At 61.1% G+C, this 99,685-nt stretch carries 82 protein-coding genes and 2 pseudogenes; 36 read left to right on the top strand and 48 right to left on the bottom strand.

Annotation, left to right across the window (positions count from 1 at the left end):
- Positions 1–433: 433 nt before the first annotated feature.
- The 5 genes from NPS56_RS24455 (at position 434) to NPS56_RS24435 (ending at position 5,659) form a co-directional block, all read left to right on the top strand.
- Positions 434–889, top strand: a complete 456-nt coding sequence (locus NPS56_RS24455; RefSeq protein WP_274077022.1) for a (2Fe-2S)-binding protein — start codon at positions 434–436, stop codon at positions 887–889.
- Between the two features lie 5 nt (positions 890–894).
- Entirely contained in the window at positions 895–3,063 is a 2,169-nt protein-coding gene (locus tag NPS56_RS24450) for a xanthine dehydrogenase family protein molybdopterin-binding subunit (protein ID WP_274077021.1), read from the top strand.
- Between the two features lie 13 nt (positions 3,064–3,076).
- On the top strand, positions 3,077–3,658 hold the full coding sequence (locus NPS56_RS24445) for a hypothetical protein (protein WP_274077020.1): 582 nt from the start codon (positions 3,077–3,079) through the stop codon (positions 3,656–3,658).
- A gap of 74 nt (positions 3,659–3,732) precedes the next feature.
- Entirely contained in the window at positions 3,733–4,305 is a 573-nt protein-coding gene (locus NPS56_RS24440) for a GGDEF domain-containing protein (RefSeq protein WP_274077019.1), read from the top strand.
- 250 nt (positions 4,306–4,555) lie between these two features.
- A complete protein-coding gene (locus NPS56_RS24435; protein ID WP_274077018.1) occupies positions 4,556–5,659 on the top strand; it encodes an RHS repeat-associated core domain-containing protein in 1,104 nt (367 codons plus the stop codon).
- Positions 5,660–5,791: 132 nt separating this feature from the next.
- Here NPS56_RS24435 and fabI read toward each other — a convergent pair whose 3' ends face one another.
- From fabI to gloB, 8 genes are all read right to left on the bottom strand, one after another.
- Complete coding sequence (gene fabI / locus NPS56_RS24430; protein WP_025213267.1) at positions 5,792–6,586, bottom strand: enoyl-ACP reductase FabI; 795 nt, start codon at positions 6,584–6,586, stop codon at positions 5,792–5,794.
- Between the two features lie 20 nt (positions 6,587–6,606).
- Positions 6,607–8,217: an ABC transporter ATP-binding protein gene (locus NPS56_RS24425; protein ID WP_274077017.1), complete on the bottom strand. Its 1,611-nt coding sequence runs from the start codon at positions 8,215–8,217 to the stop codon at positions 6,607–6,609.
- A gap of 1 nt (position 8,218) precedes the next feature.
- The gene (locus NPS56_RS24420; protein WP_274077016.1) at positions 8,219–9,238 is read right to left on the bottom strand and encodes an ABC transporter permease; all 1,020 of its coding nucleotides are present in this window, start codon (positions 9,236–9,238) and stop codon (positions 8,219–8,221) included.
- 1 nt (position 9,239) lies between these two features.
- Positions 9,240–10,313: a microcin C ABC transporter permease YejB gene (locus NPS56_RS24415; RefSeq protein ID WP_034146535.1), complete on the bottom strand. Its 1,074-nt coding sequence runs from the start codon at positions 10,311–10,313 to the stop codon at positions 9,240–9,242.
- Between the two features lie 4 nt (positions 10,314–10,317).
- Positions 10,318–12,159 (bottom strand): extracellular solute-binding protein, encoded by a 1,842-nt coding sequence (locus NPS56_RS24410; protein WP_274077015.1) that lies wholly within the window; start codon positions 12,157–12,159, stop codon positions 10,318–10,320.
- Positions 12,156–13,964: an extracellular solute-binding protein gene (locus NPS56_RS24405; protein WP_425313648.1), complete on the bottom strand. Its 1,809-nt coding sequence runs from the start codon at positions 13,962–13,964 to the stop codon at positions 12,156–12,158. The genes NPS56_RS24410 and NPS56_RS24405 overlap by 4 nt, the downstream gene beginning before the upstream one ends.
- Positions 13,965–14,261: 297 nt before the next feature.
- On the bottom strand, positions 14,262–15,704 hold the full coding sequence (locus NPS56_RS24400; protein ID WP_274077013.1) for a LysM peptidoglycan-binding domain-containing protein: 1,443 nt from the start codon (positions 15,702–15,704) through the stop codon (positions 14,262–14,264).
- Positions 15,705–15,803: 99 nt separating this feature from the next.
- Positions 15,804–16,571: a hydroxyacylglutathione hydrolase gene (gene gloB / locus NPS56_RS24395; protein ID WP_274077012.1), complete on the bottom strand. Its 768-nt coding sequence runs from the start codon at positions 16,569–16,571 to the stop codon at positions 15,804–15,806.
- Positions 16,572–16,636: 65 nt separating this feature from the next.
- Here gloB and NPS56_RS24390 point away from each other — a divergent pair, with 65 nt between their 5' ends.
- The 5 genes from NPS56_RS24390 (at position 16,637) to NPS56_RS24370 (ending at position 21,988) form a co-directional block, all read left to right on the top strand.
- A complete protein-coding gene (locus NPS56_RS24390) occupies positions 16,637–17,395 on the top strand; it encodes a class I SAM-dependent methyltransferase (protein WP_274077011.1) in 759 nt (252 codons plus the stop codon).
- Positions 17,396–17,485: 90 nt separating this feature from the next.
- Positions 17,486–17,938: a ribonuclease HI gene (rnhA, locus tag NPS56_RS24385; RefSeq protein WP_008062270.1), complete on the top strand. Its 453-nt coding sequence runs from the start codon at positions 17,486–17,488 to the stop codon at positions 17,936–17,938.
- A 213-nt stretch (positions 17,939–18,151) separates the two neighbouring features.
- Entirely contained in the window at positions 18,152–18,916 is a 765-nt protein-coding gene (gene dnaQ, locus NPS56_RS24380; protein ID WP_274077010.1) for a DNA polymerase III subunit epsilon, read from the top strand.
- A gap of 187 nt (positions 18,917–19,103) precedes the next feature.
- Positions 19,104–21,359 (top strand): Orn/Lys/Arg decarboxylase N-terminal domain-containing protein, encoded by a 2,256-nt coding sequence (locus NPS56_RS24375; RefSeq protein WP_274077009.1) that lies wholly within the window; start codon positions 19,104–19,106, stop codon positions 21,357–21,359.
- A 14-nt stretch (positions 21,360–21,373) separates the two neighbouring features.
- Entirely contained in the window at positions 21,374–21,988 is a 615-nt protein-coding gene (locus NPS56_RS24370) for a GNAT family N-acetyltransferase (RefSeq protein ID WP_274077008.1), read from the top strand.
- On the opposite strand, the gene NPS56_RS24365 is transcribed toward NPS56_RS24370, so the two are convergent.
- Both NPS56_RS24365 and NPS56_RS24360 read right to left on the bottom strand, forming a co-directional pair.
- Positions 21,954–22,847, bottom strand: a complete 894-nt coding sequence (locus tag NPS56_RS24365; protein ID WP_274077007.1) for a LysR family transcriptional regulator — start codon at positions 22,845–22,847, stop codon at positions 21,954–21,956. The two genes, NPS56_RS24370 and NPS56_RS24365, sit on opposite strands and share 35 nt — an antisense overlap.
- Positions 22,848–22,934: 87 nt before the next feature.
- Positions 22,935–23,168 carry a hypothetical protein gene (locus NPS56_RS24360; RefSeq protein WP_274077006.1) on the bottom strand — a complete coding sequence of 78 codons (234 nt, stop codon included), beginning with the start codon at positions 23,166–23,168 and terminating at the stop codon, positions 22,935–22,937.
- Positions 23,169–23,351: 183 nt separating this feature from the next.
- On the opposite strand from NPS56_RS24360, the gene NPS56_RS24355 reads away from it, so the two are divergent.
- A complete protein-coding gene (locus NPS56_RS24355; protein WP_274077005.1) occupies positions 23,352–23,912 on the top strand; it encodes an NADPH-dependent FMN reductase in 561 nt (186 codons plus the stop codon).
- Between the two features lie 9 nt (positions 23,913–23,921).
- Here the strand turns inward: NPS56_RS24355 and NPS56_RS24350 are convergent, their stop codons facing one another.
- Positions 23,922–24,581: a TetR/AcrR family transcriptional regulator gene (locus NPS56_RS24350; protein WP_274077004.1), complete on the bottom strand. Its 660-nt coding sequence runs from the start codon at positions 24,579–24,581 to the stop codon at positions 23,922–23,924.
- Between the two features lie 55 nt (positions 24,582–24,636).
- On the opposite strand from NPS56_RS24350, the gene NPS56_RS24345 reads away from it, so the two are divergent.
- Positions 24,637–25,740, top strand: a complete 1,104-nt coding sequence (locus tag NPS56_RS24345; RefSeq protein ID WP_274077003.1) for a DUF2855 family protein — start codon at positions 24,637–24,639, stop codon at positions 25,738–25,740.
- Positions 25,741–25,843: 103 nt separating this feature from the next.
- On the opposite strand, the gene NPS56_RS24340 is transcribed toward NPS56_RS24345, so the two are convergent.
- Complete coding sequence (locus NPS56_RS24340) at positions 25,844–26,794, bottom strand: DUF1853 family protein (protein ID WP_274077002.1); 951 nt, start codon at positions 26,792–26,794, stop codon at positions 25,844–25,846.
- A 111-nt stretch (positions 26,795–26,905) separates the two neighbouring features.
- Here NPS56_RS24340 and NPS56_RS24335 point away from each other — a divergent pair, with 111 nt between their 5' ends.
- Genes NPS56_RS24335 through pepN form a run of 6 tightly spaced genes read left to right on the top strand, consistent with a single transcriptional unit; the run spans position 26,906 to position 33,423 of the window.
- The gene (locus NPS56_RS24335; RefSeq protein ID WP_274077001.1) at positions 26,906–27,796 is read left to right on the top strand and encodes an NAD(+) kinase; all 891 of its coding nucleotides are present in this window, start codon (positions 26,906–26,908) and stop codon (positions 27,794–27,796) included.
- Positions 27,796–28,767, top strand: coding sequence for a metallophosphoesterase (locus tag NPS56_RS24330; RefSeq protein WP_274077000.1), 972 nt, complete (start codon positions 27,796–27,798; stop codon positions 28,765–28,767). The genes NPS56_RS24335 and NPS56_RS24330 overlap by 1 nt, the downstream gene beginning before the upstream one ends.
- Positions 28,764–29,633, top strand: a complete 870-nt coding sequence (locus tag NPS56_RS24325) for a rhomboid family intramembrane serine protease (protein WP_274076999.1) — start codon at positions 28,764–28,766, stop codon at positions 29,631–29,633. Before NPS56_RS24330 ends, NPS56_RS24325 begins: the two co-directional genes overlap by 4 nt.
- A gap of 34 nt (positions 29,634–29,667) precedes the next feature.
- Positions 29,668–29,928 carry a YeaC family protein gene (locus NPS56_RS24320; RefSeq protein ID WP_274076998.1) on the top strand — a complete coding sequence of 87 codons (261 nt, stop codon included), beginning with the start codon at positions 29,668–29,670 and terminating at the stop codon, positions 29,926–29,928.
- Positions 29,925–30,755: a DUF2797 domain-containing protein gene (locus NPS56_RS24315; RefSeq protein WP_274076997.1), complete on the top strand. Its 831-nt coding sequence runs from the start codon at positions 29,925–29,927 to the stop codon at positions 30,753–30,755. Before NPS56_RS24320 ends, NPS56_RS24315 begins: the two co-directional genes overlap by 4 nt.
- A gap of 10 nt (positions 30,756–30,765) precedes the next feature.
- Positions 30,766–33,423 (top strand): aminopeptidase N, encoded by a 2,658-nt coding sequence (gene pepN / locus NPS56_RS24310; protein WP_274076996.1) that lies wholly within the window; start codon positions 30,766–30,768, stop codon positions 33,421–33,423.
- Positions 33,424–33,565: 142 nt separating this feature from the next.
- Here pepN and NPS56_RS24305 read toward each other — a convergent pair.
- Positions 33,566–33,685 (bottom strand): annotated as a pseudogene (locus tag NPS56_RS24305) (outer membrane lipoprotein carrier protein LolA); the annotation flags it as partial.
- 289 nt (positions 33,686–33,974) lie between these two features.
- Between NPS56_RS24305 and NPS56_RS24300 the strand changes: the two are divergent.
- Positions 33,975–35,027 carry a WD40/YVTN/BNR-like repeat-containing protein gene (locus NPS56_RS24300; RefSeq protein WP_274076995.1) on the top strand — a complete coding sequence of 351 codons (1,053 nt, stop codon included), beginning with the start codon at positions 33,975–33,977 and terminating at the stop codon, positions 35,025–35,027.
- Between the two features lie 28 nt (positions 35,028–35,055).
- Complete coding sequence (locus NPS56_RS24295; protein WP_274076994.1) at positions 35,056–37,440, top strand: efflux RND transporter permease subunit; 2,385 nt, start codon at positions 35,056–35,058, stop codon at positions 37,438–37,440.
- Between the two features lie 114 nt (positions 37,441–37,554).
- Here NPS56_RS24295 and NPS56_RS24290 read toward each other — a convergent pair whose 3' ends face one another.
- Both NPS56_RS24290 and NPS56_RS24285 read right to left on the bottom strand, forming a co-directional pair.
- Positions 37,555–38,274, bottom strand: a complete 720-nt coding sequence (locus NPS56_RS24290; protein WP_274077023.1) for a FadR/GntR family transcriptional regulator — start codon at positions 38,272–38,274, stop codon at positions 37,555–37,557.
- A 201-nt stretch (positions 38,275–38,475) separates the two neighbouring features.
- On the bottom strand, positions 38,476–40,212 hold the full coding sequence (locus tag NPS56_RS24285; protein WP_274076993.1) for an IlvD/Edd family dehydratase: 1,737 nt from the start codon (positions 40,210–40,212) through the stop codon (positions 38,476–38,478).
- Between the two features lie 193 nt (positions 40,213–40,405).
- On the opposite strand from NPS56_RS24285, the gene NPS56_RS24280 reads away from it, so the two are divergent.
- From NPS56_RS24280 to NPS56_RS24240, 9 genes are all read left to right on the top strand, one after another.
- Positions 40,406–41,728 carry an MFS transporter gene (locus NPS56_RS24280; protein ID WP_274076992.1) on the top strand — a complete coding sequence of 441 codons (1,323 nt, stop codon included), beginning with the start codon at positions 40,406–40,408 and terminating at the stop codon, positions 41,726–41,728.
- A 156-nt stretch (positions 41,729–41,884) separates the two neighbouring features.
- On the top strand, positions 41,885–42,877 hold the full coding sequence (gene araD1 / locus NPS56_RS24275) for an AraD1 family protein (RefSeq protein WP_274076991.1): 993 nt from the start codon (positions 41,885–41,887) through the stop codon (positions 42,875–42,877).
- 10 nt (positions 42,878–42,887) lie between these two features.
- A complete protein-coding gene (locus NPS56_RS24270) occupies positions 42,888–44,462 on the top strand; it encodes an aldehyde dehydrogenase (NADP(+)) (protein ID WP_425313647.1) in 1,575 nt (524 codons plus the stop codon).
- Positions 44,463–44,584: 122 nt separating this feature from the next.
- Complete coding sequence (locus tag NPS56_RS24265; protein ID WP_274076989.1) at positions 44,585–44,923, top strand: DUF5629 family protein; 339 nt, start codon at positions 44,585–44,587, stop codon at positions 44,921–44,923.
- Positions 44,916–46,085 (top strand): lactonase family protein, encoded by a 1,170-nt coding sequence (locus NPS56_RS24260; RefSeq protein ID WP_274076988.1) that lies wholly within the window; start codon positions 44,916–44,918, stop codon positions 46,083–46,085. Before NPS56_RS24265 ends, NPS56_RS24260 begins: the two co-directional genes overlap by 8 nt.
- Before the next feature lie 156 nt (positions 46,086–46,241).
- Positions 46,242–46,421, top strand: coding sequence for a hypothetical protein (locus NPS56_RS24255; RefSeq protein ID WP_018926171.1), 180 nt, complete (start codon positions 46,242–46,244; stop codon positions 46,419–46,421).
- A 200-nt stretch (positions 46,422–46,621) separates the two neighbouring features.
- Positions 46,622–46,747, top strand: coding sequence for a hypothetical protein (locus tag NPS56_RS24250; protein ID WP_274076987.1), 126 nt, complete (start codon positions 46,622–46,624; stop codon positions 46,745–46,747).
- A gap of 115 nt (positions 46,748–46,862) precedes the next feature.
- Entirely contained in the window at positions 46,863–47,075 is a 213-nt protein-coding gene (locus tag NPS56_RS24245) for a hypothetical protein (RefSeq protein WP_274076986.1), read from the top strand.
- A complete protein-coding gene (locus NPS56_RS24240; RefSeq protein ID WP_274076985.1) occupies positions 47,072–47,329 on the top strand; it encodes a hypothetical protein in 258 nt (85 codons plus the stop codon). Before NPS56_RS24245 ends, NPS56_RS24240 begins: the two co-directional genes overlap by 4 nt.
- 11 nt (positions 47,330–47,340) lie before the next feature.
- Here NPS56_RS24240 and NPS56_RS24235 read toward each other — a convergent pair whose 3' ends face one another.
- The 3 genes from NPS56_RS24235 to NPS56_RS24225 are packed head-to-tail and all read right to left on the bottom strand — an operon-like array spanning position 47,341 to position 52,816.
- A complete protein-coding gene (locus NPS56_RS24235) occupies positions 47,341–47,937 on the bottom strand; it encodes a glutathione S-transferase (protein WP_274076984.1) in 597 nt (198 codons plus the stop codon).
- Positions 47,934–51,575 (bottom strand): AAA family ATPase, encoded by a 3,642-nt coding sequence (locus NPS56_RS24230; protein ID WP_274076983.1) that lies wholly within the window; start codon positions 51,573–51,575, stop codon positions 47,934–47,936. Before NPS56_RS24230 ends, NPS56_RS24235 begins: the two co-directional genes overlap by 4 nt.
- Positions 51,572–52,816, bottom strand: coding sequence for an exonuclease SbcCD subunit D C-terminal domain-containing protein (locus NPS56_RS24225; protein ID WP_274076982.1), 1,245 nt, complete (start codon positions 52,814–52,816; stop codon positions 51,572–51,574). Before NPS56_RS24225 ends, NPS56_RS24230 begins: the two co-directional genes overlap by 4 nt.
- A gap of 353 nt (positions 52,817–53,169) precedes the next feature.
- Here NPS56_RS24225 and NPS56_RS24220 point away from each other — a divergent pair, with 353 nt between their 5' ends.
- Entirely contained in the window at positions 53,170–54,525 is a 1,356-nt protein-coding gene (locus tag NPS56_RS24220) for a lytic polysaccharide monooxygenase (RefSeq protein ID WP_274076981.1), read from the top strand.
- A gap of 95 nt (positions 54,526–54,620) precedes the next feature.
- Here the strand turns inward: NPS56_RS24220 and NPS56_RS24215 are convergent, their stop codons facing one another.
- From NPS56_RS24215 to NPS56_RS24185, 7 genes are all read right to left on the bottom strand, one after another.
- Positions 54,621–56,273: a BatD family protein gene (locus NPS56_RS24215; protein ID WP_274076980.1), complete on the bottom strand. Its 1,653-nt coding sequence runs from the start codon at positions 56,271–56,273 to the stop codon at positions 54,621–54,623.
- Positions 56,270–58,003: a tetratricopeptide repeat protein gene (locus NPS56_RS24210; RefSeq protein ID WP_274076979.1), complete on the bottom strand. Its 1,734-nt coding sequence runs from the start codon at positions 58,001–58,003 to the stop codon at positions 56,270–56,272. The genes NPS56_RS24215 and NPS56_RS24210 overlap by 4 nt, the downstream gene beginning before the upstream one ends.
- The gene (locus NPS56_RS24205; RefSeq protein WP_274076978.1) at positions 58,000–59,079 is read right to left on the bottom strand and encodes a vWA domain-containing protein; all 1,080 of its coding nucleotides are present in this window, start codon (positions 59,077–59,079) and stop codon (positions 58,000–58,002) included. The genes NPS56_RS24210 and NPS56_RS24205 overlap by 4 nt, the downstream gene beginning before the upstream one ends.
- Positions 59,072–59,566, bottom strand: coding sequence for a DUF4381 domain-containing protein (locus NPS56_RS24200; protein ID WP_274076977.1), 495 nt, complete (start codon positions 59,564–59,566; stop codon positions 59,072–59,074). The genes NPS56_RS24205 and NPS56_RS24200 overlap by 8 nt, the downstream gene beginning before the upstream one ends.
- Complete coding sequence (locus NPS56_RS24195) at positions 59,563–60,507, bottom strand: DUF58 domain-containing protein (protein ID WP_274076976.1); 945 nt, start codon at positions 60,505–60,507, stop codon at positions 59,563–59,565. Before NPS56_RS24195 ends, NPS56_RS24200 begins: the two co-directional genes overlap by 4 nt.
- Positions 60,508–60,512: 5 nt before the next feature.
- On the bottom strand, positions 60,513–61,472 hold the full coding sequence (locus tag NPS56_RS24190) for an AAA family ATPase (RefSeq protein WP_274076975.1): 960 nt from the start codon (positions 61,470–61,472) through the stop codon (positions 60,513–60,515).
- Positions 61,473–61,773: 301 nt separating this feature from the next.
- Entirely contained in the window at positions 61,774–62,127 is a 354-nt protein-coding gene (locus tag NPS56_RS24185; protein ID WP_274076974.1) for a hypothetical protein, read from the bottom strand.
- Positions 62,128–62,483: 356 nt separating this feature from the next.
- On the opposite strand from NPS56_RS24185, the gene NPS56_RS24180 reads away from it, so the two are divergent.
- Both NPS56_RS24180 and NPS56_RS24175 read left to right on the top strand, forming a co-directional pair.
- On the top strand, positions 62,484–63,878 hold the full coding sequence (locus tag NPS56_RS24180) for a hypothetical protein (protein WP_274076973.1): 1,395 nt from the start codon (positions 62,484–62,486) through the stop codon (positions 63,876–63,878).
- Positions 63,879–64,380: 502 nt separating this feature from the next.
- The gene (locus tag NPS56_RS24175; protein WP_274076972.1) at positions 64,381–69,270 is read left to right on the top strand and encodes an NAD-glutamate dehydrogenase; all 4,890 of its coding nucleotides are present in this window, start codon (positions 64,381–64,383) and stop codon (positions 69,268–69,270) included.
- Between the two features lie 161 nt (positions 69,271–69,431).
- On the opposite strand, the gene NPS56_RS24170 is transcribed toward NPS56_RS24175, so the two are convergent.
- The 4 genes from NPS56_RS24170 to NPS56_RS24155 form a co-directional block, all read right to left on the bottom strand.
- Positions 69,432–70,142, bottom strand: coding sequence for an ATPase (locus NPS56_RS24170; RefSeq protein WP_274076971.1), 711 nt, complete (start codon positions 70,140–70,142; stop codon positions 69,432–69,434).
- Positions 70,143–70,370: 228 nt separating this feature from the next.
- On the bottom strand, positions 70,371–70,781 hold the full coding sequence (locus NPS56_RS24165; RefSeq protein ID WP_274076970.1) for a cupin domain-containing protein: 411 nt from the start codon (positions 70,779–70,781) through the stop codon (positions 70,371–70,373).
- A gap of 194 nt (positions 70,782–70,975) precedes the next feature.
- Positions 70,976–71,269 (bottom strand): putative quinol monooxygenase, encoded by a 294-nt coding sequence (locus NPS56_RS24160; protein WP_046818089.1) that lies wholly within the window; start codon positions 71,267–71,269, stop codon positions 70,976–70,978.
- Between the two features lie 124 nt (positions 71,270–71,393).
- On the bottom strand, positions 71,394–72,827 hold the full coding sequence (locus NPS56_RS24155; protein WP_274076969.1) for a PLP-dependent aminotransferase family protein: 1,434 nt from the start codon (positions 72,825–72,827) through the stop codon (positions 71,394–71,396).
- Positions 72,828–73,032: 205 nt separating this feature from the next.
- Between NPS56_RS24155 and NPS56_RS24150 the strand changes: the two genes are divergently transcribed.
- Together NPS56_RS24150 and NPS56_RS24145 are read left to right on the top strand one after the other, a co-directional pair.
- Complete coding sequence (locus tag NPS56_RS24150) at positions 73,033–73,473, top strand: carboxymuconolactone decarboxylase family protein (RefSeq protein WP_274076968.1); 441 nt, start codon at positions 73,033–73,035, stop codon at positions 73,471–73,473.
- Positions 73,474–73,546: 73 nt separating this feature from the next.
- On the top strand, positions 73,547–74,527 hold the full coding sequence (locus NPS56_RS24145; RefSeq protein ID WP_274076967.1) for a LysR family transcriptional regulator: 981 nt from the start codon (positions 73,547–73,549) through the stop codon (positions 74,525–74,527).
- A 60-nt stretch (positions 74,528–74,587) separates the two neighbouring features.
- Here NPS56_RS24145 and NPS56_RS24140 read toward each other — a convergent pair whose 3' ends face one another.
- Positions 74,588–74,845 (bottom strand): bacteriocin immunity protein, encoded by a 258-nt coding sequence (locus tag NPS56_RS24140; RefSeq protein ID WP_274076966.1) that lies wholly within the window; start codon positions 74,843–74,845, stop codon positions 74,588–74,590.
- Positions 74,842–76,815 carry an S-type pyocin domain-containing protein gene (locus tag NPS56_RS24135; protein ID WP_274076965.1) on the bottom strand — a complete coding sequence of 658 codons (1,974 nt, stop codon included), beginning with the start codon at positions 76,813–76,815 and terminating at the stop codon, positions 74,842–74,844. The genes NPS56_RS24140 and NPS56_RS24135 overlap by 4 nt, the downstream gene beginning before the upstream one ends.
- A gap of 301 nt (positions 76,816–77,116) precedes the next feature.
- Here NPS56_RS24135 and NPS56_RS24130 point away from each other — a divergent pair, with 301 nt between their 5' ends.
- On the top strand, positions 77,117–77,638 hold the full coding sequence (locus NPS56_RS24130; RefSeq protein WP_274076964.1) for a GNAT family N-acetyltransferase: 522 nt from the start codon (positions 77,117–77,119) through the stop codon (positions 77,636–77,638).
- A gap of 109 nt (positions 77,639–77,747) precedes the next feature.
- Complete coding sequence (locus NPS56_RS24125) at positions 77,748–78,242, top strand: hypothetical protein (RefSeq protein WP_274076963.1); 495 nt, start codon at positions 77,748–77,750, stop codon at positions 78,240–78,242.
- A gap of 94 nt (positions 78,243–78,336) precedes the next feature.
- On the opposite strand, the gene NPS56_RS24120 is transcribed toward NPS56_RS24125, so the two are convergent.
- The 17 genes and pseudogenes from NPS56_RS24120 to NPS56_RS24040 all read right to left on the bottom strand — a co-directional run bounded on the left by NPS56_RS24120 (position 78,337) and on the right by NPS56_RS24040 (position 99,539).
- Positions 78,337–78,558 (bottom strand): cbb3-type cytochrome c oxidase subunit 3, encoded by a 222-nt coding sequence (locus tag NPS56_RS24120; RefSeq protein ID WP_274076962.1) that lies wholly within the window; start codon positions 78,556–78,558, stop codon positions 78,337–78,339.
- Positions 78,558–79,985 (bottom strand): cytochrome-c oxidase, cbb3-type subunit I, encoded by a 1,428-nt coding sequence (ccoN, locus tag NPS56_RS24115; protein WP_274076961.1) that lies wholly within the window; start codon positions 79,983–79,985, stop codon positions 78,558–78,560. The genes NPS56_RS24120 and ccoN overlap by 1 nt, the downstream gene beginning before the upstream one ends.
- A gap of 414 nt (positions 79,986–80,399) precedes the next feature.
- On the bottom strand, positions 80,400–82,766 hold the full coding sequence (locus tag NPS56_RS24110; RefSeq protein WP_274076960.1) for a tetratricopeptide repeat protein: 2,367 nt from the start codon (positions 82,764–82,766) through the stop codon (positions 80,400–80,402).
- Between the two features lie 187 nt (positions 82,767–82,953).
- Entirely contained in the window at positions 82,954–85,467 is a 2,514-nt protein-coding gene (locus tag NPS56_RS24105) for a fused MFS/spermidine synthase (RefSeq protein WP_274076959.1), read from the bottom strand.
- A 184-nt stretch (positions 85,468–85,651) separates the two neighbouring features.
- Entirely contained in the window at positions 85,652–87,232 is a 1,581-nt protein-coding gene (locus NPS56_RS24100; protein WP_274076958.1) for an arylsulfatase, read from the bottom strand.
- Between the two features lie 75 nt (positions 87,233–87,307).
- The gene (locus NPS56_RS24095) at positions 87,308–88,336 is read right to left on the bottom strand and encodes an HAD family hydrolase (RefSeq protein WP_274076957.1); all 1,029 of its coding nucleotides are present in this window, start codon (positions 88,334–88,336) and stop codon (positions 87,308–87,310) included.
- The gene (locus NPS56_RS24090; RefSeq protein ID WP_274076956.1) at positions 88,333–89,715 is read right to left on the bottom strand and encodes a hypothetical protein; all 1,383 of its coding nucleotides are present in this window, start codon (positions 89,713–89,715) and stop codon (positions 88,333–88,335) included. Before NPS56_RS24090 ends, NPS56_RS24095 begins: the two co-directional genes overlap by 4 nt.
- Positions 89,712–91,292 (bottom strand): VWA domain-containing protein, encoded by a 1,581-nt coding sequence (locus tag NPS56_RS24085; RefSeq protein WP_274076955.1) that lies wholly within the window; start codon positions 91,290–91,292, stop codon positions 89,712–89,714. Before NPS56_RS24085 ends, NPS56_RS24090 begins: the two co-directional genes overlap by 4 nt.
- Position 91,293: 1 nt before the next feature.
- A complete protein-coding gene (locus NPS56_RS24080; protein WP_274076954.1) occupies positions 91,294–92,286 on the bottom strand; it encodes a vWA domain-containing protein in 993 nt (330 codons plus the stop codon).
- Positions 92,273–92,848, bottom strand: a complete 576-nt coding sequence (locus NPS56_RS24075; RefSeq protein WP_274076953.1) for a DUF4381 domain-containing protein — start codon at positions 92,846–92,848, stop codon at positions 92,273–92,275. The genes NPS56_RS24080 and NPS56_RS24075 overlap by 14 nt, the downstream gene beginning before the upstream one ends.
- Complete coding sequence (locus NPS56_RS24070) at positions 92,845–93,780, bottom strand: DUF58 domain-containing protein (protein WP_274076952.1); 936 nt, start codon at positions 93,778–93,780, stop codon at positions 92,845–92,847. Before NPS56_RS24070 ends, NPS56_RS24075 begins: the two co-directional genes overlap by 4 nt.
- Positions 93,777–94,757: an AAA family ATPase gene (locus tag NPS56_RS24065; protein WP_274076951.1), complete on the bottom strand. Its 981-nt coding sequence runs from the start codon at positions 94,755–94,757 to the stop codon at positions 93,777–93,779. Before NPS56_RS24065 ends, NPS56_RS24070 begins: the two co-directional genes overlap by 4 nt.
- 8 nt (positions 94,758–94,765) lie before the next feature.
- Positions 94,766–95,713, bottom strand: a complete 948-nt coding sequence (locus NPS56_RS24060) for a SphA family protein (protein ID WP_274076950.1) — start codon at positions 95,711–95,713, stop codon at positions 94,766–94,768.
- A gap of 23 nt (positions 95,714–95,736) precedes the next feature.
- Positions 95,737–96,510 (bottom strand): annotated as a pseudogene (locus NPS56_RS24055) (DUF1254 domain-containing protein); the annotation flags it as partial.
- 26 nt (positions 96,511–96,536) lie between these two features.
- Positions 96,537–97,988: a DUF1254 domain-containing protein gene (locus tag NPS56_RS24050; protein WP_274076949.1), complete on the bottom strand. Its 1,452-nt coding sequence runs from the start codon at positions 97,986–97,988 to the stop codon at positions 96,537–96,539.
- Between the two features lie 14 nt (positions 97,989–98,002).
- Positions 98,003–98,794: a hypothetical protein gene (locus NPS56_RS24045; protein ID WP_274076948.1), complete on the bottom strand. Its 792-nt coding sequence runs from the start codon at positions 98,792–98,794 to the stop codon at positions 98,003–98,005.
- A 319-nt stretch (positions 98,795–99,113) separates the two neighbouring features.
- The gene (locus NPS56_RS24040) at positions 99,114–99,539 is read right to left on the bottom strand and encodes a YciI family protein (RefSeq protein ID WP_274076947.1); all 426 of its coding nucleotides are present in this window, start codon (positions 99,537–99,539) and stop codon (positions 99,114–99,116) included.
- Positions 99,540–99,685: the final 146 nt, after the last annotated feature.

Below are 99,685 nucleotides of genomic sequence, written 5' to 3'. Positions count from 1 at the left end.
GACGCCATCGCCAGCAGGCTGGCTCCCACAGTAGATCGGGTACGGCCGTGAGATACGGGGCGGTTGTGAGGACGCCATCGCCAGCAGGCTGGCTCCCACAGTAGATCGGGTACGGCCGTGAGATACGGGGCGGTTGTGAGGACGCCATCGCCAGCAGGCTGGCTCCCGCAGTAGATCGGGTACGGCCGTGAGATACGGGGCGGTTGTGAGGACGTCTTCGCTGGCAAGCCAGCTCCTACAGGGGGCGGGGTCGGCCGCGAGAGATGAACGGCTTCATCGGCAATTCGGGCGGGTTTTGTGACCGGTGGTCGATACACCCCGGCCTGCCCGGCAATTTGCGCTTAGCTGAAGGGATAACCCAAAGGCGCGCGTAGGTTGTTGATCGCCAAAGCGACGCCACCTTCAGAACACCGTGAGTCTGAGGACCTGCGCAATGCTGACCCTGAATATCAATGGCAAGGATCAGGAGCTGGATGTCCCCGCGGACATGCCGCTGCTCTGGGTTCTGCGCGACGTCGCGCACCTGACCGGCACCAAGTTCGGCTGCGGCATGGCCCAGTGCGGCGCCTGCACCGTGCACATCGACGGCACGCCTTTGCGCTCTTGCATCACACCCGCCACGGCCGTGGCCCATGGACAGAAAATCCTCACCATCGAAGGCCTGTCCACCGACGGTTCGCACCCGGTGCAACTGGCCTGGGCCGAACTCGATGTGGTGCAGTGCGGTTACTGCCAGTCCGGGCAGATCATGTCGGCCGCGGCCTTGCTGGCAAAGATCCCGCAACCGACCGACAGCGATATCGACCAGGCGCTGTCGGGCAACATCTGTCGTTGCGGCACCTATCCAAGAATCCGCGCCGCGGTCAAGCGCGCGGCGCAACTGGCTTGATGGCCATGAACAGTATCGATCCGCTGTCGCGTCGTGGCTTTCTCAAGGGCAGTGCCGTGCTGGGCGGCGGGCTGGTGGTGGCGTTTGTCATCCCCGGGGCCCATCGCTTTGCCCTGGGCGCGGAAAACCAGGGCAATGTGTTCGCCCCCAACGCCTTCCTGCGCATCGGCAATGACAATAGCGTCACCGTGTTGCTCGGCCATTCGGAAATGGGCCAGGGCATCTGGACCGGGTTGACCATGCTGATTGCCGAAGAACTGGACGCCGATTGGTCGAAAATCCGCGTCGAACACTCACCGGCTTCAGCCGCCGACTATGGACTTGCCGGGTTCGGCGGCATGCAAATCACCGGCGGCTCGACCTCGACCTGGATGGAGTTCGACCGTTATCGCCAGGCCGGTGCGGCGGCGCGGTTGCTGCTGGTCGAGGCCGCGGCCAAGCGTTTCAACGTCGCACCCTCGGCGATTCGCACCGAGTCGGGCGTGGTATTTGCCGGCGACCAGCAGGCCACCTATGGCGAACTGGCCGATGACGCCGGCAAGTTGCCGGTGCCGGACCCGGCGTCGATCAAGCTCAAGGAGGCCAAGGACTGGAAGATCATTGGCAAACCTACCAAGCGCCTGGATACCCCGGAGAAAATCACCGGCCGCGCCAAGTTCGGCATGGACGTGCAGTTCGACGGCCTGATGACCGCGATGGTCGCTCGTTCGCCGGTGTTCGGTGGCAGCGTCAAATCCTTTGAAGGCGCCGAGGCGCTGGCGATACCCGGTGTGCACAAAGTGGTGCAGGTGCCGACCGGCGTGGCGGTGATCGCCGATCACTATTGGGCGGCGAAACTGGGGCGCGATGCGCTGCACGTCGAGTGGGACCTGGGGCCGAACAGCGGGCTCGACAGTGAGCAATTGCTCGAGGAGTTTCGCAAGCTCGCCGCCACCCCCGGGCTGCCCGCCAGTCAGGCGGGCGATGCCCAGGCCGCACTGGCCAAGGCGACCAAGACAATCGATGCCGAGTACAGCGTGCCCTACCTGGCCCATGCGCCGATGGAGCCGCTCAACTGCACGGTGAGCATCACCCAGGACAAATGCGAGATCTGGACCGGTACGCAGTTCCAGACCCTGGACCAGATGATCGCCGGCAAGATCACCGGGCTCAAACCCGAGCAGGTGCAAATCCACACCGAGTTCCTCGGCGGCGGTTTCGGCCGGCGAGCCAACCCGACTTCGGACTTTGTCGCCGAAGCGGTGCAGGTCGCCAAGGCCGCGGGCGGGCCGGTGAAAACCGTGTGGGCGCGAGAGGATGACATCCGTGGCGGCTATTACCGCTCGGCGTTCCTGCACCAGGCGCGGGTCGGCCTCGGTGCCGATGGCCTGCCGGTGGCGTGGCAGCATGTGCTGGTCGGGCAATCGATCATGGCCGGCACCTCGCTCGAAGCCGCCATGGTCAAGAACGGTATCGACAAGACGTCCGTGGAGGGCGTGGCGGACAGTCCCTATCTGCAAGGGTTGGCCAATCATCAGGTGGAGCTGCATTCGCCCAAGACCGGCATCAGCGTGTTGTGGCTGCGTTCGGTGGGGCATACCCACACCGCCTTCGTCATGGAATCGCTGATTGACGAGCTGGCCGCAGCGGCCGGCAAGGACCCGGTGGAATATCGACGCACGTTGCTCAAGGCGCATCCGCGGCATCTGGGCGTATTGAACCTGGCGGTGGAGAAGGCCAACTGGAAGGCGCCGCTGCCCGATGGCCATGCCCTGGGCGTGGCGGTGCATGAGTCATTTGGCAGTTACGTGGCGCAGGTCGCCGAAGTGTCGCAGGACAACCTGGCGATCCGTGTGCACCGGGTGGTGTGCGCGGTGGATTGCGGGATCGCGGTCAATCCGCAAAGCATCGCGGCGCAAATGGAGTCGTGCATCGCCTTCGGCCTGGGCTTCACCTTACACAGCAAACTGACGATCAAGGACGGCAGGGTGGTGCAGTCCAACTACCACGATTACCAGGTGCTGCGGCTCAACGAGATGCCGGTGGTCGAAGTGCATATCCTGCCCAGCAGCGAGAAACCCGGTGGCATCGGCGAGACGGGTGTACCACCCACGGCGCCGGCGGTGGCCAACGCGGTGTACGCCCTGACCGGGCAACGCCTGCGTGAACTGCCGCTGCAGTTGTCGGGGGTGTGAAATGAAAAGTGAGATGAAGCGACATCATTGGTTGCTCGGTTCGGTGCTTCTGGTTTGCCTGTTTATCTATGCGACAGAGTTGTTCGCCGAAGACCGGGAAGCCTTGAAGGCGTTCGATACCGTGCAGCAAGTCTTCCAGAGCCCGCGTTGCCAGAATTGCCACATCCCCGGCGAATCGCCGTTGCAGTTCGACGCCGGCCTACCCCACGCGATGAACGTCGTGCGTGGCATGGACGGCAAAGGCGCGGCGGGTCTGCCTTGCGCCAGTTGCCATGCGCAAGACAACCCGCCGGCCAGTTATGGCGCCCATGCACCGCCGGGTGCGCCGCATTGGAGCCTGCCACCGGCGGCGCACAAAATGGCCTGGATCGGCCTGCCCCCGGACATGTTGTGCAGCATGATCAAGGACCGTGCGAGCAATGGCGACCGTGATTTCGCCGCGCTGATCAAGCATGTCAGCGAGGACAAGCTGGTGCTGTGGGGCTGGAATCCGGGTGGTAATCGCGCACCGGTGCCGGTTCCCCACGACATTTTTGTCACTCAATTCAAGCGCTGGGCGGACGCCGGTGGGCCGTGCCCGGTAACGGGAAGCTGACCAACGGCCCGCAGACAGGGAGTCAAACCCGGAATCGAGGACTCTAAACAACATACCCACCCATGGAGTATGTGATGCTGATCTCAGGCAAACCGCACAAACCCGGTGTACGTGCAGGGACGCCACAACAGGAGCGCGAACTGCTGCGCGATCTGGCCCGCAAAGCCGAACAGGAGTTGATCGGCGTGCAGATGGCGAGCATGGATGAGCTGACACTGCTGCCCAACCGGCACGGTTTCATTGCCCTGGCTCAGTTGGGTCTGGAGGCCTGCCAGCAACTGGGGCGGCCGGCGACGCTGCTGTTCTTCAACCTTGATGAGTTCAAACGCATCAACTATCTGTTCGGGCGCACTGAGGGCGATAACGCGCTGAAGACCTTTGCCGACGTGCTGCGTATCGGCTTTCGGGAGAGCGATGTGGTCGGGCGGCTGGAGGGTTCCTCCTTCGTCGTCTTGCTCCTGGGATCCTCCTCGGTAGACGTCAGCGCAATCAGGGCGCGGCTGGAAGAAATGCTCGATGAGCGTAATGCCATGACGCATCGCGGGTATGACATTCGTTTCAGTATTGGGCAGATCGAGTTTGACCCGGCACTGCATGGTTCGGTCGAGGAGCTGTTGGAAGAGGCTGAAGAGGCGCTGGCTCGCTAGAGTTATGGTGTGTTTGCGGGCCTCTTCGCGAGCAAGCCCGCTCCCACAATTAATCGCATTTCAACTGGTGGAGCTCGGTCAAATGTGGGAGCGGGCTTGCTCGCGAAGGCGGTCGTGCAGACAACACGACTTTGCAAAAAGCGGTGGGCGCATCCGACATTCCCAGTACCCTATCAGATCTGCTAGTTCCCAACCTCGCCCGTGCCGAAGATACTCAAGCCTCAGGACCTTGATAGCTCGGAGCCAGCCAATGTCTTCACTTCAGCCAGTTTTGCTGTGCCGGTTTCACTACGATCCACTGGATCGCCTCACCAGTCACATCCAACCGAATAGCCCGCCCAACCAGCGCTTTTATTGTAAAAGTCGCCTGGCAACCGAGATTCAAGGCACATTGAGCCACTCCATTGTTCAGCAGGGAGATCTGCTGCTGGCGGAGCAGTGTCACGAAGGTGGTGTAGTCGACAACACCACACTGCTGGGCACCGATCAACAGCGTTCGGTGCTGCATATGCTCAAGAACAATCTCCCGCAACGGGACATCGCTTATTCACCTTATGGCCATCATCAGAATGCAAGCGGTTTGACCAACTTGCTGGGCTTCAATGGAGAGCGTGCGGATCCGGTGACTGGGCATTATCCGCTGGGCAATGGTTATCGGGATTTTAATCCGGTATTGATGCGGTTTAACTCTCCTGATAGTTGGAGTCCCTTTGGCGGGGGAGGATTAAATGCGTATGCGTATTGCAAGGGGAATCCGGTGCTGCGGACTGATCCGACAGGACATGCTCCAGTAATGTCCCTTGCAAAGTTGTTCAAGCTTTATAAGGATAAGTCAATTACGCTCGTGGGTAAGCACGCCGCGGATATGAGTTCAGTCCAGAGTCTCGGAGGGAACAAAGGCGCAATGCGAGGTATTAATGTAACGAACAATGAAAGAATACTGAATTCTTCTGTTGCGAAACGACCTGATTTAGAAGTTTTTGATACCTTCATCGTAGGTGATGGTGAACCAGCATTAGTAAAATATACAGCTGACTCTAATGATTTTTTGGAAAACATTACACAATCGAACACTAGTACCTGGATTCCAGAAAAACATTTCTCTAAGCTCGTTTTTGTTCCAGTGGGATCTCCACCTCTCTCGGGAGGTGGAGGTGGAGGTGGAGGTGGAGTTGGAGCTGTTCCTAGGCCAGCTCGGCCTGTCCAGCGAGGTGCACCCGTCCCTCGAAATATTTCGCCTGGAGCGCAACAACGAGTGCTAGATAATACAATCGAAAATGCGCAATCCCGCAGAGTTAGGTCTTCAGAAGATGATCTTAGTAGTCTGCTGATGCTATTACGAACCACGCAATAAGGAGGTGATAATGTCACGCCGTAGTCGCAGCACTATGGTTTTTCCCCTCGAATGTTAAGTTAAAGCTAACGAATCGCACGCAAAAAAAAACCCGCCAAGAATAGGCGGGTTTTTTAGTTGGCTAACCGAAGATCACTCTTCGAGGTTGCCCATGGCCGTGGTGTTGAAGCCACCGTCCACGTACATGATTTCGCCGCTGATACCGGACGCCAGGTCCGAGCACAGGAAGGCGCCGGCGTTGCCGACTTCTTCGATGGTGACGTTGCGACGCAGCGGGGTTTGCGCTTCGTTGGCGGCCAGCATCTTGCGGAAGTTCTTGATGCCGGAAGCGGCGAGGGTGCGGATCGGGCCGGCCGATACGCAGTTCACGCGGGTGCCGTCCGGGCCCAGGGAGCCGGCCAGGTAACGTACGCCAGCCTCCAGGGAAGCCTTGGCCATGCCCATCACGTTGTAGTTCGGCATGGTGCGCTCGGCGCCCAGGTACGACAGGGTCAGCAGGCTGCCGTTGCGGCCTTTCATCATTTCGCGGCCGGCCTTGGCCAGGGCCACGAAGCTGTAGGCGCTGATGTCGTGAGCGATGCGGAAACCTTCACGGGTGGTGGCTTCGGTGAAGTCGCCGTCCAGTTGGTCGCCCGGGGCGAAGCCAACGGAGTGCACGATGCAGTCCAGGCCGTCCCACTTCTTGCTCAGTGCTTCGAAGACCTTGGCGATTTCTTCATCGCTGGCCACGTCGCACGGGAAGCACAGCTCAGGGCTCGAGCCCCAGCCTTGTGCGAATTCTTCGACACGACCCTTGAGTTTGTCGTTCTGATAAGTGAAGGCAAGCTCAGCGCCCTCGCGATGCATGGCGGCAGCGATGCCGGATGCGATGGACAGCTTGCTGGCGACACCGACGATCAGTACGCGCTTACCGGCGAGAAAACCCATGTGTTGCTCCTCTTTTCAGGTTATTGCGCAGTGGCTGGTGCCAAAAAGGCGGCTTCCAGCAACTGCTGTGTATACGGATGACGGGGGGCGGCAAAAATGCTTTGCGCGTCTCCCTGTTCGACCACTTGGCCATGCTTGACCACCATCAGTTGGTGGCTCAGCGCCTTGACGACAGCCAGGTCATGGCTGATAAACAGATACGTCAGGTTGTACTTGCTTTGCAGTGATCGTAAAAGCTCGACCACTTGGCGTTGCACGGTGCGGTCGAGGGCCGAAGTCGGCTCGTCCAGCAGTATCAACGCCGGTTTTAGCACCAGTGCCCGGGCAATGGCGATTCTCTGCCGTTGCCCGCCGGAAAATTCGTGGGGGTAGCGGTTCCGGGTTTCCGGGTCCAGGCCTACCTCCTTCAATGCTGCAATAATCGCCGCTTCCTGTTCCTCAGCGGTGCCCATCTTGTGAATCCGCAGGCCTTCGCCGACGATCTGGCTCACGCACATCCGTGGGCTCAAGCTGCCGAAGGGGTCCTGGAACACCACCTGCATCTCCCGCCGCAGCGGCCTGACCTGTTGCTGCGTCAGGCAGTCTAGCTGCTTGCCTTCAAAACGGATGCCGCCGCTACTGCCAATCAAGCGCAATATCGCCAGGCCCAGCGTCGACTTGCCGGAACCGCTTTCTCCCACAATCCCCAGGGTCTGGCCCTGGGGCAGGCTGAAATTGATGCCGTCGACCGCCTTGACGTAGTCCACGGTCTTTTTCAGCAGGCCTTTCTTGATCGGGAACCAGACTTTCAGGTCCTCGACCGCAAGCAACGGCGGGCCGACGACATTGGTTGCAGGCTGGCCGCTGGGCTCCGCTGCCAGCAGTTCCCGAGTGTACGGGTGCTGCGGCGCGCGGAACAATTCTTCGCACGATGCCTGTTCGACGATGCAACCGCGCTGCATGACACATACGCGATGCGCAATTCTTTTGACCAGGTTCAAATCGTGGCTGATCAGCAGCAGAGCCATGCCCAGGCGGGCCTGCAATTCCTTGAGCAATTCGAGGATTTTCAGCTGGACGGTCACGTCCAGCGCAGTGGTTGGCTCGTCGGCAATCAGCAGTTCCGGCTCGTTGGCCAGGGCCATGGCGATCATCACCCGCTGGCGCTGGCCGCCGGACAATTCGTGGGGCAGGGCCTTGAGACGCTTTTCCGGCTCGGGAATGCCGACCATTTCCAGCAGCTCCAGGGTGCGCTTGGTCGCGACTTTGCCGACCAGGCCCTTGTGGATGCCCAGCACCTCGTTGATCTGCTTCTCGATCGAGTGCAGCGGATTGAGCGAGGTCATCGGCTCCTGGAAGATCATCGCGATCCGGTTGCCGCGGATATGGCGGATGGTTTTCTCTTTCAGCTCCAGCAGGTTCTGCCCGGCATATTCGATGGTCCCCGACGGGTGCCTGGCGAGCGGGTAGGGCAGCAGGCGCAGGATCGAATGCGCCGTCACCGATTTGCCGGAGCCGCTTTCACCCACCAGCGCCAGGGTTTCGCCACGCTTGATGTCGAAGCTGACCCCTTCGACCACCCGCTGGCAGCGCTCGCCAACGACAAATTCGACGGCCAGGTCGCGCACTTCGATCAGATTGTCCTGATTCATTTCACTTCCTCGGGTCGAAGGCATCGCGAGCGGACTCGCCGATGAACACCAGCAAACTCAACATCAACGCCAGCACGGCAAAGGCGCTCATGCCCAGCCAGGGCGCCTGCAGGTTGGACTTGCCCTGGGCGACCAGTTCACCCAATGAAGGGCTGCCGGCCGGCAAGCCGAAGCCGAGGAAATCCAGGGCGGTCAGGGTACCAATGGCGCCAGTCAGGATGAACGGCATGAAGGTCATGGTCGAGACCATGGCGTTGGGCAGGATGTGGCGGAACATGATCGCACCATTCTGCATGCCCAGCGCCCGCGCCGCACGCACGTATTCGAGGTTGCGCCCGCGCAGGAACTCGGCACGCACCACGTCCACCAGGCTCATCCAGGAAAACAGCAGCATGATCCCCAGCAGCCACCAGAAGTTCGGCTGGACGAAGCTGGCGAGGATGATCAGCAGGTACAGCACCGGCAAACCCGACCAGATCTCGAGGAAACGCTGCCCGGCCAGGTCCACCCAGCCGCCGTAGAAACCCTGCAGCGCCCCGGCGATCACGCCGATCAGCGAGCTGAGCAGGGTCAGCGTCAGGGCGAACAACACGGAAATCCGGAAGCCGTAGATCACCCGCGCAAGCACATCGCGGCCCTGGTCATCGGTGCCCAGCAGGTTGTCGGTCGAGGGGGGCGCGGGGGCCGGCACTTTCAGGTCGTAGTTGATGCTCTGGTAGCTGTAGGGAATCGGCGCCCACAGCACCCAGGCGTCCTTGGCCTTGAGCAGTTCACGGATGTACGGGCTCTTGTAGTTGGCCTCCAGCGGGAACTCGCCGCCGAAGGTGGTTTCCGGGTAGCGCTTGAGCGCCGGGAAGTACCAGCCGTTGTCGTAGTGCACCACCAGCGGCTTGTCGTTGGCGATCAACTCGGCGCCGAGGCTGGCGCCGAACAGGATCAGGAACAGCCACAACGACCACCAGCCGCGTTTGTTGGCCTTGAACAGTTCGAAGCGCCGGCGATTGAGAGGGGACAGGTTCATCTCAATGCTCCCGGCTTTCGAAGTCGATGCGCGGATCGACAAAGGTGTAGGTGAGGTCGCCGATCAGCTTCACCACCAGCCCCAGCAGGGTGAAGATGAACAGCGTGCCGAAGACCACCGGGTAGTCGCGGTTGATCGCCGCTTCGAAACTCATCAGGCCGAGGCCGTCGAGGGAGAAGATCACTTCCACCAGCAAGGAGCCTGTGAAGAAGATGCCGATGAACGCCGAGGGGAAACCGGCGATCACCAGCAGCATGGCGTTGCGAAACACATGGCCATAGAGCACGCGGTGATTGGTCAGGCCCTTGGCCTTGGCGGTGACCACGTACTGCTTGTTGATTTCATCGAGGAAGCTGTTCTTGGTCAGCAGGGTCATGGTCGCGAAGTTGCCGATCACCAGGGCGGTCACGGGCAGCGCCAGGTGCCAGAAGTAATCGAGGATCTTGCCGCCCATGCTCAGTTCGTCGAAGTTGTTCGAGGTCAGCCCGCGCAACGGGAACCAGTCCAGATAGCTGCCACCGGCAAACACCACGATCAGCAGGATGGCGAACAGGAACGCCGGGATCGCGTAGCCGACGATGATCGCCGAACTGGTCCAGACGTCGAAGTGACTGCCGTGCCGCGTGGCCTTGGCGATCCCCAGCGGGATCGACACCAGGTACATGATCAGGGTGCTCCACAGCCCGAGTGAAATCGACACCGGCATCTTTTCCTTGATCAGGTCGATGACCTTGGCGTCGCGGAAGAAGCTGTCGCCGAAATCCAGCGACGCGTAGTTCTTGACCATGATCCACAAGCGTTCCGGCGCCGATTTGTCGAAGCCGTACATGTGCTCGATTTCCTTGATCAGCGCCGGGTCCAGGCCTTGCGCGCCACGATAGGCGGAGCCGGCCACCGACACCTCGGCACCACCGCCGGCAATGCGGCTGGTGGCGCCTTCGAAGCCTTCGAGCTTGGCGATCATCTGTTCCACCGGCCCACCGGGGGCGGCCTGGATGATCACGAAGTTGATCAGCAAAATGCCGAACAGGGTCGGGATGATCAGCAGCAGTCGCCGAAAAATATACGCCAGCATCTGATTACTCCGTGCCCGCAGGGTCGGCTTGCAATTTGGTTTCGATCTCTATGGCCGGTTTCGCATCGGGCTTGATCCACCAGGTGTTGATGCCGATGTCATATTTAGGCGAGACCTTGGGGTGGCCGATGTGGTTCCAGTAGGCCACGCGCCAGGTCTTGATGTGCCAGTTGGGTATCACGTAATAGCCCCATTGCAGCACCCGGTCCAGTGCGCGGGCATGGGCGACCAGGCTGCGGCGTGAGTCGGCGTTGATCAATTGCTCGACCAGCTGGTCCACCACCGGGTCCTTGAGGCCCATGGAGTTGCGGCTGCCGGGCTTGTCGGCGGCCGCGGTCATCCAGAACTCGCGCTGTTCGTTGCCCGGTGAGTTGGACTGCGGGAAGCTGCCGACGATCATGTCGAAGTCCCGCGAGCGCACGCGGTTGACGTACTGCGAAACGTCGACCCGGCGGATCACCAGCTCGATGCCCAGGTCGCTGAGGTTACGCTTGAACGGTAGCAGCACCCGTTCGAATTCGGTCTGGGCCAGGAGGAATTCGATGCTCACCGGTTTGCCGTTGGCATCGACCATCTTGTCGTCGACGATGCGCCAGCCGGCCTCCTGCAGCAACTGGTAGGCCTGGCGTTGCTGGGTGCGGATCATGCCGCTGGCGTCGGTCACCGGGTTGGCGAACGCCTCGCTGAACACCTGCTCGGGAATCTTGCCGCGAAAGGGGTCCAAAATCGCCAGCTGATCGGCGTCCGGCAGCCCGGTGGCAGCCATTTCCGAGTTCTCGAAATAGCTGCGGGTGCGTGCGTAGGCACTGTTGAACAACTGCTTGTTGGTCCATTCGAAGTCCAGCAGCAGGGTCAGGGCCTGGCGCACCCGCACGTCCTGGAACACAGGGCGGCGCAGGTTGAAGACGAAACCCTGCATGCCGGTGGGATTGCCGTTGGGGATCTGTTCCTTGATCAGCCGGCCTTCGGTCACCGCCGGGATGTTGTAGGCGTTGGCCCAGTTCTTCGCGGTCATCTCCAGCCAGTAATCGAACTGCCCGGCCTTCAGGGCTTCCAGGGCCACGGTGTTGTCGCGGTAGTAGTCGGTGGTCATCACGTCGAAGTTGTAGAAACCGCGGTTGATCGGCAGGTCCTTGCCCCAGTAATCCTTGACCCGCTCATAACGCACCGAGCGCCCGGCCTTCACTTCGGTGACCTTGTACGGGCCGCTGCCCAGCGGCACTTCCAGGTTGCCCTTGTTGAAGTCGCGGCTGGCCCACCAATGCTTGGGCAGCACCGGCAACTGGCCGAGGATCAGCGGCAATTCGCGGTTGTTGCTGTGCTTGAACTTGAACAGCACGGTCAGCGGATCTTCGGCGACCACGTCGGCGACGTCGCTGTAGTAGCCGCGGTACATCGGCGCGCCGTCCTTGACCAGGGTCTGGAAACTGAACACCACGTCTTCGGCGCGCACCGGATGGCCATCATGGAAGCGTGCTTCGGGCCGCAGGTAGAAACGCACCCAGTCGTTGTCCGGAGCTTTTTCGATCTTGCCGGCGATCAGACCATATTCAGTGAAGGGTTCATCCAGGCTCTGCCTGGCCAGGGTGTCGTAGATCAGGTCGATGTCGTTGGCTGACACGCCCTTGCTGATGAAGGGGTTGAGGCTGTCGAAACCGCCGAACCCGGCCTGGCGGAATTTCCCGCCCTTGGGCGCGTCCGGGTCGACGTAATCGAAGTGTTTGAAGTCGGCCGGGTATTTCGGCGGCTCGTTGTACAGGGTCAGGGCATGTTGCGGGGCGGCGCAGGCCCACCCTGCGAACAACAGGGCGCTGGCCTGCACGAGCAGGGCGCTTGCGAATTTCATCGATCTTTCTCCGAAGATTTCAGCCACCACGCGCTCAGGCCCAGGGTGTAGGGCGGCGTCGTGACGAAGGCCAACCGGTTGCGGTAGGCCAGGCGGTGATAATTGAGGTACCAGTTGGGAATGATGCAGTGCTGCCACAGCAATACCCGGTCGAGGGCTTTGCCGGCGGCGACCTGTTCGTCACGGTTCTTGGCCGCGAGCAGTTGATCGAGCAGATGATCGACCACCGGATTGGCGATGCCCGCGTAGTTCTTGCTGCCCTTGACCCCGACCTGGCTGGAGTGAAAATACTGCCATTGCTCAAGGCCCGGGCTGAGGGTCTGGTTGAGGGTCATCAGAATCATGTCGAAATCGAACTGGTCGAGGCGCTGTTTGTACTGGGCGCGATCGACCGTGCGCAACCTGGCGTCGATGCCGATGCTGGTGAGATTCTCGACGTAGGGCTGGAGGATGCGTTCCAGGTTCGGGTTGACCAGCAGGATCTCCAGGCGCAAGGGTTGCCCGGCCGCGTTCTGCAAGCGCTGGCCATTGAGCTTCCAGCCGGCCTCGGCCAGCAGGCTCAGGGCCTTGCGCATGGTTTCCCGGGGGATGCCCCGGCCCTGGGTCTGCGGCAGGCTGAAAGGCTCGGTGAACAGCCTGGCCGGCAATTGCTCGCGATATGGTTTGAGCAACAGCCATTCATGGCCGACCGGCAGCCCGCTGGCGGAGAACTCGCTGTTGGGGTAGTAGCTCATGGCGCGTTTGTAGGCGCCGCTGAACAGGGTGCGGTTGGTCCACTCGAAGTCGAACATCAGGCCCAGTGCTTCGCGAACCCGGGGCTCGGCGAATGTCGGGCGGCGGCTGTTGATGAACAGGCCCTGGGTCTGGGTCGGGATCTGGTGCGGGATCTGCGCCTTGATCACCTCGCCACGACGGATCGCCGGAAAACCGTAGCCGGTGGCCCAGTTTTTCGCCTGGTGCTCGATGTAGATGTCGAACTCGCCGGCCTTGAACGCTTCGAACGCGACGTCGCTGTCACGGTAGAACTCGACTTCCATGCGATCGACGTTGTACTTGCCGCGGTTGACCGGCAGGTCCTTGCCCCAGTAGTCCTTGACCCGCTCGAACACGATCTGGCGCCCCGGGTTGACTGAGGTGATGCGATACGGTCCGCTGCCCAGCGGCGGTTCGAAGGTAGTCGCCTTGAAGTCGCGACCTTTCCAGTAATGCTGCGGCAACACCGGCAACTCCCCCAGGCGCAGGATCAGCAAGGGATTGCCGGCACGCTTGAAAACGAAACGAATGCGCTGCGGATTGAGGATGTCGACCCGCAACACCTCCTGCAGGTTGGTGCGGTATTGCGGATGACCTTCCTTGAGCAGCAGGCGGTAGGAGAATGCCACGTCATAGGCGGTGATCGGCGTGCCGTCGTGGAAGCGTGCCTCGGGGCGCAGGTTGAAGACCACCCAGCTGCGATCCTCGCTGTATTCCACCGACTGGGCGATCAGGCCGTAACTGGAGGTCGGCTCGTCCCCGGATGGCGCGTATTGGCCGGTGCCGACCATCAGCGGCTCGTTCAGTTCGTTGATGCCGTATTGCAGGAAATTCGGCGTGGTCACCGGGCTGGTGCCCTTGAAGGTGTAGGGGTTGAGCGTATCGAAGGTGCCAAATGCCATGACCCGCAACGTACCGCCCTTGGGCGCTTGCGGGTTGACCCAGTCGAAGTGGGTAAATCTGGCCGGGTACTTGAGCGTGCCGAACTGCGCATAACCATGGCTTTCGCTGATCGTCGCGCTTGCGGTGGAGCTCAAGGCCAGGCTGATCAGGAGCGGGAGGAGGGGACGCTTCAAATAAGGAATCCGATCCGGGCGGCTTGGGCATTGTGGATCGTACAGTAACAGCTTGTATGGACAGGAAAAAGACGGCGGCCTCACAGCCGCCCCATCTCTCGCGGCTGTACCCGATCTACTGTAGGAGCCGGCTTGCCGGCGATGGTCGTTAACGATTACGCGTATTTACAGGTTAACCGCGTCGATCCTTGGTTTTTCGCTGGCAAGCCAGCTCCTACAGAGGTCTGCTGAAACATGCGGACAAAAAAAGCCCCTGAATTCAGGGGCTCATTTTTAGTGCGGGTTGGAAACCGTCAGCATCTGTCCAGGCTTCAACGCCTGGCCGACACGAGGATTCCAGCGCTTGAGGTGCTGCATTTCAACGTTGAAGCGCTTGGCCACCATGTACAGCGAGTCGCCTTGCTGAACCTTGTACTGGGATTGCGGCTTCTCGGTCCTGGATTTTGACTTGGCCGCGACCACGGTGTTGATGCGTCCGGAGTTACGCTTGCCGGTGTCTTGCATGACCAGCGTCTGGCCCGGCTTGAGATTCTTGCCGCTCAGCTTGTTCCAGCGTTGCAGGTCCTTGACGTTGACATTGTTGGCCTTGGCAATGGAACCCAGGTTGTCGCCGCGCTTGACCCGATAGCTACGTTTGGCGCTCGCCAGTTGGGTATTGTCCGAGCCTTCGAAAACCGGTTTGAGCTGCTTCTTGCTGATCAACTCGTCAGGGCGCATGGTCTGCAGGCTGGTGGTCAGCAGCTGTGCCTTGGAAGTCGGTACCAGCAAGTGCTGCGGGCCGTCGATGGTGGTGCGCTGTTTGAAGGCGGGGTTGAGCTGGAACAGCTCGTCTTCGTCGATATTGGCCACCGCGGCGACCTTGGACAGGTCCATGCGCTGGTTGATTTCGACGACCTGGAAATACGGTTCATTGGCGATCGGGTTGAGGTTCACGCCGTAGGCATCCGGCGCCATGACCACCTGCGAGAGTGCCAGCAACTTCGGCACGTAGGCCTGGGTTTCGGCGGGCAGCGGCAGGTTCCAGTAGTCGGTTGGCAGGCCTAGTCGCTCGTTGCGTTCGATGGCACGGCTGACCGTGCCTTCGCCGGCGTTGTAGGCGGCCAGGGCCAGCAGCCAGTCGCCGTTGAACATGTCGTGCAGGCGGGTCAGGTAGTCCATGGCCGCCGTGGTCGAGGCGGTGATGTCGCGCCGGCCATCATAGAAACGGGTCTGGCGCAGGTTGAAGTAACGCCCGGTGGAGGGAATGAACTGCCACAGGCCCACCGCATTGGCCCGGGAATAGGCCATCGGGTTGTAGGCGCTTTCGATCACTGGCAGCAGCGCCAGCTCCAGCGGCATGTTGCGCTCTTCAAGGCGTTCGACGATGTAGTGGATGTACAGGCTGCCGCGGTCGCCGGCGTTTTCGAGGAACGATGGATTGCTGGCGAACCACAGGCGCTGTTGCTCGATGCGCGGGTTGACGCCCAGGCCGTCCTGCAGCTGGAAGCCCTGGCGCATGCGCTCCCAGACATCCTGCGGGATTTGCGGGGTCGGCTTTTCTGTGAGGAAGACGGGCTTCTGCTTGGCGCGCGCGGCAATGTTCGGCGTGTGCGCCGCATCGGTCTGCGGCGCATGGCTGGAACAGCCTGCCAATGTCGCGGACACAGCCACCGCTATGGCTTGCGCCAGGCGGGTGAGGGTGTCCGAATTGATGGCTTTGCGTATAGATGACGACATTGGCTGGAAGTAAGTTCCGGGCAAAAATGTCGGGCGATTCTAGAAAGCGCACCCTCTGCGGTCAACCTTTCAGAGTTTTTGGACTATCGTGCAAACAGCTCAGAATGTATCTTTCCAGGCTCTTAGCGCAGCAAAAACCATATCAGGCGCGGAGTTATCGGTGCCGGTCCGTTCATCCGCTTTTTCTTTAACGGATGTTTCACCGGTGCGTAAAAACGGATTTGTACGTTTTTCCAGGGCCACCGTGGACGGCAATGTCATGACCCCCGCTTCCCGCTGGCGGGTCACGCTGGCCAGGCGTTCGAGGGTGTCGGCGTTGCCGGGTTCGACAGCGGCAGCGAAGCGCAGATTGCTCAGGGTGTACTCATGGGTGCAGTAGACCTTCGTTTCCCCGGGCAGGGCGGCGAGGCGCGACAGCGAGTTGTACATCTGCTTGGGCGTGCCTTCGAACAGACGCCCGCACCCGGCGGCGAAGAGGGTGTCGCCACAAAACAGCAGGCCGGGGTAATAATAGGCAATGTGCCCCAGGGTATGACCCGGAACGGCGATGATATCGAAATCAAGGCCAAGTACGCTGATGCGATCGTTGTCCTTGAGCGCAACATTGCGCGCCGGGATGTTTTCGCTGGCCGGACCGTAGACCGTTGCGTCCGTCGCTTTCTTCAGCGCTTCGACTCCGCCGACATGGTCATGGTGGTGGTGAGTGATCAGAATATCGCTCAGGACCCATTGCGGATTGTCCTTGAGCCAGCCCTGTACTGGCGCGGCATCGCCCGGATCGACCACCGCACAGCGGTGGGTGCGAGGGTCTTGTAACAACCAGATGTAGTTGTCGGTGAAGGCGGGCAGGGCAGTGATCTGTATCATCGTCGGATTCGCCAAGCTGGAAACAATGGCGCATCTTAGAACTTCCTGGCGCGTTGGAGAATGCAATGACCGATAAAGCGTTCGCTCAGGCTGATCCTGACTGGCTGGCGTTGATCAGCGCAGCCCGTGAGTGGCTGTCCGGCCCCCTCGGCCAATTCCTGCTGGATGAAGAACGGCGCATGCTCGAAGACGAGCTGGGGCGCTTCTTCGGTGGCTACCTGGTGCATTACGGGCCATCGGCCCAGACGCCGCCGTCGGCGCCGCAGGTGCAGCGCAACGTGCGCCTGGGGGCGCCGTTGCCCGGGGTCGAGATCGTCTGCGAGGAACAGGCCTGGCCGCTGAGCGAGCATGCCGCCGATGTGGTGGTGCTGCAGCATGGGCTGGATTTCTGCCTCTCACCCCATGGTTTGCTGCGCGAGGCAGCGAGCAGCGTGCGGCCCGGCGGGCATTTACTGATCGTCGGCATCAACCCCTGGAGTACGTGGGGGCTGCGCCATGTGTTTGCCCATGATGGCTTGCGCAAAGCCCGCTGCATTTCCCCCTCGCGGGTGGCTGACTGGCTCAACTTGCTGGGCTTCGCGCTGGAGAAACGCCGCTTCGGGTGCTATCGTCCGCCGCTGGCTTCGCCCACCTGGCAGACCCGTCTGGCCGGTTGGGAACGCAAGGCCGGTGACTGGCAACTGGGCGGTGGCGGCTTCTATTTACTGGTGGCGCGCAAGATCGTGGTCGGCTTGCGGCCGGTCCGCCAGGAGCGCCGCGAGCCGATGGGCAAGCTGATCCCGTTGCCGATGGCCAAGGTCAACCGGCGCAACATCGAACCGTGATACTTCCTTTTTTCCGGCCGGGGGTGACCCCGGTCCTGGGCGTCGTCGATCATCGATTGGCGGGCCACTGCATTTTCTGGATAGATTGGCATGAGCGATAGCGTAGAACTCTTCACCGACGGCGCCTGCAAGGGCAACCCTGGCCCTGGCGGCTGGGGCGCATTGCTGGTGTGCAAGGGGGTCGAGAAGGAACTGTGGGGCGGCGAAGCCAACACCACCAATAACCGCATGGAACTGATGGGCGCGATTCGCGGCCTGGAAGAGCTCAAGCGTTCCTGCGACGTGTTGCTGGTGACCGACTCCCAGTACGTGATGAAAGGCATCAACGAGTGGATGGCCAACTGGAAAAAACGCGGCTGGAAAACCGCAGCGAAAGAGCCGGTCAAGAACGCCGACCTGTGGAAGCTGCTCGACGAGCAGGTCAATCGCCATAACGTCACCTGGAAATGGGTGCGCGGACACATTGGCCATCACGGCAACGAACGGGCCGACCAACTGGCCAACCGTGGCGTGGATGAAGTGCGCGGGTTCAAGCAGGCTTGATTTGAGCTCGACCGATGCACCGAGTCGCGACCTTCGCGAGCAAGCCCGCTCCCACATTTGATCTCCCTGAGCGCAAATCTTGCATTCACCAGCGATCCATTGTGGGAGCGGGCTTGCTCGCGAAGGGGGCGACACGCTCTATCTGAAAGACCCCGGCAGGCGTGTTAACATCGCCGCTTTTGCACGATTGACCGATTGAGAGCTGAGCACCCGATGGCCACCAGATCCGTTGTACTCGATACCGAAACCACCGGCATGCCGGTGACCGACGGCCACCGGATTATCGAAATCGGTTGTGTCGAGTTGATCGGCCGGCGCCTGACCGGCCGGCATTTTCACGTGTACCTGCAACCGGATCGCGAAAGTGACGAAGGCGCCATCGGCGTCCACGGCATCACCAACGAGTTCCTGGTGGGCAAGCCGCGTTTCGCCGAGGTGGCCGAAGAGTTCTTCGAGTTCATCAAGGGTGCGCAGCTGATCATCCATAACGCGGCGTTCGACGTTGGTTTCATCAACAACGAATTTGCCCTGATGGGCCAGCACGATCGTGCGGACATCACGCAACACTGCTCGATCCTCGATACCTTGATGATGGCCCGGGAACGTCACCCGGGGCAGCGCAACAGCCTCGATGCCTTGTGCAAGCGCTATGGCGTCGACAACTCCGGCCGTGAGCTGCACGGCGCCTTGCTCGACTCCGAGATCCTGGCTGACGTCTACCTGACCATGACCGGCGGCCAGACCAGCCTGTCCCTGGCGGGCAATGCCTCGGATGGCAATGGCTCCGGCGAGGGTGCGGACAACTCCGCCACGGAAATCCGCCGCCTGCCGGCCAACCGCCAGCCGACGCGGATCATTCGCGCCAGTGAAGAAGATTTGGCCCAGCATATGGCGCGGCTGGAAATCATCAGTAAATCTGCTGGTGGGCCGGCGCTTTGGTTGCAGCTGGCTGAGGCCGAGGCCGAAGCGTCGGCGTAGGTCCTTGACAAGATCGCAGCCTCGTTTCACTCGACAGCTCCTACAGGTGAAATGAGGCTGCGATCTTTTGATCTTAAACAAGATCTGACGACCCATTTCAGTGCATCGCACTCGCCACATCCGCTCCAACCCTCTACCCTGAGGTGATTGGCAGTCTCTGGCCTGCCGCCTCAGGACACTGAGCACCATGTATAAAGATCTGAAATTCCCGGTCCTGATCGTCCATCGCGACATCAAGGCCGACACCGTCGCTGGCGATCGCGTGCGGGGGATCGCCCGGGAACTGGAGCAGGAAGGTTTCAGTATCGTCTCGGCGATGGATTACACCGAAGGCCGGCTGGTTGCCTCGACCCATCACGGCCTCTCCTGCATGCTGATCGCAGCGGAAGACGCCAGCGCCCATTCACACTTGTTACAAAATATGGCCGAGTTGATCGGGCTGGCGCGGGTGCGTGCCCCGGACCTGCCCATTTTCGCCTTGGGTGAGCAAGTAACCCTGGAAAACGCGCCGGCCGACGCCATGGCCGAGCTCAATCAGTTACGCGGCATTCTCTACCTGTTCGAAGACACCGTGCCTTTCCTCGCCCGCCAGGTGGCGCGGGCCGCTCGCAAGTACCTGGATGGCTTGCTGCCGCCGTTCTTCAAGGCGTTGGTGCAACACACCGCAGATTCCAACTATTCCTGGCACACCCCCGGTCATGGCGGCGGGGTGGCGTATCACAAAAGCCCGGTAGGGCAGGCGTTCCACCAGTTTTTCGGGGAAAACACCCTGCGTTCGGATTTATCGGTATCGGTGCCCGAACTGGGCTCGCTGCTGGATCACACCGGCCCCCTGGCCGAGGCGGAGGCGCGTGCGGCGCGTAACTTCGGCGCCGATCACACCTTCTTCGTGATCAATGGCACCTCGACCGCGAACAAGATCGTCTGGCACTCCATGGTCGCGCGCGACGACCTGGTGCTGGTGGACCGCAATTGCCACAAGTCGGTGCTGCACTCGATCATCATGACCGGTGCCATCCCGCTGTACCTGTGCCCTGAGCGCAATGAGCTGGGGATCATCGGGCCGATTCCCTTGAGCGAGTTCAGCCGCGAGTCGATCCAGGCCAAGATCGACGCCAGTCCGTTGACCCGGGGCCGGGCGCCAAAGGTCAAGCTGGCGGTGGTGACCAATTCGACGTACGACGGCCTCTGCTACAACGCCGAGCTGATCAAGCAGCAGTTGGGCAACAGTGTCGAGGTGTTGCACTTTGACGAGGCCTGGTATGCCTACGCGGCGTTCCATGAATTCTTCGCCGGGCGCTACGGCATGGGTACTTCCCGCAGTGAAGACAGTCCGCTGGTGTTCACCACCCATTCCACGCACAAGCTGCTGGCAGCCTTCAGCCAGGCGTCGATGATTCATGTGCAGGACGGTGGCGCCCGGCAGCTGGACCGCGATCGTTTCAACGAAGCTTTCATGATGCACATCTCCACGTCGCCGCAGTACGGCATCATCGCTTCGCTGGATGTGGCGTCGGCGATGATGGAGGGCGGGGCCGGGCGTTCGCTGTTGCAGGAAATGTTCGACGAGGCCCTGAGTTTTCGCCGGGCGCTGGCCAATCTGCGCCAGCACATCGCCGCCGACGATTGGTGGTTTTCCATCTGGCAGCCGCCGTCGGTGGAAGGCATCGACCGGGTGGTGACCGAGGACTGGCTGTTGCAACCGGGGGATGACTGGCACGGCTTTGGCGAGGTGAGCGACGATTATGTCCTGCTCGATCCGATCAAGGTCAGCCTGGTGATGCCGGGCCTGACCGCGGGCGGTGCGCTTAGCGAACGCGGAATCCCGGCGGCGGTAGTCAGCAAGTTTCTCTGGGAGCGCGGGCTGGTGGTCGAAAAGACCGGGCTGTATTCGTTCCTTGTGTTGTTCTCGATGGGCATCACCAAGGGCAAGTGGAGCACGCTGCTCACCGAGTTGCTGGAGTTCAAGCGCAGCTACGACGCCAACGTCAGTCTGGCCAGTTGCCTGCCCTGTGTGGCCCAGCAGCACGGCGCGCGCTATCTGGGCATGGGCTTGCGTGACCTGTGCGATCAGCTGCACGCCTGTTACCGCAGCAATGCCACGGCCAAACATCTCAAGCGCATGTACACGGTTCTGCCGCAAATCGCCATGAAGCCGGCGGACGCCTATGATCATCTGGTGCGTGGCGAAGTTGAAGCGGTGTCGATCGATGCCCTGGAAGGGCGCATCGCTGCCGTCATGCTGGTACCGTACCCGCCGGGTATTCCGTTGATCATGCCCGGCGAGCGATTTACCGAAGCGACCCGCTCGATCATCGACTACCTGGCGTTTGCTCGCACGTTCGACAGCAGCTTCCCGGGTTTCGTCGCAGACGTGCACGGATTGCAACACGAAGACGAGGGCAATGGACGGCTTTACACCGTCGATTGCATCAAGGAATGAGGACCTTTCCCAGTATGCAACCGGTCATGAATCCGAATTACCCAGGGCTGTCGGTGCGTGTCGCCGACGAGGGCTTTGCCGCTTACATCTGGGGCAGTGATTTCAGTTTTGAAGTCGCCGCCTACGGTGCTCCCGAAATAGGCCAGCCGGTGGAGCAGTGGCGGGTCACGCCGATCATCCCGTATCGCAAGTGCTATGGCATCGATCCGGAGGAGTTCAGCAGCTTTCGCGATGCCGCCGACAGTGCGATTTTCATGGCGTACCTGGACGATGAGCCTGTGGGCCACCTTGTGATCAGCACCAACTGGAACGGCTTTGCCCACATCGACGAACTGGCGGTGCACGCACCGGCCAGGCGCCACGGCGTGGCCAAGGCGTTGCTGGATGTCGCGCAGTTCTGGAGTCGCAAGAAGAAACTGCCGGGCATCATGCTAGAAACCCAGAACAACAACCTGGGCGCCTGCCGGCTTTACGAGCGTTGCGGCTACGTGATTGGCGGCATCGACCATCTGCGTTATCGCGGGATTGACCCCAATACCGCCGAAGTGGCGCTGTTCTGGTACCGATTCTTCGACAACCCGCTGGAACACCCGATCAGTTCGCCAACATCGCCGCGGCTTGTTCCGTGATGATCGCCAGCAACGCCTGAATGGCCGGCCCGGGCTCGCCGTTCTTCAGGGTCAAGGCGTAGAGGCTGACCGGCACGGCCGGTGCCAGCGGGCAGGCATCGAGCCCGGCCCCTTTGGCGCCGAGGGCGGTAAAGGGGTCGACAATGGCCAAACCTTCACCGGCCTCGACCATGCTGCGCATCATCTGGTGAGTCTGCACCCGGGTTTGTATGACCGGTGCCGGCCGCAGCGCATGCAGTTTGTGTTCAAGCGCCGGGCTGAGCGGGTCATGTCCTTCCAGGCCCACCATTGCCTGACCGGCCAGGTCCTGCAGCGAGATGTACTTCTGCTTGGGTTGCAGCCAGCCGTGGGGAGCGAGCAGCTGCAGCTTGCCTTGGGCGATCGGCTGACAATGGATATCGGCATGCTCGGGATCGTGCAGGCTCAGGCCGAGGTCGCTTTCGCGCAGCAACAGGCTTCGGACGATATCGCGGGTGGGTTGGCTCAGGAGCGTGCAGGGCGCGTCGGGCAGGCGACGGCGCAGGGCGGCGATGCTTTGCGGCAACAAGTGCTGGGCCAGGGGCGGGGTGCAGATGATGCGCAGCGGCGGGGCCAGGTATTGCCGCAGGCTGTTGGCCAGGCGTTGCACCGGTTCGAGGGCATCGTAGAGGCGGGTGATTTCGACCTGCAACTCCCGCGCCTCACGCGTGGCCTGCAAACGCCCGCGAACGCTGGCGAACAGCATGAAACCCAACTGATCCTCGGCGTCGCGCAGGATGCGTTCGACTTCGGCCACCGGCAACTGCAGCCATTCGGCGGCGGTGCCCAGGTGACCGGTCTGCAGGAGCGCCTGGATCACTTCGATATGGCGTAAGCGCATGCGTGAAGTCCATGTTCAGCAGGTGAGGAGTCAGTGTCTGAATCCTAACCCAAGTCTGCGCATCTGCCTTCTGCTCATAACACCAAGTTATGAAACGACGTTTACCGGTTCTCGGGTGATGGTCACGCCCGATTGCACCAGCATGAATTCGTTTTCATCGAGCTTGTTCACGCGATCGCCAATGGCCAGCTTGTACGTGGTGACAGGCGTCGAACCTGCGTAGCCGTCTGCCGGCGGGGTGGATTCCTGGAACTCATGTACGGAATAAATGCGGCCTTCCGCGTCTCTTGCATGGAACTGACCGACGAGTACTGCTGCCATCTGCTTAGAACCTCTGGAGATAAATCACTCAATGTGCGGTGGATAGACCGCCACTGAGCACGGTAAGTTTTCCTACGTAAAAAAAATATAATCAGGACGCAGATATACCCATGTTCATTGGTCGAACCGTCGCCTGATCATCTATAACTACAGGCTCCTCCCACGGACAATCGAGAGTCTTCCATGAGCAATGTCTATAACGTCGCCGTAGTGGTCGGCAGCCTGCGCAAAGCATCGATCAACCGCAAGGTCGCCCTCGCGCTGGCGGATCTGGCGCCGGCCAACCTCAAGCTGGAAATCGTCGAAATCGGTGATTTGCCACTGTACAACGAAGACATCGATGGTGCTTCACCGCCGGCAGCCTACAGTACTTTCCGACAACAAGTCAGTTCATCCGACGCAGTGCTGTTCGTCACCCCGGAATACAACCGTTCGGTGCCGGCCCCGTTGAAAAATGCCATCGACGTGGGTTCGCGGCCTTATGGCAAGAGTGCCTGGAGTGGCAAGCCGGGTGCGGTGATCAGTGTTTCCCCGGGTGCGGTCGGTGGATTCGGGGCCAATCACAACTTGCGCCAGTCCATGGTGTTTCTCGATGTGCCATTGATGCAGCAGCCTGAAGCCTACCTGGGCGGCGCCGGTTCCGCGTTCGACGAGGCGGGCAACCTGTCTGAATCCGTCAGGCCGTTCCTGCAGAAATTCATCGATGCCTACGGCAAGTGGGTTGAACAGCACAAGAAGCTTTGATGCTTTGGATTACGTAGCGCTGGCCAGTCGGCCACAGATCAGCGTTTCCATTTCCGACAACCATGCGGCGGTTTGCGCCGCCGCAGGTTGTGCAGTAACGCAATAACGCCGTCCGCCCCAGGCCATGATGACCCACGCATCGATGGTTGTCTGTGAGGGCTGAACAGGCAAGTCGCTACAGGCGGCGAGCGCTTCGCCCCATTTGCGTGACAGTTCTTCGAACACCCTTCGATGGTGTTTCGGCTCGGCGATCTGGTGTTCGATGAGCGAAACGGCATGGTTGAACAGGGGCTGGCGGTCGTCGACGGGATTGCAGGTCATGTAGATCAGGCGTTTGATCCGGGTCGGCCAGTCCAGGTCATTGGCTTGTACCACCGATTCATCCATGTGCTGTAACAGGGCATCCAGTTGATGCCGTATGTAACCGGACAGCAGCGCCTCCTTGCTCGGGAAATAGTCGTACAGCGTGCCAACCGCAACGCCTGCTTCCAGTGCCACTTCCCGGGTGGTCAGACCGGTCCAGCCATTTCTTTGCCAAATCCGAACAAAAGCCTGGTAAATCGCTTCGACGGTGAAAATCGCCCGGGCCTGACTCGGCCGTTTCAGCGGTTTTGCCCGGGGATTGACGGCGGGCTCGCCGCCCTTGGAGTTTCCGAACCCGCTCTTCATTGGCTGCCATTACTCTGGTGCTACCCGCCACGTTTGCGCAGCAGGAGACTGAAAGATGCAAAGTCCAATTACCGTAACACGGCTGATCACCCGTAAAAACGCCCTTGACCAAAGCCGGATCGAGCAGGTGCAACGAAGCCTGGTCCCGGCAGCCGGCGAGGTGATCCTGAAGATTGACCGTTGCGCGCTGACGACCAACAACATTACCTACGCCGCCTACGGCCATTCGATGAATTACTGGGGATTCTTTCCTACAGGGTTGGCGGACTGGGGCCATGTGCCTGCCTGGGGCTTTGCCGATGTCGTGGCGTCTGACGTGGCTGGCATCAAGGTCGGGGAGCGCTTCTACGGCTACTTTCCCCTGGCCAGCCATCTGTGGATGCGCCCGGAGCGGGTCACCGAACGTGGTTTCTACGACGGTGCCGAACATCGACTCGGGCTGACCTCGGCGTACAACCAATACACCCGTTGCAGTTGGGATGCGTACTACAGCCCGAAAACCGAAAACCTGCAGATTCTGCTCAAGCCGCTGTTCCTGACCTCTTCCATGCTTGCGGACTTCTTGCAGGACAAGCAGTTCTTCGGTGCAACCCGGCTGGTGTTCTCCAGTGCTTCGAGCAAAACTGCCTATGGCACCGCAGTCTGCCTGGGCGATCATCTCGGGCTGGAGCGGGTAGCGCTGACCTCTGCCGGCAACAAATCCTTTGTCGAGACCCTTGGGTGCTACGAGCGAGTGGTGTCTTACGCTGAGCTGGCGAACCTGCCCAATGACCGTCCTACGCTGTATGTGGACTTTTCCGGCGACCTTGATTTGCGTGACCGGGTGCACCGGCATTTTGCCGGGCGGTTGGTCTATAGCTGCTTTGCCGGCTCGGCGCAAAGTACCGATGAGGCTCGGCTTACGGCCATTGAGGGGCCGCAACCGGTGTTCTTTTTTGCGCCGATTCAGATCCGCAAGCGCAATGCCGAATGGGGGCCGGAAGGGGTGACTCAGCATATTGGTGAAGGATTAATGCAGTTTTTCCGGAAGGTGACGGGTGGTGAGTCGCCGTTGTTGGAGGTGGTGGAAGGTCATGGGTATGAAGCGGCGCAGGCGCTTATTTCCCGTTTGTTTCATGGAGAGGTCGCGCCGGTGGAGGGGCATGTGATTCGGTTGTGACCAGGTTGGCCCCATCGCCAGCAGGCTGGCTCCCACAGGTGAATGCATTTCAAATGTGGGAGCCAGCCTGCTGGCGATGGGGCCAGTTGAATCAGCAAAAAACTCAACCCTGCCCCGGCACATTCGGCCAAAGATCGGCCACCAGAAACAACCGCTCCGCTTCCTCCCAATCACCCAAGGCATTTTCCGTAAGACGCACCAGCAATTGCGCCGGCGCCAGAGGCTCCAGTTCGCTCAGCCAGGCATTGAGCTGTTCAGCGCCCCAGGTCTGTTCCACCGGGTAGTGCGCCGGTGCCAGCCAGGCATGACGGGGCAGGGGTTGCCAGCGGCCGGGCGGGCTCTGGGCGAAAAACGCCGGCCAGTCCTTTTGATGCAGCCAGCGACCGCGCAAGTGCTGGGGATGCGCGCCACTGGGCGATGATGCCTGCCCCGGCCAGGGATAAAGCAAATAGCCGCCCAGCCACAAATGCGCATTGAACTGGCGGATATCCAGCGCCGCCAGCACCTCGCGACTCTCCGGGCGCGCGGAGATTGGCAGTTGGTGCTGGCTCAGGTGCGCCAGTTTGCGGTCCAGCCGATCGTGGCAACCCGGACCGAGCCACTGCGCGGCGTCTTGTCCGTCGCCGTTCTGCGGGCCGAGGTACAACTTGATCGCCAGTTCCAGGTGATGCACGCCGTCGCGATCGCGCAGCAGCATGTCCAGCTCGCCCAGGGTGTGACCCTCGCGACGGATCGGCATGTTGGCGGCAATCAACTCGATCCCCGGCGCATGCTGCACGGCGAACTGCCAGAGTCGCTCATAATAAAGGCCCAGGCGGCGGGTACGGGCCTGGGCCAGCCAGTGCAGCAAGCCGTAACTGTCCCGGTCGAGTTTTCGCAGCCAGTTTTCCAGCTGTTCCGGGGCCTGCACCCAGTCGCTGCCGGCCAGCGGATGACGTTGTGGCCAGGGCGTGGCGCTGAGCATCGGCGGGGCGAGGATGACCCACGCCAGGTCGCGCACTTCGGGGTGGCGCAACTGGTGGGGTAACTGCAGCAAATCTGGAAATAGGATCATCTTGCGAGCATAGCCCGAATCGCGGGCACACCTTGAAGCTGAAAGGATTTTGTCTATCCCGTGCTTTCGCCCATAATCGTGCTTTTCGCCGTCACAGAGCTTAGGGGCCCCATGGAGCAATTTCGCAATATCGGCATCATCGGTCGCCTGGGCAGTTCCCAGGTGCTGGATACCGTACGCCGACTGAAACGTTTTCTGCTCGATCGTCACCTGCACGTGATCCTCGAAGACACCATTGCCGAAGTCCTGCCGGGCCACGGTTTGCAAACCTCGTCGCGCAAGATGCTCGGTGAGGTCTGCGACATGGTCATCGTGGTGGGCGGTGATGGCAGCCTGCTGGGCGCGGCACGTGCCCTGGCCAAGCACAATATCCCGGTGCTTGGCATCAACCGCGGCAGCCTGGGGTTTCTCACCGACATCCGCCCCGATGAGCTGGAAACCAAGGTCGCCGAAGTGCTTGACGGCCACTATCTGGTGGAAAACCGCTTTCTGCTGCAGGCCGAAGTTCGCCGCCACGCCGAAGCCATTGGCCAGGGCGATGCCCTGAACGATGTGGTGCTGCACCCCGGCAAATCGACACGCATGATCGAGTTCGAACTGTACATCGACGGCCAGTTCGTCTGCAGCCAGAAAGCCGACGGCCTGATCGTCGCCACGCCCACCGGTTCCACGGCCTATGCGCTCTCGGCCGGTGGCCCGATCATGCATCCCAAGCTCGACGCTATTGTGATTGTGCCGATGTACCCCCATACCTTGTCAGGCCGGCCGATTGTGGTCGATGGCAACAGTGAGCTGAAAATCGTCGTGTCCAAGGATATGCAGATTTACCCGCAAGTCTCGTGTGACGGGCAGAACCACTTTACCTGTGCGCCCGGCGACACCATCACCGTGAGCAAAAAGGCGCAGAAGTTGCGGCTGATCCACCCGCTCGATCACAACTACTATGAAGTGTGCCGGACCAAGCTCGGCTGGGGCAGCCGGTTGGGTGGTGGAGGCGATTGATGCTCGATCCCGCGCGTAGCTACGACCTGATCGGTGACGTGCACGGTTGCGCTCTGACCCTTGAGCACTTGCTCGACCGGCTCGGTTACCACAAGCAAGCGGGCGTCTGGCGCCATGCCTCGCGCATGGCGGTGTTCGTCGGCGACATCATCGACCGCGGTCCGCGGATTCGCGAGGCGCTGCACATCGTCCATGACATGGTCGAGGCCGGCCAGGCGCTGTGCATCATGGGCAACCACGAATTCAATGCCCTGGGCTGGGTCACCCCGGCGCTGCCTGGCAGCGGCAAGCAGTTCGTGCGCGAACACACCCCGCGCCATGCGCGCCTGCTGCACGAGACCCTGACCCAGTTCGAACACCATCCGGCGGACTGGCATGACTTCCAGCAGTGGTTCTATGAACTGCCGCTGTTCGTCGATGCCGGACGCTTCCGGGTGGTGCATGCCTGTTGGGACGCCGGCTTGATCGAGCCGCTGCGGGCCTTGTTCCCCGATGGCTGTGTCGATGAGCACTTCCTCCAGTCCTCGGCCGTGCCCGGCAGTTTCGCCTGCACCGTGTTCGACCGCCTGTTGCGCGGCACCGACATGCGCCTGCCCCATGGCCTGACCATGACCAGCGGCGACGGCCTGACCCGCGCGTTCTTCCGCACCAAATTCTGGGAAGAGGATCCGCAAACCTACGGAGACATCGTGTTCCAACCCGACGCCTTGCCCGACCCGGTGGCCCGCACGCCACTGTCGTCCACCGAGAAAAACACGCTGTTGCGCTACGGCATCGACGAACCGTTGCTGTTCGTCGGCCATTACTGGCGCAGCGGCAAACCGGCACCGATTCGTCCGAACCTGGCGTGCCTGGACTACAGTGCGGTGCTCTACGGAAAACTGGTGGCCTATCGCCTGGACCAGGAAACCCGGCTCGATCCGCACAAGTTTGTCTGGGTCGATGTCGAGCGACCGGAGGTGCTGCAATGAGCAAGATTGCAGTCTTGCGCCTGCCGCTGGCGGTGGACCTGAGCGGTTTCGTCAAGTTGCTGCAACGCATGCAGGTGCCGCATCGGGTCAGCGAGGAAGCGGGCGAGCAGGTGCTGTGGGTGCCGGAAAACATCAGCCACGACGTGCGGGTGCTGTACGAACGTTATCCCGAGGGCGATCCGGAGCAGAAGCTCGACATTCCGGTGGCACAGACGATGCGACGGCCGAACTTCGCCGACCAGCTACGCCATGGCAAAGCCACTGCCACGGTGCTGCTGCTGAGCCTGATCGTCGGCGCGCTGACGCTGCTGGGCGATAACCTGACTACATTGCGCTGGCTGACCTTTCTCGATTTTCGCGTGGTCGGCGAGTACATCCATTTCGTGCCATTGGCCGACAGCCTGGCGGCGGGGCAGTGGTGGCGCCTGGTGACACCGATGCTGATCCACTTCGGCATCCTGCACCTGGCCATGAACGGCATGTGGTATTGGGAGCTGGGGCGGCGCATCGAGTCGCGTCAGGGCAGTGTCAACCTCATTGGCCTGACCTTGCTGTTCAGCCTCGTGTCCAACTATGCCCAGTATGTTTTCAGCGGCCCGACCCTGTTTGGCGGCTTGTCCGGCGTGCTGTACGGCCTGCTCGGGCACTGCTGGATCTTTCAGGTCCTGTCGCCGAACAGCGCCTATCGCCTGCCCCGCGGGGTGTTGGCGATGATGCTGATATGGTTGCTGCTGTGCCTGTCCGGGCTGGTCTCGATGATCGGCTTCGGCGAAATTGCCAACGCGGCCCACGTCGGCGGGTTGCTCGTCGGATGCTTGACCGGCTTGTTGGGTGGTTTGTACAACCGCCGTAAACTGGCCGCCTAAAACTGTTATGTGATTCAAAGAGCGCGGAGACCCAATGTCCTCTTTCAACGAAATGATCAAGAACATCACCCCGGACATCTACCAGAGCCTGAAACTGGCGGTGGAAATCGGTAAATGGTCCGACGGTGGCAAGCTCACCGCCGAACAACGCGAACTGTCGTTGCAGGCGATGATCGCCTGGGAAGTCAAGAACCTGCCTGAAGAAGAGCGTACTGGCTACATGGGCCCGCAGGAATGCAGCTCCAAGTCGATTCAAGTGCCCAATATCCTGTTCAAGTCGGATGCCATCCATTGATCGAGATTGGCCGCGGTGCAATCAGTAAAATGTCGGCGCGCCTGGACGGGCCGAACGTGCAATATGCGTTTCGCCTGGGCGACGTCGAGGTTCCGGTCAATCCGTTGATCGGCACCACGGTGCGCCTGGAATACCTGGGGGCGATTCACTGCACCCATTGCGGACGCAAGACCAAGACCAGTTTCAGCCAGGGTTACTGCTACCCGTGCATGACCAAGCTGGCCCAGTGCGACGTGTGCATCATGAGCCCGGAACGCTGCCATTTCGACGCCGGCACCTGCCGGGAGCCGGAGTGGGGCCAGACGTTCTGCATGACCGATCACATCGTGTACCTGTCGAATTCCTCCGGGGTCAAGGTCGGGATCACCCGCGCCACCCAGTTGCCGACCCGCTGGATCGACCAGGGCGCCAGTCAGGCCTTGCCGATCATGCGCGTCGCGACCCGCCAGCAATCAGGCTTCGTCGAAGACCTGTTCCGCAGCCAGGTCGCCGACAAGACCAACTGGCGCGCCTTGCTCAAGGGCGATGCGGTGTCGGTGGACCTGCCGCAGATCCGTGACCAGTTGTTCGACAGCTGCGCCGAGGGTCTGCAAGGACTGCAGGAACGATTCGGCCTGCAGGCGATCCAGACGATTGCCGACGTCGAACCGCTGGAAATCCGCTTTCCGGTCGAGCAGTATCCGGCGAAGATCGTCAGCTTCAACCTGGACAAGAACCCGATTGCCGAAGGCACGCTGATGGGGATCAAGGGTCAGTACCTGATCTTCGATACCGGCGTGATCAACATTCGTAAATACACGGCTTATCAGCTCGCCGTGCATAGTTAAGGACTCCAGCATGCGCACCGAACAACCGAAGATGATCTACCTCAAGGACTATCAGGCGCCCGAGTACCTGATCGACGAAACGCACCTGACCTTCGAGTTGTTCGAGGACCACAGCCTGGTCCATGCGCAACTGGTGATGCGCCGCAACCCCGAGCGAGGCCCGGGGTTGCCGCCGCTGGTGCTGGATGGCCAGCAGCTGGAATTGCTGTCGGTCACCTTGGCCGACCAGGAGCTTTCTGCAGCCCAGTACCAGCTGACCGAAAATCACCTGACCCTGCAGCCGACCAGCACCACGTTCACGGTCGACACCAGCGTGCGCATCCACCCGGAAACCAATACTGCGCTGGAAGGCCTGTACAAGTCCGGCACGATGTTCTGCACCCAGTGCGAGGCCGAGGGCTTCCGCAAGATCACCTATTACCTCGACCGCCCGGACGTGATGAGCACGTTCACCACCACGGTGGTCGCCGAGCAGCACAGCTATCCGGTGCTGCTGTCCAACGGCAACCCGATTGCCTCGGGGCCTGGTGAAGACGGCCGGCACTGGGCGACCTGGGAAGACCCGTTCAAGAAGCCGGCCTACCTGTTTGCGCTGGTGGCCGGTGATTTGTGGTGCGTCGAAGACAGCTTCACCACCATGAGCCAGCGCTCCGTGGCGCTGCGCATTTATGTCGAGCCGGAAAACATCGACAAGTGCCAGCACGCCATGAACAGCCTGAAGAAGTCCATGCGCTGGGACGAAGAGGTCTACGGTCGCGAGTACGACCTGGACATTTTCATGATCGTCGCCGTGAACGACTTCAACATGGGCGCCATGGAGAACAAGGGGCTCAACATCTTCAACTCCAGCGCCGTGCTGGCCAAGGCCGAAACCGCCACCGACGCCGCGCACCAGCGGGTCGAGGCGATCGTAGCCCACGAATACTTCCACAACTGGTCGGGCAACCGCGTGACCTGCCGCGACTGGTTCCAGTTGTCGCTCAAGGAAGGTTTCACCGTGTTCCGCGATTCCGGCTTCTCCGCCGACATGAACTCGGCCACGGTCAAGCGTATCCAGGACGTGGCGTACCTGCGTACTCACCAGTTCGCCGAAGATGCCGGTCCCATGGCCCACGCGGTGCGTCCAGACAGCTTCATCGAAATCTCCAACTTCTACACCCTGACCGTGTACGAAAAGGGTTCGGAAGTGGTCGGCATGATCCACACCCTGCTGGGCGCCGAAGGCTTCCGTAAAGGCAGCGACCTGTACTTCGAGCGCCATGACGGCCAGGCCGTGACCTGCGATGACTTCATCAAGGCCATGGAAGATGCCAACGGCGTCGACCTGTCCCAGTTCAAGCGCTGGTACAGCCAGGCCGGTACCCCGCGCCTGGTGGTGAGCGAGTCCTACGACGCCGCGGCGAAAACCTACAGCCTGACCTTCCGCCAGAGCTGCCCGGCAACGCCGGACAAGATGGAAAAACTGCCGTTCGTGATTCCGGTCGAACTCGGTCTGCTCGATAGCCAGGGCGGTGAAATGGCCCTGCGTCTTGCCGGTGAAGCGGCGGCGCAAGGCACTTCCCGAGTGATCTCGGTGACCGAAGCCGAGCAGACGTTCACCTTCGTCGACATCGCCGAACAGCCGCTGCCGTCGCTGCTGCGTGGTTTCTCGGCGCCGGTGAAACTGAGCTTCCCGTACAACCGTGACCAACTGATGTTCCTGATGCAGCACGACAGCGACGGCTTCAATCGTTGGGATGCGGGTCAGCAACTGTCGGTGCAGGTGCTGCAGGAACTGATCGCCCAGCAGCAGAAGGGCGAGGCGCTGGTGCTCGATCAGCGTCTGGTTTCGGCCTTGCGTACCGTGCTGTCGGATGAGTCGCTGGACCAGGCGATGGTCGCCGAAATGCTCTCGCTGCCAAGCGAAGCCTACCTGACCGAAATCAGTGAAGTTGCCGATGTCGAGGCGATTCATACCGCCCGCGAGTTTGCCCGCAAGCAACTGGCCGATGCGTTGTTCGAAGGCCTGTGGCTGCGTTACCAGGCCAACCGCGACCTGTCCAAGCAGACCCCCTACGTGGCCGAAGCCGAGCATTTCGCCCGTCGCGCATTGCAGAACATTGCGCTGTCGTACCTGATGCTCAGCGGCAAGCCTGAAGTGCTGGCGGCGACGCTGGAACAGTTCGAGGCCTGCGACAACATGACCGAACGCCTGACTGCGCTTGCCGTACTGGTCAACTCGCCATTCGAAGAACAGAAGGCCAAGGCCCTGGCCAGCTTCGCCGAGCACTTCAAGGACAACCCGTTGGTCATGGACCAGTGGTTCAGCGTCCAGGCCGGCAGTGTGCTGCCCGGTGGCCTGGATCGGGTCAAGGCATTGATGCAGCACCCGGCGTTCAACATCAAGAACCCGAACAAGGTGCGCGCACTGATCGGCGCGTTCGCCGGGCAGAACCTGATCAACTTCCATGCGGCGGATGGTTCCGGGTATCGCTTCCTGGCGGATCTGGTCATTGAGTTGAACGGCTTCAATCCGCAGATTGCGTCCCGGCAGTTGGCGCCTTTGACGCGCTGGCGCAAGTACGATGATGCTCGTCAGGCCTTGATGAAAGGTGAGCTGGAGCGGATTCGGGCTTCGGGGCAACTGTCCAGTGATGTGTTTGAGGTGGTCAGCAAAAGCCTGGCTTGAGGTTGGTCTTGCTCCCGCAGTGTTCCTCGGACCCTGCGGGGGCATATCTCCCGCAGATGTACGCCGATCAACCTGTAGGAGCTGGCTTGCCAGCGATGGCTGCCTTATAGGCGACCCATCTCCCACAGATGTACTGCGATCAAACTGAGGGAGCGAGCCTGCTCGCGAAAAGCCCGAGAGCGCCGTGGGGTGTCAGGCCTCCCGTGTCATCGTTGACCTCCATCGCGAGCAAGCTCGCTCCTACAGGTAAGAGCGAAACCATAAGTGTCCGTTACCTGAATAATGGATATGTACACCACCCCCCCAAAAAAAGCGCAATCACCCCACTTGATACCCAATCATTCAGAAATCCCCCATCCCCCTGCGGTTAACAAAACATAACGTGCCGTCGATTGTCAGCCCTTCAAGAACACCGATAGGATAAGCCAGCTTCCGAAGGGGCTCTGGATTGCGGGTTTCAAGACTATGCTTTGAAACAGGTCATCCCGCGAACACCCCTTACGGCGCCCTGAAAGGTTGAACGACCTAACAATAATAATGGGGGAAGGTCTATGAGTGAGCCTGTCATGGGTGTGGGTATCTGCCGCCCGCCGGCATTGCGCAAGTTCGCGTTGCTGGCTACAGCGCTCTCGCTGTTGGGCTGTGCCGTGTGGTCGGCACCGGTGCTGGCCGCTGATGCGCCGGCATCCGACGTTGTTTATTCCGTTGAATCGGCCAAGGCCAGCAAAAGCCTGGTGCTCGATGTCGTGCACGCCGGCAAGCGCCTGGTGGCGGTCGGGGATCGCGGGCACATTCTTTATTCCGATGACCAGGGCGCGACCTGGACCCAGGCCAAGGTGCCAACCCGGCAGCTGCTGACCTCGGTGTTCTTTGTCGATGACAAGCACGGCTGGGCCGTCGGTCATGACGCGCAGATCCTCGCCAGCGAGGACGGCGGTAGTACCTGGACCAAGCAATTCGAAGATCTCAAACGCGAATCGCCGCTGCTCGACGTCTGGTTCCAGGACGCCAGCAACGGCTTTGCCGTGGGTGCCTATGGGGCGCTGATGGCCACCATCGACGGCGGGAAAAACTGGGAAGACGTCAGCGATCGCCTGGACAACGAAGACCAGTTCCACCTCAACGCCATCACCGCAGTCAAGGATGCCGGGCTGTTCATCGTCGGCGAGCAGGGCAGCATGTTCCGCTCCGCCGATTGGGGCCAGACCTGGGAAAAGCTCGAAGGCCCGTATGAAGGTTCGCTGTTCGGTGTGATTGGCACCGCGCAACCCAACACGCTGTTGGCCTATGGCCTGCGCGGCAATCTGTACCGCTCCACCGATTTCGGCAGCAACTGGGAAAAAGTCGAGCTCAAGGCTGAGCGCGGTGACCTGGAGTTCGGTCTGTCCGGCGCGACCTTGCTTGACGATGGTTCGATCGTGATCGTTGGCAACGGCGGATCGGTGATCAGCAGCAGCGACAACGGTGAAACCTTCAGCGTGTTCAACCGTCGCGATCGTATCTCGCTGTCGTCGGTGGTCGCCGCAGGCAATGGCAATCTGATTCTGGCTGGACAGGGCGGCGTTCGCGCCACTTCGCCAAACGGCGCAGAGCTGGGCAAATGAGCCGGGTTAATAATAAGAAGGCGCAGCTATGACTTCCTTAAGCACACCTCATCAGGACAAGGCGACGTTTCTTGAGCGCCTGATCTTCAACAACCGCCCGGCAGTCATCACGATCTGCCTGCTGGTGAGTATTTTCCTGTTCTGGCAGGCGACGCTGATCCGGCCGTCCACCAGCTTTGAAAAAATGATCCCGCTCGAGCATCCATTCATTCAAAAGATGATGGAGCACCGCAACGATCTGGCAAACCTGGGCAACACCGTACGCATTTCCGTGGAAGCCACTGACGGCGACATCTTCTCCAAGGAGTACATGGAGACTCTGCGCCAGATCAACGACGAGGTGTTCTACATCTCCGGCGTCGATCGCTCCGGCCTCAAGTCTCTGTGGAGTCCGAGCATTCGCTGGACGGAAGTGACGGAGGAGGGTTTCGCTGGCGGTGAAGTGATCCCGCAGAGCTACAACGGCTCCCAGCAAAGCCTCGACCTGTTGCGCAACAACGTGCTCAAGTCCGGGCAGGTCGGGCGGTTGGTGGCCAACGACTTCAAATCGAGCATCGTCGACATCCCGCTGCTGGAGTCCTACCCGGACCCGCAGGACCAGGGCAAGCTGCTGGCGCTGGACTACCGCCAGTTTTCCCATGAGCTTGAAGACAAGATCCGCGACAAGTTCGAAGCACAGAACCCGAACGTGAAGATCCACATCGTCGGTTTCGCCAAGAAAGTCGGCGACCTGATCGACGGCCTGGTGATGGTGGTGATGTTCTTCGGCATCGCCTTCGTCATCACCCTGATCCTCCTGCTGTGGTTCACCAACTGCCTGCGCAGTACCGTTGCCGTGTTGAGCACGACGCTGGTGGCGGTGATCTGGCAGCTGGGGTTGATGCACTTCTTCGGCTTCGGGCTCGACCCGTACTCGATGCTGGTGCCGTTCCTGATCTTCGCCATCGGTATTTCCCATGGTGTGCAGAAGATCAACGGTATCGCCCTGCAATCGAGCGAGGCGGAAAACGCCCTGACTGCCGCGCGACGTACGTTCCGCCAACTGTTCCTGCCGGGGATGATCGCGATCCTCGCCGATGCCGTGGGCTTCATCACGCTGCTGATCATCGACATCGGTGTGATTCGCGAGCTGGCCATCGGCGCTTCCATCGGTGTGGCAGTGATCGTGTTCACCAACCTGATCCTGTTGCCGGTGGCGATTTCCTACGTTGGCATCAGCAAGCGCGCGGTCGAACGCAGCAAGAAAGACGCGGTGCGTGAACATCCGTTCTGGCGCCTGCTGTCGAACTTTGCCAGCGCCAAAGTTGCACCGGTGTCCATTCTCCTGGCGCTGGTCGCCTTCGGTGGCGGCCTGTGGTACAGCCAGAACCTGAAAATCGGTGACCTCGACCAGGGTGCGCCGGAGCTGCGCCCGGACTCGCGCTACAACAAGGACAACAACTTCATCATCAGCAACTACTCCACCAGTTCCGACGTGTTGGTGGTGATGGTCAAGACCAAGTCCGAAGGCTGCTCGCGCTACGAAGCCATGGCGCCGATCGACGAGCTGATGTGGAAGATGCAGAACACCGAGGGTGTGCAGTCGGCGATTTCCCTGGTGACCGTGTCCAAGCAGATGATCAAGGGCATGAACGAGGGCAACCTGAAATGGGAAACCCTGTCGCGTAACCCGGACGTGTTGAACAACTCCATCGCCCGTGCCGATGGCCTGTACAACAACAGCTGTTCATTGGCGCCGGTGCTGGTGTTCCTCAACGATCACAAGGCCGAAACCCTGGATCGCGCGGTGCATGCGGTGCAGGACTTCGCCAAGGAGCACAACACCGAGAACTTGGAGTTCATCCTGGCGGCCGGTAACGCGGGGATCGAGGCGGCTACCAACGAAGTGATCAAGAAGTCCGAGCTGACCATCCTGATCCTGGTGTATATCTGCGTCGCGGTCATGTGCATGATCACCTTCCGTTCCTGGGCGGCGACCCTGTGCATCGTGTTGCCACTGGTCCTGACGTCGGTGCTGGGCAACGCCCTGATGGCCTTCATGGGCATCGGCGTGAAAGTCGCGACGCTGCCGGTGGTTGCGCTGGGTGTGGGGATTGGCGTGGATTACGGCATCTACATCTACAGCCGCCTGGAAAGCTTCCTGCGTGCGGGCCTGCCGTTGCAGGAGGCGTACTACCAGACGCTGAAATCCACCGGCAAGGCTGTGCTGTTCACCGGTTTGTGCCTGGCGATCGGCGTGTGCACCTGGATCTTCTCGGCCATCAAGTTCCAGGCTGACATGGGCCTGATGCTGACCTTCATGCTGCTGTGGAACATGTTCGGTGCATTGTGGCTGCTGCCGGCACTGGCGCGGTTCCTGATCAAGCCGGAGAAGCTGGCGGGGCAGAAGGGCAATTCGCTGTTTGCTCACTGATCCAGGGCCAGAAACACAAAAGCCGTAGCCTCAGGGTTGCGGCTTTTTTACATCTAAAATTCACACCAGACCCCTGTAGGAGCTGGCAAGCCAGCTCCTACAGGGGATCGCGTTTTATGAGGGATCGCTGCCTAGCACCACATTCAACGCACTGCGCGCATCATCGAGCTGCACCAGCGTCGCATGCCGCGCGCCCAACGCATCGCGGTTCTCGATCGCCGTGAGTATCGCCTTGTGCCGTGGCAGCGCCAGTTCATGCAGGTTCGGCCGCTGGTTGGAATGCTTCAATGCTTCGGCAATCGCCACCGACAGCATATTGCACAGGTTGGCCAGCAAGTCGTTGTGGGTGGCGTCTGCAATTCGGCTGTGGAAATCCAGGTCCGGTTGCAGCAGGGCTTCGGGCGTCGGCGCGGCCTCCATGCGTTGGTAGGCTTCACCGATGGAGGCGATATCCGCGTCGGTGGCGAACTGCGCGGCGAGGGCGGCGGCGGCCGGTTCGATGATGCTGCGCACACTGGTCAGCAGTTCGAAGAACTGGTTCTGCGGGCTGCTTTGCATCAGCCAATGCAGGACGTCCGGGTCGAGCATGTGCCATTCCTTGCGCGGCTTGACCACGGTGCCGACCCGCGGACGGGAATACACCAGGCCTTTGGCGACCAGGACCCGGGTGGCTTCGCGCAACACTGGCCGGCTGACGGCATATTCCTCACAGAGCAGGGCTTCGGCGGGCAGTTTGTCGTCCGGCAGGAAACGTCCGGAGACGATCTGCATGCCCAGTTCCTGGACGATGCGCGAGTGCATGCTTTTGCGGTCGGAGGGTTTGCGGTAATCCATGGGGAACGGCGCGGTCCTGGGCGATGGAGATGCCGGCATGATAACAGGCGTGGGGAGTGACGGTCGCTAGCACCGGGTTTTGACTGGCGCAGAACGACTGTAGGAGCTGGCTTGCCAGCGAAGAGGCCCTGACAGCAAACATTAGGGTTGACTGTCAGGCCGCCTTCGCTGGCAAGCCAGCTCCTACAGGGGGCGGTGGTGTCAGTGAGAATGACGCGGCACTTCGGCCCCACGGCAACCGACCAGGAAGTCAAAGTCGCAACCCTGATCCGCCTGCAACACATGGTCGATGTACAGCTGACGGTAACCGCCCACCAGCAATTGCTGCGGTGGTTGCAAGTCAGCCATGCGCGCCGCCAGTTCAGCATCCGGAATATCCAGGTGCAACCGGCCGCTGGCGCAGTCCAGCTCGATCCAGTCACCTTCCTTCACCGCCGCCAAAGGCCCACCGGCTGCGGCTTCCGGTGCCACGTGCAGAACCACCGTGCCATACGCGGTACCGCTCATGCGTGCATCGGAAATGCGCACCATGTCGGTCACGCCTTGGGCCAGCAGCTTGGCCGGCAGGCCCATGTTGCCGACTTCAGCCATGCCCGGATAACCCTTGGGCCCGCAGTTTTTCATGACCAGGATCGAATTGGCATCCACGTCCAGTTCCGGGTCGTTAATGCGCGCCTTGTACATGTCGAAGTTCTCGAACACCACCGCACGCCCGCGGTGGTGCATCAGCTCGGCACTGGCGGCGGAGGGCTTGAGCACCGCGCCCAGTGGTGCCAGGTTGCCGCGCAGTACACAGATCCCGCCGTCGGCGCGGATCGGGTTGTCGAGGGTACGGATCACTTCGTCCTCGCCATAGATCGGCGCGTCCCTGGTGTTCTCGCCGATGGACTTGCCGTTGACGGTCAAGGCGTTCGGGTTCGGGATCAGGTTGGCTTCGCCGAGACGGCGTAGTACCGCTGGCAAGCCACCGGCGTAGTAGAACTCTTCCATCAGGAAACGTCCGGACGGTTGCAGGTCGACGATGGTCGGCATGCCGCGACCGATGCGGGTCCAGTCGTCCAGGTCCAGCTCCACGCCGATGCGACCGGCGATGGCCTTGAGGTGAATTACCGCGTTGGTCGAACCGCCAATGGCGGCGTTGACCCGGATGGCGTTTTCGAAAGCTTCCTTGGTCAGGATCTTCGACAGCTTCAAATCCTCCCGGACCATTTCCACGGCACGCATGCCGGACATGTGCGCCAACACATAACGTCGCGCATCGACAGCGGGAATCGCCGCGTTGTGGGGCAGGGAAGTGCCCAGTGCTTCGGCCATGCAGGCCATGGTCGATGCGGTACCCATGGTGTTGCAGGTACCGGCCGAGCGGGACATGCCGCCCTCGGCCGCAAGGAAGTCATCGATGGTGATGGTGCCGGCCTTGACCTGTTCGCTGAGCTGCCAGACCACGGTACCCGAACCGATGTCCTTGCCTTTGTGCTTGCCGTTGAGCATCGGCCCGCCGGTGACGACTATCGCCGGCACGTCGCAGCTGGCCGCACCCATCAGCAAGGCCGGGGTGGTCTTGTCACAACCGGTCAGCAGCACCACGCCGTCGATGGGGTTGCCGCGAATCGCTTCTTCGACGTCCATGCTCGCCAGGTTGCGGGTGAGCATGGCGGTCGGGCGCAGGTTGGATTCACCGTTGGAGAACACCGGGAACTCCACCGGGAAGCCCCCGGCCTCGATCACTCCGCGCTTGACGTGTTCCGCGATCTGGCGGAAATGCGCGTTGCAGGGGGTCAGTTCCGACCAGGTGTTGCAGATGCCGATGATCGGCTTGCCATGGAACTGGTGGTCGGCGATGCCCTGATTCTTCATCCAGCTGCGATACATGAAGCCGTTCTTGTCGGCGGTGCCAAACCATTGGGCGGAGCGCAGGGTGGGTTTCTTATCAGACATGATCGATTCTCTTATTGTATGACTATATTGTTCGAGCTGAAGCGTAACATAAGCGCAAATTCGTCTGTTTGGAAGTGTTGTTGGGTAAATAGTAATACTATATAGTCGTTTTCAGCGGAGGGATGGCCCTGACGGTTTGCCGTGAGAGGCGTCCCCCGAGGTTCTATAACAACAACAATCGGAGACCGATCTCATGAGCCAGGAACTGCGGCTGATACGTCGCATCACGCTGAAACTGATTCCTTTCCTGATCCTGCTGTACCTGATCGCCTATGTGGATCGCTCCGCCGTAGGTTTCGCCAAGCTGCACATGGGCGCCGACATCGGCCTGGGCGATGCGGCGTACGGGCTGGGCGCAGGGCTGTTCTTCATTGGCTATTTCCTCCTGGAAATCCCCAGCAACCTGATGCTTGACCGCTTTGGCGCGCGGCGCTGGTTCGCGCGGATCATGGTCACCTGGGGCGCCATCACCATCGGCATGGCATTCGTCCAGGGGCCGAACAGCTTCTACCTGATGCGCTTTCTGCTCGGCGCGGCGGAAGCCGGGTTCTTTCCAGGCGTCCTGTACTACATCACCCAGTGGTTCCCGGTACGCCATCGCGGCAAGATCCTGGGCCTGTTCATCCTGTCCCAACCCATCGCGATGATGATCACCGGACCTATATCCGGTGGTTTGCTCGGCATGGAAGGGGTGTTCGGCCTGCATGGCTGGCAGTGGCTGTTCATCGTCATCGGCACCCCGGCGATCCTGCTGACCTGGCCGGTGCTGCGCTGGCTGCCGGATGGTCCGCAACAGGTGAAATGGATGGACCAGGCGGAGAAGGACTGGCTCAGTGGCGAGCTGAAAAAGGACCTGGAGCAGTATGGCCAGACCCGTCACGGCAATCCGCTACACGCCCTGAAGGACAAACGCGTGTTGCTGCTGGCGCTGTTCTACCTGCCGGTGACCCTGAGCATCTATGGCCTGGGCCTGTGGCTGCCGACCTTGATCAAGCAGTTCGGCGGCACTGATCTGGTGACCGGGTTCGTGTCATCGGTGCCGTACATCTTCGGGATCGTTGGTTTGCTGATCATCCCGCGCAGCTCCGATCGATTGAATGATCGGTATGGCCACCTGGCCGCTCTGTACGTGCTCGGTGCCATCGGCCTGTTCTTCAGTGCCTGGCTCTCGGTGCCGGTGTTGCAACTGGCGGCGCTGTGCCTGGTGGCGTTCTCGCTGTTTTCCTGCACGGCGATTTTCTGGACCTTGCCCGGTCGCTTCTTTGCCGGCGCGAGCGCGGCGGCGGGCATTGCCCTGATCAACTCGGTGGGCAACCTCGGCGGCTACATCGGCCCGTTCGTGATCGGCGCGCTCAAGGAGTACACCGGCAACCTCGCGTCGGGGCTGTATTTCCTGTCCTGCGTGATGCTGTTCGGCCTGGTGTTGACCGGCGTGGTGTATCGCCTGCTGGAGCGCAAGCATGTGTTGCCGGTGGATGAGTTTGCCGCCAGTGCGCGTGGGGCTACCCGTACCTGACACAAAAATCTGGCAATCACCCCTACCCCTGTAGGAGCTGGCTTGCCAGCGATGGCGATCTATCTGACACATTGACGGTGAATGTGCCGCCGCTTTCGCTGGCAAGCCAGCTCCTACAGGGGGGGGGCGGTGTTTTCAAGTAAATGGAGAATATTCATGCGTTTGGTTCAGTTCGAATTGAGTAACGGCGAACGCCGCGTAGGCGTGGTCGAGGAAGGTCTGGTCCGTGAAGTGCAAGACGCCCGCACGGTGCGCGACCTGGCCCTGGCGGCGATCGAGGCGGGGTGCAATCTTGAGCAGCAGGTGCAGAGCCTCGGGTTGGGCATCAGCCATGACTACGCCGAGCTGCTGGCGCAACTGCGCATCCTGGCGCCGCTGGATCACCCGGACCCGGCGCATATGCTGGTCAGTGGCACCGGCCTGACTCACCTGGGCAGCGCGTCGGCCCGGGACAAGATGCACCAGCAGGCCGGTGATGAAGCTTCGATGACCGACACCATGCGCATCTTCAAGTGGGGCGTGGAGGGTGGCAAACCCGCGGCAGGCCAGGCGGGCGTGCAGCCGGAGTGGTTCTACAAGGGCGACGGCAGCATTGTCGTACGCCCGGGCCAGCCGTTCCCGCTGCCACCCTTTGCCGAAGACGCCGGTGAAGAGCCTGAACTCAGCGGCCTCTACGTCATCGGTCACGACGGCAAGCCGTACCGCCTCGGTTTTGCCGTGGGCAACGAGTTTTCCGATCACGTCATGGAGCGCAAGAACTACCTGTACCTGGCCCACTCGAAACTGCGCAGTTGCAGCTATGGACCGGAGCTGCGGGTGGGCGAGCTGCCGCAACACCTGGCCGGTACCAGCCGTATCCTGCGCGATGGCCAGGTGCTGTGGCAGAACGAGTTCCTCAGCGGTGAGGCCAACATGTGCCACAGCCTGGCCAACCTCGAGTTCCACCATTTCAAGTACAGCCAGTTCCTGCGTCCGGGCGATGTGCACATCCACTTCTTCGGCACCGCGACCCTGTCTTTTGCCGATGGCATCCGCACGCAACCGGGCGATGTGTTCGAGATCAGCCAGGAAGAATTTGGCGCGCCTTTGATCAATGGCATCGCTCCCGTCGATGCGGCTTTCGAACCCGGCACCGTCGGCTCACTTTAAGGAGTTACCTATGATCCTTGGTCACAACTACATCGGCGGCCAGCGCAGTGCGTTGGGCAGCGTGACATTGCACAGCGTCGACGCCGAAACCGGCGAGGCGTTGCCCCATGCTTTCATCCAGGCCACCCCGGAAGAAGTCGATGCCGCCGCCAAGGCTGCCGCTGCAGCGTACCCGGCTTATCGCACCTTGAGTGCAGAGCGGCGCGCACAATTTCTCGACGCTATCGCCGATGAACTGGATGCGCTGGGGGATGAGTTCGTAAGCGTGGTGTGCCGCGAAACCGCGCTGCCTGCCGCACGGATTATCGGTGAGCGTGGCCGCACCAGCGGCCAGATGCGCCTGTTCGCCGCTGTGCTGCGGCGTGGCGACTTCTACGGCGCGCGCATCGACCAGGCCCTGCCTGAGCGTCAACCGTTGCCGCGTCCGGACCTGCGTCAGTACCGTATCGGGCTCGGACCGGTGGCGGTGTTCGGGGCCAGCAACTTTCCCTTGGCGTTCTCCACCGCCGGTGGCGACACCGCGTCGGCCCTGGCCGCCGGTTGCCCGGTGGTGTTCAAGGCCCATGGCGGCCACATGGCCACGGCCGAGCAGGTGGCCGATGCGATCATTCGCGCGGCACAGAAAACCGCGATGCCGGCCGGCGTGTTCAACATGATCTACGGCGGCGGGGTGGGTGAAGCGCTGGTCAAGCATCCGGCCATCCAGGCGGTGGGCTTTACCGGTTCGCTCAAGGGTGGTCGAGCCTTGAGCGACATGGCCGCCGCGCGTCCGCAACCGATCCCGGTGTTTGCCGAAATGTCCAGCATCAACCCGGTGATCGTGCTGCCCCAGGCGTTGCAGGCGCGCACGGAAACCATCGCCCGTGGCCTGTCGGCTTCGGTGGTCCAGGGTTGCGGCCAGTTCTGCACCAACCCTGGCCTGGTGATCGGCATCCGTTCGCCGCAGTTCACCGCCTTCCTCCAGCTACTGGCCGACATGATGGCCGACCAACCGGCGCAGACCATGCTCAACGCCGGGACCCTGGGCAGCTATGCCAAGGGCTTGCAAACATTGCTCGATCATCCTCGGATCGAACACCTGGCGGGCGATGCGCAACAGGGGCGGCAGGCGCAGCCGCAGCTGTTCAAGGCCGACGTCAACCTGCTGATCGATGGCGACGAGGTGCTGCAAGCGGAAGTGTTCGGCCCCACCACCGTGGTGGTCGAAGTGGCGGATCAGGCACAACTGAGCGCCGCGCTGCACGGCCTGCATGGTCAGCTGACCGCGACCATCATCGGCGAGCAGGCGGATTTCGAGCAGTTCAGCGAGCTGACCGGGTTGCTGGAGCAGAAGGTCGGGCGAATCCTGCTCAATGGTTATCCCACCGGGGTGGAGGTGTGTGATTCGATGGTCCATGGCGGGCCGTATCCGGCGACGTCGGATGCGCGCGGCACGTCGGTGGGCACCCTGGCCATCGACCGTTTCCTGCGCCCGGTGTGTTTCCAGAACTACCCGGACAGTTTGCTGCCGGAGGCGCTGAAAAACAGCAATCCACTGGGTATCCAGCGCCTGGTGGATGGCCAACCGTCCCGCGAGGCGATCTAACAGCCAAATACGATTCCTTGTGGGAGCGGGCTTGCTCGCGAAGGCGGCCGACCAATCAATAAGGATGTCTCTGACCCATCGCTTTCGCGAGCAAGCCCGCTCCCACATTGGTATGAGGCGCAATGAGCTATCATTGCGTCTTTCCCATTCAAAGATTGACTGCCATGACTGCTGCAACCGACACCTTGCTCAACGCCCTCGAACACTGCGGGATGGTGGAAATCGACGGCTACCACGCCTTCGAGTTCTCCCTCGATGAAGACGACAACCTGCACATCGAATGCATGGACGGTCGAAATGCCCTGCACTGGGAATTCACTCCCGCGCAGATTCAGGCGGCAACGTTCGATGCGACCTTGCAAAGCTGGCTGATCAATGACAACAACGGCGAACACCGGCTGGTGTGCCTCGGCGACGTCGTCAGCGGTGACAACGACGACGATGATCAACAGGATGCGTAACCTCTGGCCGCTATTGATCGCCGGTAGCATCGGCGCGATGGGCGTGCAGGTGGCGGCCGCCGACGACTATCAATTGCTCGTGGGTTCCTACACGGCCGGCCAAAGCCAGGGCATCTATCGCCTGGCCTTCGACAGTGCCACCGGCCAGATCGACGCCAAGCCGCTACAGGTGATCAACAGCGAAAATCCGTCCTGGCTGACCCTGTCCAAGGACCAGCAGCGCCTGTTCGTGGTCAATGAAAATGGCCCGGGCCAGGCCGATCCGGTCGGGCGCGTGAGCAGTTATGCCATTGACCCCAAGACCCATGAGTTAAGCCTGATCAACCAGGTACAGAGCCTGGGCAACGAACCGACGCATTCGGGTCTCAGCCTTGATGCCAGCCACTTGTTCGTCAGCAACTACTCGGTATCTGAAGATCCGGGCGGCACCCTGGCGGTGTTGCCGCTGGCGGCCGATGGCACGCTCAAGCCTGTGGTGCAGATGAGCAGCCATCCGGCCAGCCGGGTCAATCCCGAGCGGCAGATGTCGGCGCATGTGCATTCGACGGTCTCCTCGCCTGATGGCAACTACGTGTTTTCCAACGACCTGGGGGCGGACAAGGTGTTTGTCTACCGCTTCGACCCCAAGGCCAATCCCGACTTGCCGTTGACCCCGGCGACTCCCTCGTTCGTTCAGTTGCCACCGGGCAGCGGGCCGCGCCATTTGCTGTTCAGTGCCGATGGCAAGCATGCCTGGCTGACCATGGAAATGAGCGCGCAAGTGGCGGTGTTTGATTACCGCGACGGCAAGCTGGAGCAAACCCAGATGGTCGACCTGGCTGCGGGTCAGCCGGTTTCGGACAAGGCCGCCGCGGCATTGCATGCCTCGAAGGACGGCAAGTTCCTCTATGTCAGCAACCGTGGCACCGCCAACCAGTTGCTGGTGTTCGCCATCGACCCAGCCACCGGCCACCTCAAGGAGCTGCAACGTCGCGCGGTAGAAGGCGACCATCCCCGGGAATTCAGCCTCGATCCGAGTGGCAAGTTCCTGCTGATCGCCAACCAGAAAAGCAACCGGATTGTCGTCGTCGAGCGCGATGCCAAGACTGGCTTGTTGGGTAAGACCGTGCAAAACCTGCCGATGGATGCCCCCAGTGACCTGAAATTCCTGGTGCGTCAATAGGCCGCAGGCCCCGGTTGATGGGGCCTGCATCCTTCTATCGATGAGCGTGATATGTGGAAGTGCTACAAAGCATTTCAAGCGGCTGACCCTCGAGGGTTAAGTTTGCTTCACGGCCCCACCGGCCAGGCAAGCCAACCGACTTCGAGGAACTCCCGCATGAACTTCAATCTCTTCTCCGTGATCGCCGCTTCCGCCATTTCCGCCACCGTTGCCCTGCCAGCCAGCGCCAACGTTGAAATCAGCGACAAAAAATCCCACACCCAAAGCTACACCCAGAAATACTTGCAACAGAGTGCGAACTTCTACGCCGCGCTGGACCACAAAAACCAGCACTGAAATTCCAGCCCTGCCGCCTTTATGCAGGAGCGAAGTCACTTGCCGATCAGAGCCCAGGCCGCGAAAGGCGTTGAAGTGATGTCGCTCCTGCATAACGCGTTTGCGACAAGCCATCCTGTAATGCTTGATATCAGGTGGCCATGCCTCTAAATTTGACGCTGATTTTTTGACTCCTCCTTCATCAGAAAAGGATTGCCAAAATGACCCTGCGTCTCGCCGTCGTACTGCTGTCCCTCTACTCGACCCCCATCCTGTCCGCTGCCGTACCCATTCCCGGCGAACCTGACGCTGCCCGCGAGCGCATGATGAGTTTTATTGAAGACTGAGATAGTCTGGGTTAATGATCAACGAAGTTGATATTTGCTATGCATCAGACTCGTTGGTTACCGGTGCTTTTTTGATTGATTCTGTGGACTCTGAAACATGTCCACGGAGTTCATCATGGCCAGCTCGATCATCACTTCTGCCAAACACGGCGCCTATGTGGCTATCGGTCTTTACCTGGTCATGGTGCTGGTCATCAGTCTTTCGCCGCAGTCACAGCAAAGCGTCGAACCGCCGATTCATGTCGCACACCCTGGCATCCAGTTTGAACATCGCGCACAGCAGGCGATGGTCGATCCGGCGGAACTGGCGGGAGTGGGCGGAGCATGAACCGTTGCAAACTTTTGGTCATCGCTTTCCTGGCCTTCATCACCAACGGATTTTCCTTGCTGGGGATAGGGCAAGGTTCGATAGGCGGCGTAGCCCGGGCCATTGAGGCCAACCACAACATTGCGCGCAACATCGAAACGGCAAAGGCCATGGGCATGCTGGCCGGCAATCCGCCGATCAAGTCCGAGGAAAGTTTTTTCGGACCGTTCCAGGTGGATTGCTCGGCCATTGGCATGTGTGAAGTGTTGGCGTAACAGAGGGGGGGCTATTTCTTCATGATCGATGTGAACAAATCGGACTCCAGAAACCGCTGCAGCCACGCCTGCAGACGTCGATAGGGCGTTTGCGCGAACCACTCGCGGTCGACATGGGCGAATTGCCGTATGAACGGCATCAGCGCCACGTCGGCCAGGCTCGGGTGATCCGTGAGCAGGTAGTCGCGTCCCTCCAGTAACTCATCCAGTTTGCGCAGGAACACCTCGCCCTCGGCGCGATAGAACGCCATCGGTTGCTCAGGATAGCGCTCGGCGTACTTGTAGCGATTGAGGTGCACTTTGAAGTGCTGATCGTTCTCCTCGATCAACGCCTCGATGGCCAACTGTCCTTGCGGATCATCCTTGAGCAACCAGTCCTGCGGGTCATGGCGGGCGACGGCCCAGCGCATGATGTCCAGGCTTTCATCGATGACCTGGGCGTCCACGTCCAGCACCGGCACTGTGCCTTTGCTCGACAGTGCGAGCATCTCGGCGGGTTTGGCCTTGAGGCTGACTTCGACGATGTCCACGGGCACTTCGCAGTAGCGCAGCGCCATGCGTGCGCGCATGGCGTAGGGGCAGCGGCGGAATGAGTAGAGCGTGATCATTTCACCTCCAGGGTGCTCAGGCCGTTGCCCTGGCGGCGGACCTGGATCTGCACCGGAATCCGCTCATGCATTTCCTGCACATGGGAGATCACCGCGACCTTGCGCCCCTGGGCCTGCAGGCCGTCGAGGGCGTCCATCGCCAGTTGCAGGGACTCCGGGTCGAGGCTGCCGAAGCCTTCGTCGATGAACAGCGATTCGATTTTCAGCGTGCTCGAGGCCATCGATGCAAGTCCCAACGCCAGGGCCAGCGACACCAGGAAGGTCTCGCCACCGGACAACGAATGCACCGAACGCAGCTCGTCGCCCATCTCGGTGTCCATCACCAGCAAACCGAGCATGCTGCCGCCGCGTTTCAGGCGATAGCGCCGTACCAGTTGGCGCAATTGCACGTTGGCGTGGTGCACCAGCAGGTCGAGGTTGTAGGCCTGGGCGATCTTGCGGAAGGTGTCGCCGGTGGCCGAACCGATCAACGCGTTCAGGCGTGCCCAGCGCTGGTATTCGCTGTACGCGTCGGCGATCTGTTGCGCGAGGGCCTGATTGGCGTTCTGCCGGCGCTGATCCTCGGCCTGTTCGGCACGCAATTCGGCGCAGAGCTGCTCGCTGACGCCGAACTGGTTTTGTAACTCGGTAAGCGCGTTGGCGAGCTGTTCGTCATCGAGGTTGCCGTTGTGCTGCGCCTGATGATCGAGCAAGCGCTTGTCGCGCTCCTGTAGCAGGACATTGGCCTGTTCGATGGCTTTTTCGCTGTGCTGCAAGCGTTGGCGCAGTTCGCTGACATGGGCGTCGTCGACCCGCAGCAGGTCGTCAAGGCCAGCGTCATCCAGTTCCGGGTGGCGGGCGCGCCAGTCGGCGATTTTGTCGCCGAGCTCGCGCTGTTCGCTTTCCAGGGTGTGCAAACGCTCTTGCTGCGCCTTGAGTTCGGCGGCGATTCGCACGAGCTGCGTGAGTACGTTCTGCAGTTCCGTGGCCGTCGTGGTTTCGGCGTTGCGCGCCTGTTCCACGTCCTGCTCCAGCTGCTGCTGCCACTGTTCGGCACTGGCGTGGGAGGCGAGCAATTGTCCGAGCGCCTGCTGGCTCGCCTGTTGTTGCGCGGCCAGTGCATTGAACTGCTGCTCGGCGGTTTGCAATTGTTGCACACGGGTTTGCTGCCGATCCTGTTCCTTCTCCAGGTGTTGCTGACGCTGTTGCTGCTCGGCAAGTTCTTCCTTTTGCTGATCGAGTTGCGCCAGGCGCTCGGCGATCTGCCGATCGAGCTGCATGAAGGTCGCGGCGGGCTCGAGACGTAGCGCTTCCAGGGTGTCGGCTGGCAACAGGCTGGCAAACGCGCCGAGTTCTTCGTCCAGGCGCTGGCGGTCATTGCCCAGCTCACGCTGTTGATTGTCCAGATGCTGGGCCGCTTGCTGGTGCGCGGTTTCGGCGTGGCGCAATTGCTGGGTCAGGCGCGCGGCGTCCTGTTGCAGGGTGAGCAGGGCGGTTTGCCGTTGTTCGTCCTGGCTGATGCTCTGGTTCAACTGGGTGTTTTGCTGGCTGAGCCAGGCGCCGCGCTTGGCGTAGTCCTGATTGTGCAGGGCGGTGGCCAGCGGATGCGCTTCCAGGCTTGGCGCCAGGGCTTGTTGCTGGGTCGCCAAATGTTCCTGCTGTTGCAGCAGTTCTTTTTGCTGGGCGATCAGTCCGCCCACTTCCGCCCGCAGTTCGGTCAGCTTTTCCTTGAGCTGGTCGACCGCTTTTTGGGCCGTTGCCTGCTCGCTTTCATCATGGCGACCCAGGCTTTGCAACAGGGCTTCGGGTTGATGATAGGGATGCTCGTTGCTGCCGCAGACAGGGCAGGGCTGGTCATCCTGCAACTGCGCGCGCAGTTCCTCGACACTGGCGCTTCGGGCCAGGCGCTGGCGCTCCAGCAGCTCGCGGGTGACGGTCAGGGTCTGCTCGGCGACGGCGAGTTCAGCCTTGGCCTTTACCCCGTCCTGGGTCAGGCGCTCACGTTCCTGTTGCGCAGCGACCTGGCGTTGCTGCAACTCGGCGCCGCGCTTGTCCAGGTCCTGCTGGCTGTCCCACAGCCGCGTCAGGTCTTCGATGGCACGCAATTGCTTGCGGTTGTCCTGCAACAGGCTGCCGAGGATGCCGATCTGCTCGGCGACGGCGTCCGGTTCGGCGCCGGCCTCCTTGAACAGCACCTCCAGTTGCTGTTTCTGCGCAGTGAACGCCTGCGTGGTGCGCACGGCGTTCTGTTCGAGGTTGGCCAGTTCGGCCTGGCCCTTGTTCAGGCGATTGCCGATCAGCATCAGCTGTTGCAGGCGATCGCGGTAAGCGTTCCATGCCTCGCTCAAGGGCGCCAGATGTACGCTCTGTTCCAGCTCGGCCGCCATGCGCTGCAAGTGTTCGCCAGCCCGGGCCTGTTGCTCGTGCAAGGTTTGAATCGCGCTTTGGCCCTGGGTGCAGGCTTGCTCGGCGCTCTGTCTGGCTTCGGCGGCCAGGGCCGTGTCCTTCGCCAGGCGGGCGAGGGTGCTTTGTTCCTCGAAGGCCTGACGCAACAGCGGCGCACATTCGGTTTGCCGTTGTTGCGCTTCACCCAATGCGATCCGGGTCGTGCCAAGGGCCTGTTCCAGTAGCGCCTGACGCTCGCTGAGTTCGCCGTGCTGGCGGGTATGCTGGTCGATTTGCTCGGCCAAGGGCGTGAGTAACGCATCGACCTCGGACTTGCGGGCGAACTGGTGCCGTTGCGGGGCGAGCTGCTCCAGGCGCGTCAGCTGCACGCGCTCGCCGGCCAGGCTTTCCCAGGTTTGGCGGGCGCTGTGCAGTTGTTCGGCAGCAGCCAGTTGCGCGTCATGCAAACGGCGCAGTTCGCTGAGCCAGGTGTGCTGCAGTTCAAGCTGCTTGAGCTGCGCCTGCTGATGTCTAAGCTGCTGTTGCGCGGCCTGGAAGCGCTCGTCGAGCTCGGCGCGGGCCTCAGGCGCCAGGGGCGTGACGCCGCTGGCCTGATCCTGCAGCAATTTGTGGGCTTCGCGGGCTTCCTTGGTCTTGTCGAAGGCCCGCCGGCCCAGCCGGGTGTATAGCGCCGTGTCGGTGAGTTTTTCCAGGAGTTCGCTGCGGTCGTTGTCATCGGCCTTGAGGAAGGCGCTGAACTCGCTCTGCGCCAGCAGCACGGCCCGGGTGAACTGTTCGAAATTCAGGCCCAGTGCGGCTTCGAGCTGGGTCTTGTATTCACCTTTCTGGCTGGCCAGCAGTTGATCCTGATCGAGGTCGCGCAGGCTCTGGCGGCTGGCTTGCAGTTTGCCACCGGCCTTTTCCCGGGCGCGATTGGCTTCCCAGCGTGCGCGATAACGGCGGCCGTCGACGCCGACAAAATCCACTTCGGCATAACCTTCGCCAGTGCCGCGGCGCAACAGGGTGCGCGGGTCGCCGGTGCCGATTTCGCCATCGGCGTCCGGCACCTTGGCGTCGCGCCCGGTGTTGTTCAGCCGCGGCACGGCACCGAACAGGGCCAGGCACAACGCGTCGAGCAGGGTGCTCTTGCCGGCGCCGGTGGGGCCGGTGATGGCGAACAGTCCGGCGTTGGCCAGGGGTTCGGCGGTGAAGTCGATTTCAAACGGCCCGGCCAGTGAGGCGAGGTTTTTCAGGCGGATGGCGAGGATCTTCATGGCTGTTCGTCCTCCATCTGCACGTCTTGCAGCAGCTCGGCAAAGTCCTTTAGGGTTTGCTCATCGACCTCGCTGCCGTAGTTGTCCTGCCAGGCACGGCTGAACAGTTCATGGGGCGTGAGCTGGCCCAGTTCGATCAACCCGGCACCTTCATCGGCACCTTCACGGCTGCCGTTGCCGGCGTATTCGGCGGCGATGCGCACCAGGCGCACGGCCTTGCCTTCCAGGGCGCTTTCCACTTGATGGCGCAAGTCCGGTTGCGGCTCGTCGAGGCGTACCCGCACTTCCAGCCAGGGCTGGCGCTGGTAGTCGGCCAGCAGGTCGATGATCGGCAGGTCGGCCAGTTGCACAAGGATGTCGGCCAGGGGCGCAGGGCCGATACGTTGCAGGTTCACTGAGCGAGGAATCAGTTTCGGTTCGACGCTGACCAGGGTTTCGCCGTCGAGTGTGATGACGAGAACCTGATGCTGGTAGCCGATCTCCGAGAACGACAACGGAATGGGCGAGCCGCTGTAGCGAATGCGCTCCTCGCCGTTGACCTTCTGTGGCTTGTGCAAATGCCCCAGGGCGACGTAGCTGATGGTCGGTCCGAACAGGCTGGCGGGCAGCGCTTCGGCGTTGCCGATGATCAGGCTGCGTTCGGAGTCTTCCGACACCGAACCACCGGCCATGTGCGCATGGCTGATGGCGATCAGTGCCTGTCCGGTCTGCCGTTTGGCATTGGCCGCTTCAATCAGCCATTCGTGAACCTGGCCGATGCCGCGCAAATAGTTGTCGCCCAGATGGGCGCCGGTGACTTCGGCCGGGCGCAGGAACGGTAGCGCCAGGCACCAGGCAGCAATGTCGCCTTGGGCATTTGGCAGTGGCAGCAACAGGCGTTCGGCGTCCAGTTGCCCGTCATCCAGCCACAGCACGCGGCCCAGGGCATGGGTGCGCAAGCGGCGCATCAAGGGCGCGGGCAGTTCGATGCGTGAGCCGGAATCGTGGTTGCCGGCGATCATCACGATGGTCAGCAAGGGTTGCTGCTCATGGGCGCTGACGATGAAGTCGTAAAGGCGTTCCTGGGCTTTGACCGGCGGGTTGACCGTGTCGAAGATGTCGCCGGCGATCAGCAGCACATCCGGCTGATCCAGCTTGAGCTGGCGCAGCAGCCAGTCGAGAAAACAGCCGTGCTCGAAATCACGATCCTGGCCGTGCAGGTTCTGCCCGAGGTGCCAGTCGGAGGTGTGGAACAGACGCAAGGGCAACTCCGCTACAAAAAAGGTGATGGCCGCGAAGACAAATGATGGCGGCGAAAGGGGAGAGAGTTTACTGGCAAAAGACTGTTGTTGCAGAACACCTTTAAAGGTCAAGACGTCTGCATTCGGTGTTGAAAACCTGCGACCGTCTGTCCCCACTGTCAGATCTGTCAGTAGGCGCCAGGGCGAGCCGGGTATTCAATGGATTCGAGCATGGAGCCTTACAGTGCAAGCGACAGGGTGTGCTTTCCAATAGAAGGGAGGCGAGGCAGGTCGGACAGTAGCTGATGTGGTTAGGGCGTTACATGTGATTCCAGGGTTATCGAAGTTACTACGATTGTTAATGGAGAAATACTATGTCACAGGGTCGTCCGAACTCTATCAGTAGAAGCAACAATGCGCGTCATGGCCACGTTTTTTCTCCCTCTTCACGGGCACATTTTGAGTGGCTTGCGGGGAGACTCGACTTAGGGGCTCTGAACCAACGCGAGTCCGGCAAGTTTTTTCCTCTGACTGCCGGCGGGCTCAGGGATACTTTTGCCAAAGATGACGACGCCAACGTCCCGCCGCCTCCAGATGGAAAAATTGCCAGTGCCAATCAACTGACCGGTGCACAACTGGACGAACCAGGGAGTCATTGGAAAAAACATGATGTGCGAAGTGGCGAAACGCTGGACATTTCCTGGCGTTTCAGCGCGAAGCACGCGACCCGGCGCTGGAACTATTTCATGACCAGGGAAGGTTGGGATCCTGACAAGGTCCTGTCGCGCGACCAGTTTGAAGCGGAGCCGTTTTACACAGTGCAAATCAACCTGCAACCGCATTGGTCCCATGGCGAGCAAATGTTGCCCGCTTCACCCACCACCCATGGTGTCCCACTACCGGAACGGGACGGGTACCACGCATTGCTGGCCGTCTGGGAAGTGGCCAACACTTCCATGGCTTTTTACCAAGTGATTGATCTGAATTTCGTGCCACCGGAAGGCGGCGGTGAACGGCCGGATCCACCGACTGGACTGGCTGCTGTCAAGGTCACTGACAAGCAGGTACTGTTGAATTGGAATGCAGGAACCGGTCCCTTTCCGATCGCCTCCTACCGCATTTCGCGTAACGGAAGATTTTTGGTTGATGTAGACGCTCCGAATCTTGCTTTTGCCGATAACAGCGTGGCGCCTGAAACCCAGTACACATATGCCATCAGCGCGGTCGACGATCGCAGCCATATCTCTGCGCCCAGCCGGCCGATTCAAGTGCACACCTTGCCAGAAGGTGGCGCGGGGCCTACCGCTCCGACGAACCTGCACAGCATGGGCCAGACCACACAAAGTGTCAGCCTGATGTGGGGGGCATCCACCGGCACGGACCCACTAGTCGACTATCTGATCTATCGGGACGATATTCATATCAAAACCGTGAGCGTCACTCAGACCTCTTTTGTCGACTCTGGCCTCACACCAGACACCCCATACCGTTACGCGGTGAAAGCGCGCGACCTGAACAACAAGCTTTCGTCGTCCAGTAACGTTCTGAGCGTCAGCACTGAGAGTGGCGGGGGCGAGTATCCGGCATGGAAACTGAACACTCAGTATGCAAAAGACCAGCGAGTGAGACACGCTGCAAAGAACTGGTCCTGCCTTCAGGCACACACCTCCTACGTAGAAGACTGGGCCCCTGGGGTGGGCGACAATGTGCTTTGGGTCAAACTGGCCTGACCTTTGACGGACTCATTGTGCTTTGCTGAAAGGCCTTGATGATCGCAGCCTGCGGCAGCCTTGGAGGGGCTGCCGCAGGCTGCGATCTTTTGATTTTATTTCGGATAAAGCGGCGGCAACCCACTGTCCCCAACCGGATCCTGAACCCGTTCGGCAATCGGAATCGTCCGGATCGCCCGCCACAAATCTTCCCCTTGCCAATGCTGGCCGGTTTCGCTGTACAGCGCGCCGTTCAAACCGTCGAGGGCGTCGGACAGCGGGACGAAGCGGGCGGCCATGTCGGCCAGGGTTTCCGGTTGCTGGCGGGCCCAGGCGTCGAGCGCCTGGCGGGTGGCGTGGGAATCGTTGGCCTGGCAGGCACGCTTGAGGTCGTCGAGCACCGTGCGTGGGCTCGGGCCGGTTTGTGCCGCCCGCAGGATTGCCGGTTGCCAGCGTGCCCGCCACCAGAGGCCGAACCCCAGTAGGGTGGTGCAGGCGAGGATCAGGGTGCTGAGTTTCCAGCGCCAGAGGGTTTCGTTGCTGGCACTGCTGTCCATTGGTGTGGCGCCGGCCGGAGTATCGACCAGCAGGCTCGGATTGGCCGCCACCTGCAGGGTCCGGGCGGGCAGGCTGCTGTGCTCCAGATGGTCTTCGAAGGTGTTCCACCAGACCACCTCGACCGACGGCAAGTCGATGGCGCCGCTGCGCGAAGGCACCAGCGCTTCGCGATCTTCGCGACTACCCACCAGGCCTCGTTCGGTATTCTGGTTACCCAGCACCGGTTGATCGGGATAGCGCCGCAGGCCACTGACCTCGGTGCCGGGCAGGGGCGGCAGTTGCGAACTGGCCAGGCCTTCGGCCTTGACCGTCAGGCTGCGGGTGAGCGAATCGCCGACCTGGACGTGTTCCGGCTCTGGATTCCAGCTTTCGCTCAGGGTCAGGCTGCGAGCCGGTAGCCAGGGCAGGTCGGCGGGATAGGTGATGGGTTTGGCCTTGACCGTCAGCAGGATCTCGCCGGAGCTGACGCGCATCAACTTGCCGGATTTCGGCGCCTGGGCGCTGGCGTCCTGCACGGGCTGCGCCTCCACCAGTGCGGCATTGAATATCTGCGCCGGGATGATCAGTTCACCGCTGTGTTGCGGGTAGATCGCGTAGCGCATCTCGATCACGCCATGGCGAATGCCGTTGATGTCTTTCTCGTAGGTGCGTGACTCGCCGAGCTGTTCGATGCGCGCGTCGGGAATTTGCAAGGGCGGCAGGCTGCTGTCGTCGTACAGGGACACCGAATGGTAGATGCGCAAGGTCAGGATCGCCTGGGCCTGCACGTACACGGTGGTTTGATCGAGGCTGGCGTCGATGAACACAGCTGCCTGCTTGTTCGGGCTCGCCTGGGTGTCGCTCTCGACCACTTGCACCGTGATCGGCTGGCTCTGCACGTCGCCCAGCGCGAGCGGGGGGATCACCAGGGTGCCGTTGTGCAAGGGCAGCAGGGTGACGATCCAGCGGGTGGTGGCCTGGTTGTCGCCATTGAGGGTGTTCAACTGGTTGACCTGGCGGGTGCCACGCACTTCGAACAGGGGCTCCAGTGGCGTCAGGTCCGGCTTGCCGAACTGGGTCACGTCGTTGGATTCCAGGGTCAGTTCGATGGTCTCGCCGGAGTTCAGGCGAGCCCGGTCGACACTGGCGACCAGCTCGGCTGCCTGGGCCTGCACGACACAGAGCAGCAAGGCGGGCAGCGGGGCGAGCATGAAGGCGGTGAAGCGGGTCATCGAGTTTTTCCCTGATCCTGATGTTGTTGCTGTTCGTACCAGAATTTGCGTCTGAGCAATTCACCCGGGTCGTCCGGGATCTGCCTGAGCCATTGCTCCAGCGCCTGCTGCTGCTCGGCATCGAGACTGTCGCTGGTCGGGGGCATGGGGGCAATGGTGTGCTGTTCATCTCCCAGTTCGCTGCCCGGGACCTCGTTGGCGCCGGGGCGCGGCGGTGTTGTGGCGGACGGCTCGGTGGCGGCTTGGGTCGGTTCGCCAGCGGTTTGCGGCTCACCCGTTGTCGACGGCTGCGCAACGCTACTGGGTGGTGTTTCCTGCGCCGAATCGGCGGCCTCCTCATTGGCGGCTTTGTCAGGGGCGGGCGCGGTGGCTTGCTGCTTGAGCAGGCTTTCCACCAGGGCCTTGTTGGTCAGGGCCGGGCGCAGATCCGGTTGGCGTTCGAGGGCCTGTTCATAAGCATCCACGGCCGCCTCCAGCTCGCCGCTTTTGGCCAGGGCGTTGCCACGATTGTAGTGGGCGTGGGCGTCGTTGCCCTCGGCGAACCGCTGGGCGGCGCCCGTGTAGTCGCCGGCTTCGTAGAGAGCCACGCCTTGCCACTGGTGATCTTCGAAGTGCCGGGCCGCCTCGGCCGGGCGTTTCTGCTTGAGCAAGTGCTGGCCCTGCTGGTCGGGGCGCAGCCACAGGTCCTGGAAGTCGAAGGCATAGCCCGGTTGCGGCAGCATGAAAAATAGCGGCAGGCAGAACAACCAACCGCGACGACCGGCGCAGGCGGCCAGCAACAGCAGCGGCAACAGCAGCCAGTAGCCCTGGTCGGCCCAGGTGTCGAGGCGCAGGGTCTGGCCGTCGTTGCGCAGGTTGCGCGGCCCGTCGAGCAGGCCGAGGGCGCGCAGATCGCCATCGCTCAGGCGCGCGTGGCGGTAGTGTCCGTCCAGCTCGTTGATGAAGGCCTTCAGGCCGGGCTCATCCAGGCGCGACACCAGGATCGCTCCCTGTTCGTCCTTGAGGAAACTGCCATCCTCCTGGGTGATTGGGGCGCCGTCGGCGGTGCCGATGCCAAGCATGAGCAATTGCGTCGACTTGCCGCTCAAGGCGCGGCTGATGCCCAGGCGCTCCGGTTCGCTCAGGGAAGTGCCGATCAACAGGATCCGACCGTCGCCCAGTGCGGCCTGTTCCAGCAAGGCCAGGGCCTTGACCACCGCCAGATCGGCACGCTGGCCGGCTTCGGGCATCAACGACGGCTTGAGCGCATCGAGCAGGTTGCGGCTGGTGGACAGGTCGTCCGACAGCGGCACCAGGGTGTGGGCGCTGCCGGCGTAGACGACGATTGCAGTCTGCGCGTCGTTGCGGCTTTGCAGCAGGTCGAAGAGTTTGCGCCGGGCCTGTTCCAGGCGGTTTGGCTGAACGTCGGTGGCGAGCATTTGCGGGGTCAGCTCAAGGATTACCACCAGCGGGTCAGCGGGTTTCTGGCTGATCTGCTCGACGCGGGAAAAGCTCGGTCCGATCAATGCGACGACAGCGATCGACCAGGCCAGGCCCAGGGCGATCCACGGCAGTTTGCTTTCGCGTCCGCTGCCGCCACTGAGCAACGCCGCATGGAACGCCGGCGGCAGGATCATCTGCCAGCGCCCCGCGCGCTTCTGCCGATGCCACAGTTTCCAGAGCAACCAGCCAAGCAGCGGCAGCGACAGCAGCCACCAGGGGCGGAAAAAGTACGGCCAGAGTGCGCTCATCGGCGCCTCCGCAGGCGCAGGCGTTTGAGGCGCTGGCGCCAGTCAGGCAATGGCGATTGCAAGAACAGGTCCTTGGTGAAAAATCGTTGCAGCGGGTTGTCCGGCCACAGCTCGCGCACCACCAGCAGCATGCTCAGCCACAACGCCAGCGCCAGCGGCCAGTGGTACAACGCCTGGGCCGGACGGGCCTGGGTCGGTTGCTGGGTCACGGGCTCCAGTTTGTCGAGGGTGCCCTTGATCGCTTGCAGTTCCTGGCCATCGCGAGCGCGGAAGTACTGGCCGCCGGTGGCGTCGGCGATCGCCTTCAAGGTGGGTTCGTCAAGATCCAGGCTCGGATTGATCCCCAGGAAACCGGGGGTGCCGCTTTCTTCCGGGTCGGCGCCGATACCGATCGGGTAGATTTTCACCCCTTCCTTGGCCGCCAGGCGCGCGGCGGTCAGCGGATCGATTTCGCCGCCGTTGTTGGCGCCATCGGTGACCAGAATCAACACGCGGCTTTGCGCCGGGCGTTGTCGCAGGCGCTTGAGGGCCAGGCCGATGGCGTCACCGATGGCGGTGTTCTTGCCGGCGATGCCGATACGCGCTTCGTCGAGCCAGACGCGCACGGTATGCCGGTCAAACGTCAGGGGTGCCTGCACGTACGCCCGGCTGCCGAACAGGATCAGCCCGACCCGGTCGCCGTCGCGACTTTCGAGGAAATCGCCGAGCAAATGCTGGACCAGGGTGAGGCGGCTGACGTCATCGTCCTGCCACTGCATATCGGGAAAGTCCATCGAACCGGACACGTCCACCGCCACCAGCAGGTCGCGCCCGCTGGCTGCAATCGGCAACGGCTCGCCGAGCCATTGCGGGCGCGCGGCGGCGCTCAGCAGCAGCAACCAGAGCAGCAAAAACGGCGCCTGCTGACGCCAGGCGGGCAAGTTGGCCCGGGCGCGGCGTTTGGCCAGGCCTTCGAGGTCAGCGAGAAAACTGACCTTGAGTGCCGGTTCGCCACTGTCGGCCACCGGCAACAGCACACGCATCAACCAGGGCAGCGGCAGCAGGGCGAACATCCACGGCCAGGCGAACTCAAACATGTTTGCGAATCCAGGTGTCGACCGCCTGGGTCAGGCCGGCGATGGCCTTGTCGTCCAGCTTGCATTCGGGCTTGTAGGCGCCTTCGACCAGCACCATCCAGCGGGTCAGGCCGGCAGCGGGGCAGCGGTTGTCGAGAAAAGCCAGCCATTTGCGGCCATTGAGGGTATGGCTCTGGCTGTAGGGGTAATGGTTGCGGCACAGACGCTTGAGCAGGCCATTGAGTTGCTGCAGCCAGGCACCGGCGGGCGCGCCGTCGTAAGGTTTGGGCATGCGCGCCAGTTCCGCCAGTGCGGCCACGCGCACCGGGTCCAGCGGTTGTTCGACGGGGGCTACCGGTTGCTGGCGAGTCAATAGGTGCCGCAGCTTCCACAGGCCAAAGCCGATGGCCGGCAGTAACAGCAGCAGCAACCACCAGCCCGGTGCCGGCGGCCAGAACTCCACGGGGGGCGGAGAAATCAGTGGCTGCAACTGCTCGAGACTGCTCATCGACCTTTCCCCGGCTGCTGTGGGTTGAGGTACTCGCGCAGTTGCTCGACCATTTCACTTTGCGTGCTCAGCGGCATCAACAACACTCGAAGCTTCTGTGCCAGCAGCTCCCAGCGGGCGATGCGCGCTTCGGCCTGGGCGCGGTAGGTCTGGCGCAGGTCGAAGTTGAGCGTGTCGAGTTCCAGTTGTGCGCCACGCTCGGCGAAGCGCAACAGTCCGGCGGCAGGCAGGGCATGATCCAGCGGATCGGACAATGGCAGCAGCAACAGGTCGCAATGGCGCGACAACAGGCTCAGCTGTTGTTCGGCGCTTTCGGACAAGGCGCGCTCGTCGCAGATCACGATCGCCAGGCTGCCGGGCCGCAACACCTCCCGCGCGCGGCGCAAGGCAATGCCGAACGCATCGCGATCGGGCTCGCTTTCGGTGTGCAGCGACTGGTTGACCCGCACCAGGCGGTTGAGCAACTGCAGCAGGCTCTGTTTGCTGCGCCTTGGCTTGATTTCGTAATGCTCATTGTCGCCGAACACCAGGCCTCCGACCCGGTCGTTATGCCCCAGCGCGGCCCAGCCGATCAGGCTCGCGGCCTGGGCGGCGAGCACCGACTTGAACATCAGCCCCGAGCCGAAGAACAACCGACGACTCTGCTCGACCATGATGAAGATCGGCCGCTCGCGTTCTTCGTGAAACAGCTTGGTGTGGGGTTCCTGGGTGCGGGCGGTGACGCGCCAGTCGATGCTGCGCACGTCGTCGCCGGCTTGATAAACCCGCACCTGATCGAAATCCACGCCACGGCCCCGCAGCTTGGAGTGGTGCAGGCCGATCAGCGGGCTGCGCTGGCTCGGCGTGGAAAACAGCTGCACTTCACGCACGCGATGACGCATCTCGATCAACTCGGCGAGGCTGACACGGATGCCCGGTTCGGGCGGCAGGATGGCGTTCATCGGGGTCAAGCGACGGCTACGACGTCGAGAATCCGCTGGACCACCCGGTCCTGGTCGATACCGGCGGCTTCGGCTTCAAAGGAAAGAATGATGCGGTGGCGCAATACATCGAACAGTACCGCCTGGATGTCTTCGGGGCTGACGAAGTCGCGCCCGGCTAGCCAGGCGTGCGCCCGGGCGCAGCGATCCAGGGCAATCGAACCGCGGGGGCTGGCGCCGTAGGCGATCCATTCGGCCATTTCCGGATCGAACTTGGCCGGGGTGCGCGTGGCCATGACCAGTTGCACCAGGTATTCCTCCACGGCGTCGGCAATGTACAGGCCGAGAATCTCCTTGCGTGCGGCGAAGATCGCCTGCTGGCTGACCCGGCGTTCGGGCTTGGTTTCGCCGTTCAAGGCTTCGCCACGGGCTTGTTGCAGGATGCGGCGTTCGACAGCAGCGTCCGGAAAACCGATTTTCACGTGCATCAGGAAACGGTCCAGCTGCGCTTCGGGCAGCGGGTAGGTGCCTTCCTGCTCGATCGGGTTTTGCGTGGCCATCACCAGGAACAACGGCGAAAGCTCATAGGTGCTGCGTCCGACACTGACCTGGCGCTCACCCATGGCTTCGAGCAATGCCGATTGAACCTTGGCCGGGGCACGGTTGATTTCGTCCGCCAGCACCAGGTTGTGGAAGATCGGGCCCTGCTGGAACACGAAGCTGCCGGTTTCCGGCCGATAGATCTCGGTACCGGTGATGTCGGCAGGCAACAGGTCGGGTGTGAACTGGATGCGATGGAACTGCGCTTCGATGCCTTCTGCCAGTTCCTTGATGGCCTTGGTCTTGGCCAGGCCAGGGGCCCCTTCAACCAGCATGTGGCCGTCGGCAAGCAGGGCGATGAGCAAGCGCTCGATGAGTTTTTCCTGGCCGAGAATCTGCGTTGAAAGAAAGGTTCGCAGCGCTAGCAGCGCTTCACGATGTTCCATCGATGACTGTTCCTGGAGAGGGTGACCGAAGACGTTCGTATAACGCCAGGGCTGGGGGCGTTACTTTAATCCATCGCGGGGGGCGGCGACTAACGGCATTTTGTGCAAAATGCGGGAAATGGTTGGGGATTTGCTGGTTTTTGCAGGGCGACAGTCCTGAGGTGACTGTCAGGGCCTCATCGCTGGCAAGTCGAATCGTCGCGCCGCAGTCCTGCAGTTATTGGCGGTGTGGATGCTATCAGTGCAACACATCGGTCACTGTAGGAGCTGGCTTGCCAGCGATAGGGCCGGTTCAGACACATCAAATCTGACTGATAAAGGTCCCGGTACCGTCAAGGATATTCTTCAGGGTTTCCTGAACCTCCGCCAGATCCACCATGTCCGGGTTAAAAGTGATCTCCAGCACATCATCCCCATTCAACGCATCGGCATCCGCCGCGGCGATCTCGATCTTCAGCAGGGTAGGGCTGAGGGTAACCTTCACGCCATCCAGGGTCGAAGGCTCGCCATCGAGGGTGATCTCAAGCTCATCCTCATCCGGATACCGACTCATGAGAAACATCTCACCCTTTTCGCTATGGCAGCACAGCATCGCCATGTCGTCTTCTTCTTCATCGCAAGGGTTGACGATCAAGAGGGCGGTGGTCATTTGCATGGGGAATTCCTGGCTCGGCGAGCGTGATGAACGTAAAAAAATGCAATTCTGCCAGTCCACGGATATTTCTGCTGCCTCAGGTTGCTGACGTGGCGGGAAAACACCGATTTCCATTATCACTCTGATGTATCGAAAAGCCGTTATAACTAGACCCTGTGAATGATGAAGGGTACTTCTCACGGACTTTTCCTAACTTGCCATAGGAAATTTCCGATCCTGTTGCAGGAGGTTTGCGAGCCCTGAAAATAACGCCAGGAAGCAGGTTTTTTACTTGTCTTTGCGCATTTCAATCCCTTAGCGTGATCGCCCAGACGCAAAGGATTGCGCAGTCAATCATGTAAAAAGGACCTCTTTCGATGAGTCAGTATTTCGAACGGGCAGATGAGATCAAGCACCTGTCCGAGGAACAAATCGAGCAACTGTACCAGCGCTATCTGGACGGTGAAAAAAGTGCCGACCTGAAAATCGAGTTCAACATTGCGCCTGAAGTCCGCAGTCTGTTGAAGATATTGCCGCCGATCATCAGCAAGGACCTGACCTGCCCCTACTGCGACCTGCCCATGTGGGTGCGCCGGCACGCCAAGGGTACCCCTGTCTCACTTCGTAACCCTTTCAAGTGCGTGCGTTGCGAGCACTATCACCATGAGCCTGGCCACCAAGGGCGAATCAAGCGCTGTACCTGCAATGAGTGCTACAAGCTGCGCCAGCAGGAAATCGCCGCCCAGGCGCAGCGCGATCGTCTCGAGCTGCAGAAACGCTACGCCACGCCGCGTCCGTCGGTGCCTTATGCATCGCTGGGCTTCGTCCAGAAACTGGCACTGCTCGCCTTGCTCGACGACGGCCAGGTCGACGGAGGCGAGCGCATTGCCTCGCTCGCCACCGGGGTCAGGAGCGAACCTCTGGCACCCACTGATGAGGCCAGTGAAGCGCTGGTGAGGAACCTGCACGAGACCGGAGCGCTGGACGTCGACCTGGATGGCGACATCAAGGCCTTCGATCGGGCGTCCGGCTACCAGATCAAAGACTTCTGCTCCGTGCGCTGGCTACCCAATGTCGCATTGGAACCCGGCATACGCGGCACTCGCGACGCACTGTACGGCGCTTTGTATCAAGAGCTGTCAGGCAGTGTTCAGCCCGCCTGGAAAAGCGAATTGTACGCCTTGATGTTGAGCCTGGCTCGGGACGAGTCGCTTCAGTACATCCAGATCCTGGCCAGTGAAGTGAGTTTTGTATTCAGTGCCCAAGGGCGCGCCGAAACCGTTGTCGGCCAGCTTCTGCAGGACTTTTCGGTGAGCCACATCTACTACTTTGCGCGGTTGGCGGTGAAGAATGCCGCGCATTTCTACGCCACCGGCAATTCCAAGGGCCGTAACCACGCTTGCAACACCATCCCGGGCAACATGTTGGGCACGGCGCAGGATGCAAAGGCGCGAAACTGGCGCAAAACCGCCTATCGCGATTCGCGAGTGCCGCAGTCGGCCTTGCACCGAATCCTGTATGACGTGGTACTCAAGGACAGCGGAGCAGGTTTCTCCAAGTCCCCGGGCCTCTACTGGCGTGACGAACTGGTGCCACGGTTTTTCTCTGGCAATGGCTGCACGACGGACCAGGCCGGGCATCTGCAGCTGTTCTGTCGTGAATGTGATTCGACCAACGTCGATGCCAGCATGGACAAGAAGACGATTCAAATGCTCTGTTACGACTGCGCGACAGTGAGCCGATTTCAGGCGTTCGATGACTTGATCGACTGAATCGGTCGAGGTTCCTTCAATGAGCAGCATTAGCGTCCATGGTCGGTTCGGCGATCATGGATGTTGTCAATTTCTGGTTGGGGCGGGGAGGGCGCGTCCCGACCTGCCGTTCTGGTACGGTTGTCCCGCAAAAACTGTGCAATCAGCCCCGAAATCGCCTTCGGCTGCTAGTGTTGTTCAAGGCGCGCCTGCAGAGCAGCGTACCGTTGACCGAATATGTCGCAGCACCGCAAGCATGGGTCTTGCCGCACTCGTTAAGCTGCGCAACGGATGAGCACCCGTAAAGGCATTGCGCTGCACGCAGCCCAGTCGCTTTTGCAGATGCCCATTCACGGAAGGTGAATGTGACCCGAGTGTCTCGTTTAGCTTCACCCTCCTGTCGCCCTGTTTCCTCTGCCCGAGAATCAGGAGCAGGGTGACGGGTAGCTTTGAAACATAGCCCCGAACAGGGGTGTTACGCGCGACGCTTTCATCAATAACAAGCCCAAGCGGAGTACCACAGATGGCGTTCTTCACCGCAGCCAGCAAAGCCGACTTCCAGCACCAACTGCAAGCGGCACTGGCGCAGCACATCAGTGAACAGGCACTGCCACAAGTGGCGCTGTTCGCTGAACAATTCTTCGGCATCATTTCCCTGGATGAACTGACCCAACGTCGGTTGTCTGACCTCGCTGGCTGTACTCTTTCTGCGTGGCGCCTGCTTGAGCGCTTCGATCACGCGCAACCGCAAGTGCGCGTCTACAACCCCGATTACGAACGCCACGGCTGGCAGTCGACCCACACCGCGGTCGAAGTGCTGCACCACGACCTGCCATTCCTGGTGGACTCGGTGCGCACCGAGCTGAACCGTCGCGGCTACAGCATCCACACCCTGCAGACCACCGTGCTGAGCGTGCGTCGTGGCAGCAAGGGCGAGTTGCTGGAAATCCTGCCAAAAGGCACCCAGGGCGACGACGTGCTGCAAGAGTCGTTGATGTACCTGGAAATCGACCGTTGCGCCAATAACGCCGAACTGAACGTGCTGGCCAAAGAGCTGGAGCAAGTGCTCGCTGAAGTGCGCGTGGCGGTGGGCGATTTCGAGCCGATGAAAGCCAAGGTCCAGGAAATCCTCACCAACCTGGACAACAGCCAGTTCGCCGTCGATGCCGACGAAAAGAGCGAAATCAAGAGTTTCCTGGAATGGCTGGTGGGCAACCACTTCACCTTCCTCGGCTACGAAGAGTTCGTGGTCAGCGATGAAGCCGATGGCGGTCACATCGTCTATGACAAGGACTCCTTCCTCGGCCTGACCAAACTGCTGCGCGCCGGCCTGAGCTACGATGACCTGCGCATCGAAGACTACGCCGTCAACTACCTGCGCGAACCGACCCTGCTGTCGTTCGCCAAGGCGGCGCACCCAAGCCGTGTACACCGTCCGGCTTACCCGGACTACGTGTCGATCCGTGAAATCGACGCCAACGGCAAGGTCATCAAGGAATGCCGTTTCATGGGCCTCTACACCTCCTCGGTGTATGGCGAGAGCGTGCGGGTCATCCCGTACATCCGCCGCAAGGTCGCGGAAATCGAACGCCGTTCCGGCTTCCAGGCCAAGGCTCACCTGGGCAAGGAACTGGCCCAGGTGCTCGAAGTGCTGCCGCGCGACGACCTGTTCCAGACGCCGGTGGACGAGCTGTTCAGCACCGTGATGTCAATCGTGCAGATCCAGGAGCGCAACAAGATCCGCGTGTTCCTGCGCAAGGACCCGTACGGTCGTTTCTGCTACTGCCTGGCCTACGTGCCGCGTGATATCTACTCCACCGAAGTACGGCAGAAGATCCAGCAAGTGCTGATGGATCGCCTGAAAGCCTCGGATTGCGAGTTCTGGACCTTCTTCTCCGAGTCCGTGCTGGCCCGTGTGCAGCTGATCCTGCGCGTCGACCCGAAAAACCGCATTGACATCGACCCGCAGCAGCTGGAAAACGAAGTGATCCAGGCCTGCCGCAGCTGGCAGGACGATTACTCGGCGCTGACCGTCGAAAGCTTCGGCGAGGCCCAGGGCACCAACGTGCTGGCCGACTTCCCGAAAGGCTTCCCGGCCGGTTACCGCGAGCGTTTCGCCGCGCATTCGGCTGTGGTCGACATGCAGCACCTGCTGAGCCTCAACGACAAGAACCCGCTGGTGATGAGCTTCTACCAGCCGCTGGGCCAGGTCGGCCAGCGGGAGCTGCATTGCAAGCTGTACCACGCCGACACCCCGTTGGCGCTGTCCGACGTCCTGCCGATCCTGGAAAACCTCGGCCTGCGCGTGCTGGGTGAATTCCCGTACCGCCTGCGTCACACCAATGGCCGCGAGTTCTGGATCCACGACTTCGCCTTCACCGCAGCCGAAGGCCTGGACCTGGACATCCAGCAACTCAACGACACCCTGCAGGACGCGTTCGTCCATATCGTGCGCGGCGATGCCGAGAACGATGCGTTCAACCGCCTGGTCCTGACCGCCGGCCTGCCTTGGCGTGACGTGGCGCTGCTGCGTGCCTACGCCCGTTACCTCAAGCAGATCCGCCTGGGCTTCGACCTGGGCTACATCGCCAGCACCCTGAACAACCACACCGACATCGCTCGCGAACTGACCCGGTTGTTCAAGACCCGTTTCTACCTGGCGCGCAAGCTGAGCAGCGACGATCTCGAGCAGCGTCTGGAACATGCGATCCTGACCGCGCTGGACGACGTCCAGGTGCTCAACGAAGACCGCATCCTGCGTCGCTACCTGGACCTGATCAAGGCCACCCTGCGCACCAACTTCTACCAGACCGACGCCAACGGCCATAACAAGTCGTACTTCAGCTTCAAGTTCAACCCGCACTTGATCCCTGAACTGCCGAAACCGGTGCCGAAGTTCGAGATCTTCGTCTACTCGCCACGCGTCGAAGGCGTGCACCTGCGCTTCGGCAACGTCGCCCGTGGCGGCCTGCGCTGGTCCGACCGTGAAGAAGACTTCCGTACCGAAGTCCTGGGCCTGGTAAAAGCCCAGCAAGTGAAGAACTCGGTGATCGTGCCGGTGGGTGCGAAGGGCGGCTTCCTGCCGCGTCGCCTGCCACTGGGCGGCAGCCGTGACGAGATCGCGGCCGAGGGCATCGCCTGCTACCGCATCTTCATTTCGGGCCTGTTGGACATTACCGACAACCTGAAGGACGGCGCCCTGGTGCCGCCGACCAACGTCGTGCGCCATGACAACGATGACCCGTACCTGGTCGTCGCCGCGGACAAGGGCACCGCGACCTTCTCCGACATCGCCAACGGCATCGCCATCGACTACGGCTTCTGGCTGGGTGACGCGTTCGCCTCCGGTGGTTCGGCCGGTTACGACCACAAGAAAATGGGCATCACCGCCAAGGGCGCGTGGGTCGGCGTACAACGCCACTTCCGCGAGCGCGGCATCAATGTCCAGGAAGACAGCATCACTGTGGTGGGCGTCGGCGACATGGCCGGTGACGTGTTCGGTAACGGCTTGCTGATGTCCGACAAACTGCAACTGGTCGCGGCATTCAACCACCTGCACATCTTCATCGACCCGAACCCGAATCCGGCGACCAGCTTCGCCGAGCGTCAGCGCCTGTTCGACCTGCCGCGTTCGGCCTGGTCGGATTACGACACCAGCATCATGTCCGAAGGCGGCGGTATCTTCTCCCGTAGCGCCAAGAGCATCGCGATTTCCCCGCAGATGCAGGAACGCTTCGACATCCAGGCCGACAAGCTGACCCCGACCGAACTGCTCAATGCCTTGCTCAAGGCACCGGTGGACCTGTTGTGGAATGGCGGTATCGGTACTTACGTCAAGGCCAGCAGCGAAAGCCACGCCGATGTCGGCGACAAGGCCAACGATGCGCTGCGCGTGAACGGCAACGAACTGCGCTGCAAAGTGGTGGGCGAGGGCGGTAACCTGGGCATGACCCAGCTGGGGCGCGTCGAGTTCGGCCTCAATGGCGGCGGTTCCAACACCGACTTCATCGACAACGCCGGTGGCGTGGACTGCTCCGACCACGAAGTGAACATCAAGATCCTGCTGAACGAAGTGGTTCAGGCCGGCGACATGACCGACAAGCAGCGTAACCAGTTGCTGGCGAGCATGACCGACGAAGTCGGTGGCCTGGTCTTGGGCAACAACTACAAGCAGACCCAGGCCCTGTCCCTGGCGGCCCGTCGCGCCTTGCCGCGGATTGCCGAATACAAGCGCCTGATGAACGATCTGGAAGGCCGCGGCAAGCTGGATCGCGCCATCGAGTTCCTGCCGAACGAAGAGGCGATCAACGAGCGCATCGCCGAAGGCCATGGCCTGACCCGTGCCGAGTTGTCGGTGCTGATCTCCTACAGCAAGATCGACCTCAAGGAGCAGCTGCTGGGCTCCCTGGTGCCGGATGACGACTACCTGACCCGCGACATGGAAACCGCTTTCCCGCCAACCCTGGTGAGCAAGTTCTCCGCAGCGATGCGTCGTCACCGTCTGAAGCGCGAAATCGTCAGCACCCAGATCGCCAACGATCTGGTGAACCACATGGGCATCACCTTCGTTCAGCGACTCAAGGAGTCGACCGGCATGAGCCCGGCGAACGTGGCCGGTGCCTACGTGATCGTGCGTGACATTTTCCATCTCCCGCACTGGTTCCGTCAGATTGAAAACCTGGACTACCAGGTGTCCGCCGACGTGCAACTGGAGCTGATGGACGAGCTGATGCGCCTGGGCCGTCGCGCCACGCGCTGGTTCCTGCGTGCCCGTCGCAACGAGCAGAACGCTGCCCGTGACGTCGCGCACTTCGGTCCGCACCTGAAGGAGTTGGGCCTCAAGCTCGACGAACTGCTCAGTGGCGAGATCCGCGAGAACTGGCAGTCGCGCTACCAGGCATACGTCGAAGCCGGTGTACCGGAGTTGCTGGCGCGCATGGTGGCGGGTACTTCGCACCTGTACACCCTGCTGCCGATCATCGAGGCCTCCGACGTGACCGGCCAGAACCCTGCGGACGTGGCCAAGGCCTACTTTGCCGTGGGCAGCGCGCTGGACATCACCTGGTACCTACAACAGATCAGTGCCTTGCCGGTTGAAAACAATTGGCAGGCCCTGGCCCGTGAAGCGTTCCGCGATGACGTCGACTGGCAGCAACGTGCGATCACCATCTCGGTCCTGCAACAGGGCGACGGCACCCAGGACGTGGAAACACGCCTGTCGCTGTGGATGGCACAGCACGGCAGCATGATCGAACGTTGGCGCGCCATGCTGGTGGAAATCCGTGCCGCCAGCGGTACGGACTACGCCATGTACGCGGTAGCCAACCGCGAACTGCTGGACCTGGCCTTGAGCGGGCAAGCGGTGGTGACTACCCCCGCACCAGCCAGCGAAGTGCTTGAGCCGGCGGCCTGATCAGGCGTTGATTGAAAAAGCCCCGCATTGAGAGATGCGGGGCTTTTTTTCGCCCAGGTTTTTATAGCGTCAATTCTGGCCCCTTCGCGGGCAAGCCCGCTCCTACAGTGGTACGCGGCTAACCTGTAGGAGCGGGCTTGCCCGCGAAGAGGCCCTATCTTTTAATACAACTTATGACCTTGTTTATTATCAACCATCGACACCTTATCTGTCGGCCTGGTCAATAAATTACTGAGCGACTGGTCAAACTTCTGCAGTGCCCTTACTTGCACATTCTGCTGTTCATTAATATCGGCAACGATCTCTTCACTGCGTTTATAGTCGGCCCACACCGGGCTCAGTGCTACGGCGTCATGGCCTCTTGCAGTGCCGATATAGTTGAAGTTGCGATCGTAGAAGTCGGCACTGACATTGGCCTCGACGTCCGAACTGCGCGAGGTGATCAACTGGCTGCGGCTGTCGACGATGGCGACCACGTCCGGTTTCGCCGCCTTGAGGCTCTGCATGTCCGGATACACCGTGACCGAACCGAACTGCCGTTGCAGCGAGGCCTTGACCCAGTCCACCGCCAGGTCGGGCTTGGACGTGGCGACATAGGCATCGTGAATCGGTTGAACCAGCAGGCTCTGGCCGAAGCCGGTGCCGGCATTGGCCTGGTACTCCTGCAGGTAGGCGCGATTGGCCTGGGTATTGCGGCTGTAGACCACGCCCAGGGAAACGTCATGGCCGTTGGGAATGCTGGAGGCGCTACTGCGACCTACGGGGGTGGTGAAGATGCCGTCCAGCGAAGACACCGCGGAAGGTGCCGTGGGAATCGAGCAGCCGGTTAACAGGGCCGTTATTGTCAACGTACTGACAAGTGCAAGTTTCATGGTGTTTCTCCACTGAAACAACATCAGTCGGAAAGTTAAGTTGCCGGGCGTGGCCGGCAGTGACTTCAGACTAAACCGGGAGTCACTGAATGAAATAGCCAATATCCGCTATTATCCGGTGATCAATAGTTTTATTTGGTTTAAAGAAGTGCGGTTAAGTGCCCTGGGAAATAAAAAGACCCCAATCGCAGATTAAAGCCTTTTTATTTATGGCTGTTCGTTCAGCGATCAGTCTTTCAAGGGGACCAGGACTTTTTCGTCCGGCGACAACACCATGAACACCAACAGTTTTGCAGGTTGGGTTGCGCTGGCGTTTTTCGAGACCAGATGTTCCGAGCCAGCGGGTTCGTACCAATACTCACCGGCCTTGTACGTGATCTCTTTTTCGCCCTTCACCTGAGAAGTGATCGACCCCGAAAGCACATAGGCCATGGCCGTGCCGTCATGTTTGTGGGCGATCGACGCTTGGCCTGGCTTATAGTCGACCTCGATCATCAAAGCCTTTTTGCCTGGGGCGTTTTTCAGCATCTGGTCCTGCAACACCGTGACCTTTTCTGAAGGATCACCGGCCTCATGGGCAAACGCCGAGGCGCAAACGGTCAAGGCAAGGGCAGCGAGAGAGAAGCGCAAAACGTTCATGGTTGATCACCTGCAGTGGTTAGTCGTCAGGGACCAATCTATGGCGTCGGTGGGAACAAACAAACAGCCAATTTTCGGGAAGGCCAGGGGACCAATGTGCGGCGATTGAACGAAAAAGATCGCAGTCCCCGACCACGTTTGCAGAGGTACCCATACTCTGCAAGCGCGACCAGGGACTGCGATCTTAACCGTGTTTATCTGATCGGAAAGCTGTTGAAGTCGACGGCGTTGGCCAACTGGCAATCGATCAGGTCGATGAAGCCTTGCACCTGGGGACTGTTGAAATGCGATTGCATGGCCGTTTCCGATTGCCAGTGGGCGCTGACGGTCCAACGGTTACTGTCCTCAGGGCAGCGGTCGACCATATAGGATTCACAGCCCGGTAGTTCGCGCAGGGTATCGACAATTTTTTGCAATTGCTGACCCAGTTCATCCGAGCGGCCGGCGACGGCCTGCACCTTTACGGTATTGATCACGTTGTAGGACATTGGCACACACTCCTGAATCAGGCCGGACGAATCCTGCTCATTGAGGGATAACGCCTATGCAGGATAGGCCTGCACCTCCGGACCACCAATAGCCAATCGCTTAATAAAGCCGCAGACCAATCCGTCAGGCAACCTGCTGCAAAATGTCCCGAAAACGATCCAGGGCGATGTCAATGTCCAGGGTCTCGATAGCGCCGAAACCGAGGAAAAACCCGGCCTGGGGCGCTTGCTGATAGAAAAAGCTGTCGATGGCATAGAGCCCGACTTCAACTTTTTTCGCCAGCTCGATCACCAGTGCCACATCCACCGGCACCTTGCACAGCACCACCATGTGAAAACCCGCCGTGGTCGGCACCGCCTCGAGCCAGGGTGAGAGATCGCCGGCCATGCGCGCCAGGATCCGTTCGCGCCGGCCCGCATAGATCGTGTGGCAGCGACGAATGTGCTTGAGCAGGCAGCCTTCGGCGATGAATTTTGCCAGTGCCCATTGGGGCAGGGTGGAGGTGTGCAGGTCGGTGAGCTGTTTGGCGCGCACCACCGCCTCGAGAATCGCCGGTGGCAGGATCGCGTACCCCAGGCGCAGCTCCGGCAGCAGGGTTTTCGAGAAGGTCCCGACATAGGCGACGATCCCGCGTTCATCCATGCTTTGCAGCGAGTCCGTGGGGCGGCCTTCGTAGCGGAATTCGCTGTCGTAGTCGTCCTCGATGATGATCGCGCCCAGTTCATGGGCCTTGGCCAGCAAGGCGATTCGCCGCTCCTGGCTCATGGGCATGCCCAAGGGGAACTGGTGGGACGGGGTGACGTAGATCAGCCGCGTTCCGCGGGGGATTTGCTCCACCACAATGCCTTCGGCGTCCACCGGCACGCCCATCACCGTGGCGCCGTGGGTGCCGAACAACAGGCGCGCCGGTGGATAACCGGGGTCTTCCATGGCCACGATGCTGCCAGGGCGGGTCAGCACCCGGGAAATCAGGTCCAGGGCCTGTTGCGCTCCGTTGCACACCACCACGTCCTCATCCCGGCAATTGACCCCGCGAGAAAAGGCGATGTGTTGCGCGATGGCATTACGCAGGGCCGGCAGGCCTTCAGGCAGGCTGTAGAAACCCTTGGACCCGGCAATCTGGCGCAACGCATGGGACGTGCAGCGTCGCCAGTCGTCCTGGGGGAACTGGCCCTTGCTGGTGGCGCCGCCAATGAAGTCGTAACGCAGCGACCCTTCCAACGTCGGGTGGCGCAGAAATACCGGAAGTTTGCGCCAGGACTCGATCACCTCAAAGCCGGCGAGCTCGTCAGGGCTCTGCTTGCGCTCGACTTTCGTGGCCCGGGCGTTGACGTAGGTGCCTTTGCCGATCACCCCGGTGAGGAAGTTTTCATAGGTCAGCTGGGCATAGGTATCGGAAATGGTCTTGCGTGAAATGCCCAGTTGCTCGGCCAGCAGCCGGCTTGGCGGCAGTTGCGAACCGGCTGCCAGGCGGCCTGATTCGATAGCGCTGCGCAGTTGCTTGTACAACTGGCCCGCCAGGTCCTTGCGCCCGTTAATGACGACGTGTAGTTCCATACCGGCAAGGCTCCAGGGCAATTGAGGCGCGTGTGCATCGCGCCAGATTAACCGTAACTTGTGTTTATACATAAGTTGCGTGCAGGAAAAACCGCCGATTGGTCTGCGACCCGGTGGTCCACGGAAAATTCGCCCAATTGGATCTGTAACGCCGCGTTATCAACGACTACCTTGGGGGCACATCGTCGCTACCTGAGATCGCGCCATGAAGCCCCGCCTGGATTACTACAGCGCCTCGCCCAAGGCGATGAAAGCGATGATCGCCATGGAAGCCCTGAGCAGTAGCCTGAGCATCGAGATGGCGCTGCTGCACCTGGTCAAGATCCGTGCCTCGCAGCTCAACGGCTGTGCATTCTGCACCGACATGCACTCGGTGGACGCCCGGCGCCTGGGCGAGACCGATCGCCGCCTGTATTCGATTGTGGTCTGGCGCGACAGCAACTTCTTCAATCCGCGCGAGCGCGCGGCCCTGGCCTGGACCGAGGCGGTGACGCTGCTGTCGCAGAACCATGTGCCGGATGAAGTCTACGAGCAGGCCCGGGCGCAATTCAGCGAAGGAGAGCTGGTCGATTTGACAATAGCTGTCACCACCATCAACAGCTGGAATCGGCTGGCCGTGAGTTTTCGCCAGACGCCCAGCGCCTGAGCGCCTGTCACACGTCTTTCATGCACGATGTGCAAGATGGAGCTCCCGGTGAAAGACCGACAGGGAGTCATCGATGTCATTCATGGAAACCCGCAGTGCTCAGCCTGTAGCGCAATATCGCGCAGCCCTCGATAAAACCACGTCCTGGCGCACCCGCGCGGCGCAGATCGATCCGCTGCTGGCGCAGTGCTTCAGCGTCACCGCCCGCTGCGGCTGCTTCATGCAGGCGGCTCGCCGCCTCAACATCAAGGCGACCCGGTTGCGCCAGCAATTGGCGCAGCTTGAAAGGCAGTTGCAGTGTTCGCTGTTCAGCGCTTCGGAGAACGGCCTGGTGCTCAGCCGTGACGGCCTGCAACTGCACAGGCAGCTGACCGCGCTGGCGCACGAACGCGACTTGCCGGTGATCGAGCAACCCAGGGTGCGCCTGGCCGTCGCCGAGACCATCCTGCACGACATCCTCGGCCGCGACCTGGTGGCGTTGCTGCGACGCAATGCCAGTGCGCGTCTGGACATCATCAGCCTCGACAGCGAATTGTCCCTGCAGGCTGTCAGTGCCGATGTCGTGGTGTGGCTGGCGGGGCCCGATTCGCCGATGCCGGGACCGAGTTTCGCCGTCAGCGAACCGCGATGCCTGGCGCGACTCGACTACGTGCCGCACATCGCCAAGCGTTATTCCCGGGTCGCCGCGCGGCCGGAAGGCCTCGATGACCTCGCCGACTTCATGCTGGTGCAATGGCAGCATGATCGGCAGATCGACAGTTTTCGGCCATGGAACGACCTGGTCGACCAGCGCCTGGCCGGGGTCGTGCAGTCGCATTCCTACGAATTGATGCTGGAGATGGTCCGTTGCAGCGCCTGCATCGGCCTGTTGCCCGGCTACATGAGCCACTTTGATCGTGGCTTGATCGGTTTGCCGGGGTTGTTCGGCCAGCCGATGCAGCGCCAGGTGTGGATGGCGGTGAATGCCGAGTCCCTGGGTGAGGTGCAGGTGCAGACGATTGTCGAGTTGATCCAGAATACCTTCGAAGAGCGGCGGGAGTGGTTCGAAGGTTAGACAAGGCGAATAACCCAGTCGCCGGGATTTTTCCTGGGGACTGGGCTTGGCAGGTTTTGACTAGGACGTTTTGAAGCCAGGTTTGCCATTGGCGGCTCGCCATTCTTTTACTTTAGCCACAATAGCTTCCGGGGTGGATTCTTCATCGGATGCGGCGTAGTAAATCAAGTCAGACCCATCTGGATGCTCTGCGATAGCTTCGAACTCCAAAACCGCGGCCACTTGTTCTTTTTCCGTTTTGTAGGTCGATTCACAGATCATTTTAACAAACAGCAGAAACTCTGCTTCTGTGTGCTCTTCAAATTTTCTAATGCTCATATTGATTTCTTCTCATTATGTATCTGGCCGTGTAGCTTCGGAGTGACTATGCGAATGTTATCGACGTCGAAAACCTTTCCTTCTTTCGATAGGTATGTTACATGATGAAGCTCAAATTTGACTTGCCCTCCGACTCTATCTCCTTTTTTAACGAACGGTGCGCGACCGCTCTTCATCTCGAAAATGTTGTTGCTCCGGAATTGTTTCGTTAGCTCCGGGTCATTTGCCACCGTTTTCCAAAGCTGTTCTCGAAACGATCTGAAGTTCCTGAATTCTCTACCTCTCAACTGATCGGCAATGTGCGTCGGAATTGGCACTCCTTCACCTTGCGACGATGTTTCTAACCACACACCCGACACGTTTTGCCCAGTACCCGTTGCAACCCCTGCATCCTCCCGCGGATCCCTGAACACAACATAAATCGGTGGTAGACCCGAGTCTGCCGGGAATACGGTGATGAAGTCATCAAAGCCAGCTTCCGCAACCGCTGGAAAGGTGTCAATCCTCCCCTCAACAGGCGTAACCGATGCACCAGTGTAAACCGGTGGAGCAGGCAACTCAGCAGGCGAAGTGGTTGAGCTGTTTCCTGGATTGACGATGGGAGTCCACGTCAAGGTTCTCGGTGGCGTGTCTGTAGTCTGGACGCTGTAGACATTCTGCTCAGAGTTAAAAGTAGCAGTCACGACCCGCACGTTTGCCGGAACGCTCACGCCATCGGTCAAGGCGACAAATACTTCTGACAGATCCTCCGCCGTTGATTTCGAACTGATACGAACGGGCAAAACAACGCTACCACCAGCGGCGGCAATTGCTGACAGATCTTGCCCTTGATCAGGCGCCAGATCTGCGAGGGGAATACTCAATGCGTAACGCCCGGGCAGTTCCCCATTCGCCAGCTTGGGCGAATAGATCAATGCAGAAACGCCAACAAATAGACCCGCAGCGGTGCTGGCCACAAAACTGGTCAACGCAGCAATGGCGGAACGGATGGCCGCCTGCAGGGTAAGTGCCGTCTCTATGGCCGCTATGTTTCCCGCCGAAGTCAATACAACCGGGCCTGTGGATGAAAGTGGCCCAGATGCATGGAACGTATTGGCGCTACGGATAGCCTCCTCTAGCTGACGGGCCTGTTCTGCTGCCAACCGCTGAGCCTCTGCCTCAGCGGCAATCCGCGCTTGTTCTTCAGCGATGCGCTTGGCTTCCGCCAGTGCGGCAATTCGCGCCTGTTCAGCAGCTTCGGCAGCGAGTCTTTGCGCCTCTGCTTCAGCAGTGAGTCGAGCCTGTTCCGCTGCTTCGGCCGCCAGGCGCTGTGCTTCGGCCTCAGCAACGAGACGAGCCTGTTCCGCTGCTTCGGCCGCCAGGCGCTGTGCTTCGGCCTCAGCAATGAGACGTGCCCGTTCTGCCTCTTCAACGGCCATCAATTCGGCAACGATATCGGTTAGACGGTCATTGAGGATTTTCGCTTCCGAATTCAATAGGCGAGCGCTCAATGCCGCCTTGTAGGATTTAATCCAGTCCTGCGCGAATATGTAGTATTCGATGGGTGGCCAATTTCCAGGGCGCATCCTGAATCCAGTCGTCGGATCCGCTCCGTCGTACGATTGGGCGATAGCCAGTTGGGCTTGGTAATCTCTTGCCTTGTGCGCAATAAGCGCCTTGATTGCTGTTATTTGTAATGCCAGTTTTCCACTGGGTGTTGAATCCTTGATGGCCGCCTCAGCGGCAATTGCGGAAAGCTCCGCCACACTTTTTTGGATCGTTGAGTTTGCGCTTGCCTCATATTCATTTTTTGCTGCCTGGCTTCCCTCAAAGAGTAGTTTGTCAGTTCTTCTTATAATTTCTCCATGGACACTTGCTGTCCATCCAGGTACGGGTGGAGGTCCATATCCACCGCCAAACCCATCGATTGAATAATCCTGTTCTGTATCGGGAGTAATGACAATGGGGCCAATATCTAATTGTTTGAACATAACCTTTCCTTGGTTAGGGGGTATCAAAACAATAAAGCAAAATATAACGTGGGTGCACGGTTCAGTATCCAGCTGCCTGGTACTCGTGCAAGTAGTAAATTAATACATTTGTAACGAGCTCTGGTCTCTTGAGGAGATTCGCAATAAGCATAGGTTGTTTGTTTTAAAAATGAATCTACGAATACCACCACGGATTTTTTGCCGCTACAGCACTGCTAATTGGCGTACTCTTCTTAAATTCCCGCCCAGTGCAAAGCGGTATAGAGTAACTGGCCATGCCTGTCTCAAGGATGAATCACCCATGACCGCCACCGACGCTGTCATCACCCTCGAACGCCTCAACGATTCCCACGTTGAAGGCATCACCGCGCTTTACCGCGAACCGCTGGTTGCCCGTCAAACGCTGCAAATGCCGTTTCCGTCCTCCGAAACCTGGCACAGACGCCTGGCGACGGACAACGAGCGGGTTTTTCAACTGGTGGCCGTGCACCAAGGGACGGTTATCGGCAGCATCACCCTGGAACAGTTTTCCCGTATCCGTCGCAGCCATGTCGGCAACTTCGGCATGGGCGTAGCCCCTGCGTGGCAGGGCAAGGGCGTGGGTTCGACACTGTTGGCGGCGGCGCTGGATATCGCGGACAACTGGATGAACCTGCGGCGGGTCGAGCTGAGCGTGTATGCCGACAACGAAGCCGCCATCGGCCTGTACCGCAAGTTCGGTTTCGAAAACGAAGGCCTGTTTCGCGACTATGCGGTGCGTGACGGTGCCTTCGTCGATACCTTGAGCATGGCGCGCCTGCGCCGCATGCCCGGAGCCGATTGATCGCTCGCCAGGGGTAAACGCCACCGCTCGTACGTTTAGTCGTACGTCGGTGGCGCGCATCTGCCATGCTCAATGTCCGCAGCACTGCTCCAACCATAGGAACACCGCAATGGACGATGTACAGCAACTGGGTGAGATGCTTCGCCACTACGCAGAAAGCGAAGCGCACAAGAAGCAGCTGTTCGAGACGCAATCGAGCGAGTGGGCGGCGCGCATTGGTGAGCTGTTCGACCAGATCCAGCAATGGCTGGAGCCGGTCAAGGCGCCCCATTTGCTGGAGGTCAGCCGCGAGGCGTATGTCGCGTCGGGGCCGAGCGTGCCGGTGGAGAGCTCCACCTTCAAGACTGAAAAGCTGAGCATCCTGATCGCCGGCAAACCGGTGGAGTTCGTGCCCGACGTGATGGGTGTCGGCGGTCAGATTTCACTGGCGGTGATGGGGTTTACCGCGGCGCGTTATGGCAGCGTATCGCTGGTCTGCCTGCCGCCGTCCACGAGCTGGCAGTGGCGCAAGACCAATGGCTTGAAAGACCCCGATACCTTTGCCTTCGACGGGAATTTCCTCGCCCAGCAGTTGCAGAGCCTGATTCCTCGCGAACGCGGCTGATCCAAGACCGCGATGGCTGGCTAGCCAGCTCCTACACGGGTTGTACGGTCCCTGTAGGAGCTGGCTTGCCAGCGATGGCGTCCTCAGCTTCACCTCAAACCTCCAGATTTCCCCAACCCTTTCGAGGCTCTTGCGGCGCCACCGCATTGATGGTCTTGCCCGTCGCGGCTTCCACCCGCCGCGCAACCTCCGGATCATCGGCAAACGGAATCAAACTGGCATCGTCCAGGCTTTCAGCCGTCTGATGGCGCAGGCAGTACTCGATGGCGACCCACCCAAACACCACCCCCAGGATATTCAACAGGATCTCGGCCATCAGGCTATCTGCGCCTCACGTTCAGCCATCGCCACGTCAGCCACCCGCACCGTGCGCCACAGGTTGTATGCCATCACCAGCATGCCGGTGAGGAACAGCACACCCCCGGCAAAACGCACCACGAACCCCGGGTGGCTGGCCTGCAAGGCCTCGACGAAGGAATAGGTCAGCGTGCCGTCGTCGTTGATCGCGCGCCACATCAGGCCCTGGGTGATGCCGTTGACCCACATCGAGGCGATGTACAGCACGGTGCCGATGGTCGCCAGCCAGAAGTGCAGGTTGATCAGCGGTGTGCTGAACATCTGCGCGCGGCCGAAGACTTTCGGCACCATGTGGTAGGTCGCGCCGAAGGTGATCATCGCCACCCAGCCGAGGGCACCGGCGTGCACGTGGCCGATGGTCCAGTCGGTGTAGTGGGAGAGGGCGTTGACCGTCTTGATCGCCATCATCGGCCCTTCGAAGGTCGACATGCCGTAGAAGGCCAGGGACAGCACCAGGAAACGCAGGATCGGGTCGTTGCGCAACTTATGCCAGGCCCCCGAGAGGGTCATCATGCCGTTGATCATCCCGCCCCAGCTGGGTGCCAGCAGGATCAGCGACATGGCCATGCCCAGCGACTGCGCCCAGTCCGGCAGCGCGGTGTAGTGCAGATGGTGAGGGCCGGCCCAGATGTACAGGGTGATCAGCGCCCAGAAATGCACGATCGACAGACGATACGAATACACCGGCCGGCCCACTTGCTTGGGCACGAAGTAATACATCATCCCGAGGAAGCCGGTGGTGAGGAAAAAGCCCACGGCGTTGTGCCCGTACCACCACTGGACCATGGCGTCGGTGGCCCCCGAATACACCGGGTAGGACTTGAACCAGTCCACCGGGATCGACAGGTGATTGACCACGTGCAGCATCGCAATCACCACGATGAACGCGCCGAAGAACCAGTTGCCGACGTAGATGTGCCGGGTCTTGCGCTGCACCACGGTGGTGAAGAACACGATGGCGTAGGCGACCCAGACCAGGGTCATCCACACCGCGCCGGAGAATTCGATCTCGGCGTATTCCTTGGTGGTGGTGTAGCCCAATGGCAAGGTGATGAGCATCACCACAATCACCGATTGCCAGCCCCAGAACGTGAAGGCGGCGAGTTTGTCCGAGAACAGCCGCACCTGGCAGGTACGCTGCACGGCGTAATAGCTGGCGGCGAATTGCGCGCTGCCGGCGAAACCGAAAATCACCAGGCTGGTGTGCAACGGACGCAAGCGCCCGAATGTGGTCCAGGGCAAGTCCAGGTTCATCTGCGGCCACACCAGTTGCGAGGCGATCCACACGCCCATCGCCATCCCCACGACGCCCCAGACCACGGTGGCCACGATGAATTGGCGGACCACCTTGTAGTTATAAGCCTGTCCGATAGTTGTTGTGCTCATGATCAATGCTTCCACGGTTGCAATGCCATGCACTGTAGAAACCGTGGCGAAAACAAAACAGGCTCAGGAATATTTCATTTGTGCGGATCAGAACCAGCATGACGTGAATGCGCGGGGTATTTCTCTGATATGGTTTTTTCACATATGGCTGAATCTGTTACGAAGATTAGCATCGGTTCATAGTCATATGCCTCTGCAGGAGCGAGCTTGCTCGCGAAAAAAACCGAGAGCGCCACGGTTCTGCCGCGTCGTGAAGTGGCGGCGGTGAGTCAAGTTGTTCATTGGCAGGGCTGACGTTTTCGCGAGCAAGCCCGCTCCCACATTTGATCTTCAGAGTTCACAAAATCTGTGACCCGAACAGATCCAATGTGGGAGCGGGCTTGCTCGCGAAGGGGCCTTGGGATCAGCCACCAATCACTTCAGCGCCGGATCTCCCATGTTCATTTTCTTCCAGCCCTGCAACAGCACCTGGGCCTTGGGTTCCTGGCCGTTATCCAGGTAGTACTGGATCAACGACAGCCGGGCATTACGGTTGGCAGGCTGCACTTTCAACAGCCGTTCCAGCTCCTCACACGCCGCATCGACCTTGCCGCTGTCATGCAGGGCCACGGCCAGCACGTAGCCGTACTGCGCACTCTGCGGCTCCAGTTGCGCGGCCTTGCGCAGGAACGGCATGGCCTGTTCGGCTTTGCCGGCGCGCACCAGTGACAAGCCCTGGGTGTGTTGCAGCAGTGCTGCATCCGGGTGTTCCTTCAGGCTTTGCGCCATCAGCGCCTGGGCTTCCTGGCTGCGACCATTGGCCTCCAGCCACTGCACCAGGGTCACCAGCGCCGGGTAGAAGTCCGGGTCGCGCTGCAGTGATGTGCGCAACAAGCCTTCGACCTCGCCGCTACGGCCGCTGGCTTGATACAGCATGGCCAGGTTGAGGTTGGCTTCGGCGCGTTCGGCCAGGCTCTTTTGCACGGCTTCGTATTCGCCGATGGCAGACTCCCAGTTGCCCTGGGCGCTGCCCAGGCCATTGCGGGCGACGCTGAGCAAATCGCGGGCCGCCGCGATGCGCACGGCCTTCACCGGGTCGCTCAACAGGGGCGTCAACAGTGGCGCACGCTCTGGCGGCGGCAGGAATGCGCTAATGGCACGGATGGCGCTTTCGCGCACTTGCGGTGCCGGGTTGGCCAGGTCCTTGGTCGCCAGTTTCAGCGCCTGCTCACTGGGGTACAGCGGCAACTCCGTCAACAGCGTCGCCCGTTGGATCGCCGGCAGGTTGCTGCGTTGCAGTTGCTCGTACAAGGCTTGCGCGGCGCCGGGCTGGCCGTTGCGAATCAGCCACAGGCTTTCATCGTAGCGTGGGGCTTGCAAGGCGCTGGCGTTGGCGGTGTTCCAGAGCTTGAACTGCTCGGTGACCTTGTCGCTGGCCTTGCCCTGGTGGCAGGTCAGGCAGGCGTCCGGCGTGCCGAGTTTTTTCGCGCGCTCGGGGTTGGGGATGCTGAAACTGTGGTCATGCCGAAAGTCATTGCCCATGTAGAACTTGCCGGGCATATGGCAATCCACGCACTGCGAACCCGGCTGGCCCATGGTGTGGCGGGTATGTTCGATGGAGTCGTAGTTCTTGGCTTGCAGGCCTTTGCCGTCGACGGTTGCCACCGGTGTCTTGCCGGCGGTGTTGTGGCATTGCAGGCAGACGCCGTTACCCGGTGCCTTGAGTTCGCTGCTGTGGGGGTTGTGGCAGTTGCTGCAACGCACCCCCTTGTCGAACATTTTGCTCTGGGCGAAGGAGCCGTGCTCGAACACTTCGTCCTTGATCTTGCCGTCCAGGGCGTACAGCTCGCGGGTCAGGGCGCTTGGCAGGTAATCATCCATCAGGCGCTTGCCGACGGTGAAGCCATCGCCCAGCGGCGCGCGGCGCGAGTGACAGCGGGCGCAGGTTTCGATTTCGACGGTGGCGTTCTTGTCCTTGAGGTCGACGGCGAACCCTGCGTGGATCAGGTCGGTCTTTTTCGCCGTCCATTCCAGGTGATTGGAGGCCGGGCCGTGGCAGGCCTGGCAGCCGACGCCGAGGCTGTTCCACTGGCCGTCGAAGGTGTTTTTCGCGGCATCGAAATTGCGTTTGTAACCGGTGGTGTGGCACTCGACGCACATGAAGTTGGCGTTCTGGCTGGGTTTGCTCCAGTGCAGCGGGTCCTTGAAGGTCACGCCCTGGCCCGGATAGAGATGAAACCAGCGGTGCTTCTCGGTATCCCAGGCGATGCCCAGGGCTTGCAAGCGACCTTCGCCGACTTCGATCAGGTACTGCTGCAACGGTGCGATGCCAAAGGTGTAGGCGACCTTGAAATCGGTGTTCTTGCCATCGATGCCGGGGGTGTTGACCCAGAATCCGTCGTCCTTGCGCGAGAACCGGGTGGTTTCATTTTCGGCTTTGAAAGTGACGTTGTTGAAGTCGCCGAGCATGGTCTCGGCGTTGGCTTCCTGCATTGCCAATTGGTGATGGGAACCTTGCCAGTCCTTGACCTGGGCGCTGTGGCAGCCCTGGCATTGTTGTTCGTCGACCATTTTCGCCGGTGCCACGGCAATGGGTTGCGGTTGTGGTTTGGCGGGCTGTGCGACAGGTGCGCTGACCGGCGCAGGGGGCACGGGGGCCGGTTGGCTGCTGAACAGGAACCAGCCGATGCCCGCGACCGCCAGCAGCAGGATGCCGATGGTGACGGGGAACAGGTAACGATTGATCAGGTTCGGTTGCGAATCAGGGTTTGGCTTTGCTGCGTTATTTTTATGTGTCGGCATTACGACTTCCGTAGTCCAGGTGCGTTTGCCGTCAGGCGCGCGTTGAGGCTCGAGGCAGCTTTGCCGGAAGGGCGGCGTGTGTCAAATGATGGTTTTGGTGAAGCGGATGGCCCCTTCGCGAGCAAGCCCGCTCCCACAGGGGAACGCATTCCAATGTGGGAGCGAGCTTGCTCGCGATAGCGATCTGTCATTCCCCGACAAACCAGCGGAAATACGGATTCCCGCCATCCCCGCGCATCACCTCGCGCACATCCCTGGCCCAGGCATCCCGATCGCCGTCATAGGCATGCAGGCTTGCCCGATAAAACTGCATCAGGCGTTGCCGATGAGCATTCATGCGCTCATTGAACCCGGCATCGGCATTCACCAGCGGCGGCGCAACGTGCAAGTCCAGCAGGGCTGGCAGCACCCGGCTGATTTCCTTGGCCCGCACCCACGGCGCGTATTCGATGCGCGGCTGATCGTCCGTCACCGCGGGGGCGTCAGCGGCGAAGCGCTCAAGGCCGGTGCGATCGGTCACCCAGGTCGCGAGCAGCGCGGCGGCCGAGCCGATGCCGACGTCCTGCAAGGTACTGCGCACGCTTTCCTGTTGGAAGCGCTGGCTGATTTTCGCGGCATCCAGCTCGATCGGTTCCAGCGAGCCCACCAGCAGCATCTCGTGGAACTCGCTGGTCCACAGCGTGGCGTAGGGGAAGACATCCAGAAAGCTGCGTACCAGCGAACGCGCGTCGTCGATGTTCTGCGTGGGCAATGGCAGCCACTGGGCGACCAGGCCCTGTTTCTGCAGGCGACTGGCGGCCAGTTGATAGAAATCCCGGGAATACAGGTTGACCACGCCGGCAGCGGAGGGCGGTGGCGGTTCCAGGGTGATCAGGTCGTAGGGCTGCGGGTTGCGCAGCAGTTCCTGGCGACCGTCGCGCAGGCGCACGTCGATACTCGGATCGGCGGCGGCATTGAAGTTGCCCTTGAACAAGGGCGCCGCCTTGACCACCGAAGGCAGCAGCTCGGCGACCACCCGGTGTTCCAGGCCCGGATAGCGGGTGAGGGCACCCGCCGTGATGCCCGTACCGAAACCGATCACCAGCGCCGAACGCGGTTCGCCGTTGTGGATCAACAGCGGCAACAGCGCCTGAATCCGCATGTAGCGCAGCGAAGGCATGGCATCGCCGGTATTGGACACGCCCTGGATATACAGGCGCTGGAACGCCCGCTGGCCCTTGCCCTGGGTGACCACGGCCACGGTGCCGCCGCGTCCTTCCTCGTAGAACGCCAGGGTACCGTTGCGCGCGCCGGGCAGCAGGCTGGCCAGTTTGTCCACCGGAGTCAGCAGCGCCAGCGCCAGCGAGACCAGGCCGACCGCGATCACACCCTGGCGCCGGCCTTTCTTCACGCCATGACCCTTGCGCACCGCGAAGTAGCCGATTCCGGCGGCGATGATCGCCAGCAATCCCAAGGTTCGTACCAGCCCTAGCAGCGGGATCAGCACAAAACCGCAGAGCATCACCCCGACGATGCCGCCCAGGGTATTGAACGCTACCACCTCACCGACATTTCGCCCGACATGCTCGCGCCCGACGCTGAGGCGCAGGGCCACGGGAAACGCCGCGCCGAGCAGCACGGTCGGCACGAACACGATGCTCAATGCGGCCACCGCAAAGCGTACGCTCATGCCCAGCAATTCACTGGCACCCCATGACAACACCCAGGCTTCGGCCACGCTTTGCGCGAGCACCAGCCAGCGCCCCAGCAGGGCAATTTCCAGCAAGGCGATCAAGCCGGCACCGGCGATCAGCAGGCCGAACACCCCCCAGGGATCGCGCAGGCGATCGACCCGGCGGGCGAGCAGGGCGCTGCCGAGGAACAGCCCGGTGAGGTAGGTCGCCAACACCACGGCAAACGCGTAGGTGCGGGTACTCATGAACTGCACGATGGATTGCGACCAGACCACTTCGTAACCCAGGGCCACCCCACCGGCAATCGAGTACAGCCACAGGGCCAGGCGATCCGGCGCCTTGTTGGCGTGGTGCTTGACCGGTGCCTCAACGGCGGGCGAACGATGGCGCTGGAACCACAGGGCGCCCGCGGCCGCCAGCAGGTTGAGTATCGCGGCGGCCAGGGCACTGCCGCGCACGCCGAGGGTGGCGATCAGCACGAACGCAGCGAGCAGCGTGCCGGCGATGGCGCCGGCGGTGTTGGCCGCGTACAGGTGGCCGCCGGCCTTGCCCAACTGCTGCGGGTCGCTGGCCAGGGAGCGAACCAGTACCGGCAACGTACCGCCCATCAGCAGCGCCGGAACGCCCACCAGCACAAACGGCAGCACCCAGGCCAGCAGGCCGATGTGTTGTTCCAGCCAGGCGAAAGGGCTGGCCGCGACGCTCATGGCGAAGGTCGCGCCGACACCCAGCACCGCCACCAGCACTTCCAGCCCGGCGTACAGCAGCACCGGTTGCTGCAGGCGGTCCGCCCAGCGGCCGAACAGCAATCCACCCAGGGCCAAGCCAGCGAAAAATGCGCTGATTCCGGTGGTGATGGCGTACACCTCGACGCCCACCACCAGCGACAGCTGCTTGATCCACAGCACCTGGTACACCAGCGCCGCGGCGCCGGAGACGAACAGCAGCAGGGCGGGGATCAACAGCGCCGGGGAGGCGACGTGGGGGGCGGGTATGGCCGACGACTTGCTGGCGACACGTGAGGACATTGCGGATTGCCTTGTTCCGGTTCAAGAACACCTGTGACTGTGCCGTCCCTTTCGCGAGCAAGCCCGCTCCCACATTTGGAACGCGGCCCCCTGTGGGAGCGGGCTTGCTCGCGAAGGGGCCGATGCGGTCCCAAGTCGAAAATAAGTCCGCTCGCCGGTGAAGGCGAGCGGCGGTCAAGCGGTCTTACTGTGCAGCTTTCATTTTTTCAGCAATTTTCGCATCTACCGCAGCACGGATCTGGTCAACGCTGAAGCTGGCCGGTTTCTGGCTTGGTGGGTAATCGATGAACGTTTGCAGGAACGCAGCCGACTTCATGACTGCCATTTCAGTCAGGTAAACGTTCTTGGTGGTCCAATCGTAGTATTGGTCGGAAACGATGTCGGCCCTTTCGTACGGGTCCATCCGCAGGTTGAAGATTTTCGGTACGCGCAGGCATACGAACGGTTCGCTCCAGACTTTGAAGCCGCCAGGTGCGCGCTGCTCGCAGAATACCGCCTTCCAGTTATCGAAGCGCATCGACACCAGCACGCCGTCGTCGTTGAAGTAGTAGAACTCCTTGCGCTCGCTTTTAGGCTGTTGGCCGGTCAGGTAAGGCAGCTGGTTGTAACCGTCCAGGTGCACCTTGAAGTTGTTACCGCCCGAAGTCGGTGCCCAGCCTTTGAGCAGCTTGTTTTTTACGTCAGGCTCACCCACGGCAGCCAGCAAGGTCGGGAACCAGTCCAGGCCCGAGAACATCTCGTTGGACACTTCACCCGGTTTGATTTTGCCTGGCCAGCGAATCATGGCTGGAACCCGGTAGGCGCCTTCCCAGTTGGAGTTCTTCTCGTTGCGGAACGGCGTGGTCGCGGCGTCCGGCCAGGAGAACTGGTTCGGGCCGTTGTCAGTGGTGTAGACGACGATGGTGTTGTCGGTGATTTTCAGGTCATCGAGGGTTTTCAGCAGCTTGCCGACGTCGCCGTCATGTTCGAGCATGCCGTCCGCATAGTCGTTGCCGGGCATGCCGCTCTGGCCTTTCATCGACTCGCGTACGTGGGTGAACAAGTGCATGCGGGTGGTGTTCATCCAGACGAAGAACGGCTTGTCGGCCTTGGCCTGTTTCTCGATGAACGCTTGCGCCGCCGCCGTGGTTTCGTCGTCGATGGTTTCCATGCGCTTGGTGGTCAGCGCACCGGTGTCTTCGATCTTGCCGTCGGCGAAGCTGTGGATCACGCCCCGGGGTGACACGGCCTTGACGAACTCGGGGTCGTCCTTGGGCCAGTACGGACGCTCGGGTTCTTCTTCGGCGTTGAGGTGGTAGAGGTTGCCGAAGAACTCGTCGAAACCGTGGTTGGTCGGCAGGTATTCATCCTTGTCGCCCAAGTGGTTCTTGCCGAACTGACCGGTCGCATAGCCCTGGGATTTCAGCGCCTGGGCAATGGTGATGTCACGCTTTTGCAGGCCGACCGGTGCACCCGGTACGCCGACTTTGGATAAGCCGGTACGCAGAGGCGTCTGCCCGGTAATGAATGACGAACGTCCTGCCGTGCAACTGTTCTCCGCGTAATAGTCAGTGAACATCATGCCTTCCTTGGCGATGCGGTCGATGTTCGGCGTCTTGTAGCCGACCACGCCCATGGAATAGGCACTGATGTTGGTCTGGCCGATGTCGTCGCCAAAAATCACCAAAATGTTGGGTTTATCGGCAGCCCCGGCCGTTGCCGAGATTGCCATCACCGACGTCGCGACCAGGGCGAGTTTGGGTAGCCACTTGCGTATGCGAGTCATAAGACTTGCTCCTTTTTGCTCATTGGCGTCGCTTGAATACGACAAACGTTTATTGCAGTCCTGCGTTACGCTTTCTTATTGCACTTGCCCGGTTGTGGCGGCATCGAACGGATAGATCCGGCGCCATTCGGCGGCCATGTCGACGACGGTCCAGCCACGTTTGTTTGCTTCGTCCAGCGCCTTGTCCAGCCGACCGATCTGCGATTGGCGGTCATAAGCCCATTCGCGTTTGGCGTCGGTGTGGTGCACCAGCCCCATGAATCGTTTGCCCGACCCGGCCGCGGTCCACTGCAGCATCTGCAGGTCGCCGTCGGAGTTGCCGAAGGCGAGAATCGGTCGACGGCCGATCACGGCGTCGATGCTCACCGGTTTGCCCGGCCCGTCATCGTTGTGCGCCAGTTTCGGGGTGCGCAGGATCGACGCCTGGCCATCCTTGTACTCAAACGTGGTGACGAATGTGGTGCCGATCACCTGCTCGGGCGGGATGCCGTAGACCTTCTCGGCGAAGGCGCGCATGAAGCCGGTGTCGCCCCCGGAAACGATGTAGGTCTTGAAGTTCTGGCTGCGCAGGTAGTCGAGCATTTCCAGCATCGGCTGGAAGATCATCTCGGTGTAGGGCTTGCCGGTTTTCGGATGGCGGGCCTGGGTCAGCCAGGTCTTGGCGTAGTCGTCGAAGGCTTCGGTGGTCATGCCGGTGTGGGTCGCACCGAAGATTTTCATCATGCCGTCGAGGCCGCTGGCGGCGAGGGCCTTGTGATCGTTTTCCAGCACGGCCTGGAACGGCTGGGTGGTTTTCCACTCCGGGTGCTGCGCTGCGGTGCGCTTGACCTCTTCCAGGGCGAACAGAAACTCGAAGTACATCGGCTGCTCGCTCCACAGGGTGCCGTCGTTATCGAACACGGCGATACGGTCCTCGGGTTTGACGAAGTCCTTGCTGCCCTGATCGGTCACCGCTTGCACGAATTCGATGATGTTCTTTTTTGACGGACCATCATTCCAGGAAGGCAACGGCTCAGCGGCCTGCACCAGCAATGGCAGGCTCAGGGCAAGGGTCAATAGAAACCGGAAACCGTGCAGTTGGCGCAGCGATACGGAGCTCATCATGGGACATCCTTCTCGTGAACGGGGTTGAGTGGTCGCAGTGCGGTAGCGAGTGATTCCTGCTTGTGTTCGTCCAGACTATGCAGCGTAGTCAAGGATTCCTTGAGTTGGTGCAGCGCCTGATCCTTGGTCGGCTGGCGGCCGTAGCACGCACGCAGGAAGGCTTGCAGGCGCGGGCCGAAGCCGGTCAGCTTCAGGCCGTTGCGGCTGCGGCGGGTCCACAGGTACAGGGCGCCCAGTTGTGGCGGTTGGCCATCCAGTTGCGCCGGGATCTGGCGCCAGGCGTAGTCGGGCGATTGCAGCCACGCCGCGTGGCGGGCACGGCGGCGGGCCTGCCAGGCGAGGTGCGCGCGGTGCACATACGGGCGGGCAAACCAGGCGAGCAAAATCACGCCCGACAGCAACGCCAGCAGGCTCAGGGCAACACCCGAGAGGTGCAGGCGATTGCCCTGACCGAGTTTTTTCAGGTCTTCGGTAATCGAGAACACGGGCTTGTAAGCGCTGTTGGCGGCGGCGTCGATGCTTACGGCCGGGACCTGGGCGATGCGGGTCTGCTGGCTGCTGGCGTCAAACCATTTCAGCTCGATGGCCGGCAGGTTGTATTGGCCTTGTTTGTCGATGCGGTAGGTCACGCTGTCGATGCGCTGGCCGCCGGTGAAGTTGCCGCGCCCGTCGTCCAGATTGCTGATTTGCGGGGTTTTCGGGTATCGGCTCAGACCGCTGACATCGCCCAGTGAAGGTGTCGGCAGCGACATGGCCAGGGCACCGTCAGCCTGAAGCGTAAGCTCTCGGGTGAGGCTGTCGCCAACTTTGGGCGGCGAGGACGAATCAACGATCTTCTGGCTGAACTGCAGCCCTTGCGCAACCAGCACCGGCTCGCCGGGCTGGAAACCTGGCGGTCGCGTCGCGGTGAAGTGCAGTGGTTGGCTTTGCGCGCTGAGCTCGCTGGTGGCTTGGCCCGGGGTGACCCGCACTGTCAGCGGTGGGATGTCGAAGGCCTGGGCCAGGTTTGGCGTGATCAGGTAGGTGTAGCGCATGCCGTTGAAGGATTTGCCGTCGAACGTCTGGTTCAGGTGCTCGGCGTGGCCATCGGACGGCATCACCAGTGCACCGGGCAGTTTCAGGTCGGGCAGGGTGGGGGCGCTGGTGAACCAGGTGTCGGTGAGTACGTCCAGGCGCAATTCGACGAGGCTGCCGACCATGGCGGTGTCGGCGGGTTGCAGGGTGGCCTGGACGCGCAGGTCGGGTTCGGCGGCGAGGGTGGTGGTGCTGATCAGGCAAAGGAGCAGGGCGCTGAGTTTTGTGATGACTGGACGGGCGCCATCGCTGGCAAGCCAGCTCCTACAGTTGGGCGGGGCGACACGGTCTCTCAGACTGATCATGGCCTGCCTCCCACCTGATCCTGCAAACTGAACTTCTGCTTCAGGAACTTCGCCGGCGATGTCGTCAGGTTCTGCAACCACTGGGCATCCGACGCCGCCTGTTCGGTTTGCACCTGTTTGCTCTGGCCCTTGCCCGGTGCCTTGTCCATCTTGATTTCGTCGGGTTTGACCTCAGGGGCGTTTTTCTCGGCGTCTTCGGTGTCTTTCTGCAGGGCGATGGCCAGGGCCAGGTTGGCCGTGGCTTCGGGGAACTGCGGCTGCAACTTCAGCGCCTGGTTGTAGGCCGCGATGGCCTGGTCGAACTTGAAGCGGCGCACGTAGATGTTGCCCAGGTAGAAATACGCCTGGGGCGTTTCCAGGCGCGCGAAACTGGCCAGGGCCAGGTCGAAATCGGCGGCGTTGTAGGCGGCGATGCCTTTCCAGTACGGGTCGACGAAATGCGCGGCGGCCTGGGGGAAGTGTTCGTGCTCGAAGGCCCAGCGACCTTGCTGGTCCGGGGTGAAAAATGCATCGGTCAACGCATTGGCTTGTGCCGGTGCCGGTTGATAGCCGATACCGATGGCCAATAAAAGACCGGCCATCCAATTCACACTCCAGCCCTTGCGCACACTGAAAAACGCCAGCAACAACAGCGGCCAGCACAACCAGTAACCGGCATCCTTCCAGTGCAGCTCGCGCTGTTCATCGCTGGCACTCTGGAAATGTTGCTGGGCGTGAAGATCAATCCAATCCAGGTCGTCGTCATTGAGTGTCAGACTGCCCAGGGGCGCATCCAGGGCTGACGCCAGTTGCTTGAGGGCGGCCTGATCGAAACTGCCCAGCGCCGGGCGACCATTGCTGTCGGTGCGCGGCTGGCCGTTGGCATCGCGGATGATTCCGCCGTCTTGGCTGCCGACCGCGAGGATCAGCACTTGCAGCGCGCTGTCTGCCAGTTGTTTGTCCAGGCCGGCCAGCGCCGAGGTGTCGGCGCCGTCGGTGATCAGCAACAAGGTGCCTGGAGTTTTTTCCGCTACCAGCAGACGCTTGGCCTGCTCGATCACCGCGCCGACGTTTTTCCCCGGTTTGCCGATCAGTTCGGTGCCCAGCGCCTGGATGAAGGTGTCGAGCAGGGCCGGATCGTCCGTCGGCGGCAACACCAGATGGGCGCTGCCCGCATAGGCGATCAAAGCATTGCGCGCACCGGCGCGACGCTGGATCAGGTCATGCAGCTTGTGTTTCGCGGCTTCCAGACGGGTCGGTGGTACGTCGTTGGCATCCATGGACGGCGACAAGTCAACGGCGATGATCAATGGCGCCCGGTTCTCCAGGAAGTCCGGGCGATCCTGTTCCCAGGTCGGCCCGGCGGCGGCAACCGCACCGATCATCAACAGTGCGCAGACCAGGTGCACCGGACGCAGCCATTGCTGATCCTGCGGGGTAATCAGCAAGTGCGGCAGCAGGTGTTCGGCGATGTTGCCGCGCAAACGCCGCTGCAAGTCGCGGCTGCGGCGCCAGAGCAGTGGCAACAACGCGGCAAAAGGCAGCAGCAACAGCCAGAGTGGGCGCAGGAAGTGGAAGTCGCTGAGGTTGATCTCCATCTCAGGCCTCCTGCCGCTGGCGTGCGATGGACAATCGAGGAGATAGCATGGCGATCACGTGATAGAGCGCGAGCAGGGCAATCGCCGCCCCGAGCGGCCACCAGAACAGATCTCGTTTGGGTTGATGGCTGAGGGTTTTCACCTGATGCGGGGTGAGCTGGTCGAGGGTGCTGTAGACCTGATCGAGGGCGTTGCGGTCTTCGGCACGGAAGAACTTGCCACCGGTGGCCGTGGCGATCTGCTGCAATCCCTGCAAGTTGACCTTGGCTTCACCGGAAGCCTCGGGGTCGCCAATGCCGATGGTGTGGATCACCACGCCTTTGGCCGCGGCCATTTCGGCTGCGTGATCCGGGGTGATGGCGCTGCTGGTGTCGTTGCCGTCGGTGAGCAAAATCAGCACTTTTTCCTGCTCATGAGCCTGATCGAGCAGTTTCAGGCTCAGGCCAATGGCATCGCCGATCGCCGTGTTGGGGCCGGCCATGCCGATGCCGGTGTCGTCCAGCAACAGCGACAGGCTGGCGTGATCGAGGGTCAAGGGCGCTTGCGGGTACGCGCCGCTGCCGAACACGATCAGGCCCAGGCGATCCTCTTTGCGTTTGTCGATAAAGCCATGCACCACTTCCTTGACCGCGGCCAGGCGATTGATCTGCTGGCCGTTGGCGTCGGTGAAATCGGTGGTCTCCATGGACTGGGAAATGTCGATGGCCAGCATCAGGTCGCGCACCGGTTGCTGGCGCTCGATGGGTTGTTCCACGTACACCGGCCGGGACGCGGCCAGCAGCAACAGCGCCCACACCAACAGGTTCAGCAGCAACTGCCAGTGATTGGTGCGCGTACCGGCCTGACACGGCGCCTGGCCGACCGCGCGGCTCATGGCTGCGAAAAACGGCACACGCACCGCGCTGCGCGCCTCACGGTAATCGGGCAAGAAGCGATAGCCCAGCCATGGCAAGGGCAAAAGCAGTAACAGCCAGGGGTAATCAAGCTGCCACATGATGATGCTCCACCCAGTGTTTGCAGGTGTTGAACAGTTGCTGGCGCTGCTCGTTGGGCATGGCGCGTAACACGGCATCGGGTGCATAGGCCAGTTGTGCAAGCTGTTGGCTGAAATCTGCGGGCAGGAGGGCTTTACTGTGCCGTTGCAGGAAGGCCTGCCAATCCGCATTCCCAAGCGCACCGGGACCCTGTAGGAGCTGGCTTGCCAGCGAAGGCGGCCGCCAGAACACTGCACGCCTCAAGGCCCCCTTCGCTGGCAAGCCAGTTCCTACAGGGGATGTGTTCGGCATGGAGATGGCGGTGCGTTTGAGCAATTCTGGAAGCTCGCGCAACGCATTCAGATCGTCACTGCGCTTTTGCAGCTGCGCCAAGCGCACCAGGGCCTCACGGCGATAACTATCACGTCGCCATTGCACATAGCGCCGCGCGCTCAGCAGCACAACCGCCACCACCAACACAGCCAACAACACCCACCAACCCCAGGTCTGCGGCGCGTAGCTGACCGGCGCGGGCAGGGCGATTTCCTTGAGTTGCTCGATGCTCGGCACATTCGGGTTCACCGCCGTGCTCCCGCTCGTTTGCCCAGCTCGGCGCGCAGTTGTTCGTGAGCTTCGGTGGCGGTGCTGAACATCATCAACGGCACCTGGCTGCGTCGCAGCAGCGTGGCCACGTCCTTGAGTCGACCGCTGAGGAAATCACCCAACGGTTGGTGCACCTGGCGACGCTCCACCGCCAGTTCAACCTGCAACTGGCCCTGGGTGATCAGCAGGCGGCCGTTCCTGGGCAGGTTCAGCGCCAGCGGATCGTAGACCTGCATGGCGATCACATCGTTGTGCGCCGCCAGCTGCCGCATCAGCTGCAAGGTGCGCTCGCCCGCGCCGGCAAAGTCGCTGACGATGCAGATCAGATGATCATGCCCGGCCAGCGCCAGGCACTGCTGCAAAACCTTGTCCAACTGGTCTTCGCCTTCGGCGTCGGCATTGGCCGCGTTGAGTTCCTGATTCTGCTGGGCGATGCGGCTGCACAAGGCTTCGATGCGCTTGCGGCTGCGCAGGGGCGCGATGCTGTCGATGCGCTGATCGTTGAACACCAGCCCGCCGACCCGATCCCCCGCGTTGAAGACCATCCACGCCGCCAGTGCGCCGAGTTCGGCGGCGACGGCGGATTTGAAGCTGCGTTGCGAGCCGAAAAACATCGACATGCGCTGGTCGACGACGATCAACGCCGGGCGGTCCCGTTCTTCGGTAAAGGTGCGCACCACCGGTTTGCCGGTGCGCAGCGACGCCCGCCAGTCCAGATGACGCAAATCGTCCCCCGGCTGATAGCGGCGCAATTCATCGAAATTCAGGCCACGGCCACGCAGGCGCGACGCATGGTTGCCGGCCAGGATGCTGCCTTGAGGTTGGCGGGCAGCAAAACTCAGGTCACGGGCCTTGAACTCCAGCGCCATCAATTGCGCCAGAGAGACATAGACCAGACCGTCGACATTCATGCCGCAATCGCGACTTTGTCGAGCAGACGGTCGAGCACCTGATCGGCCGTTACGCCGTCAGCCACCGCGTCGTAGCTCAGTTGCAGGCGATGGCGCAGCACCGGGTGCACCACGGCGCGCACGTTGTCCGGCGAGACGAAGTCCTGGCCTTGCAGCCAGGCATCGGCGCGGGCGCAGCGATCCAGGCCGATACCGCCGCGCGGGCTGGCACCGATGTTGATCCAGCGCCCGAGGTCGGCGTCGTAATCGGCCGGGTGGCGGGTGGCATTGATGATGTCGATCAGGTAGCGGTCGATGGCGGGGGACACATGCACCGCACTGACTTCCCGGCGCGCGGCGAAGATCACGTCCTGGGACAGCTCGAAGCCTTGTACCGGCGCAGTCTTGGCACCCAACGCCACTTCTTCCTCGCGCAGCAGGCGCAGCACCTGGCTCTCGTTTTCCGCGCTCGGGTAATCCAGCAGCACCTTCATCAGGAAGCGGTCCATCTGCGCTTCAGGCAGCGGGTAGGTGCCTTCCTGTTCAATGGGGTTTTGCGTTGCGACGACGATGAACAGTTCCGGCAGCGCATGGCTGTTGCCGGCCACGGTGATCTGCCGTTCTTCCATGGCTTCGAGCAGCGCGGCCTGGACCTTGGCCGGGGCGCGGTTGATTTCGTCGGCCAGGATCAGGTTGCCGAACAGCGGCCCCGGCTGGAAGCGGATCTCGTTCTTGCCCTCGACCTGGTGCAGCACCTCGGCGCCGGTAATGTCCGACGGCAGCAGGTCCGGGGTGAACTGGATGCGACTCATCTTCGCGTCCAGGTGTTTGGCCAGCGCCTTCACCGTACGGGTCTTGGCCAGCCCCGGCAGGCTTTCCAGCAGCAGGTGCCCGTTGGCCAGCAGGCCGACGAGAATCTGCCGGATCACCTGGTCCTGGCCGAGCACCGCTTCGGCGATGCTCGCTTGCAGGGCGTTAAGGTCGTTGAGTGCGCTCATGTCTGCTCCTAGAAAAACGCCAGGGTCATGTTGGCGGCGACGCCGTTGCCTTCAGGGCGGTTCTTGGTGTCGAACTCCGGCACCCAACGCAGGCTGAAGTTGGCCTGGGCATCGGCGAACTTGCCGGTCCAGCCAATCACCGGGCCGGCACCGACCGAACGCCCGCGAAAGCCACTGCTGGCGCCCGACCCGGAGTCATCGTTGATCTGCTGGATGTAACCGGCCGCCATGCCGGCCGCCCAGCCATTGCCGAAACCGTGGGTCCACAGCAAGTCCAGGGTGAAGAGATCGCCGTTCTGATAATCCGTGTCGTCGTTCTCGGTATAGAACTCCAGCCCGCTGGACAGGGTGAACTCGCCGCCCTTGCCGTCGAGATGGGTGAAGGCCACGGTGGGCATGAAGGTGTAGGTGTTCTGTCCGGCGTTGGCCAGGCGATCGACGTCGTAGGCGCCTGTGGGCACGTAGATCGGCAGCGAGAACGAGATGTGGTTGACCTCGTCGAAGTGATAACCGGCGGCGATCGGCGTTACCAGCATGTCGGCGAACTGGGTGGCCGTGTCCTCGGTGCCCAGGGTGCGGCCTCGGGGGCCGGTGATGCTCGCGGTAACGTCGGTGTACTGCACCGGCACGCCGATGGCCGAGGCGTAGTTCCAGCGACCCTTGCCGGTGTCCCAGACATGGGTGAAGTTGGCCATGGTGTAGGACACCTTCATGTCCAGGTCGGTACTGATTGCGCCGCCTATCGGTATCTGCGAGTTGCCCTTGAGATCACCGTCGTACCAGATGCTGGTCAGGGACATCACCCAGCCCGGTTCCGGCGGCACGATCCCGGCATTGGAAAACACTTGTTGCCCGGTGATTGGCCGGCCAACGCCACCCTCGACTGCGAGCACCAGCGGACTACTGCCGACCAGGCACAGCGCTAACAACGAGCGCACTACGTAAGGCTTGATCATGACTTGCTCCGCTTACTGGCTTCGATGCCGATTTTCGCGAAACGCCCGAGCAGGTCTTTTTCCACGTCCTGGGGCGGGGCGAACGACAGCATGAAATTCAGGTATCGAAACAGGTCCGGGGTGTCGCTCATGGTCGGCGTGGGTTTCGGCCAATCGACCTTCGGCGCGGCAGGCGGCGCTTTTTGCTTGTCGTAGTGGCTGAGGGTTTCAACCTTGTAGCCCTTCTGGATCTGCTTGACCTTGGCCAGGTCCTTGTCATCGAACAACTGCGTGCGATACAGCGCATAGGCGATGTTGCTTTCGCTGCGCAGCAGGCGGTCGATGTTCAGCGGCTGCCGGCCTTGCCAATTGGGGCCGGCAATCATGAAATGGCCGCCGTTGTTGCCGGTGCTGCGGGTGCCCAGGTAGGCGAAGTTCTGCGTGTAGGCGTCAATCAATTGCACCGAGTAATAGCGATGCTCTTCGATGGGCGGCAGGGTCAGCACCACCGGCTCGGCGCGCAGGTCCATCCAGACGAAGGAGTAGGGGGTGTCTGCATTCGGCGTGACGAACGCGGTGTCCCTGGCGGTGAGCGCCTTGGCGGTGTTGCCGATCTGGTTGAACGGCGCCTTGAAGTTCGGGCTCTGCTTGTCCACGGCCTGGGTGTAGAGGGTCTTGTACATCTCCACCACCGGGAAACCGTACAGGTAGGCCTCCTTGGCGATGCCCCGGGCTTCTTCCGGGGTGGCGGTGAAATCGGCCCAGGCACTGCTGCTCAAGGTGAGTACAAGGGCGGATAACAGAATGCGGTTATTCATGACACTTCCTTAATGAACACGCGGCGTCATTCCACGGCCGTGATGTCGTCGAGTTTCCAGCTCTTGTCGAAGTAGGCCAGGGTCGGGGCATACAGGCGGAAATAACTGAACCAGTGTTTGCCCGGCAGGGTTTGTACCCAGTTGCTCTCGAAGCCTTTTGGCGGGGTGGGGCCGAAGTACAGGTCTACCGAACCATCGGCGTTCTTTTTCAGATCCTGGCGCGACGACAGGTCGGCCTTGCGCTGCGGGTTGTCGATCAGGCAGCGGCTGTAGATGTCATACACCGTCATCGACCAGAACTGCTTGGCCGGCGGGTTGGCGCCGACGTGCAGGCGATAGCTCTTGGCACCGTCGAGCCAGTTGCCCTTGGCGTCGGTGTAGGCGCCGAGGTAGGTCTGGCCCAGGCCCGGGGTTTTCGAAACCATGCCCTTGGTGTTGGTGACCGCCTCGTAGAACCAGGCACTGCGTTCCCACAGTTGGTCGTAGTAAGCGACGCGCTGGGAAGGGTCGGCGATGTTCAACACCGTGTCCCACTGCCGGTCCGGCCAGTACTGGGCACCGGGAAAGCGCTTGGCGAAGGTGTTGGCCTTGGCAATCAGCTCGCCGACTTGTGCACCTTGTTCCAGGGCCTTGCGCTGGACATCGGTCGGGTTGAACGGTTTGCCCTTCTCGATGCCAAGGCTCGCGAGCATGGCCATGTAGAAGCGATCACGTTCGTTGACCGGTTCTTTCTGGATGATCTGGTGCAAGCGCGCCCAGTACGCCATGCCCCGTGGCTGGGTGCCGGACCAGGCTTTGCCGCCGGGGGAGAGCAGTTTGGTCTGGCTGGGCTCCGCACGCTTGGCGTAGGGGTACATCCGGAATTGCTCGACCAGTGCCTTGCCCTTGGCCGGGTCGGGGTCGAGCACGCGAAAACCTACCAGCACGTTCATGGTTTGTGACCTGGCCAGGTAATACTGGCCTGCATCGGCCGGTGGTTCGGCACCCGGTGGCAGCACCAGGTATTTGCCGCCCTTGCCTTTGTCCGGGCCGGTCTGGCCCATGTCGATGATCGCCCGTTGCCAGAAATCGCCAATACCACCCGCAGTGGGGCCAGGGGGCAGTTCGATCACCAGCGGCCCGGTTTCATTCAGATCGACGAAACCCAGGATGTAGGGTGTGGTGGCGTTGGCGGTGATGACGCCAAGCTTGTCTTCATAACTGTCGAGCACCATCAGGTCGCCATTGTGGGCGCCCAGCTTGTCGCGGAATTGTTCCTGCCATTGTGCGTAGGACACCAGCGGCAAGGCCCACAGATAACTCTGGGTCGCCTGCTGGAAGTCCAGTTCGGCATAGAGTTTGGCAATGGCGTCATGGGCGGGCAGTTCGCCTTCCATGGCGATCTTGCCGATCCGGGTGTCCAGTTCCTGGGCACCCACTCCGCAACTGACGAACATCGTCATCAGGCTGAAACCGGCTGCGCGAATAGCACCGTGCATAGGCGGGGGATTCCTTATTTACCGAAAGTGGCGTTGAGGCCGACGAACAGGGTGAATTGCGGCATGCCATCGCCTTTTTTCTCGACGGTCCATTGCGGTTCGATGAAGGCGTTGAGGATATTGGACCCGTCCTTCCACACTTTGCCACCACCCAAACCGAGTGGGATGTAGTGGGTGTCGTTCTTCAGGTCGAAGGTCCAGATGCCGGTGGAGCGCAGGTACCAGCCCTTTTCCAGGTTATGGATGATGAAGGGCTGCATCGTTGCGCTTTCGACGTTGGGCCGGTCGTGGTCGCCGGCGAACGAGCTCTGGTATTGCACCAGCGCGCCCAACAGGCCGCGGGGTGAAGAGTCGATCGCAACCGCGGCCAGACCGGCTTGCCATTTGCCGGTACCGAGCTCGTCCTGGTCGGCAGTGGGGGCGGTGATCATCGGGCCGATGCCCAACTGCACGCCTTCGGTCTTCACCAGGAAAATATCGAACAGGTTCAGGTCACCTTCGCCGGTGCTGTAGCCACTGTTCGGGTCCGGGTGGGTACTGATCGGCGCCGTGGCGCGTATCAACTGCGGCACGCTAATGTAGTCGTTGGGCGCAATCGGCAGGGTGCCGCGTATCAGCAGGTCATTGGTATGGATGTTGGTGTCGTAGTACTTCGGGGTGTAGTAGTCCTGAGCGCTCATGCCCGGGGCGAAATTCAGCGGGTTGTTGCTTTTGTTGGCGGTCTCGGCGTTATCCGCCTGGGCGCAAACAACAGGCGCAAGCAAGGTCGCCAAAAAAAAGGCGCGCGTCCCCGGTTTGTTCAACATGATTCCCCGATTCCTTGGTGGCTCATTTGGATGACTCGGCACTTGGCGGCCGTTACTGCGTAAGCTCTTTCCTATCAGCCTGTAGGATATGTCTGTAGACGCTAGCAGTTAACCAGCGATTCGCTAGTCGAAGGGGTTAATTCTTTGGTTTTGTGTGCGGGTTCGTATTAATTTTGTGTACTAAAAGGTTGATACGAATCAGGGGGTTGCGGGGAGTAATTAGAAGCTGGCGTATTGGGGCGCGCTTTGGTGGCAAGGCTCGCGCCTGCAAGAGGTTGCTACCTGCAGGCGCGAGGCGTCTGGGTATTTGCTGTAACCTTCAGCTCTTTTTCCCCTGCCCGAACGCCCGCTCTTCCTGCTCGCGCAACTCCGGTGTCAACTCTTCGCCGAAATCCTCCAATTCGAATACCTGGCGAATCTCGATCTCGGCTTCGGTGCCTGGCATCGGGTTGGGGCAACGCTTGACCCATTCGATGGCTTCTTCTTTCGACTTCACTTGCCACAGCCAGAAACCGGCGATCAGCTCCTTGGTTTCGGCGAAGGGGCCGTCGATTACCGTGCGTTTGTCACCGGAGAAACGCACGCGGGCGCCTTTGCTGCTCGGTTGCAGGCCTTCGCCGGCGAGGAGGATGCCGGCCTTGGCCAGTTCCTCGTTGTAGTTGCCCATGGCGGTCAGCAGTTCGGTGCCGGGCATGATGCCGGCTTCGGAATCCTGGCTGGCCTTGATGATGATCATGAAACGCATGGTGTAGTCTCCGCTGGATTTGGATGGTTCATTTATAGTCGAACGATCACCGGCCAAATCGACAGCGGTATTGCGATAAACTTATGAATACCCAGCTCCCAAATGTGATCGGGGCGCATACAAGTTCAATGCAAGGCAAGGAACCT

Source organism: Pseudomonas putida (genome assembly GCF_028682635.1).
GTDB lineage: Bacteria > Pseudomonadota > Gammaproteobacteria > Pseudomonadales > Pseudomonadaceae > Aquipseudomonas > Aquipseudomonas putida_AE.
This window is presented reverse-complemented; position numbering and strand designations above follow the sequence as displayed.

What these genes read in the sequence shown, in the direction of transcription:
- NPS56_RS24455 (WP_274077022.1), top strand. Translation starts at nt 434, where the DNA reads ATGCTGACCCTGAATATCAATGGCAAGGATCAGGAGCTGGATGTCCCC.
- NPS56_RS24450 (WP_274077021.1), top strand. Translation starts at nt 895, where the DNA reads ATGAACAGTATCGATCCGCTGTCGCGTCGTGGCTTTCTCAAGGGCAGT.
- NPS56_RS24445 (WP_274077020.1), top strand. Translation starts at nt 3,077, where the DNA reads ATGAAGCGACATCATTGGTTGCTCGGTTCGGTGCTTCTGGTTTGCCTG.
- NPS56_RS24440 (WP_274077019.1), top strand. Translation starts at nt 3,733, where the DNA reads ATGCTGATCTCAGGCAAACCGCACAAACCCGGTGTACGTGCAGGGACG.
- NPS56_RS24435 (WP_274077018.1), top strand. Translation starts at nt 4,556, where the DNA reads ATGTCTTCACTTCAGCCAGTTTTGCTGTGCCGGTTTCACTACGATCCA.
- fabI (WP_025213267.1), bottom strand. Translation starts at nt 6,586, where the DNA reads ATGGGTTTTCTCGCCGGTAAGCGCGTACTGATCGTCGGTGTCGCCAGC.
- NPS56_RS24425 (WP_274077017.1), bottom strand. Translation starts at nt 8,217, where the DNA reads ATGAATCAGGACAATCTGATCGAAGTGCGCGACCTGGCCGTCGAATTT.
- NPS56_RS24420 (WP_274077016.1), bottom strand. Translation starts at nt 9,238, where the DNA reads ATGAACCTGTCCCCTCTCAATCGCCGGCGCTTCGAACTGTTCAAGGCC.
- NPS56_RS24415 (WP_034146535.1), bottom strand. Translation starts at nt 10,313, where the DNA reads ATGCTGGCGTATATTTTTCGGCGACTGCTGCTGATCATCCCGACCCTG.
- NPS56_RS24410 (WP_274077015.1), bottom strand. Translation starts at nt 12,159, where the DNA reads ATGAAATTCGCAAGCGCCCTGCTCGTGCAGGCCAGCGCCCTGTTGTTC.
- NPS56_RS24400 (WP_274077013.1), bottom strand. Translation starts at nt 15,704, where the DNA reads ATGTCGTCATCTATACGCAAAGCCATCAATTCGGACACCCTCACCCGC.
- gloB (WP_274077012.1), bottom strand. Translation starts at nt 16,571, where the DNA reads ATGATACAGATCACTGCCCTGCCCGCCTTCACCGACAACTACATCTGG.
- NPS56_RS24390 (WP_274077011.1), top strand. Translation starts at nt 16,637, where the DNA reads ATGACCGATAAAGCGTTCGCTCAGGCTGATCCTGACTGGCTGGCGTTG.
- rnhA (WP_008062270.1), top strand. Translation starts at nt 17,486, where the DNA reads ATGAGCGATAGCGTAGAACTCTTCACCGACGGCGCCTGCAAGGGCAAC.
- dnaQ (WP_274077010.1), top strand. Translation starts at nt 18,152, where the DNA reads ATGGCCACCAGATCCGTTGTACTCGATACCGAAACCACCGGCATGCCG.
- NPS56_RS24375 (WP_274077009.1), top strand. Translation starts at nt 19,104, where the DNA reads ATGTATAAAGATCTGAAATTCCCGGTCCTGATCGTCCATCGCGACATC.
- NPS56_RS24370 (WP_274077008.1), top strand. Translation starts at nt 21,374, where the DNA reads ATGCAACCGGTCATGAATCCGAATTACCCAGGGCTGTCGGTGCGTGTC.
- NPS56_RS24365 (WP_274077007.1), bottom strand. Translation starts at nt 22,847, where the DNA reads ATGCGCTTACGCCATATCGAAGTGATCCAGGCGCTCCTGCAGACCGGT.
- NPS56_RS24360 (WP_274077006.1), bottom strand. Translation starts at nt 23,168, where the DNA reads ATGGCAGCAGTACTCGTCGGTCAGTTCCATGCAAGAGACGCGGAAGGC.
- NPS56_RS24355 (WP_274077005.1), top strand. Translation starts at nt 23,352, where the DNA reads ATGAGCAATGTCTATAACGTCGCCGTAGTGGTCGGCAGCCTGCGCAAA.
- NPS56_RS24350 (WP_274077004.1), bottom strand. Translation starts at nt 24,581, where the DNA reads ATGAAGAGCGGGTTCGGAAACTCCAAGGGCGGCGAGCCCGCCGTCAAT.
- NPS56_RS24345 (WP_274077003.1), top strand. Translation starts at nt 24,637, where the DNA reads ATGCAAAGTCCAATTACCGTAACACGGCTGATCACCCGTAAAAACGCC.
- NPS56_RS24340 (WP_274077002.1), bottom strand. Translation starts at nt 26,794, where the DNA reads ATGATCCTATTTCCAGATTTGCTGCAGTTACCCCACCAGTTGCGCCAC.
- NPS56_RS24335 (WP_274077001.1), top strand. Translation starts at nt 26,906, where the DNA reads ATGGAGCAATTTCGCAATATCGGCATCATCGGTCGCCTGGGCAGTTCC.
- NPS56_RS24330 (WP_274077000.1), top strand. Translation starts at nt 27,796, where the DNA reads ATGCTCGATCCCGCGCGTAGCTACGACCTGATCGGTGACGTGCACGGT.
- NPS56_RS24325 (WP_274076999.1), top strand. Translation starts at nt 28,764, where the DNA reads ATGAGCAAGATTGCAGTCTTGCGCCTGCCGCTGGCGGTGGACCTGAGC.
- NPS56_RS24320 (WP_274076998.1), top strand. Translation starts at nt 29,668, where the DNA reads ATGTCCTCTTTCAACGAAATGATCAAGAACATCACCCCGGACATCTAC.
- pepN (WP_274076996.1), top strand. Translation starts at nt 30,766, where the DNA reads ATGCGCACCGAACAACCGAAGATGATCTACCTCAAGGACTATCAGGCG.
- NPS56_RS24300 (WP_274076995.1), top strand. Translation starts at nt 33,975, where the DNA reads ATGAGTGAGCCTGTCATGGGTGTGGGTATCTGCCGCCCGCCGGCATTG.
- NPS56_RS24295 (WP_274076994.1), top strand. Translation starts at nt 35,056, where the DNA reads ATGACTTCCTTAAGCACACCTCATCAGGACAAGGCGACGTTTCTTGAG.
- NPS56_RS24290 (WP_274077023.1), bottom strand. Translation starts at nt 38,274, where the DNA reads ATGGATTACCGCAAACCCTCCGACCGCAAAAGCATGCACTCGCGCATC.
- NPS56_RS24285 (WP_274076993.1), bottom strand. Translation starts at nt 40,212, where the DNA reads ATGTCTGATAAGAAACCCACCCTGCGCTCCGCCCAATGGTTTGGCACC.
- NPS56_RS24280 (WP_274076992.1), top strand. Translation starts at nt 40,406, where the DNA reads ATGAGCCAGGAACTGCGGCTGATACGTCGCATCACGCTGAAACTGATT.
- araD1 (WP_274076991.1), top strand. Translation starts at nt 41,885, where the DNA reads ATGCGTTTGGTTCAGTTCGAATTGAGTAACGGCGAACGCCGCGTAGGC.
- NPS56_RS24270 (WP_425313647.1), top strand. Translation starts at nt 42,888, where the DNA reads ATGATCCTTGGTCACAACTACATCGGCGGCCAGCGCAGTGCGTTGGGC.
- NPS56_RS24265 (WP_274076989.1), top strand. Translation starts at nt 44,585, where the DNA reads ATGAGCTATCATTGCGTCTTTCCCATTCAAAGATTGACTGCCATGACT.
- NPS56_RS24260 (WP_274076988.1), top strand. Translation starts at nt 44,916, where the DNA reads ATGCGTAACCTCTGGCCGCTATTGATCGCCGGTAGCATCGGCGCGATG.
- NPS56_RS24255 (WP_018926171.1), top strand. Translation starts at nt 46,242, where the DNA reads ATGAACTTCAATCTCTTCTCCGTGATCGCCGCTTCCGCCATTTCCGCC.
- NPS56_RS24250 (WP_274076987.1), top strand. Translation starts at nt 46,622, where the DNA reads ATGACCCTGCGTCTCGCCGTCGTACTGCTGTCCCTCTACTCGACCCCC.
- NPS56_RS24245 (WP_274076986.1), top strand. Translation starts at nt 46,863, where the DNA reads ATGGCCAGCTCGATCATCACTTCTGCCAAACACGGCGCCTATGTGGCT.
- NPS56_RS24240 (WP_274076985.1), top strand. Translation starts at nt 47,072, where the DNA reads ATGAACCGTTGCAAACTTTTGGTCATCGCTTTCCTGGCCTTCATCACC.
- NPS56_RS24235 (WP_274076984.1), bottom strand. Translation starts at nt 47,937, where the DNA reads ATGATCACGCTCTACTCATTCCGCCGCTGCCCCTACGCCATGCGCGCA.
- NPS56_RS24230 (WP_274076983.1), bottom strand. Translation starts at nt 51,575, where the DNA reads ATGAAGATCCTCGCCATCCGCCTGAAAAACCTCGCCTCACTGGCCGGG.
- NPS56_RS24220 (WP_274076981.1), top strand. Translation starts at nt 53,170, where the DNA reads ATGTCACAGGGTCGTCCGAACTCTATCAGTAGAAGCAACAATGCGCGT.
- NPS56_RS24215 (WP_274076980.1), bottom strand. Translation starts at nt 56,273, where the DNA reads ATGACCCGCTTCACCGCCTTCATGCTCGCCCCGCTGCCCGCCTTGCTG.
- NPS56_RS24210 (WP_274076979.1), bottom strand. Translation starts at nt 58,003, where the DNA reads ATGAGCGCACTCTGGCCGTACTTTTTCCGCCCCTGGTGGCTGCTGTCG.
- NPS56_RS24205 (WP_274076978.1), bottom strand. Translation starts at nt 59,079, where the DNA reads ATGTTTGAGTTCGCCTGGCCGTGGATGTTCGCCCTGCTGCCGCTGCCC.
- NPS56_RS24200 (WP_274076977.1), bottom strand. Translation starts at nt 59,566, where the DNA reads ATGAGCAGTCTCGAGCAGTTGCAGCCACTGATTTCTCCGCCCCCCGTG.
- NPS56_RS24195 (WP_274076976.1), bottom strand. Translation starts at nt 60,507, where the DNA reads ATGAACGCCATCCTGCCGCCCGAACCGGGCATCCGTGTCAGCCTCGCC.
- NPS56_RS24190 (WP_274076975.1), bottom strand. Translation starts at nt 61,472, where the DNA reads ATGGAACATCGTGAAGCGCTGCTAGCGCTGCGAACCTTTCTTTCAACG.
- NPS56_RS24185 (WP_274076974.1), bottom strand. Translation starts at nt 62,127, where the DNA reads ATGCAAATGACCACCGCCCTCTTGATCGTCAACCCTTGCGATGAAGAA.
- NPS56_RS24180 (WP_274076973.1), top strand. Translation starts at nt 62,484, where the DNA reads ATGAGTCAGTATTTCGAACGGGCAGATGAGATCAAGCACCTGTCCGAG.
- NPS56_RS24175 (WP_274076972.1), top strand. Translation starts at nt 64,381, where the DNA reads ATGGCGTTCTTCACCGCAGCCAGCAAAGCCGACTTCCAGCACCAACTG.
- NPS56_RS24170 (WP_274076971.1), bottom strand. Translation starts at nt 70,142, where the DNA reads ATGAAACTTGCACTTGTCAGTACGTTGACAATAACGGCCCTGTTAACC.
- NPS56_RS24165 (WP_274076970.1), bottom strand. Translation starts at nt 70,781, where the DNA reads ATGAACGTTTTGCGCTTCTCTCTCGCTGCCCTTGCCTTGACCGTTTGC.
- NPS56_RS24160 (WP_046818089.1), bottom strand. Translation starts at nt 71,269, where the DNA reads ATGTCCTACAACGTGATCAATACCGTAAAGGTGCAGGCCGTCGCCGGC.
- NPS56_RS24155 (WP_274076969.1), bottom strand. Translation starts at nt 72,827, where the DNA reads ATGGAACTACACGTCGTCATTAACGGGCGCAAGGACCTGGCGGGCCAG.
- NPS56_RS24150 (WP_274076968.1), top strand. Translation starts at nt 73,033, where the DNA reads ATGAAGCCCCGCCTGGATTACTACAGCGCCTCGCCCAAGGCGATGAAA.
- NPS56_RS24145 (WP_274076967.1), top strand. Translation starts at nt 73,547, where the DNA reads ATGTCATTCATGGAAACCCGCAGTGCTCAGCCTGTAGCGCAATATCGC.
- NPS56_RS24140 (WP_274076966.1), bottom strand. Translation starts at nt 74,845, where the DNA reads ATGAGCATTAGAAAATTTGAAGAGCACACAGAAGCAGAGTTTCTGCTG.
- NPS56_RS24135 (WP_274076965.1), bottom strand. Translation starts at nt 76,815, where the DNA reads ATGTTCAAACAATTAGATATTGGCCCCATTGTCATTACTCCCGATACA.
- NPS56_RS24130 (WP_274076964.1), top strand. Translation starts at nt 77,117, where the DNA reads ATGACCGCCACCGACGCTGTCATCACCCTCGAACGCCTCAACGATTCC.
- NPS56_RS24125 (WP_274076963.1), top strand. Translation starts at nt 77,748, where the DNA reads ATGGACGATGTACAGCAACTGGGTGAGATGCTTCGCCACTACGCAGAA.
- NPS56_RS24120 (WP_274076962.1), bottom strand. Translation starts at nt 78,558, where the DNA reads ATGGCCGAGATCCTGTTGAATATCCTGGGGGTGGTGTTTGGGTGGGTC.
- ccoN (WP_274076961.1), bottom strand. Translation starts at nt 79,985, where the DNA reads ATGAGCACAACAACTATCGGACAGGCTTATAACTACAAGGTGGTCCGC.
- NPS56_RS24110 (WP_274076960.1), bottom strand. Translation starts at nt 82,766, where the DNA reads ATGCCGACACATAAAAATAACGCAGCAAAGCCAAACCCTGATTCGCAA.
- NPS56_RS24105 (WP_274076959.1), bottom strand. Translation starts at nt 85,467, where the DNA reads ATGTCCTCACGTGTCGCCAGCAAGTCGTCGGCCATACCCGCCCCCCAC.
- NPS56_RS24100 (WP_274076958.1), bottom strand. Translation starts at nt 87,232, where the DNA reads ATGACTCGCATACGCAAGTGGCTACCCAAACTCGCCCTGGTCGCGACG.
- NPS56_RS24095 (WP_274076957.1), bottom strand. Translation starts at nt 88,336, where the DNA reads ATGATGAGCTCCGTATCGCTGCGCCAACTGCACGGTTTCCGGTTTCTA.
- NPS56_RS24090 (WP_274076956.1), bottom strand. Translation starts at nt 89,715, where the DNA reads ATGATCAGTCTGAGAGACCGTGTCGCCCCGCCCAACTGTAGGAGCTGG.
- NPS56_RS24085 (WP_274076955.1), bottom strand. Translation starts at nt 91,292, where the DNA reads ATGGAGATCAACCTCAGCGACTTCCACTTCCTGCGCCCACTCTGGCTG.
- NPS56_RS24080 (WP_274076954.1), bottom strand. Translation starts at nt 92,286, where the DNA reads ATGTGGCAGCTTGATTACCCCTGGCTGTTACTGCTTTTGCCCTTGCCA.
- NPS56_RS24070 (WP_274076952.1), bottom strand. Translation starts at nt 93,780, where the DNA reads ATGAATGTCGACGGTCTGGTCTATGTCTCTCTGGCGCAATTGATGGCG.
- NPS56_RS24065 (WP_274076951.1), bottom strand. Translation starts at nt 94,757, where the DNA reads ATGAGCGCACTCAACGACCTTAACGCCCTGCAAGCGAGCATCGCCGAA.
- NPS56_RS24060 (WP_274076950.1), bottom strand. Translation starts at nt 95,713, where the DNA reads ATGATCAAGCCTTACGTAGTGCGCTCGTTGTTAGCGCTGTGCCTGGTC.
- NPS56_RS24050 (WP_274076949.1), bottom strand. Translation starts at nt 97,988, where the DNA reads ATGCACGGTGCTATTCGCGCAGCCGGTTTCAGCCTGATGACGATGTTC.
- NPS56_RS24045 (WP_274076948.1), bottom strand. Translation starts at nt 98,794, where the DNA reads ATGTTGAACAAACCGGGGACGCGCGCCTTTTTTTTGGCGACCTTGCTT.
- NPS56_RS24040 (WP_274076947.1), bottom strand. Translation starts at nt 99,539, where the DNA reads ATGCGTTTCATGATCATCATCAAGGCCAGCCAGGATTCCGAAGCCGGC.